This is a genomic window from Cobetia sp. 5-25-4-2 (genome assembly GCF_013374075.1).
GTDB classification, from domain to species: Bacteria; Pseudomonadota; Gammaproteobacteria; order Pseudomonadales; family Halomonadaceae; genus Cobetia; species Cobetia marina.
Window position 1 is genome coordinate 115,344 of the sequence record NZ_BLWK01000006.1, and the last position, 115,343, is coordinate 230,686.

The window sequence follows — 115,343 nt, forward strand, 5'->3', positions numbered from 1 at the left end:
AGCACCAGACGCCCTCCGGGCCAGACCGGGATCTCCTGAACCCAGCCGGTGCTGTGTGCATAGCGGACGGACTGCCAGCCCTCCCTCCGCACACCGCACGGAGGCAAGGAGGAAGCATCCTGCTGTCTCAAGCCCTGCTGTCTCAAGCCCTGCTGCATGAAAGCGCCGTTCCCTGGAGTCATGGATAGGTAGGAGTTGCCTCTGGGCGTGCGAGCGACGTGCCATGACATCGAAGAAATCGAGGAATTGACTGTCTCACACCTTTATTTATGCAAATTCCCTTGATAAGAGCTGCTTTAAAATACAACAGATCTCAAAAGCAAAACAATCTCATTCATATTTCGCGCTGCGACTCTCCCCTAACCTTCTCCACTCGCCTTCTCCACTCACCTTCTCCCACGCACCCTCTCCCGACAGTCCCTCCGACGCCCGCATGCGCGTCGCGATGACAAGCGCCAGGCAATCAACGCCAAAGGTTTGACAGTCACCGGGCATCTGTCACTAATGGTGGCCTATCCACCCAAGGAGCACGCTGCATGTTTCTGCTGATTCTCTTTGCCGCCATCGCCATCGGCATCTCGTTCATCTGCTCCGTGCTGGAAGCGGCGCTGCTGTCGCTTTCCCCAAGCTATGTGGCAAGCCTGCGTGAGCAACACCCCAAGCGCCATGCGGCGCTGGCCACCCTCAAGGACAACATCGACAAGCCGTTGGCCGCCATCCTGACGCTCAATACCATCGCGCATACGGTCGGTGCGACAGGCGTGGGGGCACAGGTGTCCGTCGTGTTCGGCGAGGCCTGGGTCGGCGTTGCCTCGGCGGTCATGACGCTGCTGATCCTGGTGGCCTCGGAAATCATTCCCAAGACCATCGGTGCCACCTACTGGCGTCAGCTGTCCCCGATGCTGCCCGGCGTGCTCAACATCATGGTCATCTCGCTCAAGCCGCTGATCTGGCTGTCGGAAATGATCACCTCGCGGATCGGCAAGCACTCGCATGACATTGATCTGCGTGGCGAGATCAAGGCGCTCGCACAACTGGGGCTGGAAAAGAAGGCGCTGGAAAATGATGAGCAACGCGTCATCACCAACATCCTCAACCTGCATGAGATGAAGGTGCGTGATGTGCTCACGCCACGTCCTGTCTGCCAGACGGTCAGCCCCGAGATGACCGTGGCCGAGTTCAATGACCAGTTGACGGTCTGGCCCTTCAGCCGCTACCCGGTGATGACCGCCGATGAAAGGACACTGGGCATGATCCACCGCGCCGATGCGCATCAGGCCGAACCCACCACTCCGCTCAAGGACCTGATGCGCCCGATCAGCGAACTGCACGCCGAAGACAATGTCGAACAGGCCTTCGCTCGCATGCAGCGCGAGCGCCAGCACCTGTGTGTCGTCTACGACAATCTCGGCAACTGGCTGGGGGTCATCACGCTGGAAGACGTGATGGAGACGATTCTCGGCGAGGACATCATCGACGAGACGGACAACGTGGCCAATCTGCGTCGCTTCGCCCGCCAGCGCTGGATCAAGCGCATCGGTGCCGCCCCCTCGACACCGGACGACACCCGAGAGAGCTCCTCACAGAACGACACATCACCGACAGAACACAAGGCATCAACGGAGGACTCCAAGCCCGGCCAGTCGTGACATGGACTGCGCGAGCCTCGCACGCGTCAGGCGTGAAACCACCGCCACGCTGAACGACAGAAGCCCCGTGACAGCCAGACAGGAGACTGGCCATCACGGGGCTTCTGTGTCGAAAGACATCGTGCATCGTGAGATGACGAGGATTCAGCTGGCGTTTGCCGTCTCCCTGGCCTTTTTCCGGACATACAAATGCACGGAACCGCCTTTGACAGGGCGTTGCCATTTGTCCAGATACTCCAATTGCTGAATCACTCCCCCCAGCTTGCTGGCACCATGATCCGCCGGCGTGAAGCCGGGCATCTTCTTTTTCAGGTAACTTCCCAGCGCTGACAGGGCCGTCCAGCCATCCGTCTGTGGCAGCTCGTTCAGTGCATTGAGGATATGCGACCTCAGCTGTCGCTGTGCCTTGGTCGGCTTGACGAGGGTGACCGTCTTGGCCGGCGGCTTGCTCGGGGGCTTCTTCACGACAGGCGACTTGCTCGAGGGCTTCGCCACGGCGGGCGTATCCGGCTCCCTGCGCAGACACTCGGTATGCAGGAAACTGTCACAGGCGGAAACGAAGGGTTGAGGGGTCTTGGCTTCTCCGAAGCCATGCACGCGCATGCCGCTTTCCCTCAGACGTGTCGCCAGGCGCGTGAAATCACTGTCCGAGGACACCAGACAGAATCCCTCCACATTGCCCGCATACAACAGATCCATGGCATCGATGATCAAGGCGGAATCCGTCGCGTTCTTGCCCTGGGTATAACGGAACTGCTGGATAGGCTGAATGCCATGGTGCAGAAGTGGCTCCTTCCAGGGCGTCAGATTGGAGGTAGTCCAGTCCCCATAGGCGCGCTTGATACTGGCGACTCCCAGTTTCGCGATCTCCGCCAGCAATTCCTCACAGACGGCTGCCTGGGCATTGTCTGCATCAATCAGTACCGCAAATCGATCTTTTCCCGTTGGTGACATGTCTCGCTCCATGATCTACGTCACAGGAGTCTCAAGGTCGCTCCCTAGGTCAATATGTCATGAATCCTGCAAGACAATCACTCGGTAAATCGTCGTTTACTCACGTACGCTGAGCTTCCTCTGCGTCAAATCCCGCGATCAAGGCATCCATCAGCATTCTCACCCGGCGCGGCAGAATCGACGCCTCCGGGCGGACGAGAAAGATGCTGGTATCGGCACCGTCACCACGAATGTCTCCCAGCAGCGGGATCAAGCGCCCAGAGGCCAGGTCATCGGCGATCAGGTAGTACGGCAGACAGGCAACGCCACGCCCTCCCAGACAGGCGGCGTGCAGGGTTTCCAGGGAGTTGGAGAGGAAGCCGCAGCGCATCTCGGGCTGTGACGTGAGTCCCCAGGCGTTGAAGCCACCGGGGAGATTCAGGATCAGGCTGACATGCTCCGCCAGATCCGCCACTGAGCGCGGCGTGCCATGTCTTGCCAGATACTCCGGCGATGCACAGATGACACGCTGATTGGTGGCCAGCCGCCTGGCGATCAGGCCGGGCTCGGGCTTTGCGGTGCTGCGGATGGCCAGATCTATCCCCTCATGCACCAGGTCGACCACGGCATCCGTCAGGGTCAGGTCCACGATGACCTCGGGATAGCGCTCCATGAAGCGCATCAGCAACGGCATTACCTGCAATTTCCCCAGTGCGTTGGAACACGAGAGACGAATGCGCCCCTTGAGTGCACCACTGCCCTCGGCGATCTCCTGCTCCACATTGCGCAGCCGCTCCTGCAGCTCCCGTGTCTCCGAGGCATAGAGCTGACCCGCTTCACTCAGGCGCATCCGCCGTGTGGAGCGAATCAATAACTGCGCGCCCAGGCGCTGCTCGAGATGCGCGATGCGCTTGCTGATCGCCGAGTGGGTAATGCCGAGCTGTCGCGCGGCTCCCGTAAAGGTGCCGGCATCGACCACGGCATGAAAGATATCGAGATCCGTATACGTTTTCATATGTTCCATTGGCTCACGGATGCTGTGCTCACACACCGGATTATCACCAGACACTGCCCATGTCACCATGGCATCTGTTCCCTCCATGCCATATTCAGTGCCCAGAGACATCGCCACCATGATAGATCAGCCGACCGCTTCCACCCTGTTCACGCCCTTCACGCTGCCTTGCGGGCGAGTGCTCGCCAATCGCCTCATCAAGGCCGCGATGTCGGATTCCCTCGGTGATGGTACGGGGCATCCGAGTGACGCCCAGATGCGCCTCTATGAGCGCTGGGCGGAAGGCGGTGTGGCGGCGTCGCTGGTCGGGGAAGTGCAACCGGACCACCACCACGCCGAGAAGCCCGGCAATCTGGTCCTCAATGCGCAGTCCGACCTCGCGGCCTTCACGCAACTGGCGCAGCGCGGCCAGCAGCACGGAGCCGAGCTCTGGCTGCAGCTCGGCCATGCCGGCGCGATGGCCTACCCGCCGACCAGTACGCCACATGGCCCCAGCGCGCTGGATATCCCCGGGCTACGTTGCGAGGCCATGAGTCTGGAGGCCATCAAGGCCTTGCCTGCCGCCATGGCAACCACGGCGCGCCTGGCCCGTGACGCCGGGTTTGGCGGGGTTCAAGTACATGCCGCGCATGGCTTTCTGCTCAGCCAGTTTCTGTCTCCCCTCTTCAATCAGCGCACGGATGACTACGGCGGTAGCCTCGACAACCGCATGCGGCTGATGCGTGAGGTGATCATTGCCGTGCGCGAGGCCGTTGGCCACGACTACCCGGTCATGGTGAAACTCAACTCCAGCGATCAACTTGAGGGCGGTTTCGAGGAAGCCGAAGCGCTACAGGTGATAGCAGCGCTCGATGAGCTGCCCATCGATCTGATCGATATCAGTGGCGGCACCTACTTCCCCGGCGCCAGCTCCGCGTCGGACGCCAGTGCCAGCGGCCCCTACTTCGTCGAGTTCGCCAGGCGCGCACGCGCGGTGACGACCCTGCCGCTGATGGCGACCGGCGGCTTCAAGACTCTGGCGCAGGCCGAAGACGCCGTGGCACAGGGCGCCGTCGACTTCGTCGGCCTGGCCCGCCCACTGGCGCTGCACCCGTCACTGCCCACGCTATGGCGAGCGGGAGAATGCCCTGCGCCAGAATTCCCGCGTTTCAGCGCCCCGCCGGAAGGTGGCGTGACCGCCTGGTATACCCTGCGCCTGACCCAGCTGGGCGAGGACCGTGAGCAGGAGTCACTGGGCGAACTGGAGACGGTGCTGGCCGACTATGAAGCCCGCGACGCCGCACGCGCCGAGACCTGGAACGCGCACTTCGCCGACTGTCTCCGCGACTGAGCCGCTTCTCGAAGTGGCCAGATACACGAACGCCGCAGCGCTGATGCTGCGGCGTTCATGTGACCAGCGCCTCAGACAGGGGCTCCCTTCAGAGGCGGCAATGAGGCTTCTTCAAGCGGCGCAATACACACCGACTGAAGGAGCCTCACTGCCACCGCTACCCCCTTGTTGCTTGCCATTGCGCTGGTAGCTGCCCTTGCCCTTGCGCGCCTTCACGACACGCTGCTTGAACATCGGGGTACGCAGCACTGCCTTGAGGGCGTTGTCCTGCACCTTGCGCTTGTGAGTCATGATGTCTTCTCCTGTGGCCTCTCTGTCACCGGCCCAGTATACGCCCTTTCGCCATGCAGAGTGATCAACCTCCGCTTCCCCCTCGTCGCTGGTCTGGTGAGTGAATAGCCCCGCAGATCCTCTAGAAAATCCTCCAGCGAGGATCATTCGATAATCTGGCCCCCTTTTCCTTTCTGATTTCTGTTCTTTCTCCATTCTCACGCCACACACTACTCCGACACTACGTTCACATCCTTCTCACACCCTTATTTACTCCACACCTCAAAATCACGAGCGCCAGCCTGCTTGACAAAGAGGATATTTTAGCCCACCACCCGCTTGACAAATTACGCATTGAAGAGACAGAAAATCATCCACCTTCCAAGCGGCATTGCAACACGGAAATCTTCTTTTTTCTACACAGAAAAACACGCCAGACAACGCCATATAAATCCACCACAACATAAAAAAGATGCTGAAAATCAACAACTTACCAAATAACTACACCAACCATGAGCCGATAAACCACATCCTTCATCCTGGCCCTTTTGGAGAAAGACACAATCCACAAGGATCTTACCACTAAAGCCTAAACACTCTCATGATCGTGTACACTTCATGCACTCAGAATCAACACCTCACATTTGAGATGACGCATCATTTCTGCGAGGATGCCTCACGTTCCGCGAGCCGTAGATGGCTCTCAAGGCAATAAAAAATACGCCTTCCGTGCTCAGGCTCAGCGAAATGACAGGTGGCCAGTCAACTGGATTCCTTACCTTTCCAGGCCACCCAAGCGCTGGATAATGCTCATTATTATCGCGATCCACTACAGAGGAAAAAGCACCTGGTCAACACGACATCCCGCAACGCGGGGTTCACGGAACACGACGTCTCATTACAGTCTCAACAGGAAATACCCATGACAAAACGCATTGCGATCATTGGCGCAGGGCCGAGTGGCCTGGCACAGCTGCGCGCCTTTCAATCTGCCGCTGACAAGGGTATCGACATTCCCGAGATAGTCTGTTTTGAAAAGCAGAGCGACTGGGGCGGCCTGTGGAACTACAGCTGGCGCACCGGTCTCGATCAAAATGGTGAACCCGTCCACGGCAGCATGTACCGCTACCTGTGGTCCAACGGCCCCAAGGAATGTCTGGAGTTCGCGGATTATTCCTTCGAGGAGCACTTCGGCCACCCGATCGCCTCATACCCGCCTCGCGCAGTCATCTTCGATTACCTCAAGGGTCGGGTCGAAAAGGCGGGCGTGCGCAAGTTCATTCGCTTCAATTGCCCGGTGCGCCATGTCAGCTTTGACGACACCCGCCAGCAGTTCACCGTCAGTGTCCATGACCAGCAGGCCGATACGGTCGTTCAGGAGCAATTTGACCACGTCATCGTCGCTTCCGGTCACTTCTCGACTCCCAACGTGCCCGAATTCCCGGGGTTCTCGCAGTTCAATGGCCGTATTCTGCATGCACATGACTTCCGCGATGCGCTGGAGTTCAAGGGCAAGGATCTGCTGCTGATCGGCAGCAGCTACTCTGCCGAAGATATCGGTTCACAGTGCTACAAGTATGGCGCTCGCAGCATCACCACCAGCTATCGCACCGCCCCGATGGGCTTTGCCTGGCCGGAGAACTGGGAAGAGAAGCCGCTGTTGCAGAAAGTGGACCGCGACACCGCCTACTTCCGCGATGGCACCCGCAAGAAGATCGATGCCATCATCCTGTGCACCGGCTACCTCCATCACTTCCCGTTCCTCGATGAACCGCTGCGCCTCAAGACAGCCAACCGCATGTGGCCGCTCGGTCTCTACAAGGGCGCTGCCTGGGAAGCCAATCCGCGCCTGTTCTATCTCGGCATGCAGGATCAGTGGTACACCTTCAACATGTTCGATGCCCAGGCATGGTGGGTGCGTGACGTGATTCTCGGTGAGATCGCGCTGCCCAGCCGCGAGGCCATGCAGGCAGACAGTCAGGCATGGCGTGACCGGGAAGAGACACTGGACAGCGATGAATCGATGATCCGCTTCCAGGGCGATTACGTGAAGTCACTGATTTCCAAGACGGATTATCCGAGCTTCGATATCGACGGCGTCAATCGCACCTTCCTCGAGTGGGAGCACCACAAGCACGAGAACATCATGACCTTCCGTGACTACTCCTATCGCTCGCTGATGACCGGCACCCTGGCCCCGCGCCATCACACGCCCTGGCTCGACGCGATGGATGATTCGCTGGAAGCCTTCCTGGCGCAGCCCGACAAGAGCGCCAGACAAGCAGGCGGCGAGACAGCCGCCGAACGCTCCCTCGCGACTGACAAGGTCTGAGTGACGGACAGGATCTGATTGACTGACGGCCTTGTGTCACCTGACATGTGACATCGGGCCTACAGAATGCACAACGCCGCGAAGCATGGCTTCGCGGCGTTGTGCATTCTGTGGTTGCGGAGCAAGAAGGCCCCGATGGATCAGAGGGTCTTCTTGCTGCGGAATGACGCTTTCTCATGGCGCAGGATATTGACGCTCAACGAGATGCAGACGCCAGCCGCGATCAACAGACTGACCGCCACCATCCCTGAATTGCTGAAGAAGAACGCATAGTTGGCAGCATGTACCGCAGTATCGACAGTTTCCATGACAAGACTCCTGGAGAAGAAAGAAAACGAATCGGCCCGTTCGCTCCGTCACTGGCTGGCAGCCAGACTTCAGGACAGATGGCAACGAACGCTGCAACAAACGAGCCAATCCTCATGCGGGTAATCGTCAGAACCGACTCAGCTGATATCGGGACGCTTGTCCATCGGTGCTGCCACTACCCCACCGGAACGTGCCGGCACGCTGGAAGATGACTCGGTTGCCATGCTCTCCGGGTAGGCCTTGGCCGGCACTTCGAACAGGTCCAGCCCGAGCACTTCGACATGCGGCGGCACGCGCAGCAGGTTGAACTTCTTGAGCAGATAGGCAACGCCCCACCCCGGCACGAAGCCCGTCACTGCCATCACCACCGCGCCTGTCAGCTGCCCGGTGAAGGAGACGTCCGGCACGCCTTCGCCGACATTCGGGAAGCCCGCGGCGAAGACACCCACCAGTACCACACCGTAGAAGCCGCAGAAGCCATGTACCGCGAAGGCGCCGACGGAGTCGTCCAGGCCACGCTTCTCGAGCAGCGCGCCAATCTTCGGCATCAGGGCGCCACCGGTGACGGCCAGCACGAAGGCCAGGCCCGGGTTGTAGAGATCCAGCCCCGCCGCGACGGTGATGATGCCGCCCAGCGCACCGGACATGGTCCAGAAGGGGTCACGCGAGGACAGATAGGCACCGATCACGCCGCCACCGAAGCCCATCAGGGTATTGAAGGCGAAGGCCGAGAGGTTGGTGCGATTGCCGTAGATGGTGGTCCAGCCGATGTCACCGGTGTTGAAGATGATGCAGCCGCCGAGGAAGCCGAAGAAACCGACGATGATCAGCATCAGCCCGATCAAGGTCATCGGCATGTTGTGCGGTGCGATCACCTGCGGCTTGCCATCGTCACTGTACTTGCCGATACGCGCGCCCAGATTGAGCAGCACGCCCAGCGCAAAGAAGCCGGCCACGGCATGCACCACGCCCGCCGCGCCGACATCGTGGTAGCCCAGCTTGTGCAGCATCCAGCCATCCGGATGCCAGCCCCAGGCACCCGCCAGGATCCAGACACCCGCACCGAGAATCACCGCCAGCAACAGGAAGGCGCCCAAGCGGATGCGTTCGATCACCGCGCCCGAGAGAATCGAGCCCGTGGTCGCACCGAACAGGGCAAAGGCCGCGAAGAAGATACCGGTGCCCATGTCATCGGCGTCCGGGCGCATGCTCGCGCTCCACGGCAGTGCCGCGGAGGCCTCGATGGGAATCAGCCCGTTGGGGAAGGCGTTGTAGATCCACCAGCCCACGAAGTAGAAGGCGGGGATGATCGAGGCCAGCGTCAGCACGTTCTTCATGCCGGATGCCAAGGCATTCTTGGAACGGGAGGCACCGATCTCGTAGGCCAGAAAGCCTGCGTGGATCAGGAACATGATGGCGGTACACCACCAGTAGAACACCTCGATGTTCATCGCCTGGTGCATATCCAATATGCTTTGCAACGTCTTTTCATCCATCGTCTTTTCTCCTTTTCCGGGCCGGGTCTGCCACCGCATGCCTGCCGGTGGAAACCCTGTCTGCCCGAAGGTTGTTGTTGTTTTTCAAGGGGGACCTGCTGGATAAAGCAAGCGACATGCCAGATGACCCCTGATGGCCACCTTCAGCAATACGTTGTTTTCATTGATATCTTCCCGAAATCGTGGACACCTCTTCACATATGAAGCCCGAAAATCACCACCTGGCAAGAGGGTGTTCGTTATTGAGGCAGGCAGGCGGCGTCCTGCACCGTGATATGACGTGAGTCGTACTGCATATACGGATCGTCACCGGCCAGCCTCACGCGCGAGGTCTCGGTCATGCGCCATGCATCCCTCAGCTACGCACCTTGAGGCGCTCAGGGTCATGGAAGGGCAATGTCACCACCTCTGCGGCGAGGCGCTTCTGATGGCCATCCAGCTGGCCGATCTCAAGCTGCGTTCCGGGGCTTGAGAAATCCGGGGCGAGACGACACATGGCGATGGACTGGTTGAGCAAGGGAGAGCGGGTCGCGCTGGTGATCACCCCGACCGGATAGCGCCCGTGATAGACCAGATCGCCATGGCTGACCAGCTCGCTGCTGTCCACCCTCAGGCCCATGATCCGATGGCGGGATTCCGGCGTCTCGCGCTGCATGGCCGCACGCCCGACGAAATCATCCTCCTTGCTCTTCATCGGCACGGTGAAGCCGATGCCCGCCTCGTAGGGAGACGTCTGCGGGCAGAATTCATGGCCAGCGAAGATCAGCCCCGCCTCTATCCTCAGCATGTCGAGGGCATCCAGCCCCAGCGGCGCGATGCCATGCGGCTCACCGGCCGCCCAGATCGCCTCCCACACGGCCGGGGCGTCATGCGGATGACACCAGATCTCATAGCCCAGCTCACCGGTATAGCCGGTCCGCGACACCATCAGCGGGATGCCATTCGGCCCCGCCAGGCGACCGACCATGAAGCGGAACCAGCCCAGCGTTTCCACCTCCGGCTGGGTACGCGCATTCCAGATCAACGGCGCCAGCACCTCGCGGCTCTTCGGCCCCTGCAGCGCGATGTTGTGCAGCTGATGGGTGGAGTCGCGCACCGTGACGCGATAGCCCTGCTGCTCTGCGAGATCCCGCAGCCACTGGCCGCTGGCCGGATCACCACAGATCCAGCGGAAGGTCTGCTCGCCCATGCGGAACAGGGTGCCGTCATCGAGCATGCCGCCGGTTTCCTGACACATGGCGGAATACACCACTTCTCCGATGGAGAGTCGGCGCACGTTGCGGGTCAGCGCATATTGCAACAGGCGTTCGGCGTCCGGTCCGGCGACCTCGAACTTGCGCAATGCGGAGAGATCCATCACCGCGACCCGTTCGCGACAGGCGAGATACTCCGCCTTGGCCCCCCACCCCTCGTAATGGGTAGCCAGCCAGTAGCCGTGGTAATCGATGTACTGCTTGGTCAAGGCGGAGGTGCAGGGATGGAAGGCGGTGGGCAAAGTCATGCGCGGCAATTCCTCGGGCCGGTTGCGATAGGCGATACCGCGGGGGAAGTCATGTTCAGCGGCGTAGATACGCACATGGATATCGGTCGGCACCCAGCCGTTGGCGGCGTCGATGTCGTCCGGACAGGCGGATGAGGCACAGATGAGGTCACGGTCGGCGCGCAGCAGCACATAGTCGCCGGGACGTGACCAGGGCTCATCCACCGCCAGGGTGCCGCAGGGCTGTACCCAGGTATTGAAGAAGAAGTTGATGGCCGGCCAGCTGGCACGTTGTCGGATACCATGAGACGCCGACAGGGCATTGTTGAAGTTGACCGTGCAGCTGTCGTGACCGAAGTAGCCGTGGTGTTCGTAATACTGCGGCGAGCAGGCAAGCATGAAGCTGTCATGACGTCCGACCGTGTCCTGGATCACCTCGAGCATCGGATGCAGGTGCTGATCAAAGAACACCGAATACAGTCCCGGATTGGGCATGCAATGCCCGGACAGGCTGCGCGTGGCGCCGGCATCCAGCCCCAGCTCCTCGCCCTGTGCCCAGGCAGTGGCGTCGAAGGCCACGAAGTCGGAGCACTGACGCCCCGCCACATCGATGATCTGGATCCACTCGCCCTGCTTGACCTCATAGACCTCGACCGTGCCCGCCGCGACTCTCGTCTCCTGGCGGATCGGTGCCAGCGGCACCGGCAGATGTTCCAGCCCCACAAGCCCGGTGCAGAAATGGGACACCTCAAGCTCGGTGGCCAGCCGCTCTCCTTCTATCGTCATGTCACTGCCGGGGGCCAGCAGAATCAGGCGTGCGGCAGGCGCTTCCAGCGGCCAGCGAATCTCGGCTGGCAATCCGGCCGCTGACAGGCGCTGCCAGTGCGATGGCGGGCAATGCGCGACCCCCAGCGCCTCCAGGCGTGCCTGAGTGTGCGGACTCCGAGTGTGCGGACTCCTGTTGCCGGACGTCTCCTGCGCCTCGCTGGCCTGAGGCTGACTGGCGAAGGCGTGATCTCCCGGGCTGACGACGCTCGCGAAGTGCGCAAGCGACGCCTCGATTGTCGTACCTGCCCCCTTCACCACTTCGCGGGAGCTTTCCCCGCTCTGCTGTGCCGCATCGGCGGCTTCATCCCCCGTGGCCTTCAGTGCCAGCCACTCACAGGACTGTGCACCGTCCACGGATGACACCTGCACGCTATCGCCGGGCGACAGATCAAGTGCCAACACCTCCAGGCCGGCGATTCGGTAACGATACGGCTGGTTCGGCGTGGCAGCGGGTATCTCGACTGCAAGTCCCATCCTGGTGATACCTCTTGTTGTCATGGCAGGCGAGCCAGTCGAAGGAAGTGCTCGAGGGGCAAGCCTGGATCAGATGTGCCTGGATGGTGCATGACTCCTTGCGTCGCGCACCACGTTCTTCATGGTTAATTAAATTTACTCTCAGTAGATGCGACGACAATCCATCAAGAGAGGTACCCATGAAGGGGTAAGCCGTTCACTGGCATGAAGCTTGCTGGTGTGACACTCGAATCAGGGCGCGCCGCAGGGGCGGCGAAACGACAGAGGAACTCGCATGGCACTCAGTCTCGGCGCATCGAAGACAGGCAAGGCGCCTGCATCGCAAGGGATAGCGCATCGCCTTGATGTCCAGCGCGCACGAGTCTGTCGCGCCGATGCCGAGACTCCCGTTCGCCCTGCTGCCATCCCGCCGCCTGATCTGCGTGACAGACACCACCTCGATGCCATCACCTTGCGCATCGCTACCTGCGCTGACCTTGAGGAGGCGTTGCCATCCGTGCTGAGAGAGCTGCTGGACATGCTGAACGGCTGTCCTGAAAGCGGCATGGCGCACTCCTCGATTGGCGAACTCTGTGTCGTGCATCGCGCACCCGGTCAGGCGACCAATACGGTGATTTCCCCTGCCGGCATCGCTCTGTCAGCCGCTGCGCGCCAGAGACTGCAGGAAGTCGTCAGGGATATCGGTCGCGATCCCGGCGCCCGACAGCAGGCGTCAGGTATAGCCGGCACGCCAGGTGGCGTGCTGATCGCCCTCACGGATGCCACTGACAGAGGGGAGACGGGCAGAGGGGCGACGGGCGATGACTGGTTGTGGCTTGGAGAGCCGGCAGCCGCAGCCCCCTCCCGCGAGACACCGCTGGCACACGCCGTCATCGACGCTCTGAGCCGTGGGCTGGCATTGCAGCAGCAACAGGCGCGTCACGCCGAAGACAGGCAGGCAGCGGTGGCACAGGCCCTGAAGAACGAACGCCGACAACTGGCGGCGGAGCTGCACGACACCCTCGCCCAGGAATTGAGTTACCTGCAGATGCAGAGCGCACGCCTGACACGTGCCGCCCGCCATGCGCCACAGGAGGTGCAGGCACTGGCTGAGGAGGTGCATACCCAGGCCCGGCGCGCCTTCCGCCAGACCCGTGAACTGATCAATGGCGCGCACGCCACCTGGGGAGACGCGCCGCTTGCCTGTGTGCTGGAGGCCTTGATCGAGGAATTCGAGACCCGTTCCAGCATGGTGTTCGAGCTCGACAATCGCATCCAGTCACTGCACCTCCCCGATACCCAGTCCCTGCAGGTGATGTTCATCGTGCGCGAAGCGATGACCAACAGCGTGCGCCATGCCCGGGCCACCCACCTGCGCCTGCAACTGCTCTATCAGTCCTCTGGGCCGCAGCCGGCGGCGCGGGTGTTGCTGACCGTCGAGGACAACGGCTGCGGGTTCGATCCCGCCGAGATCCCCGCCGCGCATTTCGGGCTGGGCATCATGCAGGATCGTGCGCGCCACCTCGGGGCCGAGTTCGCCATCACCCAGCCTCGCCAGGGCGGTACCCGCGTGACACTGAGCTGGGAGCGCCGCGACACATGACCGCGACACGACAGACACCCTCGACGCACCCGACACGTCAGACACTCCCGACAAGAGTGGTACTCGTCGACGACCATCCGCTGTTTCGGCGCGGGCTTGCCGAGCTCTTGAGTGAAGGTGGCCTGTTCGAGGTCGTGGCCGACTTCGATGATGGTGCGCATCTGCTCGAGCGCCTCCCCGCCCTCGCCCCCGAGCTGGTGATCGTCGACTGGCAGATGCCGCAACTCGATGGCCTGACCCTGATGCGCCATCTCAAGCAGCGTGATGCCGCCCTCAAGGTGGTGCTGCTGACCGCCTCCGACGATAGCCGTCATCTGCTGGATGCCATCCAGCAAGGGGCGGATGGCTACCTGATGAAGGACACCGCCCCCGAACGCATTCTCGAGCGCCTGCAGGCTGTCATCGACGGCAAGCTGGGGTTGGAGGAAGAGACCTTGCTGCTGCTGGCCAGGCGCCTGCAGCAGGACCACCGCCAGCGCTCGGCACGCGAACATGCACCGCCGGAGGGTGGCGTTCCCACGCCGAGTTCGGCCATGCCGCTGATCGAGGCGACAGACGCTGCCCTGGCTGACGGCATGGCTGAGGCCGAGACGGCGGACTGGCATCGCGGTCTGACCGAGCGTGAGCGCGATACCCTCAAATGGATCGGGCGCGGCCTCAGCAACAAGCTGATCGCGCGCGAGCTGGGCATCAGTGACAGCACGGTGAAGGTCTACGTCAAGAATCTGCTGCGCAAGCTGGATCTGCATTCGCGACTGGAGCTGGCCGCCTGGGTCTACGCCCACCCGCTGACGCCAGCGAGAGATGCCAGCCGAGCGCCCGCCGAGGACGCGACAAGCGCCAAAGAGGCCATGACACGGGCCGAAAAGGAGAGCCTGAGATGATGCGCTTCCTCGAACAGTTCGCCTCCGCCTCACCCGCCTCGACTGCCTCGCCCTTCAGCGCACAGGCGATTCTCGATGGCCTGAGTGATGCCGTGGTCGTGGTGGATGCTGACAGCACGCTGCTGTATGCCTCGCGTGGCTGGCAGGCCCTGAGCGGACACGAATCGAGCGGCTCACGGGAAGACACGCCAATCGCCTCTCGGACGGAGGGGGGCGGCACGGCACCGCGGCGTCTGCGGGAAGCACTGCACCCCGCAGATCACGCCCGCTGGGACGTGCTGGCCCAGCACGTGTCACGCCGTGAGCGGCCTGACTGCTGGCGATTGCGCATCCTCGGGCCGGACCACCACTATCGCTGGTGTGAAGTCCGTAGCCAGTCGCTCTCGCTGGCCTCGCCCTGGCCCGCCACGCTCACTCTGCATGACATCAGCGAGCGCGTGCAGCAGGAGCAGATCGACGCCGCCAACCTGCGCAGCCTGACGCGCCTGATCAAGGGCCTGCCCGCGATGGTCTATCGCGCGCGCAACAACCGCCACTGGTCGATGGAGTACATCAGTGACGGCTGCCTGGCCATCACCGGACTCAGCCCGCGCGACCTGCTCGATCATCCCTCCCTCACCTACGGCGACATGATCCACCCCGAGGATGCCGACCGCGTGTGGGACCAGGTACAGGCCGCCCTCCAGGCACACACGCCCTTCACCCTTGCCTACCGCATTCGTCACCGCGATGGCGACGTGCGCCGGGTACAGGAAAAGGGCCATGGCATCTATTCACCTGACGGCACGCCACTGGCCGTGGAAGGCATCATCTTCGCCGTCGACACCTCGGACCTGGCAGGGGATTCCGCATGATCCGGTGGGTATGGCACCGGCATCGCATACTCCTTTATGGCTACCCTTTCCGAGCAATGTGCAGCCAGGTCACATCTCGCTAGCCTGTTTCGTTGTCAGTGTTTCTCGACGTCATCACGTCACGAAACCTCAGGTAACGCATCAAGACACAACAAGAACAGGATGGTATCCATGACCCAACGTATCGCGATCATCGGCGCAGGCCCCAGTGGACTGGCTCAATTGCGCGCCTTTCAATCCGCAGCCGACAAGGGCATCGAGATCCCCGAGATTGTCTGTTACGAGAAGCAGGATGACTGGGGTGGTCTGTGGAATTACAGCTGGCGCACCGGCCTGGATGCCCACGGCGAGCCGGTCCACGGCAGCATGTATCGCTACCTGTGGTCGAATGGTCCCAAGGAGTGTCTCGAGTTCGCCGACTACTCCTTTGAAGAACATTTCGGGCGCCCTATCGCCTCCTACCCGCCGCGCGCCGTGCTGTTCGACTACATCAAGGGGCGTGTCGAGAAGGCTGGCGTGCGCAAGTACATTCGCTTCGGCTGTCCGGTCCGTCAGGTCACCTTCGATGAGACTACCCAGCAATTCACGGTCAGCGTGCATGATCAGGCGCTCGATCTGGTGACCCGCGAAGAATTCGATCACGTCATCGTGGCTTCCGGGCATTTCTCGACTCCGAACGTGCCGGAATTCCCCGGTTTCGCGACCTTCAATGGCCGCATTCTGCATGCGCATGATTTCCGCGATGCACTGGAATTCAAGGGCAAGGATCTGCTGTTGCTCGGCAGCAGCTATTCCGCGGAGGACATCGGCTCGCAGTGCTACAAATACGGTGCGCGCAGCATCACCACCAGCTACCGCACCGCCCCGATGGGCTTCAAATGGCCGGACAACTGGGAAGAGAAGCCGCTGCTGGTGAAGGTCGATCGCGATACCGCCTATTTCAGTGACGGCAGCCACAAGCGAGTCGATGCCATCATCCTGTGCACCGGCTATCTGCATCACTTCCCGTTCCTCGAGGAGTCGCTGCGCCTCAAGACTGCCAACCGCATGTGGCCGCTGGGGCTCTACAAGGGCGTGGTGTGGGAAGAGAATCCGCGCCTGTTCTATCTCGGCATGCAGGACCAGTGGTACACCTTCAACATGTTCGATGCCCAGGCCTGGTGGGTGCGCGATGCGATTCTCGGCACCCAGACACTGCCGGCGAAAGCGGCGATGCAAGCCGATAGCCAGGCATGGCGCGAGCGTGAGGAAACGCTGGATAGCGACGAGGCGATGATCGTCTTCCAGGGTGACTACGTGAAATCGCTGATCAGCGAGACCGACTACCCGAGCTTCGATATCGATGGCGTGAATCGCACCTTCCTCGAGTGGGAGCATCACAAGCACGAGAACATCATGACCTTCCGCGATCACGGCTATCGCTCCTTGATGACCGGCACCCTGGCGCCCAGACATCACACGCCGTGGCTTGAGGCGATGGATGACTCGCTGGAAGCCTATCTGGCCCAGCCGGCCGAGGCGCCATCCGACGAGGAGTCAGCTGCTCAGGCGACGACCACGCCGCTGGCCTCCTGACGCTTTCTGGTCACCTGACGCTCTTGTGAGAAGGAGCTGCGCGGATGACTCGCCAGGCACCAGGCGGAGGGGCTCCCTCCGCCTTTTCATGGCCATAAACATCAACAAAAACTCATATAGACTCGCATTCATGCAACGCATGTCTTTCGCTGGCGATTGAACGCCTCATTTTCCCGACACCTCACAAGGACGCCCGATCACCATGCGCATCACGCTCTATTTCCTGATCTCGACCCTGTGCGAAATCGGCTGGGCCACGGGCCTGAAGGTCGCCGACACTCCCCTGGAATGGGCACTGACGGTGCTGCTGGTCATCATCAGCCTGAGTCTGGTCACCCAGATCGCCAGGACACTGCCCGCCAGCACCACCTACGCCATCTTCGTCGGCCTGGGCACGCTGGGGACGGTGGTGACTGACCTGCTGTTCTTCGATCTCGAGTTCCAGTGGTCCACGCTAGGCTTCGTGGTGCTGATGCTGATCGGCATCATCGTGCTCAAGACGGCCCCCGGCGCGCCCGGCCACAAGCGGACTCACGCAAGTGCCACACCACAGACCACCGTCAGTGAATGAGCAGGAGGGATGACATGGATTGGGTCTATCTGATCGCCGCAGGCTGCTGTGAAGTCGTCGGCGTCACCGGTTTCAATCAATACGCCAACCACCGCCGCCGACGGGGTGTGCTGCTGGTCGCGCTGGGCTTCAGCGCCTCCTTGAGCCTGCTGTATCTGGCCATGGACACCATCAGCCTGGGCATCGCCTATGCCGTATTCTCCGGCATCGGCACCGTGGTCAGCGCCATCATCGGGGTGCTGTTCTGGCGGGAGCATTTCTCGTTTCGCCGCATGGCCTGCATCGGCCTCATCGTGCTGTCGATCGTCGGCCTCAACCTGACAGGCGGACATTGATCATTGCCATTCGTGCAATGACCAATTGCCGTCAGGTGCCTTTTTCTGTCGTCGGCAGTGCACTAGCCTCTCGGGCAACATTCGTGATCATGCCATTCAGGAGTCTTGCCATGAGCCTGTCCTTCTACGCCGTCAGTCACGAGCGCGGCTTCTCTCCCACGCCCCTGCCCATCTGGACCGACAACGGTGACGTGTCTGACCTCTTCGAGACCGAGGCGACACCAGAGGTGGTCCGTCAGGAGGTCGAGGGTGTCCCGGGCGCCTTCCAGCTGCTCAATGTGCTGACGCCTGCCGAGGCCGACAACTTCGTCGCCACCCTGGAGGCAATGGGCTTCGAGGAGGATGCGCCCGTCTCCCTGCCGCGTTCGGTACGCCACAACCACAACGTCAACTGGGTCGTCAGTGACGCCATCGATCAGGTCATCTGGGCGCGCTCGGCGCCACTGGTGACCGAGCAGATCCAGGGCGAAGGCGCAAAAGGCATCAATGCGCGCTTTCGTGTCTATCGCTACGAGGCCGGCGACTTCTTCAAGCCGCATACCGATGGTGCCTGGCCGGGCAGTCGCGTCATCAATGGCGAGATCGTCCAGGACGCCTATCCGGGCCTGATGAGCCAGTACACCTTCCTCATCTTCCTGAGCGATGGCTATACCGGCGGGCGCACCGAGTTTCTGGTCAGCCGTCGCGACCCCGAAAGGCCTGCCCAGTCACGGGACGACATCCAGACAGTCTCGGTCGCAACGCCCAAGGGCGGCGTGCTGTGCTTCCCGCATGGCTCGCACCCGCAGCACTGCGTGCACGCAGGCGAGCCGATCCGCGATGGTGCCAAGTACATCATCCGCAGCGATATTCTCTACTGATGACCACCTGCCGAGAACCTGCTAGCGACCGGCCAGCCGCTCGCGGCGGGCGAGCAGGAAATCGACCCAGGCACGCACGCGCGGGTTGTGCTGATTCTCGCGCGCGAAGACGACATGGATGCCAGTGTCGAAATCCGACGACGTGACCTGATGGTCCTCCAGCACCGCCACGAGGCGTCCCTGGTCCAGTTCTTCACGGATGGCCCAGAGCGGTTGCACCACGACACCAGCTCCCTCGAGGGCTGCCTGGGTCAGAATGTCGGCGTTGTTGGTACGCAACGCGCGTGCTCGCGCCGAGATGCGGTGCTCCCGCTCACCCTGCACCAGCCGCCAGTGATGATTGGCGGTGGTATAGCTGAAGGTCAGCAGGCGGTGCCGCTCCAGGTCCTCGGGCTGACGAATGGGCGGCTGGGCACTGAGATAGGACGGCGCCGCGGCCAGCACGAAACGCTGGTCGCTGATGTGCCGTGCGATCAGACTCGAGTCTTCCAGATGGCCGATGCGGATGGCGACATCGAACTGCTCCTCGATCAGATCCACACGCTGATCACTGCTGACGATATCCAGCGCCACCTCGGGGTAGCACTGCATGAATTCACTCACCAGCGGTGCCAGATAGAGGCGCGAATATCGCCACGGCACCGAGATGCGCAGCGGCCCCGCGACTCGCTCACTCAGCGTCTCGAGCTCATCCGTCAATTGAGCCACCTCGCCCAGGATGGCACGGAAACGGATCACGGCTCGCTCACCGGCAGGCGAAAGCCGCACATGGCGCGTGGTGCGCACCAGCAACGGCTCGCCCAGCTGTCGCTCCAGATGATTGACGTGACGCGTCGCCGTGGAACTGGCGATCTCCAGCTCACGCGCAGCCGCATTGAAGCTCTGATGCTCCGCCACCTTGAGGAAGGTGCGCAGTCGTTGGGTCAGTTCGTTCATGGCTCTCCACAGTGAATCCGCCTTTCACGTCGACACCGGACCTTGCGCCCGATGGCATTCGCCGATGCCGAGCATAACACCCTCGCCATCCGGGCTTCGCAGCGGCCACTTTCACTTGAGGCGGCTTTGCATATTAGCGGTTGCCTAACGCTTGCCTGCCACGGATACTGTATATAAATACAGCCATGACAGGAGAGCTTTCCATGACCGCATCTGCCCCCCTTGCCACTCACGAGACGTTGGCTCGCCCTCATCCCGCTCCTGCGCCATGTGAGCTGCCATACCCCCACATCACGGGGCGTGCGGGAATTTCCGGCTTTCCGTCACCGGCCGAGGATTACGCTGGCCGGACATTGGATCTCAACGAGCGGCTGATCAAGCGTCCGGCAGCGACCTTCTTCATGACGGTGGCAGGTGACAGCATGGAAGGCTTCGGCATCTACGAGAATGACACCCTGGTCGTGGATCGCTCCATCGACGCCCGCCCCGGACATATCGTGGTGGCGCTGGTCGAGGGCGAGGTGGTGGTCAAGCGCTACGAACTGATCGGCCAGCGGCCGTATCTGTGCTCCGGCAATGCCCTGTATCCGCCGGTGGCCATCGTCGATCTCGAGTGTCAGGTCTGGGGGGTGGTGCGCTCCGTCATCCACGAATACGCGGTATGAGCGCGCCGATGATCGGGCTGGTCGACTGCAACAACTTCTACGCCAGCTGTGAGCGAGTCTTTGATCCGCGCCTGGAAGGCCGCCCCGTGGGGGTGATGTCCAACAATGACGGCTGCGTGATCGCGCGCTCTCAGGAACTCAAGGCGCTGGGCATCGAGATGGGGACTCCGGCCTTCCAGCTGCAATCCCTGGTACGCGAGGGACGCATCCACCTGCTCTCCTCGAACTATGAGCTGTATGGCGACATGTCGGCGCGCGTGCGCGACGTGCTGGAGGAATACAGCGCGGGAGTCGAACCCTACTCCATCGACGAGATGTTCGTGCGCTTCGATGGCTTTGACCGCAACGCGATGCTGGCGCTGAGTCGTACCCTGCACCGCAATGTGCGCAAGTTCACCGGCATCCCGGTATGTGTCGGCGTGGCCCCCACTCGTACCCTGGCCAAGCTGGCCAACCGTACCGCCAAGAAGCGGCCGGAATTCGGCGGTGTCTGCGTGCTGGAACCTGCCGAAGTCGGCACCCAGCGCCTGCTGGAAGACACACCGCTGGGCGATGTCTGGGGCGTGGGCCATCGCCTGGTCGAACGGCTGGCACTGCAAGGGCTGCATACCGCCTGGGACCTGCGCTGTGCGGACCCGCGCGCCATCGGTCAGCGCTATTCCGTCGTGCTGGAGCGCACCGTGCGCGAGTTGCAAGGCACGCCCTGCTTCGAGATGAACGACCCCGATGATGCCCGTCAGCGCATCATGACCTCGCGCTCCTTCGGCCGCATGACCGATGACATGAATGAGCTCAAGGATGCCATTCGCCAGCACGCCCAGCGCGGCGCCGAGAAGCTGCGCCATCAGGGCAGCCAGACACGTGCCGTGCTGGTCTTCCTCAAGAGCAACCGCCACCGCCCGGATCTCCCGCAATACTCGCCCAGCACCATCATCGAACTCCCCGAACCGACCAGCGACAGCCGCGAGATACTCGCCGCCGCCCATCAGGCGCTCGAGCGTATCTATCTGCGCGGCTATCGCTTCATGAAGGCAGGCGTGATGCTGCTGGACCTCATCGACCAGCCCCGAGAGCAGCTCTCGTTGCTCGACAGCGAAGCCGATATCGCCAGACGAGAACGCAACCAGCAGCTGATGGCGACACTGGATGCGATGAATCAGAAGATGGGCCGTGGCACCGTGCGTCTGGGCGTCGCGCGCCCGGATGCCGCCTGGCAGCTGCGCTGCGCGCATCGCAGCTCACGCTATACCACCCGCTGGCAGGAGCTGAAGCGACTGGGGAGCCCCCCTCGGCTCCCTACAACGTCAGGCGCGACGCAAGAAACTCGACAAAGGCACTGATACGGGGCGAGAGCGTGCTGTTGCGGTAGTACACCGCCTGGATCAACTCACGCGGATTGGGCGACTGGACCTGCCCCGGCAGCACTTCTACCAGAGCGCCCGACGCCAGGTCATCGGCGAGCATGAAGCGGGAGATCAGCGCGATGCCGTGGCCGGCCAGGCATAGCTGGCGCATGACTTCACCGCTGGAGGTGGAAAGGTGCGGCGTCGTTTCCAGCTCCCGGGGCGCACCCTTGAGTGGCCAGCGATTCAGGCGACTGGGCGGCAGGAACCCCAGCAGGCGATGCGCCGCCAGCGCCGCGACGCTCGTCGGCGTGCCATGCCTTGCCAGATAAGCGGGGCTGGCGACCAGGTGCAGGGTCGAGCGCCCCAGTACCTTGGCATGCAGGGTCGAATCCTCGAGCTCGCCGATGCGAATGGCGACATCGGTGCGCTGCTCCAGCAGATTGATGATGTCGTCACCCGCCGAAAGCTCCAGGGAAATGCCGGGATAGCGACGTTCGAACTCTCCCACCAGCGGCACCAGCTGATGCAGGACGAAAGGACTGGCGGCATCGACCCGCAGACGGCCGCTGGGTTGATCACGCTGCTGACGCAAGACGTCTTCGGCCTCGCTCAACTGCTGCAGCCCTTCCCTTATGCGCTCGACGAAAGCACGCCCCTCGTCCGTCAGGGCGACGCTGCGAGTGGTACGAGTCAACAGCGGTGTCTCAAGCTCGCTTTCCAGCCGCTGGATGGCCCGCGACACCTTGGCCACGGGCACATCCCGCTGCTTGGCGGCAGCACTGAAACCTCCGCTGTCGACCACCGCCAGCAACCATTCAAGGTCTTGTGAGCGACTGCGCATGATGAAACTTCTCCCAGAAGACGATGGTCCTTGTCAGACCTTGATGACCCCTTGTTCGGCCCGAATCCTTGCAGAAATCGCAATGATCGGCACCTGTCAGCCACTTCTTGCACCACAATCACGCACCGCTTCCAAGCGATCACGCCATGGCCTTCCGTGCTCAGTTCCTGCCTCGCCGACTCTCCCCGGGGCGCAGCATGCGCACCCGCGCCTTGGGAGTACGGCGTGGCAGCATCGGCGGTTCGGGGGGCTGGTCGATCTTCATCGAGGCCTCGAGCTTGCTGAGCCCCACTGAGCCCCCCAGGGTGGTGGCGAATTCGGCGTCACCCTGCTCGCGCTGATTGTCTGAGGGCGTGCCCGACGTGCGGGGTTCACCACTCGCTGACAGGTCCGGTGGCGGGATGATGACCCAGGCGAAGGTCGGCAGCGTCAGATTCCAGTAGATGGCCGGAAGTCGAATCATCAATACCATCACGATGGCCGCGCCTGTCGCCCAGGCAAGCGGCATCCCGAGCTCGAGCAGCGCGATATAGAGAATCCCGCCCGCCAGCGACGCCGAGGCGTAGATTTCCTGACGCAGCACCATCGGCACGCGGCGCGCCAGTACATCCCGGATCATGCCGCCTGCCACGCCACTCATGGTGCCCATCACCACGACAACGATGCCCTCTACCCCCATCATGCGGGCCTTGTGAGCGCCCAGCACGGTGAACAGCGCAAGGCCGAAGGCATCCGTCACGGGCAGAAAGACCCGCGTCAGGCGGTGAATGTAGTGAAAGCCCAATGTCGCCACGCCCACCGTGAGCAGGATCACCCAGAGATAGATCGGCTGCTCGACCCAGAACACCGGTCTGATGCCCAGCACAAGATCACGCAGGGTGCCGCCGCCGATACCGGTCACGGCGCCGAGCACCAGCATGCCGATCGGGTCCATCCGCGAACGACAGGCCACGACGACGCCTGTCAGCGCGAAGATCATCACACCGGCCAGATCCAGCCAGGTTATCCAGTTCATACCCATAGCATCCTCAGACGACGAAACTGTCATTCATGCGCCACACGCGAGCGTGATGGCCGTTCATTCAGCGGCCAGTCCGCGACGCGCCGTCACGCTGGGCGCCTCACCGAAACGCTGTTGATAGGCACGAGAAAAGTGCGCCAGATGGGTGAAACCCGTGGCAAAGGCCGCCTGGGAGACACTGACCCGACTGTCGGCGAGCACCCGCTGTGCATGATCCAGACGCATGCCGAGATAGCATTGCTTGGGGGTCTCGCCGAATTGCGCCACGAACAGGCGCGTCAGCTGGCGCTGTGACTGCCCCGCGAGCCGGCAGACCACCGGAATGGGCAGGGCCTGGGCAAGATTGGCCTCCATCACCGCCAGCGCCCGCACGACACTGCGCGGCAACGACGAATCGCGCGGAGTCGGGCTCTCCACATTCACGGCCGTGCGCTGGTGCATGATCTGACGTCCCACGGCATCGGCCAGCGAAGGGCCATAGAGCCGCTCGATCCAGGCCAGCATCATGTCGATGCTGGCCGCCCCGCCGGAGCCGGTCAGACGCTCACCCTGCCATTCATAAGGGGCCGAGCTGACGTCCAGCTCAGGAAACTCCTGCTGAAAGGCCGGCACGCTTTCCCAGTGCAACGCCACCGGATGCCCCGCCAGCACACCGGCCCGCGCCAGAATGAAGGGGGCGGTATCCAGTCCCCCCAGCCAGGCACCATGGGCCGCCAGCCAACGCAGCACGGCACGCGACTCACTGTCGACACTCGCTTCTGGCTCATAGGACGACACCACCATCAGGCGCATCCGGGCCATGGATGCCGAGGTCTGTTCACACACCGCTTCCGGTGCCTGCCGGGGCTCCCCCGTCATCAGCTGATCGAGGCGACCATCGACATCGATACGGACCCCGTTGCTGGCCACCACCGCCTCACCATCCGCTGACAACAGCCGCCAGGCGAACAGATCCCGCCCGAAGCGATTGGCGACCCTCAAGGGCTCGAGCAGGCAGAACAGCGTCAACATCGAGAATCGCGGTACCAGCCAGACATTCAGCGTATTCTCGGCGGCGCCGGGCGCCAGCACGGGTGGTGAGTCCGGCCGCGGGTAGGGATGCGCGCCAGTGCTCAAGGGCTTCATGTCCAGCGCGGTCGGGGTATCAGGCATATGGCGATTTTCATCAATCCTTCGGCGGTTTTCATCAAACGATAATGACATTGGGGAAAAGAGACCAGTGACCCGTGCAGAATCGCGGCTTTCGATCGTCTGTCACCTGCCATCATCGCATCGCGTCTGATGACATAACGCATCACTCAAGCCACGCGAGTGATTCCATATGGCATCAGAATATCGACCTTGGGCGTAGCGACCTTAGGCGAAAACTCAATAAAAACCCATTTAATTCAGTGGCTTGCAAAGAGCAAGAAACTGGCATGCCATTTGCTATCCATCATGACAGGAGACGCCAACCAGCGCCTCTCCCCATGTCATCCAGGACAGGATATCGCCATGAGCATCGCCAGCTTCAAATCCGCCCACCGCCTGATAACGGGCCAACAGGCCTCATCACGCCTCAGTGAAGAAATCCTTCGCCTGGGCATGCGCTGCCCGATGGTGGTCACCGACCCCGGTGTGCTGGGATCGGGTACCCTCAAGCCGATCACGGATCAGCTCGATGTACTGAAGGCCAATGGCCAGCTGACCCATTACCGCATCTTCAGCGAGGTCAGTGCCGAGCCGGAAGTGCACATCGTGGAGGACTGCATGAGCGTCTACCTCGAGGCGCAGTGCGATGGCCTGATCGCGCTGGGCGGCGGCAGCGCCATGGACATCGCCAAATGCGTGGCGGTATACGCCACCCATGACGGCGATCTGGAAAGCCTGTTCGGGGAAGACAAGGCCCGTGTGCGTGGTGCACCGCTGATCGCGATGCCGACCACGGCAGGCACCGGCTCCGAAGTCACCAACATCGGCATTCTGTCTGACACCGAAGCACGCATGAAGAAAGGTATCGTGAATGACTACCTGCTGCCGGACGTCGCCATCGTCGCCCCGGAGCTGACGGTCAGCTGTCCCCGCCATGTCACTGCCGCCAGCGGTGTCGATGCTCTGGTGCATGCCATCGAGGCCTACCTGTCCAACTTCGCCACGCCCATCACCGATGCGCTGGCCATCAAGGCCATGCGCCTGATCATCAAGGCATTGCCCAAGGCCTATGCCAATCCCGGCAATCTCGAGGCGCGTGAAGCCATGGCCACGGGGAGTCTGCTGGCAGGCATGGCCTTCGGCAATGCGGGGGTCGGTGCGGTCCACGCCCTGGCCTACCCGCTGGGCGGGCGCTACCACCTGCCCCATGGCGTGACCAACGCCCTGCTGCTGCCGCATGTGATGCGCTGGAATGCGCTGGCCTGCGTCGAACGCTTCCGGGATATCGCTGAGGCACTGGATACTGCGCATCATGCACTCAAGGATGAGGCCGCGGCCGAACTGGTCGTCGAGCGCCTGCACCAGCTGTGCCGAGACGTGGACATCCCCAGTGGCCTGCGCCATTTCGACATTTCCGAAAAGGATATTCCTTCGCTTGCGGCAGATGCCGTCAAGGTGGAACGCCTGCTGCGCAACAATCCGCGCCAACTGACCCAGCACGACATCGAGTGCATCTATCGCGCCGCCTGGTGAAGCCCGTCAGGCATGAGCACTGCCCCTTCTCGTGAACACCATCTCCACCCCAGGTGAAGATGAATAACGATAACAACAGGAACGCCATCATGAGCCACTGGAAAACCCGCCAACCCGGAGAGGAAAGCCCCTACTACGCCCTGGGGCCTTTCAAGATTCGCCTGCCCTTCCTGCACTACCGATTCGAGCTGCCCGACTATCTGCAGGGACTTCTGATGTGCGCGGTGGATCTCGCCGCCATCCCGCTGATGACGGAGCTGCTGGGCATGCCGTTTGAAGCCGCCCTGGCCATCGTGATGCTCAACGGGCTGCTGTATCTCGTTCACCATCTGCTGGGCGACCCGGTCATTCCCGGCTGGATCACGCCGGCCATCCCTCTGCTGATGGCCTATGTGGCCACCTTCCCCGAGGGCGAGACGCGGGTGCATGCCCTGATCGCCTTCCAGCTGATGCTCGGGATACTGGCCATCGTGCTCGGGCGAACGGGGCTGGCCAGCAAGGTGGTCAACCTGATTCCCTCGGCCATCAAGGCCGGCATCATCATGGGGGCAGGCCTGGCCGCGATCAGCGTGGTCTTCAAGGAAGGCGGACGCTTCGACACCTATCCCATCACCATCAGCATCGCCGTGGGTCTGGCGTTCTACATCATCTTCTCGCGCCACTTCGCAAGGCTGAAGACCTCGAATCCGTTCTGGGGCAACCTGGGCAAGCTGGGGATCTTCCCGATCATCCTGCTGGCGATCATCGTCGCACCGCTGGTCGGCGAGGCTGCCTGGCCTGACGTGCAGTGGGGCTTCAGTCAGCCGGACTTCGTGACCATGTTCAGCCAGTACACCGTCTTTGGCGTGGGCTTGCCGCCGCTGTCGATGTTCCTGACCGCCCTGCCCACCGTACTGGCCGCCTATATCGTGCTGTTCGGCGATGTCCTGCAATCCAAGGCGCTGGTCGAGGAAGCCGATGAGTCACGGCCTGACGAGAAGATCGACTATGACGCCAACCGTGCCCACATGATCTTCGGTGGCCGCAATACGCTGATGAGCCTGTTCGGTCCGGACGTCACCATGTGCGGGCCGCTGTGGGCCGCCATGCAGGTCGTCGTGGTCGAGCGCTACAAGGAAGGCAAGCAGGCGATGCACTCGCTGTTCGGGGGCTCAGGCTCCTTCCGCTGGGGCACGAATACCGGCCTGCTGTTGCTGCCCATCGTCAGTCTGGTCCAGCCCATTCTGGGGATCGCGCTGGCGCTGACCCTGTTGATCCAGGGTTATGTCAGCGTACGACTGGGGATTCTCGAAGCCCGCAGCCAGCGTGACCTCGGCATTGCCGGCGTGATCGCCGCCGTTCTGGTGATCAAGGGCGCCGCCTGGGCCTTCGGAATCGGGATCGCCCTGTGCCTGTTGATCTACGGCAAGCGCTTCTTCTCGGGGGAAAACGACGAGACCTTCAGCCGCGATCTCGGCAAGGGCGATATCGACGCTCCCGCCAGTGACGTGACGCCAACCGTTTCCACGACATCCTCGCATTGACGTATCGTAACCCCATGGCCCCCCGCCGCCTGAGCGCGCGGGGGCTTCTGTCAGGGGAACCCTCAATGCAGAACGTGGAACAGGATCTCAAGCTGGAAGCGGCGCTGGCACTGCTGGAACGTCAGTCACTGGAGGCCGTCGAGGTCATCGACACCCGCGGCGAGGTGATCGGCGTCTTGACGCGCCAGGAAGTGGAATCCGCCGCCGAGCGCAAGGAACGCCTCGCCCGGTCGAATCAGCGCACCCTCGCCGCCGGGCCGGACGGCCCACCGGACACCGCCACGGACCTGCTGGCCGAGGTTCCGGTGCAGCGAGTGCTGGATGCCTTGCACGACGGGGTCTACATCACCGACGCCCTCGGGGTGACCGTGGCCATCAACCAGGCCTATGAGCGCATCACGGGGCTCAAGCGCAGTGATGTGCTGGGCCGGCACATGCAGGAACTGGTGCGCAGAGGCTATATCTCCAAGTCGGTCTCTCTGGAGGTCATCCGGGACGGCAAGCCCGTCACTCTGGTCCAGAGCCTGCACGATGGCCGCAAGATCCTGGTCAGTGGCCAGCCCATGCACGCGCGGGATGGCGCCTTGAGTCACGTCGTCACCAGCGTGCGTGATATCACCGAATTGCTGCGCGCCAAGCATGCCCAGGAGCAGTTGCGACAACTGCACTCCCTGCACGAGACCTACAGCGTCAACGCCGGTACCGACGAGCAGGCACTGGAACTCGTCACCAGCGAGGCCACGGCCGCTTGCTTCGCGCTGGCAGAACGCGTGGCCGCCACCGATGTGAAGGTCCTGATCCAGGGCGAGACGGGCACGGGCAAGACATTGCTGGCCCGCTATCTTCACGAGCACAGCGAACGCTCTGCCGGCGTGTTTCTGGAACTCAACTGTGCCGCCCTGCCCGAAGGACTGCTGGAGGCGGAACTGTTCGGCTATGCGCCCGGGGCCTTCACCGGTGCCAATGCCCGGGGAAAACAGGGGCTGTTGGATGTGGCCAATGGTGGCACGCTGTTTCTCGACGAGATTGGCGACCTGCCACTCTCGCTGCAGGCCAAGCTGCTGAAGGTCGTCGAGGAGCAACGTTTCATGCCTGTGGGAGGGACCGAGCTCAGGCGGACCAACGTGCGCCTGCTGACCGCGTCACATCATGACCTGGCCGCTCGCGTGAGGGAGGGGCGCTTTCGCGAAGACCTCTATTATCGCCTCAGCGTCGTCCCCATCACGCTGCCCCCGCTTCGCGAGCGCCGTGGTGAGGTCATCCCGCTGCTACGCCACTATCTGGGTCACTTCTGCCAACGCCATGCCCGTGTTCGCCACTTCGATCCCGAGGTGCTGGAACTGCTGGCCTCGCATCAGTGGCCGGGCAACATCCGTGAGCTGATCAACCTGGTCGAGCGACTGGTCGTCACCACCGACCAGACGCTCATCACGACGGACATGCTGCCCGCCGAATGCCTGGGGCCAGGCGGTCTCGCAGCCCTCTCTGTCGCTGCGACGATACCTGCCGGAGTGCGCGAGAACCACGCCACACTCACGCAATGCACCCAGGCTCTGGAGCGGGAACTGATCCACCGGGCGCTCGAGCGACATGCCACGACGCGTGCTGCCGCTTCCTCGCTGGGCATCAATCAATCGACACTGGTCAAGAAGATGCAGAAGTACGCCATCAGGCGTCAGCGGTGACCGGGGTCTCGGGCAGCGAGCGAGGTGACAGCACGCAGCGGTCCCTGCCTCTGGCCTTGGCGTGATAGAGCGCTTCATCCGCCTGATTCAGGATATTCTCGAAGTCGTAATCCTCCCCGCTGCCAGCGGCGGAGACCCCCACGCTGATGGTGACGATCCCCTGCTGCGGATTGCCCGCATGCGGTAGCGCCAGTCCGCTGACATGCTCGCGAATCTCCTCCGCTCGCGCCAGCGCCGCTTGCGGGGAGCAGGATGGCAGCAGCACCACGAACTCCTCCCCCCCGAAACGCGCCACGATGTCGACATCGGGGTGCACGCTTTCGAAGATGGCCGTCGCGATGCGCTTGAGGCAGACATCGCCTTTCACGTGACCGTAGTGATCGTTGTAGGCCTTGAACTGATCGACATCGATCATGGCGACGCCGTACTGGAGTCGGCGATCGACCTGCTTGCCGATGAGGGAACTCACCAGGCTGTCGAAGTGGCGGCGGTTGTAGACTTCCGTCAGGGGGTCGATGGAGGCAAGTCGCCGAAACTCTTCATTCTTCTCCGTGAACTCCTCGACCCGCAACTGCTCGCGCAGCAGCAACAGGTAGGAAAGCCGCTCGGCCTTCTCGCTGCGCAGATTGGAGATGATGGAAAACAGCGTGATGGAGAAGAACACCATCAACGCCATGAACCCTGCCGATTCGTAGGGGGCAGGATGGGCGGTGACCAGGTACAGCATCACGCAGAAATGGAAGGCCGAAGAACACAGGGCGTACCAGAAACGCAGCTGGAACAGGACATTTCCCACCAGCACGATGAGCCCGAGCGCGAACAGATCCAGAAAGGAATGCGGTGACACTGACAACTGGATCAACAGGGCCGTGAAGATCATCGCGAAGCACACGAGAGCGGTCATCAGCATCTCGCGCAACACCGGCGACACACCGCGCTTGAGCAGGTAGATGCAGAACAACGCGATGGGCGTCATCACTCCGACCCGGATGATGATGGCTTCCAGCATGTGATCCGGCCGAAAGCGCCAGTCATTGATCAGAAACAGCAGGTAGATGCTGATCGCCACCGCCCCCATGCAGACAAGCTTGTGACTGCGCTCTGCGTGGATATCCCGCTCGAACCGCGCCTCGATCTCGTCCGGGAAATCGATACCCAGCCCGCCGTTGCGGTGTATCTGCCTGTCCACCTGTACCATCAGATCATTCATCCACGCCCCCTCCCTTGAGGACAGTCAATCAATGATCACACTCTATACAAGGCGACACCGGTGAATAAGGCATGCGGGCCAAACGTGACAATCGTTCACGCTTGTCAAACGATTGTCCAAATATTCGAGACCACGGACATTGCCCCCACGCCCCGGCGGGTGGGACGAGGCGACGGGGTCCCTCCCGTCTCGCTCGTCATCCGTGATTCTCCCCCTGCAGGCGACAATCGGCAGTGCGCCCTCAGCGATCGGCAGGCGATGAAAAGCGCCACGGCGCGGCAATCCGGAAGAAGCGCCGCGTGACGGCCTCGTCCACGGGACGCGTGATCAGCGAGACCAGCACGAAGACCGGCAGATTGAGCATCAGGCCCCAGAAACCGGCGTGAATCCCGAGCGGATGCGGCCAGACGATGGTCAACAGCACCGTGACGACAAAGCCGGCGCAGATGCCTGCAAACACCCCGGCGGCCGAGGCACGCGGCCAGAAGAACATGCCGAGAAACGCCGGCAGCACCTGGGAGGCAAAGCCCAGCCCGATCAGCAGGATCATCACCAGATTGCCCGGCTCGATGATGGCCAGCGGCGCGATGATCAGAAACATCACCGGGAAGATCAGCCACCGTGCCCATTGGCCGGCGCGTGCATCACTGAGCTTGAGCCCGGGCTGCAGCACATCCCGGCTCAGGCTCAGGGCTACCGAATGGATGAAGGGCTCGCTGGAGGACATCGAGGCAGCCAGCGTCCCCGCCCCCAGCAGCCCCACCAGCCAGACCGGCATGTTGGCCATCGCGTACTCCAGCACCACCGTATCGGCACGCTCAAGCTCGGGCAGGCTGAAGATGCCGATGAAGCCCACCACCACCAGCGGCAGGATCACCACGTAGTAGGTCGGCAGCCAGCTGGCGCTGCGGCGGATGGTCTGCGCGGAGGAGGCGCTCATCCATTGCGTCCACACCGGTGGCATGAAGGACAGCATCGAGACGATGATCGAGGTGGTCCAGAAGCTGAAGCTCATGTCGCCCCCCGCCCCCGGCAGGCGGAGATACTCGGGATGTGACCGCTCGAGGCGCTCGAACACTCCGCTGAAGCCCCACTCCCCCGTGGCCAGGTGCGCCGCCCACAGGCCGATGACCCATGCCACCACCACCATCAGCACGCCCTGGAAGACATTGGTACGCCCGATGGCGCGCTGACCACTGACGAACAGATACACGGCGATCGCCGCAAGCACCAGCAGCACGCCGGCCCACAGCGGGATACGCCCCCCGCTCATCACCAGCAGGATGTAGGCCGAGCCGATGGTCTGCAGCACCGCATAGGCCGCCGAGGCGATCGACATCACCAGCGCCGAGAGCGCGCCGAGTGCGGGGCTCTGATAGCGATCCGCGATCGCGCTTGCCTGGGTGACATGCCCGAACTGCTCACCGAATTTCCACACCTTGGGCCCGAAGTACCAGGCCACCAGCGCCAGATAGGCCAGATAGATCGCGACATAGAAGACCGGCACTCCCTTGCTGTAGGCCCAGCCCGGCGCGCCCATGAAGGTGTAGGCACTCACGCTGCCCGCCGCGATCAACAGATACAGTGTCATCGGCCCCATCGAGCGGCCGGCCACGCCCCACTGCTCCAGCGAATCCATGCGTCGGCCGCCGCGCGCGCCCAACCCGATCAGCATCGCCAGCGCGATATAGCCCAGGGTCATCATCAGCGGCACGCTGCCCTGCCAGGACGTGAGGGTCAGTGACTCACTCATGTGACGCCCTCTCATCCTCGCGCGGCGCGCCATCCTCCTCATCCGGCAACATTCGATTGCCCAGCAGCATGGCCCCGCTGCAGGCGAAGATGATCAGGTAGCTCCAGAGGATCAACGACGGCATGCCCCACAGCGAGCTCTGCTGATTGACCCAGCCGATCACCGGCCAGATACCCAGCGCGATCAACAGCAGAAAGACCGCCAAGAGACTCCAGCCTCGCCAGCTGGCAGGCATGACGACGCATGGCAGGCGTGACGTGGAGGCAGCCTCGCCGGTGTCCGGCGCGGAGGAAGGAGAGGAAGACGACGAGGTGTCAGGCGTAGCCAAGACAAGCTCCGATATGAACAGGGAGTGAATGAAAAATCTCGGCGCGCAGTGTAGCCGCTTGAAGCGCGGCTGGGGAGTTGCCATGAGGGTAAAAGGTCTGACCGCCGGGGATGTCAGTGGTCATGCTCGATCACCTCATCCGTTCAGAGTCAGGTCAGAGTCAGGGCAGAGTCCGGTCATGCGGATGCGATGAGTTTCCACCAGCGCTGAATGGAGGGCATCGGCTGGCTGTGGTAGCGTTCGCGCGATCTTTCATCAGACAAGACGCATTCAACCAGGGAGCATCGAGAGGTGCTTGATCCCCAGGCCTCCTGAGCAGAAATTCTGCCGAGAGCCGCCTCCTGAGATGCCTCGCTCACTTGCAGCGCGCTGAGCGAGCTCTCCCTCATCTACCGACAAGGCATTGGTACCGTGACCCCCATCTTCGAAAAGGACATTCGATATTTCACTCGGCACGAACAGGACTATGTCGCCCCGATCCGCAGACGCAAGCTATATACCGCCTGGAGCCTGGCGCTGGTAGGCATCCTGCTGGTGGGTCTTTCATGCGTATTCCTGATGGCGCCATTGCTCTTCCCGGAGAAGGACAGCCTTCCCTGGCCTGCCGACCTGGTGGTGATCGTCATCGTGTGGGTGGGCCTGTTTCTCATGAGCCTGCCCTACCACGCCCGTCATGGCATGCCACCGACGGCAGGACGGATGACCGGGCAGCTTGAGGAAGTGACATCCTCGACCCCCACTACCCCTCCGGACTCGATCATCGAGGACAGATTTCAAAGACAGGGATGGAAACAGACACATGAAGGCATCAGCTATCACTCCAGCAACCCCAGAAAGATCACCACTCGCCACTACTATCTGGGCAATACTCGCCTGATCTTGCCTCCCGGGGCTGATGACATCGTCCGTCCAGCCCTCGGCGAGGAGATATCCGTCATTGGTGCCCATGTCCCTGACGGCGTATCGCCACCGTTTCGGACTCTCTTCCCGTTCTTGAGACTCGCGCGCCAGGGAAGCCCTGACCACGGCTACATGGTCGTGCTGCAATATGACGACAAGATCAACATCGATGGTGTCCTGGAGAAGTACGGCAAGCACTTCTTCTGGCGGCGCAGGATGAGGAAACCTCTGCTGGCTCTGGTCATGGTGCTTCTGCTCATGCTGCCTTTCCTCTCCTCCCTCATCATCGCCCTCATCGATCACTTCTCCGAGGGGCTGGGTCCCGGGTTGACCTACCCCTGGTGGGCCGCATGTCTCTGCCTGGTGCTGTCCTTCCCGGTGATCTATCTCAAGACCCGAAAGGCGCTGATCGGCAAGAGCGACAGGATCGATTATCAGGAGCAGCTCAAGGGCTGATGGATACACGACTCAAGAACACGCTGCTCAACACAGCAACGCCGGACCTCGATGAGGCCCGACGTTCTTGAGGCGAAAGACTGTCCTGACTGGCTCAACCGACGATGGCGTTGAGCATCAACAGCGTGATGATGGAGATGGCCCAGGCGAGTGTCGTCGGCAGGGTCAGCACCAGCATCTGATGCTTGGTGCTCTTGACGCCGAGCATGCGATTGACGACCCAGAAATAACTGTCATTGAAGTAGCTGAAGAACATCGCGCCGATACAGGCGGCCTGCGCGGCCAGCACCATGTTGACGTCCGGCATGCCCATCAGGATCGGCGCGGAGATCGAGGCTGCGGTAATCATCGACACCGTGCCGCTCCCCTGGATGAAGCGCACCAGGGTGGCGATGATGAACGGGATCAACAGCGGCTGAAGCCCCAGTGCCGCGACCTGCATGGCGATGTAATCGCCGCCGCCACTGGCACGCAGTACCGAGCCCAGTGCACCACCGGCACCGGTGACCAGCAGGATGATCCCCGCCGTCTCGACGCCCTTTTCCAGATGATCGAAGACTTCCTGCCTGGGGGTCTTCGGCATCAGGCCATAGATGGCGACCAGCACGCCGATGCCCACGGCGATTACCGGGTTGCCGATGAAGGCGATGGTACTGGTGAGCGCATTGCTGGTATCGCCCATCACGGCGCTGACCAGCGTGTTGAGGAAGATCAGCGCGATGGGCAGGCCGATCGGCATGCAGGACATCAGCAGGGACGGCAGCTCTGATTCAGGCAGCATGCTGTCGGTGTCATGCTTGACGCTACCTTCGAAACCACCCGGCTGGGACTCCAGCATCGCCTCGATGCGCGGGCCCATGATACGGGCATAGATGACCAGTGCAATCAGCGCCGGCGCGGTGATCACCAGGCCCCAGCCGATCATCAGACCGATGTCGACACCGAAGATACCCGCCACGCCCAGCGGACCCGGGGTCGGTGGCACGCTAGAGTGGGTGATGATCAGGCCAGCCGCCAGCGCGATGCCCAGACCGATCACCGAACGTCCGCTGTTGCGCGCCAGTGAACGCACCAGCGGATTGAGGATGACGTAGGCCGAATCACAGAAGATCGGGATGGAGACGATGTAGCCCGTCAGCGCCATCGCGGCCTCTTCCTTGTTCTTGCCCAGCAGATTGAGGATGGCATAGGCCATGCGCTGTCCGGCACCGGTCACCTCCAGCACACGCCCCATCATCACGCCGAAGCCGATCACGAGACCGATGGTGGAAAGCGTCTTGCCAAAGCCGGTGGTGATGGCACTGATGACCTCATTGGGCGGCATGCCACCGATCAACCCCGCCAGAGAGGCGGCGATGATCAAGGCCAGCAAGGCATGCACGCGGGTCTTCAAAACCAGATAGATCATGACGAAGATGGCGATACCCAGGCCGATGATGACCTGTGGCCCCGCGACGGCGGCGTCTGTCATGGGTGATGCTCCTGTCGATTGTTATTGTGTGGCGTGCGGTGTCGGCGCTGCCGTCTGGCATGTCACCGATCGTTGTTATTGACGTACGGGTGTGACGAGCAGGTCTGGCGAAGGTGTCTGGCGAGCTCGTCCTGGATGAGATGCCCGAACGCTGGCTAGGCGATGGCGCTCTCGTCACGGTAGGCATTGAGAATCTCGTGCAGGTCGGCATCGCCGACGAAGCCCAGCGCACGCGCCTTGCGGGTGTCAAAGCGCGCCGGCCAACTGCCGACGATGGCGGTGATCCGCGGGTCAGGCTCATGCTTGACGAGGGCCAGCGCCTGCTCGCCGGCGATATCTGCCAGCGCCTTGAGCATCTCGGCGACGCTGACGGTGATGCCCGGCAGCATGAAGCAGCGCGAGAGGCCGAAATCAGCCGCCGGCACTTCCGCACCCTGGATCAGGGCCGCGACCACGCGACGCGGCGACATCACGAACATCTCAAGCTCGGTCGGTACCGGGCAGATGGCGGTTTCGCCATTGAGCGGTTCGCGCAGGATTGAGGAGGCGAAGCTCGAGGCCGCCGCGTTAGGGCGCCCCGGGCGCACGATGATGGTGGGCAGGCGCAGCACGCAGCCATCCACCAGACCGCGACGGCTGTAATCATTGATCAGCAGCTCCGACATCGCCTTCTGGGTGCCGTAGGAGTTCTGCGGCACCAGGGCGGTCATGTCGCTCAGCGTTTCGGGGAGATCGCCCCCGTAGGCGGCGACCGAACTGGCCATCACCAGTCGAGTGCCATTCAATCCGCGTGCCGCGCAGCCTTCCAGCAGCAGACGAGTCGCGTCGAAATTGACGCGCATGCCGAGTGCCAGATCCGCCTCGGCCGCCGAGCTGACCACGGCTGCCAGGTGATAGATCACCGCAGGCTCGCCCGCCAGGCAGCGATCAAGCACCTCGGCGTCGGCGATATCACCGGCGATGATCTCGACATCCAGCGAGGTGGCCGGCTTGGCTGCCAGACATGACGCCGCCTCGGGACGTGGTGCCTCGATCTGATCCAACAGGGTCAGGCGTGACAATGGCTGGCCGTTCAAGCTGCCCTTGTCGATCAGGGCCTCGGTCAGGCGCTGACCGAGGAATCCGGCGGCGCCGGTAATCATGACGTACATCGTGTGGACTCCTTGCCAGCCGTCGGCATGACGGCCCATGGCGTGTTGTCGTTGTTATGGTTGTTGGCGTTATCGGCGTTGTTGCTGGCTTGTCTGATGATCAGGCGGTGCCGGACAGGCCGTCGTTGAGCCCGAAAGCCTGTCCCCAGCCGAGGCCTGCGCGCGTCTCACCGCGTGGACGATATTCACAGCCGATCCAGCCGTCGTAGCCCAGGCTTTCCAGCCGGGCGAACAGCGCCGGATAGTGCACTTCCCCCACATCCGGCTCGTGACGGTCCGGCACGCCGGCGATCTGCACATGGCCCATGTGTGCGAACTGCGCCTCCAGATTGCGGATCAGATCGCCCTCGACGATCTGGCAGTGGTAGAGATCGAACTGCACCTTGAGGTTGGCGGCGCCGACCCGGGCGAGAATCTCGCGTGCCTGCGCCTGGCCACTCAGATAGAAGCCGGGCATGTCGCGCGGGTTGATCGGTTCGATCAGCAGTGTCTTGCCGACCTTCTCAAGCTCTGCGGCGGCGTAACGCAGGTTGCTGAGGTAGGTCTCGGTGCAACGGGCCCGCATGGCGTCATCCGCACCCTCCGGCACCAGCCCCGCCATGGCATGCACGCGGGGACAATCGAGTGCCTGGGCATAGCGAATCGCCTCGGCCACCGAGGCCCGAAACTCCTCCTCGCGGCCCGGCAGACAGGTCAGGCCGCGCTCACCGGCCTCCCAGTCGCCCGGCGGCAGATTGAACAGCACCTGCGACAGCTGGTGTTCATCGAGCCTTGCGCGCAGTTCTTCCGGGGAATAGGCATAGGGGAAGAGATATTCGACCCCGCGAAAACCGCTGTCGGCCGCAGCCGCGAAGCGATCGAGAAAGTCATGCTCGGTGAACAGCATGCTGAGATTGGCGGCCAATCGGGTCATGTCAGATCCTTGGATGTCACAGACGAAGAGGTCATCACTCAGGGGCGGCCGAATTTGGCTTCGAGTTCCGCCACCTGTTCCGGGGTCATCCCACGTGGGTTCTTGCCCTGCAGCAGCAGGAACAGCTTGGCGGTTTCCTCAAGCTCTTCCGTGGCATAGACCGCCGCTTCCAGGGTCTTTCCGGCCACTACCGGGCCATGATTGGCCAGCAGCACGGCGCAGTGCTTGCCGGCCAGGCCACGCACCGCATCGCCCAGCGCGGGGTCGCCCGGCATGTAGTAAGGCACCAGCGGCAGCTTGCCGACCCGCATCACGTAATAGGCCGTCAGCGGCGGAATGCACTCACACGGATTCACATCCGGCAGGCAGGACACCGCCACCGAGTGGGTCGAATGCAGGTGGACGATGGCACCCGACTGCGGGCGCTCGTCATACATGGCGCGATGCAGGAAATGCTCCTTGGTCGGCGCGTCGCCATCGATCAACACGCCCTGGGCATCCAGGCGTGAGATGCGCGCCGGGTCCAGGCGCCCCAGGCAGGCATTGGTCGGCGTCATCAACCAGCCACCATCGTCCAGCCGCTGGCTGATGTTGCCGCTGGAGCCCATGGTCAAGCCGCGGTCGAACAGTGACTTGCCGTAGGTGGCGATCTGCTCGCGCAACACGTTGATGTCGTGCCGTGACTGACTCATGCGGTCTCCTCGCGGGGATTCATGGCATCCAGCACATCGAATGCCCGAGTAAAGAAGTCTTCGCCGCCGAAGTTGCCGGACTTGAGGGTCAGCGAGAGCATCGCCTCCGGCTGCGAGGGGCCGGCGGCCGGGTGCGGTGCCTGTGTCCAGGGCACGCCGGGGTCGATCTGACCGCCGATGCGCAGCTCACGGATGTCGAGTGCCGAGACCACCGCGCCGGAGGTTTCTCCCCCCGCCACCAGCAGGCGCCCGACCCCTTCGCTCACCAGCATGCTGGCCAGACTGGCCAGGGCGCACTCGATGAGTTCACCGGCCTGCTTGACGCCCAGTGACGCCTGCGCCGCCTTGACGCTTTCCGGCTCGGCCGAGGCGTAGATCAGAAATGGCCTGGGGTCCGCCGCCGCCAGTTGCTCACGGGCAAAGTCGAGTGCCGCCTCGAAGTGGGCATCGCTCGCGTTGAGCTTGACGGGGTCCAGCGCGAAGGCGGCATGCTGCTGGGTGAAGTGCGCCACCTGCTTGAGCGTCATGCGCGAACAACTGCCGGACAGCACCATCGCGGCGCCCTGCGCCGGGGCCAAGACCGCCGCATCATCGATCTTCGCAAGCCAGCCCTTGCGGCGGTACTGGGCAGGCAAGGCCTGCGCGAGGCCAGAGCCGCCGGTGACCAGCGCGTGCTCCACCAGCGTCTCGGCCAATACCTCGAGATCACGCTCGTCGAGACTGTCGCAGACCACATGACGCACTCCTTGCACCTTCAGCGTGGCAAGTCGCTCACCAGCGGCCTGCGCTCCCTCACTCAACGTGGCGTGGTTGAGCAGCCCCACACCATGGGGCGTCTGGCGTGACAGCACGCGCACGATGTCGGCATCGGTCATCGGGTTGAGGGGGTGATGCTGCATGCCGCTGTCATTGAGCAGACGGTCACCCACGAACAGATGCCCCTGATAGACACTGCGCCCGTTGATCGGGAACGCCGGCACGAAGGCGGTCTGTGTGCTGTCCAGCGCCTCCAGCAGCGCATCGGCGACCGGGCCGATATTGCCCTCCGGCGTGGAATCGAATGTCGAGCAGTACTTGAAGAACAGCTGGCGAGCCCCCTGGGCCTTCAACCATTCAAGCGCCGCCAGCGATTCACTGATCGCCTGATCCACCGGGCAGCTACGCGACTTGAGCGCGATGACCACGGCGTCCACTTCGCTGAGATCCAGCCCGCTCCCCGTCCCTTCCTGCAGCGCGTCCTGGGGGACCCCGATCACCTGCACGGTGCGCATGCCGGCACGTACCAGGTTGTTGGCAAGATCCGTCGCGCCGGTGAAGTCATCGGCGATTCCGCCCAATACGATCGGCATCACTGCGCTCCTTCATCATTGGCGGCCGGCAGGCTGAAGCTGCCGAGACGCTGATAGACCTTGATGACGGCCGAGTCATCCTCGCGCCCGAAGCCTGCACCACTGGCGGCGGTGAACTGCTGCAGGGCACTGCCCGCCACCGGCATGGCAAGCTTCAGCTCACGCCCGGTGCTGTGCACGATGTTCAGGTCCTTGACGAAGATGTCGACGGCCGACAGCGGCGTGTAATCGCCCTTGAGGATGTGCGGCACGCGATTCTCGAACATCCAGGAATTGCCCGCAGAATGGGTGATGACGTCATACAGGGTGTCGGGGTCGATCCCCATGCTCATGCCCAGCGCCATGGCTTCAGCCGCCGCCGCGATGTGCACGCCGGCGAGATGCTGGTTGACCAGCTTGACGCTGGAGCCCGGGCCGGCGCCGTCGCCCAGCCGATAGACATTGGCCGCCATCGCCGCCAGCACGCGTTCCGCCTTGACGTAAGCCGCTTCACTGCCGGAGGACATCACGGACAGCTCACCGCTGCGTGCCTTGACGGCGCCGCCGCTGATCGGGGCGTCGAGCAGCTCCAGCTGCATGTCGTTCAGACGGGTTTCGAGATCACGCGCGAAGCTCGGCGCCACGGTGGCGCACTGGATCACCAGGCTACCCGGCGCGAGTCGCTCGGCCAGACCGCCCTCTCCCTCGGCCCCGAACAGCACCTGCTCGACCTGATCGGCATTCACCACGACCAGCACCACCACCTGACACTCGGCCGCCAGTGCCAGCGGCGAGGCCACCGTGCGCCCCCCTGCCGCGTCAAACGCCTGACAGGCACCAGGCGAGATATCACAGCCGATCACGTCCAGGCCTGCTTCCAGCATGGCGCGCGCACTGCCCATTCCCATCGCGCCGAGGCCGACAAGGCCGATCACTGGTGAAGTCGTTACTGCTGTCATCTGGCGTCTCCCGCTGAACCTGTTCCGAGTGACGATCAAGGCGGCCTCTTTCAGCGACATCGATCTGCACTTCCATGAATGTTAGCGCTACCATGTTAGCGCTAACATCATTAATAGATTAGGCTCCAAGCCACGACAAGCGGCAGATGAGAAAACGCGACAAATGTCTAATCAATCAGAATCATCCCGACGCAGCCGCAAGGGGGCCATGCAGCCGACCCTGAATGATGTGGCCCGGGAAGCCGGCGTCTCGTCGATCACCGTCTCGCGCTACTTCAATAGTCCCGACAGCGTGCGCGAGGCGACACGCCTCAAGGTCGAGGCGGCCATCGAGAAGGTCGGGTACGTGCGCAACCTGATTGCCGGCAGCCTGGCCTCGGCCACCAGTCGCGTGATTCCTGTCATCGTGCCCTCGCTGTCCAACGTGGTGTTCATCGACGTGATCAAGGGGCTCCAGGAGGAATTCGAGGCGCACGGTTATCAGCTGCTGCTGGGCAAGACGGACTACGATCTGGCTCGCGAAACCCAGCTGATCCGTACCTTTCTGGGCTGGTCGGCCGCGGGCCTGGTGGTGACGGGACTGCGCCATGACGAGGCGACACGCCAGATACTGGAGAACTGGAATCAGCCGATCGTGGAGATCATGGAGCTGGGGGAAGGGTTGGATCTGAACGTGGGGATGGATCATGTCGCCGCCGGACGCGCCATGACCGAGCACCTGCTGGCACGCGGGTATCGCACGATCCACTTCGCCGGTGCCGAACTCGATCGCGACTATCGCGCGGCGATGCGCTACGCCGGGCACCGTGAGGCGCTGGCCGCCGCCGGCATCGAGGAGGCTCCCCTGCTCGACCTGCCCGTGCGTCAGCAGATGACCAGCGGTGCGCAGGCGCTCGAGCGCATCCGCGAGAGCCACCCTGACTGCGACGCCATCCACTTCGCCAACGATGACATGGCCTGTGGCGCGATTCTCGCCGCCGCGCGGCTCGGCGTGAGTATCCCGGACGACATCGCCATCGCCGGCTTCAATGGCCTGCCCATCGGTGAGCACGTCACCCCGCGTCTCACCACCATCGTCTCACCGCGAGAGCAGATCGGCCGTGTGGCCGCACGCAAGTTGCTGGCACGCATCCAAGGCGAGCCCGTGGGTGAGCAGAGTCACGACCTGGGGTTCACGCTGCGGGTCGGTGATAGCACCTGAACACAGCCTGAGCACACACAAGCTCAGCGCATCACCCACGCCATCAACAGCTGGCCCAGCGCGACACACACGAAGACACTCAGGCCCGCCAGCGTGGAGGAGAAGCTGGCCAGCGCCACGGACAGCAGTGCCGCGACGCACAGCAGACGCGACGGCAGGCTGATTCGACGACGGGATACGCTTTCTAGAGGCGGAGGACTGACGGGACGCTTGAGGTTGGCGAAGAATTCCGCCAGCCGTCGCGCGCGTGAGAACGGGCGTCTTGGCGCATACAGATAACGGGCGAGGAACAGGAAGCCGACGACAGTCACGATCTGGATGACCAGCGATATCGCCAGCTTGATGTCGACCAGCTGGGATTCCGGGAAGCCCGAGAGCCAGGGCAGACGCTGCAGTGTCGGCATGTCGAGCCAGAAATAGCTGCCAAGCGTGACCGTGATCCCCACCAGCACACTGCCCCACCCGGCCCAGTCAGGCGCCCCCGTTCTGAAGAGCACCATCAGGGCCGGGAGTGCCAGCGGCATCTGCAGCAGCACACCGAACATGATCATGATGTCGAACAGGCTCACCAGCTCAATGCGACTCAGGACGATGACGAACAGGACGACGATGACGCCCTGCACGACACCGAACATCCGTCCCAGACTCACCAGTCGCGTTGCCATGCCGGAGGTCTGCTCGAGCAGTGGCATCACGAGTCGCATCATCACGCCGGCATCACGATTGAAGGCCGTGGTGATGGGCGCGATGGTGACCGCCAGCATGGCGGAGATCACCAGTCCCAGTACACCGGACGGCAGGTAGTGGATGATGAAATGCACATAGGCCACGTTGGCCGCGTCATTGCCGAGCGCGGGATAACGTGCCGCCAGGTCGATGCCCGCCGACCCCAGCAACCAGGGCGGCAGGAACCAGGTCACGGGCCCGATCACGAACAGCACCGATGCCAGGCCTGCCGCCTTGCGCGCTTCGCCGTCATCTGCCGTAGTGAGGAAACGATAGCTGGAGGTGGCATTGTTGATGCTGATGCACTGCTTGACCAGCATGGCCAGTGACCAGATCCCCATGATGAGCAGGCTGTTGTGTGAACTGCCGATCCAGAAATCCCGGTTCGACTCAGGGAAGCTCAACGATCCGTTCCACATCAGCGTGAGGCAGAAGCCACCGATGACAAGCGTGAGAATCGCCAGCTGCATCATCTGGATGAAGTTGTTGGCCGAGACGATCCACACGCCGCCCACCAGGGTAATGGCGATGATGAGGCTGCCGATCAGCACGGCGATGCTCACCACCGGAAAGCCGAAGACCGCGCTCAGGAAAAGCGAGACGCCGTAGAGGCCGATGGAGGCGGTCATCAGCGTCAGGAAGATCTGACTGATGACATACACGAGTTGCGTCGTCTTGCCGTAACGCAACTCGAGAATGTCGGAATAGGTGCTGACCCTCAGCCGGCGGAAACGCGGCGCGAAATACAGCGCCGCCAGCAGAAAGCCCAGCGCATTGCCCCAGAAGATCACCAGCACGGCAAAGCCATCCTCGTAGGCCTTCTGGGCGGCCCCGGTGAAGGTCCAGGCGGAGAACTGCGTCATGAACGCCGTACTCCCCGCCATCCACCAGGGCACGTTGCCGCTCCCCCGGATGAAGCTGTCCGGCGTCTGGCTGCGACGTCGATAGACCAGGATCGTCAGCACGATCAGGATGATGGAGAAGAACAGTGCGACTCTATCCAGCTGTGTCATGTGGCTCCCTGCCGATCATTCCCGTGCCGACGCACATTCCTGCACTCTCGAACACAAGTATGCGGGGGCTCGAGAGTGCCCTTCCCCATCATGAGGCGTGATACTGACGCCGGGCGCGCAAGACTTGCGCGCTCATCTGTCTAGCACTTCATGATCAGTAATAATATTTCAAGCCAACACGCGTCTTGAGCTGACGCGTATCGGAACTGGAACTGGAACTGACATCCGCGAATTCCAGATACGGGAACCATGACCCCATGCGACGCCCCGCACTCAGAATATAATCGTAGTTCTCGCGGGTATTGTTGTAGATGTCCTTGTCTTCGTTGCGATAATAGTTGGCCTCCAGCCAGTATTTATTCTTGCCATGGTTGTAGGACATGGTGAAGGTGATCTTGTTCTGTTCATAATCATCATTGGAATCTTCACTGTAGTTGGAGTATTCCCGACGATAGCGCAGCGCCGTGGTCAAGGGGATACTGCTGGCCTTGTAGCCGACACGCAGCTGCGGCTTGATCGTGTACTTGCCATCCCCGAACGCGATGGGCATGCCGGGTTGGATATACCAGTTATCGTCCAGCTTGAACTTGAAGCCCCAATCGATCTCGCTGTCACCGCGCTCCAGATTCCCCATCGCGGGTTGTGAGCCATCTTCACGTTTCTCGGACGCAAACTTGGATTCCAGCCCGTAATAGAAGTTGTCGATGGAATCGCTCACCTTGACTCGGGTGGCATGTTGCTTGGCGTGATGCTTGTATTCATGACGAATATCCAGTGTCACGGCCTGGGCGCTGGTAGTGAACACCAGTGCGGCAATCGAAAGGGAGATCTTGTTGTAGTGTTTCATGGCGTACCTCATTGTTTTTATGGGGAGTCAGTCAATTGACTTGCAGGCAACCTGCGTCCTGTCGCGTGCCCGGCATTGGCTAGCGCGTGGGTTGCCTTGTGTTGGCATCGGCGTACTGGATCGATCCAGACGCCAGATGCAGGCCGCAGAATCCCCTGCCGATGGCGCAAAGGCGCATCGACTCTCCTTCTGATGTGGTCATTGGCGTTGACCGAGTCAGGAGTGGGGATTCGGGTTCGGGGTATCAGAGGTTCACGGAGCGAGTGGCGCGCACGAATGGCGAGCCAAGTGAGCGACGAGGCACCAGGTGCCAGCGCCGCTCACCATCACGCCGCGTCAGCGCGTACTGCCATCGCTGACCAGGCGCTCTTCCCTGGAATGTGACGTCTTGTCGATGGAGGTCACCAGCAGCAGACCGATCGCCACGATGATGCCGCCACACAGCACGAAGACCATGCGTCCCCAGAAGGGATTGGGTACCAGGAACATCAGCATCACGCCCAGGCCGGCAACCAGGATCAGGTAGCCGAGAATGTTGCGCTGGCGGTTGTCGACGCTGCGATGTTCCTCGTCATCGCTGATGACGGGCGTGTCACGATTGGTGAAGAAGGTCGCGACTTCCGCTTCGCGCTCGGCGGAAAGGCCGCGATAGAACAGCGTGGTCAGCACGAAGAAGCCTGCCGTGATCACGGTGTGCGCCATGATGCCGACCGCCACCTTCATGTCGCTCCATTCACGCGAGGTCAGGTCCGCGTCGAGACCGAAGGTGTTGACGATGAAGTCCGGCGTCATCAAGAAGCCGACCACATAGGACACCAGGCCACCGACCACCAGCGTCGCCCAGGCCGCCCAGTCAGGCGTCTTGCGGATGAAGAAGCCGAGCAGGCCGGGAATGGTCATCGGCAGACCGATCAGAGCGCCGACATACATCATGGCGTCGAACAGGCTCAGTCCCTTCAGGGAGTTGATGAACAGAGCAAACCCGATGATCGCCAGGCCGAAGACGGTGGAGGACAGGCGCGACATCAGCAGCAGTTCACCTTCAGACGCCTTGGGACGCAGCACGACCTCATAGAAGTTCTTCACGAAGATCCCGGAATTGCGATTCAGGCCGGAGTCCATCGAGGACATGGTCGCGGCGAACATCGCCGCCACCAGCAGCCCCAGCATCCCGGCAGGCATGTAGAGGCTGACGAAGCTCATGTAGGCAAAGTCAGCCGCCTTGGCACCTGCCTCGGGATACATCGCGAACAGATCCACCCCTTCACTGGCCATGAACCAGCTGGGCATGAACCAGATGAACGGCCCCATGGTCATCAGGACACAGGCCAGCAGACCCGCCTTGCGCGCATTCTTCGAATCCTTGGCCGCCAGGTAGCGATAGGAGTTGAGCAGGTTGTTGGTGATGCTGAACTGCTTGATGAAGATGAAGAACCCCCATAGCGCGAACAGCGACAGGTAGTTCATGTCACCCCCGATCAGGAAGTTCACCGGGAAGTCTTCCACGACATGGCTCGGGCCGCCGGCGTGGATCACGGCCACGATGGCACAGGTGATGGTGACGGCCATGATGATGACCATCTGCATGTAATCGGACGCGATGACCGCCCAGGAACCGCCGGTCACCGACATCACCAGCACGACCAGACCGGTCACGATGATGGTGGTTTCCATGTCATAGCCGAACAGCCCGGAGGTCACGATGGCCAGACCATTGAGCCAGATGCCCGCATTGATGATGCTGGTGGGCATGGAGGACCAGGTGAAGACCTGCTCGTTGACGGCCCCGAAGCGCTGTCGGATCGCCTGGATCACGGTGATGACCCGCAGCTGCCGGAAGCGTGGTGCGAAATACAGATAGTTCATCAGATAGCCGAAGGCATTGGCCATGAAGATGATCGCCACGGCAAAGCCATCGTTGTAGGCCTTGCCTGCCGCACCGGTGAAGGTCCAGGCACTGAACTGGGTCATGAAGGAGGTCGCACCGACCATCCACCACAGCATCTTGCCGCCACCGCGGAAGTAATCACTGGTGCTTGAGGTAAAGGTTCTGAACAGCCAGCCTATGGCGATCAGAAAGAGGAAATAGATGCCGATGACGGCAGTATCCAGATCTAGGTTCATGGCAATGCACTCTTGTCTTTATCTGTCTTGTCATTGTTGTTGCGCACCCGGCAGTGCACGTTTCCCCGCCGCCTTTCCCTGACCACGGGGGCCGCTGTCTCATCTGTCGCTGGCAGCGTCTTCCATGTCCGGGAGAGATCCCGGCCGTTGTTTGGATCGGTCCAATCCACATCCTGACTCGACTCCCGGTTGACGCCATCCAGACCTCGGACGCCGACGGCGGGTCAGGCGTTCTGTGACACCCGCGCCTTGTCTGGAAGATCAATGAGCGTGACATCCTGCTCGATTCGCAGGGGGCGCTCCCCGGCCTCGAGCGTCAGGCTTTCCCCTTGTCGGGCTGGCTCGGCCAGCACCACCAGCAGTCGACCGGTGGCGAAGGTCAACTCGAGAATCGTCAGGCCATCCGCACTCGGCAGCACCCGGAAATGGATCACCTGCGGACGCGCCCCACCACACTGCTCCAGAGCTTCATCGAAATGCCCGTGACTCTCGAACAGGGAATAGAAGGTCTGCGAGGTGGCGGTCAGGCGCGTCATCACCTTGGCGTCAGGCCGCAGGTTGTGATCAGGGTCATTGGCACCGACACGCAGCTGGAAGGCTTCAGCAGGCGCCTGGGTGATCTGATGCCAGCTATGGAAACTGTCACCCTCAAGCCAGGTCATGCTGTGTCCGGTGGCGGGTCGGCACTGCCCCTGCTTCCAGAGGTGCTGATAGCCGTGGCGATCCCCCATCACTTCCAGGGCATCCAGCGCGGTGAATTCACTTCCCCACCAGCGCACGACATGGCCACCATGATGGAAGGTGTAGTCATAGACGTGCGGCTGCTCCGAGGTCAGCGTGAAGACATCCAGCAGAATCGGTGTCTCGGTATGACGGCTTTCCACCAGCAGCACCTCACGCTGCATGGCCACGCCGTCATGCGCGTTGTCACATCGGGCACGCGCACCCGCCGCGCAACCAGTCAGCAGTGAGATCTCGCCATGTCGCTCGTCCGCCAGCGCGTGGTTCGCCGCGTGCTGCGACTGCATGTCCACCACGACCAGGTTGTGGGCGACACTCTGCTTGGCATAGCCCTCGTTTTCCTTGAGGTAGCGTCCACCGAACTTGGTCTCCACATTGACCCAGCGTGCGAAGCCATATTCCTTGAGCACTTCCTTGCCGCGCGAGAAGAAGCTCAGCCCCAGCTCATCGAAGTGGCCATGCCCCATGCCGTGCTGACCGGCCGTCAGCACGACATGCTGTGCCGCAAGCCCCTGCCCACGCTTGAGGTGCGCATGCCCGCCAGACTGGCCATCCGGGCCATCGCGGAAGAGCTGGCTGGTCGCTTCCACCTGCGTGTCGACACCCTGCACCGCGTTCAGCAGCGCCAGCCCATTGGCATGGATCCAGCAGCCCTGCTGCTGACGCGCCAGGGCCAGCAGCTCCCGGGGTGCCTTATAGCGTGCCGCCAGCAGCGACATGGCGCAGCGCGCGCCCTCATCATCGAGATCCATGCTGCGCGAGGCGTCATTGAGCGCCGGAAAGCGTCCGTCCGGATAGGCCGTGGACAGCAGCACGTGCAGCGATTTCTCGATGCGTCCGTCGGCATGTGTCAGCACCCTGCGTTCAGGGTGGTGACGCTCGATCGCCTCCGCGAACAGACACAGCGGATGGATGGCGAAGCGGTGGTAATAGGGGCCCTCGACGTAATAGCCCTGCGGGGAGAACAGCAGCGCGATCTGGGCGAGAAAGCCACCGGTCTCGCCGCTGCCATCCAGGCCATCGATGGAGATCGCCAGATGCTCAGGACTCTCGATCACCATCGCGCAGATCCCGACCGCCGCCACGGCCCACAGGCCGTGATTGTGAATGCGGTCGAAATCGTGGCGGTAGGTCTCGGTGAACATCTCGAGCATCGGCTGGAAAAGCCCATCCAGCAGCGACTGATACCGCGCATCGCTCAGGGACGGCTTGAGCAACGCCAGCCCCAGCGAGGCATGCAGCAGCCAGATATGCTCGTTGAGAATCTGATGGAACAGCCTGCCGGGCGGATTGGTGTTGCGCGCGACCTGATACGGCATGTCGCGGTAGCAGGCCGCGTAGCCCGCCAGCAGCTCCTCGGCGTGCGCCAGGGCCTGCGCGTTGTCACTGAGCCGTCCCCACAGAGCCGCCCCCTCGATCACGCGGGCATTCTCCTTGTGGGTATTGTGCTCGAAGCTACCCGCCTCGCCCTGCCCCGGAATCACGATACCGCGCGCCATGCTGGCCGCCACTCTGGCCTCCAGCGCGGCGAGGCTGCGCCCCATCGCATTGTCCTGCCCCTGCTGCCTGCGAAGCTCGTCAAGCTCCTCACGGGTCCAGAGCAGGTAATCACCTTGTGCCGACATAGATAGAATTCTCACTGAATGAAGCGTTCACTGATCCTGCCTGTTACCCGGGTCCTGCCTCGCAGCGACCGACACTGATGGCCTCACGAGGCAGGTGGCGGTGCATCACAGCAAGGCGCACCCGCCTTGCCATTCGAGACGCTCGCCTGCCACGCTCACCGCATGCTGCTCGCCGGGCGTCAGCGCGACGGCGAGACGGTGTCGAGTGCCATCGCGCAGCTCAAGCGCCAGCACACAGGCCTCGTCACTCTCCTGAAGCAGCTGAAGCTTGAGGACACGGGGACGCGCCTCACTGGCGATCTCGCGCGCTTCCTCAAAGACACCGTGTGTCTCGATGACACAGGCCACCGTCTGCGAAGAGGCCTGAGAGCGCAGCAACAGGTAGGGCTCATCGCGCAGATTGCGCTCGGGATCATTCGCCCCGATGACGCCCTGGACCAGCGTGGCAGGCGCGGTGCACACCATGCGCGCGGTGACGAAGTGGTTCTCCTGCAACCAGGTGACCGCCTGCGAGACGCCCGCCGCCTGCTCCGCGCCGGACGCCATCTTCCACAGATGCTGGTAACCATTGGCTGCACCCAATGCCGTGGGTGAGGCCTGCTGCTCGAGCGCCGGCTCTGCCATCATCAGTTGCCCCTGGTAATGCAAGGGGTAGTCATAGCGATGCGTGCCATCACTGCGTGCCTGCATCAGGTCCACGACCAGCGGCTCGGCCATCTCCGGCAGCGAGACCAGCAGCAGGCTGCGGGTGAGCACCACGCCCGGCACGTAATCCCGAAGCCGCGCCCGAACCATCTGCAGACGCGGATCAGTCGTGTCAAAGGCGTCGAGTTCCCCGTGATGTTCACAGGCGCGCGCGGTGTCCAGTCCATGGTGCGAGGTTTCATCCACGACCAGGGTGTTGTGCGCCACGCTCTGCTTCGCGTAGGAACGGTTCTCCGGGGTGTAGCGGCCACCGAATTTCGGTTCGATATTGACCCAGCGACTGAAGCCATAGTCGGTCAGGACTTCGTGCTGGCCGTTGTGATAACCGAAGTGCAGGCCATCGAAGTGACCATGATCGAGCGCCGAGTGCAGCGTGGGGTCACTGCCATGCTGGCCGAACGCCAGATACACCATGGTTTCCGCACCGCTCGCCGAAGGCGCACGCAGGATGGCCAGACCGCCCGCATTGCCCTCGCGTCCATCGGAAATGAATTGACTGGCGCGTGCGCCGGGGGCCCGTGACGCCGTCTCGGCGAATTCCGCCAGCGACTGACTGCCACCACACAGCGGCAGGCGTTCGACCTTGTCGCGCACCAGCCCGGCCACCGCCGGATTGAGCCGCGTATCCTGATAGCGCTTGAGCAGCGTGGCCGCGCCCAGCATCGCGCCCTCATCGATCAGTCCCATGGTTCTTGAGCTGTCATTGAGCGCCAGGAAACGGCCATCGGGGAACGCGACCTCCTGCAGACACAGAATCGCCTTGCGAATGATCTGATCGCGATGATCATGGATGTCCGGCCGCACGCCACTGTTCACCAATGCCTCGGCGAAGAGCACCATCGGTCTGAGGGCGAAGCGATGGTAATAGGGGCCTTCCAGGTAATAGCCATCCGGCGAGAACAGCTGGTCCAGCTGGGCGAGAAAGCCACCGCTGACGCCATCACGGGCATTGCCGAGCAATGACTGCTCCACCAGCGCCTCGTCTCCCAGTACCAGCCCGGCAATCCCCGCCGCCGCCACGGACCAGATGCCATGGTTGTGCACCACATCGAAGTCATGGGCGTTCTGCACCACCAGCAGGTCGATCATCGGACGCAACAGATGCGCTTCGATCTGCTCACGCTCCGCCTCAGGCAATTCCGAGCGGATATTGCCGTAGGCATCCGCGGCGTACAGCAGCCACATCCCCTCGTTCAGACACTGATGAAACAGCTTGCCCGGCGGATTGCTGTCCCTGGAGACATGGGCGGGCAGCGCTTCATAGATCTCGGCATATCCCAGCAACAGGCCACGCACGAATTCGAGATAGCGCTCATCATGTGTCACCAGCCACAGCTGAGAGGCCAGATTGACGTGCTGATAGTTGAGCTTGTGGCGTGCATGCTCTTCTCCGCCCGCCTCACCCTGCCCGGGAATGCACAGGGGTGCCGAGAGCACCGACGCCAGGCTCGTCTCGGCATGTGCCAGCCGGCGTGCCAGCAGTCCGCTCCTGTCCTGCGATTCATGGGCCTGGCGCAGCGCCGTCAGTGCTGCGCGATCCAATAGCAATGTCTGTTCCATGGCGTGGCCACTCGTGATGATGGTTGGCGTGTCGTCTTGATGCCCGACAGCTCGTCGGGCGTCCCGGGTTGGCTCAGTCTCGCCCGGTCCCGCGACGTCAGTGGGCGCAGGGGTTGCCTGAGCACGGATTGACGAACTCACGGACACATCTGCCCACCATTGACGTCGATCACCTGGCCGGTGACATAGCCACTGGCCGCATGCGAGGCGAGATAGAGGTAGGTCGGCGCCATTTCCTGGCACTCGCCGAAGCGCCCCATGGCGATGCTGCCGGCGATGGTCTGCTTGAGCGCATCGCTCTTGTCGGCATGGAAGGCCGTATCGATGGTGCCCGGCGCCACGGTATTGAAGCGGATGCTGTCCTTGGTGAATTCCTTGACCCAGTTGCGATGCAGGTTGTGCACCATCGCCTTGCTGCCACCGTAGAGGCACGCGCCCAGGCCACCGCCTTCACGCCCCGCGATCGACCCGGTCGTGATCACGCTGCTGCTCTGTCCGGACTGGCGGGCCGAAGCGCGCAGCGGCTCAATCGCGAAGCGCGTCACCATCACCACCGAACGAATGTTGAGGCCGATGACATTGTCGAAGAAGTCATCGTCAATGCCCTCGAGCCCCTGGCGCCCGCCAAGACCGCCAGCATTGTTGACCAGCACGTCCAGTCCGCCCATGGCCTCGACGGCCTGCTTCACCAGCGCCTCGCACTGAGCCGTCTCGCGCACGTCCGCCTGCAGATAGAACACACGTCCCGGCGCGGAAAGCTCGCTCAGCAGCGATTCGGCCTGAGACGGACTCCGGCTGCCGTGCAGCACGACCTTGGCACCTGCCGCCAGGAAGGCTCGCGCTACCTCAAGCCCGATGCCTGCAGTGGAACCGGTCACCAATACACGTCTGTCCTTGAGATCTTCAAACATCACGACACTCCTGAAATTGTGGAACGAAATTGGGGGAATGGTGGGCGTCAGTGGCCCCGGCACAACGGCCATCACCCATAAATCAATAAAGTCTTATTTAGATAAACCGCATCATTTGGTGCGCCAGCGTGCCGACCCGGGCCAGAGCCCGAGAGCGGCACAACGTCACGGTGTCAGCATGTCATCGCGGCGCGGCGAGAAGAGATCGATCACCACACTCTCAGACTCCAGCGCCACGGCGCCATGCAGGGTGTGATGCGGTGCGACGAAGGCATCGCCCGGCCCGAGCCGGCGCTTCTCGCCTTCAAGCTCGACCTCGAATGCGCCCTGCACGACGTAGCCGATCTGGTCATGAATCTCGTGCTGATGGGGCGTACCGACGGCACCGAGGTCGAACTTGACGCATACGGCCATCAGGTCCGGGGTGTGGGCGACGATCTTGCGCTGGATGCCCGGCTCGACATCCTGCCAATCCTGTTCGTCGTTGATGAAGAAACTGCCTGCGTTCATCGCTGTCGCTCCCTGCTGAGTACCGGGTACTGAATCCTGAGCACCATGTCCCATCCTTGAGACGCTCCCCCGCACTCGCAGCGCGAGCAGATTCGCGAGGGACACCGTCGATTGAGACATCAATCTGAAATGGCGTTTTGAAAACGTAGCAGGGGATTTTTATTTTTGAAACAGCATTTCATTCCATCTTAGACTTTTAGACCACTCCAATGCCTGGACGATGATCTGCCGCTCAGCGCATCCATCGATGCCACCACCGGCCGCAAGCGTTGTGGTAGCGCGGCTGAGGGTGTAAAAGCGAAGATGGGTGTTCTAAAATCAAGTTTCATTAATTTCAGAATAAGGGATCTCATGTCTTCAGAAACCAAGGCTGCCGAAGCCAAGGTCGACAACGTCACCGCGGTGATGAAGGTGATGGCAGTGCTGGAGGGGCTGGATATCGATCATGAGTCCAGCCTCGCCGAACTCTCGCAGCGTGCCATGATGTCGAAAAGCACTGCTTATCGGTTTCTTCAGACACTCAAGAACCTCGGATATGTCGCCCAGGACAGCGAAAGCGAGAAATACCGCCTGACCATGAAAGCCTTCGTGCTGGGCAGTTCAGCCTTGGGCAACATGGACCTGATCAAGATGGCGGACCCCGACATGGCCGCCCTGTCGCAATTGACCCGGGAAGCGGTTCACCTGGGCACTCTGGATGCCAGCACCGGGGAAATCGTCTATGTCCACAAGTACAACTCGCACTTCAACCTGTGCATGAATACCCGCATCGGTGACCGTTGCCCCGCGCACACCACTGCCATGGGCAAGGCGCTGATGTCACGCATGACCGAAGCCCAGCTTGAGCACCTGCTGACACTGCAACCACTGGAACCGCGTACCGAGCGCACGCTGACCTCGCGTCAGGCGCTGGATGAGCAGCTCGCACAGGCGCGTCAGTCGGGTCTGGCAGAAGATCTCGAGGAAATGGACGCCGGAGTGTGCTGTTTCGCGACACCGATTCTTGATCACACCGGCAAGGCCATTGCCGCCTTGAGCATGTCCATCCCCACCATTCGCTATCACCAGGACATCACCCTGGCCTACAAGGCCAACCTGTGCGAATCCGGGCGCAATATTTCCCGCCAACTTGGCTGGAAGGAAACGGATTGAGACACGCATCACCCCTGAACGACGTCAGGTAGCGCTTCGCTATCCGACACGCAGCGTGCAAGTCATTGCTCGCCAGTCGCCTGACATCCATGGATGGATGTCATAGCGTGAAAGAATCTCCGCTGTCACACCGTTGTCGGCATGCCAGCACTTCATGCCAGCAATTGTGTCGACACGCCGTGACACACCTTCTCCATTCTCTTCAGGCAACTGCTCACTCCCTTCTTGCGTGAAATGGCCAATCCTTGTCTGCATTCAGCGTCCACCATGGCGAAACCGCCATGCATGACCAATGGATGACATGGAAATTCAAGAAAACGCATTGATATGATTTTTTCCTTATCAATCATTGAGATGCCAACAGCGATACCTTTCCTCTCTCATGGCTGAAAGCACGATTCCACCTCTCAGATCACCACATAACCCTCTGTAAAATATTGGAAATCCAGTTTTCAAAACGCTATTTCATTTTCATCAACAATCATCTTGACAGTCATGATCAACTGGCTCTAGCCTTCGACTGCCATCTTGGCACTCACCCCATAAGCATAAAAAAGGCTTGAGACCATGCGTAATACTCGGGTACGCCACCCCTTGGTGACAGCATTTCTCCTCGCTGCCAGTGCAGGTATCATTTCATCGCCAAGTGCTGCCAATGACACTCCCCCCGGAGAGACATTCGATCTCGGCACCTGGAAGCTGACACTGCCGATGGACGCCGACGGCAATGGCAAGGTGGATGAAATCAAGGTGTCAGACCTTCAGAGCTATCGTCACTCTGACTATTTCTATCTCGACGATGATTCCCATATGGTCTTCGTGACGCCCAACAGTGCCTTCACGACGCCAAATTCAAGCAATGCCCGCACGGAACTGCGTCAGATGCTACGCGGTACCGACACCAGCATCGGCACCCATGACCCGAAGAACAACTTCGCACTCGCCTCGCATGGAAAGGCCGATGAATTCGCCCAGATAGGCGGCTATCTTGAGGCCACGTTGCGCGTGGACCATGTCGCGGAGCGTTCGAAGAAACCAGACAGGAAGTCAGCCTATTCGGTGGTCATCGGCCAGATACATGCTGGCAAGGACCAGGCATTGATGGAGGCGAATGAAGGCTTTGGGCATGGCAACGAGCCACTCAAGATCTTCTACAAGAAGCTGCCGGATCAGGACACTGGCTCGGTGTTCTGGAACTACGAGAAGAATCTCGCCAAGGAAGATCCCAAACGCACGGATGTCAGCTATGCGGTATGGGGCAACGACTGGAGCAGCAATGCTGATCCCGGCAAGGAAGGCATTTCGCTGGGCGAGACCTTCAGCTACAAGGTCGAGGTCAAGGGCGACATCATGCATTTGACCTTCAATTCGGACGGCCATCCGACACGCAATTTCGAGATCAACCTTGCCGACAATGTCGATGCCAACGGCAAGGTGGACGCAGATGACCTTCCGGCGGGCTACGCCGGTGACTGGATGTACTTCAAGGCGGGCTCCTACAACCAGTGCAATACCAAGGCCAGTTCCAATGCCTGTGAAGGCACGGGCGTATGGGAAACCGACAAGGCCAACGGCGACTACGCCAAGGTGGTCTTCTCTGAGCTGAAAAGTGGCAAGATTCAGTGATGAAAGATTGAACTGATCAGATGCTGAAGCGCTGAGACGCCCAAGGGATGAGACCCGCGTGAGATCACGAGTCTCGGGCAAGGGATTGCCACTCATACTCTTGAGCCAAGGCCATGTCTCTTCAGCCAGGGACATGTCTCTTCAGCCAGGGGCATGTCGTCCTCTTCCCCCTGGATTGTCAGAAGCCCTACCTCTGGCAATCCAGGGGGAGTTGCGTTGCCGATGACCAGGGCACTCGAGACTGTCCATTTCCTCCGAGCTTGTCTCTCCTTCCTGTCGCTCTCTTCTCACTCCACCTTTCTTCTATTCTCTCCTCTCGCTCCCTCTCGCTCCCTCTCGCTCCCTCTCGCTCCCTCTCTCATCTCTTCTCGCTCTCATCTCTCATCTCTTCTCGCTCTCATCTCTCTCCTCTCTCATCCCTACACTCTTCCTTCATCTCGACCCTCTCCTCCTCGACGCAATGAGCGTATCGCCACCCTTGCCCTGCCTGCCGGAGAAGACGTAGAGAAGCCTGCAAGGGAGGTCAGTGATCACCCTCAATCTGCTGCGAGCGGCAGGTTGACGTAAAACGCAAAGTATCCGGCGCGTTCTGATCATCTCGCTACCCCCAACTTCACGACACTGTGTTCAACAAAGGCGCAGAGGCGATGCGACCGGGACGTGCAGGTTGACGTCTGGTGACATGGCCGCTGCGACTTACCGCAGACAAGTGTCCTGACACGTGAGGCTCGACGATGAATCGCAAGACTATCCTGACATGCGCCATCACTGGCGCGGGTGATACCGCCAGCAAGAACCCGAATGTCCCGGTGACGCCGAAGCAGATCGCCGATGACTGCATCGCGGCGGCCAAGGCCGGCGCCAGCGTGGCCCACATTCACGTGCGTGATCCGGAGACCGGCGGCATCAGCCACTCCACCGAGCACTTCCGTGAAGTCATGGACCGTGTGCGTTCCGCCGACACCGACATCGTCATGAACATCACCGCAGGTGGTGGTGGCGACTGGATTCCGGACGTCAACGACCCGACTCGTGGTGGCCCGGGCACCGATATCCAGACCCCGGCCGAGCGTCACGCGCCGATCCAGGAACTGCTGCCGGAACTGTGCACCCTGGACTGCGGCAGCCTGAACTTCGGCGACATGGTCTACATCAACACCGCTGACTGGCTGCGTGAGCACGCTCGTCTGGTGCAGGCCGCTGGCGTCAAGCCGGAGCTCGAGTGCTTCGACCTGGGCCACGTCTGGTTCGCTCGCCAGCTGCAGCAGGAAGGCCTGCTCGACGACGATCTGCTGTTCCAGCTGTGCCTGGGCATTCCGTGGGGCGCCGAAGCCGACACCGAAACCATGCTGACCATGAAGAACAAGCTGCCGACCAACTCCAACTGGGCAGCCTTCGGTATCGGCCGCATGCAGATGCCGATGGTCGCACAGGCTGTGCTGCTGGGCGGTCACGCTCGCGTCGGTCTCGAAGACAACCTTTATCTTTCCAAGGGCGTGATGGCGACCAATGCACAGCTGGTCGAGAAGTCCTCTGGCATCATCGAGAACCTGGGCTCCAGCGTGATGACCCCGGCCGAGACGCGCGCCTTCCTCAAGCTGCGTGATCCGTCCACCGGCAAGACCGCCGGCGACGTGGCAGCCCTCGAAACCGCAGGAGGTGTCGCATGAGCCAGTTATCTGTCGTAGGAACCGGTGTCATCGGCAATGGCTGGATCTCCCGCGCCCTCGCCAATGGCTGGGATGTGGTCGCCTTTGATCCGGCCCCGGACGCCGAAGCCCGCACTCGCGCCTTCGTCGAGAATGCCTGGCATGCACTGGAAAAGGATGGCCTGGCGGAAGGCGCTTCCGTCGATCGTCTGCGCTTCGCCGCGACCCTCGAGGAAGCTGTCGTCGGTGCTGACCTGATCCAGGAAAACGTGCCGGAGCGTCTGCCGCTCAAGCAGGAAATCCTCAGCGCCATCGATGCCGCGGCTGAAGAGCACGTGGTGATCGGCTCTTCCACCTCCGGCTTCAAGCCGACCGATCTGCAACAGGACTGCAAGAAAGCACCGGGCCGCGTCATCGTCGCCCACCCCTTCAACCCGGTCTATCTGCTGCCGCTGGTCGAGCTGGTGGGTGGCGAGCACACCTCTCCGGCGCTGCTGGAAGGCGCACGCGAAGACTATCAAGCACTGGCCATGCGTCCGCTGATCGTGCGTCGCGAGATCGAAGGTCACATCGCGGATCGTCTGATGGAAGCGCTGTGGCGTGAAGCCCTGCACCTGGTCAACGATGGCGTCGCCACCACCGAAGAGATCGACGCGGCCGTCGTCTATGGCTGTGGTCTGCGCTGGTCGCTGATGGGCACCTTCCTGACCTTCCACCTCGCCGGCGGCGAGCCGGGCATGCGTCACATGCTCGAGCAGTTCGGCCCGGCCCTGAAACTGCCGTGGACCAAACTCGAAGCGCCGGAGCTGACCGACGAGCTGATCGACAAGGTCGTAGAAGGCTGCGAATACCAGGCAGCGGGTCGCCCGGTTGCCGAGCTGGATCGTCGTCGCGATGACTTCCTGGTCGAGCTGCTGACGCTGACGCGCAAGTACTGGCCGGAAGCCGAAGGTCTCGAGGGGCGTATCTGATGGACCTGCTCGAGATCACGGTGCCGCATGAATGGGTCGACTACAACGGCCACATGAATGATGCCGAATACGCGCGTGCCTTCTCGATGGCAGTCGAGGCACTGATGGAGCACGTGGGCCTGGATGCCGAGGGTCGTCGCGAACACGACCTGACCATCTACACCCTGGAGACGCACCTGTGCTACCTGGCGGAGGCGCACGAAGGCCAGACACTCAAGGTCAAGGTCCTGCTGCTGGATCACGACCCCAAGCGTCAGCACGTGCTGTTCACCCTGACCGATGCCGACGGCGGCGAGATTGCCACCAGCGAGCAGATGTTGATGGCGATGAGCATCAGTGGCGGTCGTCCGACCCCCTGCCCGGAAGCGGTGGCGGAGCGCATCGCCGCCCTGCCCCAGCCGGCAGGCGACGATGACTGGCCCAAGGCGGCCGGCCGGCGTATCGGTATCCGTCGCAAGACGGCCTGATACGCGCACCGGCAGCGTCAAGAGGTAGACCGTCCTTTCGAAGGATGGACCGACACCCCGTCAGTTTCTGGCGGGGTGTTATCGTATGCATGACATTTTTCCTTTCGGGCCAGAGACCATGACACACGAGACATCTTCACCGCTGCGTTGCCAGGCCTTCATCGAGGCCTTCGCCGACGGCATGGCCGAATTGGCAGGCCTGTCAGTCGCCGAGAGCCGGCCTCAGTGCGAAGCCCTCTACGCGCGCCTGGCCGCACCACTCGCAGACGGCGTCACGCCAAGCGACGAGACACTGCATTCCGATGATGGCCACGTCATTGCCCTGCGACGTTTCCGCCCGACGCGTGAGGCGCCACGCAAGGACGGCTGTGTCGTCTATCTGCACGGTGGCAGCTGGCAGGTCGGTTCGCTGGATAGCCATCAGGGCGTGGCCTCAAGCCTGGCGTCACGGCTCAATCGTGAGGTCATCAGCGTGGATTACCGGCTGTTGCCGGAAGCGTCCTATCAACAGGCGCTGATGGATTGTGAGGTTGCCGTGCGTGAACTGACTCCTGTCGCAGTCGTCGGCGACAGTGCTGGCGGTCGCCTGGTCATGGATGTCTCACGGCTGCATCACGAGACACACTCCCCCTATGTGCTGGGCCTCATCTACCCGCCGATGGACCCGGTACTGAGCCTCGACAATGAAGACCTCGCCACACTGGGGCCGACGGCGCCATTGCTGAGCCGTGAAGAAATCGTCTCCATGTGGCAGCTGGTGGCCGAGGGTGACCCCTCGCACAGTTACGCCATGACGCCACCCCATTCACGGCAGGCACCGGCGCAGGTCATCGAAGTGCTCTCGGTCGAACATGACCCTCTCACGGCGCCGCTGGAGGCGGCCGTCGCCACCTGGAAGGCCCAGGGGGCGGAAGTCGGCTATCACTGCGCGACGGGGATGGTCCACGCCGCCCTGCACGCCCATCATGAATTGCCTGAGATGGGCATCGCCTGGCGTGATTTCTGTGACGCCTTGACGCGCCGTCTTGACGAGGCATGATGCCGCCCCGGGCGGTCGTGCCATGAAAAGAGGCCCGTACCGATGGCATCGGTACGGGCCTCTTTTCGTCGTGATCCACCTCAAGCACTGGCCGGCCCGAGGTGCACCCTCATCTGCCGTGTCTGGACGAGACATTCTCATGGCTACGGTGGATCACGCTTCAGCACATCACGCTGCCTCACAGCGCACGTCATCGCGTCGAAGAACACGCAGTTCGACATCCGCCGGGCAGTGTGAGACCCGCGGCTGCCAGCGGGCCTGTAGTCGCTCACGCAGGTCCGCGTCGCCGTAGATCACGACCACGACCACCAGACGAAAATCATCCTCCAGCGCCCGCTGTGCGATGAGAGCTTCATAGAGAATGCTGTCGAGAATACGCTCGGCCCTGGCGTGATGCTTGAGCACTCTGACATCCACGAAGGTAGTCGTGGAGGTCTTGTCGGCAAACACCGCATCGAAGCAAGCCCGCGTATCCCCTACCTGGACATCATGACGTACCTCGCCGGACGGCTCTGCCCCGGACTCGCGGACGATCTGTCCTACCAGTGCGGTCTTCAATGCGCGCAGCTCATGGCGATGCTCTCGCGTCATCTTCTCCCGCGACATCTCATGCGGTGTCACCGCCCCACCGGCGGGTGACGCCATCGACGTATCGTCACTGTCGTCGTGGAGCAGTTGCGCCACGTCGGCATCATCCACGGGTGGCTGGGCAGACGACGCCTTGACTGGCGGCATCTCGATGCCAGGCTCTCCGCCCAGTGAGTCCTGTACCTCGGCCGTCAGGCGCTCCTCCTGCTCGGCGGGCGACAGGGTGCGCATGAAGGAGCGGTCCTTGTGGTAATCGCCGGGGGCATAGAGCTTCCCATGATGCCTGGTCACCAGACGATAGAACACGCCCAGCACCAATAGCGGAAAGATGACGATGAAGGCGATCAGCGGCCAACGCTCGACCTCTGTCAGCTTGTCTGCGGATGAATTCAGCAACAGGCTCGCGAAGCCGTAGATCAACGAGATGAACAGCGCGATGATGCCGAGCGGATTGCGCGCCAGTTCCTTGGCATTCTTCATGAACTGCATAAGTGCTCCATTCCTTGAGATCTCCCTGCCCCTCCCTCAGGGATGGGGGAGGAACGGGCACAATGCAATGTCATGGCGCTCACGCCTTTCGCGTGTCTTTTCAGCCGTCGAGGGTCATACGGCACAGCAGGGTGTTGTCCTGCTTGAGGCTTTGCCCCCACACGAACCTGGCACTGTCATCCCAGTCGATATCGTCGTAGCCGTCCTTCGGGCTGACATCGCTGTACTGATGCTCGATGGCAGCCGGCCAGGCGCTGTCATCGAAGTCCGGGGCCGTCCAGTCACCGTCCACCGTGGTTTCCTCGAAGTCACAGGCGCCCTCGCCTGCCTGTGGGTCGCTCTCATCGGCACAGGAAGCCTCGACAGGCGCGTGTTGCACCACCAGGCAATGCATGTCGCGGTTGGTGACCCCGATGACCTCGCCTGTTCTGGCATCACGGAACTGGGCAATCATGCCGCCATCGCCCATCTGCTGGCGGTCCGTGCCGATGTACTCAAGGCCGGAATCGTTTTCCTTGAAGTCCTTGGCCTTGATGGCAATCGTCACCGGGAATTGCGTCTCGATGATGGCAGTTTCGGCATTGAAGGAGCGCTCCGTGGTGATCGGCACGCTGTCTTGCATCGCCTTCTCGCCATTGACGTACATCTCGAACCAGTTATCGACCCAGATCTCGGCCTTGAGCCTGGTGCCACTCTGGGGGCCGGCCTTGGGCTTGACCGCATGCTCATCCTTGGCATGTGAATCGGCAAAGGCAGGTGCGGCAGCCAGAATGAGGGCGGCGGTCAGCAATGTGCGCATGGAAAAAATCCTTTCGTGGTGAATGGCGATCGCGCTTCCTGGCTTGCAGGGGGGTGTCTTGCGTCCATCATCTGATCAGTTACGGAAGGTGATGGAGGAGGAATCCAGCACCTTGCCCTGCAGTGCCTCGGTCATCGTGTCCCAGTTCACGCTCATGTCGTCATGATCCGGCAACGCCTCCAGCGGTGCCTTCAAGGCATACAGCGTGATCGTGTATTCGTGATATGAGCCCTCAGGGCCGGGAGGTGAACAAGGCGGCGTATACCCGATACGTTTCTTGTCCTTGTCGGCGCCCTCATCCCCCAGCGACGCCGGGTTGCCGCGCGGCAAGGCGTGGGTGTCTGCCGGAAGATTCCACAGCAGCCAATACTGGCTGGGTGCGTCACGACCTTCGACGGTGCCTTTGGGATAGTGATGCATGATGAGGGCGAGGCTCTGTGTGCCGTCAGGCACATCACCCCATGTCAGCGGCGGCGTGACGCCATCGCCGCCGTCACGAGTGCATTTCAGGTCATCCGGCAACCAGCCATCATCATTGAAGGCAGGGCTGGTGAGCGTGAAGTCGCCTTGTGCCAGCGCCGGTGTGGCCAGGGCCATCGCACCAAGCCCGACGACCAAGCCACGTGCTAGATGCGTCTGCCATGCACTTGAGAACTTGCCCGCCAGATTGCTCGATAACTTGCTCGACCATGCCCGAATCATCGGCAGTACTCCCCGGTCTTGACGTCGCCACCATCCGTCACGGTACGCGTCTCGAAGTCATAGCAATTGGGCGTATCGGTGGGCGTATAGCGAATGTAATAGGCTTCACCGTGATAGGTGTAATCCATGCTGCGCTTGCCGTCTGCCTGCTGGGTAAAGACCAGGTCTTCCACGCCCCCTTGCGGCGGAGTGCCGGCAGGCCGCCCACGACTGTCGGCCTGCGTATCGCCACTCGCGGCCTTCAGCGGCGGAACACGCGGCAGGTCTTTCGCCTCTGGCACCTCGCCCATCAGACACTGAATGATGTAGGGCGCCTTCTCGGAGGTGTGATAGCGATACCCGAAGGTGTCATCAGGCTGTCCGTTGCAGACATCCAGCACATCCATCGCGATAGGGGAGCCATCCGGGTTGTCATCGCCATAGATGGGGTAGCCATCGAAAGCCCAGCCAATGATGGGGTTGTCATCGGCATTCTTCATCTTGTCGATCATGCACACGGGTTTGACATGATAGTGGTAATCATCGCCGCGGCCGGCGTGCCCGCCACAGGCATCCAGCTGCTGCGTCGCCAGGGTATCGTTGCTGGCCTGATAGACAGAAAGATCCTCCGGGGACATCTCCCCGCCTCCGGTATAGTCGTAGATGGGCACACCATTGACGGCGACGCCCAAGGCCGCGTCTCGCGTCTGGGGGGTATCTCCCAGCGTGGGTTCGAGCATGACGGGCGAGGTGTAGTGATTGGCGGGCACCGGCACCTGCTCATTGGTGCCCACGATACCGGTCATCATCTCGTGATCCGGGTAGGTATCCGAGGTGATCAGCGCCTTGCCGTTCTGGCAGGTGACAGACACCGAGTCGGCGAAGCCGGCATCTTGCACGGAAGCCTTCACGGCGGCGCAATGCGCCTCGGCGGCGGACCTGCCCGTACGCTGTGCCGCTGCCTCCGACGTGGACTTCTCTGAGCCGGACTGAGCCTTCGCGAGCGAGGGTTGATCATTCGCGACTGACTGCGCGACATGGAAGAACACTGGCACCATGAGAACGGATGCCACCGTCAGTGCCACGACGGGCTTCACGATACGAGGTCGTCCCCGAGACGTCAGGGAATGTGGGCGCATGGGCTTTCCTGTGTGTCGGACGATGAATTCATGAGGCATTCGCGCATGGCCGGGTGGCCTTAGGTGTCAGCCAGTCAGATGCGGACGCAGGAAGGCCGACAGGGTCTCCGAGTTCTTCTCGTCATGCCGGGGCGGCTACCACTGCATCACGATGAAGGTCAGTGACATGGCACCGATCGCGACCATCCAGGCGCCCAGCACTCGCTGCGCGATCACGAAGGCCGCACGAGGCAGAAGGCGACCGATCAACGCGAATATCGCCCAGCAAAGCAGGACACCCCACATCACCGTCATCATGACACCGAGAAGGATGGCAAAGGGTGTCGAGGCCACCTCATGGCCCAGAAACAGCAGCGCCACCACCAGCCCGGCCAGCAGCGCCGGCACCCGCTGGAAGATGCCCTGACCGAAGGCATGGCGCAGCGGTACGTGAATCGCGACGAGCAACGACACCAGCATGGCCAGTCCCATCACGGCCATTACCAGCGTCTGTGGCGCAAAGAGTGACAGGGTGATCCCGAGCAGCAGGCCATTGATGAGCCGCAGCAGAATTCGCCCGCCCGCCTTCCAGGTGAGCGTGTCCTGACTGGCGACTCCGACAAGACCCGCCGTGACGATGAGATACAGGACCACCGGGCTGCCACAGACGGCGCGAACGCCGATCATCCACTGTTCCGGCCACATCATGACAATGCCTCGACCAGGAAGTAGACACCCAGCAGTGCCGTCAGAATCCCCAATCCGCGCAGCAGCATGCCCTGACGGAAGCGCTCCGCCATGATGCCAACGCCGATACCCGCGGCATGCAGACTGCCGGTGGCCACCATGAAGCCCATCGCAAAGGCAAAGGGATCAGACGCCAGGGGCAACTCCGCCCCATGGGCGTAGCCATGACAGACGGCAAAGACGGAGATCACCGCACAGGCCATCCACAGCGGCAGGCGCACGCGCCCCGCGATGAAGCCGCCGAGCACCAGAGCCGACAAGGCAATGCCGATCTCGATTCCGGGCAATGCCACCCCCACGATGCCCACCACACTGCCCAGCGCCATGATCATCGGGAATACCACCGGCAACAGCCAGGAAGCAGGACGCCCCAGAATCACCCCCCACAGCCCCACGGCTGCCATGGCGGTAAAGTGATCCAGGCCCGTGAGGGGGTGCAGGAAGCCCGCGGCAAAGCCGCCGACGCTATCCGTATCGACATGCGCGCTGGCTGTCTGGGTGAAGAGCACCGTCAACATGCCGACAAGGGCAGCCGTCAGACGGGGCAAGCGGCAAGGCCGCGAGTCACGACGCCGAGCGGAGTGAGCCGCGAGAGGCGCAACGCGAGAAGAGGTGTGAGATGTGGTGCGAGATGAGGTGCATGAAGAGGTGCGAGAAAGCGGCATGAAGGCAAATCCAGTGAAGAGATCTCTCGGTTGGGGGGAGACAGCAGCAGTGTGAAACACGCACCGAGACGCGGAAGTCTTGGAAAAGACCATGACATTCGTGCAAACAGCAGGGTATGGCATGGCACGCAGCGCCGGAGCGCCGGACCGCCGGAGCGCCGGCGCTGTTCACGGCGCCCCGACCCCGGCGCTGTCATCATCGTCTTCCGGCATTGGCCCGTCCGAAGGTCCGTCGCCTGCATGGCCGGGCATGGGGCCCTGACCCGGCTTGCGTGGAGAGCCGATCCCCATCCTGGCATTGGTAGTGAAGTTGTCCTTCGCCACCACGCCTTTCAGACATGCGGGCAGGTTGGGGAATTCCTGAGTGGCGTGATAGTGATACTCGCCTTCCGGGTGACGCTCGGTCGGGCCGAAGTGGCCATTGCAACTGTCGAGATCGGTCGGCACCTCGCCCGTCGGGTCTTCACTGCCGAACATCGGATAGCCATCGAAGGCATAGGCGAACTGGGCGCTCTTGCTCTGCGGTTGCTGACAATGGGCATCCACGCCTTGCGTGTCATAGACGCTATCGATATCCGTGGCCGTCGAGTGCCAGTGATACCAGCCACCCGGATCCACATGACCGCCGCAGGTATCCAGTGCCGGCAGATTGCCGGTATCCAGCACCGAGGGAGCATCGGCGAAGATGGGCACGCCATCCAGTGCCAGGCCTACCTTGGCGACAGTGCCAAGCGACGTCGGCGAGTCGGCCGGCACCGGGACGACAGGCAGCAGCACGGCCATCTCGACGCTCTCATCCTCGGCCACGTTGAGGCAGTTGTTGGCCTCTTCCTGACGCTTGCTCAGGTCCGTCATGATGTGAAGCGTCTCGTCCTCATCATGAAAATGAAACCCGAGCGTATCGAGCATCTCGAAGAAGGCACGATCCAGCCGGTATAGACCGGGGTGCTGGCCATCCCACTGCCAGATACCGCCTTGATCATCCAGCGTCGGTGGGCAGAAAGGGCCGATCTCCAGGTCATCAGGCTGGTACTTCACGACAAGTCGGGTGCACTGGGCAGCGCTGCCATTCTCCAGCGTACAGCTGACGGTTTCCGGCGCCTTGACCAGCGCGGCCGTGGAGAATTGGCCCGGCACCACTTCGGCATGGGCCACCCCTGCCATCAACAGGGAGGCCGGCAACCAGGCCGTGATCGATGCGGTCTTTCGCACAAGGCGTGCCGTCTTCATGAGTAGGCTCCGAAGAGAGAACACCCGCCACGCTGTTGCTCTCTCGAGTGATCAGCGTGGCGGGTGTCGATGGGCGGGACAGCCGTGAGGGTCAAGCTCGGCCTGGACTCAGGCTCGGCTCAGGCCCTGACCTCAGTGCTTGGGCCCCTGCTTGGCATCATCCGGCAAGCAGGCCGTCTCGCCACCCCGGGGCGGAGCGACACAATGTCCCGGCACCAGCGAGTCTGCCTCAGGCACCGCGATCTGGCACTGGTCTCCCACCTGCTTGCTGGCACAGGCATCGAAGGCTTCCTGCGGCGGCTTGCCACCCGGAGGCTGCGCCATGCTCATCCCGCTGATGGCCAGCAGTGCGCCCGCCATCAAGGCCAGGCTGCCGCGACGACGAAAGGTCACGCGAGCGGAAGGAGTTTCAGAGGCTTTCATGTCGGCATTTCCTTGTGTCATCACTCAATGACGACAAGCTTGCTGACGCAATGTGCAACGAATATGTCAGAAAACGACAGGTGTTCAGGTGCCTGCAGGCTCACTCCTTCCCGGACGGCGGACGATCTTCCTCACCGGGAGGTGGCCCGCGATGTCCCATCTCATCTGCGGTGCAGACGGCATCCGGTGAGTCGAGTGCGCAGCCTATCTCGCCATGGAAACATCCCAGAATCTCGTTCTTTTCGGCGCTGTTGCCATGATAATGGTATCCGATGCCTGCACCGACATGGCCACTGCAGGCGTCGAGTTCTGCCTCCTCGGCCTCGTCACCGGTCAGTCTGGCCAGGATCGGATAACCATCCATGGCAAAGCCGATCATCGGTGCATCCGCCGCGACGTTCTCCTTCGCGGGACTGCAGCCATTGGCACCGTGATAGTGATAGCCGACATGCAGATTCACATGCCCTCCGCAGTCATCGAAAGGCGCCAGGGTATGGGCGGCAAGAATCGCATCCTGAGGCGCTGCCGCATCGAATCTGACGCCATTGAAGGCGATTCCCCGCGGAATTGGCGGAGTGCGCCCTGATGCCGCTTCCTGACGGGCAACGGGAACCAGTGGCAGCACATAGGTGGTCTCGACGACCTCATCCATGTATTCCGTGCGGCATTCCACGCAGTAGTTGTGGTACGCCTCAGCCACATCCGGCCGCGCCGCCTGATCACAGGCCGTCCTGGTATCCGTGACGTGAACCTTGCCGGTGGCCTCGTCGAACAGCTGCCACTCGGGGTCATCATAGAAGGTGGCCAGATTCTCGATGAAGGCACCATCCACGTCGTACTGCTTGCCGTCATGCACCCAGATACCCCCCTTGTCGGCACCGTCCGAGAGCTTGCCGGGACACCAGGGGCCCATCTCGCTGGACTCCAGCGAGTTCTTCAGCGTGATGCTGAAGCACTGGGTCTCGGTCCCACCGGACAGCGTGCAATCCACCACCTCAGGGCCAGCCACGATGCTCCGGGCATCGAACAGGGAGGCGATCTGCGCCAGTCGCTCCGAGACATCCCCCTCGTGGGCCATCGCGGACACGGGGATCAGGCTGGCGACCCCCGCGCTGAACAACGAGGCCAGTGCCATTCGCTTCATCATGTTTCCTCTTGTGATCACCAGGGCATCAGCACGTCATCTGCACTTCACCTGAACGGCCCACCCATCGCGAGGCCAAGCCTATGGAAAACACGTTCCATAAGGAAAGACGCGCCGCTCATTTGCACAAAGCTGCCTTTTTCATGAGAACTGCCCTACCGAAGCCCTAGCGCTCGGCTCGCGGGGAATGCCCGAAGTGATTGCGATAGGCCCGCGAGAAGCTTGAGCTCGACGTGAAGCCACTGGACAGTCCGATGGAGAGAATATCGAGATCCGTCTCCTTGAGCAGATGCCGAGCACGCTCCAGCCGCAGCCTCAGGTACCAGGCTCGCGGCGACGTGGCGAGTTCCTGCTCGAACAGACGCTGCAACTGTCTGAGCGAGATGCGACAGCGTCGGGCCAGCTCCTCCAGCGACAGGGGGGTGTCCAGATGCTGCTCCATCAAGGCGACGGCATCGACCAGCTGGCGCTTGTGAGTGCCGAGTCGCCGCGCCAGCGTCATGCGCTGCTGATCGGTACGCGTCCGCATGCGGTCATGGACAAGCTGCTCGGAGACATCGACTGCCAGGGCCGTGCCGTGCCGCCGGGCAATCACGTCCAATGCCATGTCCATCGCCGCCGCTCCCCCGGCACACGAGAAACGCCGTGCGCCCAGCTCGAACAATTCATCCGAGGTGCTGATGGCAGGGAAACGCTCGCGAAACGCCGGCAGACTCTCCCAGTGCAGCGTGACGCGCTCACCATTGAGCAGGCCGGCCGCGGCGAGCAGGAAGCACCCGGTATCCAGCCCGCCCAGCACACAGCCACCGGCATCGAGGCGATTCAGCCAGCCAGTGAGAGCGCGATTCAGGTGAGCTTCCGGCTCGAAGCCACTGCATACCGCAAGCGAAGGCAGCGAACGGATATCCAGAATGCTGTGATCCGCCACCAGCGTCATGCCACTCGATGCCGTGACCGGCTGGCCATCCTCACTGATCAGCAACCAGCGAAACAGCGGCTTGCCGCTGATGCGATTCGCGATGCGCAACGGCTCCACCGCCGCGAAGAAGGCCATCATCGAAAAACGCGGCAGCAGCAGAAATCCGATCGTTTCGGGCAAGGGGCCGGAATAGTCGAGACGCATGACGCGAGAGCCTCCGTGACAGGGAAAGAGAGGTGTCATGGGTCATCACCCGAGAGCGTGACATGACGACGACCGTCAAAAATGACGCATTACGTTAACAATAATTCGCCTTACGACAAAATAGGCTGTTGAAATTTACCTGTCGTCGAGACTTCACCATGCCGCCTCCCGGGCATCCCCGGGGCCTCAGTACGAGCGCCTGGTGATCATGTCGTGGTGATTCGCGTCCCGCTTGCCCGACCCGCTTCTGGCGTAGCGTGATTTTTCCAGAAGCTGTAGCCATCAAAAACAATTCCATCCATAATATATCGTAATGTTTTTAGGCAGTTAGCCAAGCACTGCTCTTTCCAAAATGCGTTCCTCATCTCTTCTCGTTGCCAACACGACAACAATAATGGTGCCGGATGAGCGGTCGATATCCCCGATGCCTCGACCGAGACAGGGATCGCTGGCCCTTTGACCAGCTCGAACAGGAGTTACTGCGTGACCCCTTCCCAATCCGACCCCGCGTCCTCTCCCGATTCCACGAATACCGCCCCTCTGCCCTACCCCAACGCCAGTTCCAGCGTGCAGGTCGAGACCTCAGGCTGGCTGACCGGCATGCACAAGGGCATGACCCTGACCTCAGCGGGCCTGCTGCTGCTCTTCGTCCTGGCCACGGGCCTGGCACCCGACATGTCCGCGAGTCTGTTCGGCGCCGCCCGCGCCTGGATCGAGTCCACCTTCGGCACCTATTATCTCGTCACCATCGTCGGACTGATCGGGCTGTGCATCGCCCTGGTGTTCTCTCCCTGGGGCAACCTGCGCCTCGGCGCACCGGACAGTCGTCCCGAATTCTCACGCTTCACCTGGGTCTCGATGCTGCTCTCGGCAGGCGTCGGCATCGGCATCCTGTTCTTCGGGGTCGCCGAGCCGCTGTTCTACTTCGATGACTCCGGCGGCTTCGGCTACCCGAACAACCCGCACGCGGACCTCGCCGGCCACACCGCCATGACCCATGCGCGCGCCGTGGATGCGCTCAAGCTGGCCTTCTTCCACTGGGGCCTGCATGGCTGGGCGGTCTATGTGATCGTCGGCATGACCCTGGCCTACTTCGCCTATCGCCGCGGCCTGCCGCTGGCCCTGCGCTCCGCGCTTTATCCGCTGATCGGCAACCGCATCTATGGCCCCATCGGCCACGCCGTCGACATCATGGGGGTACTGGGCTGCGTGTTCGGTATCGCCACCTCGCTGGGCCTGGGCGTCAGCCAGATCGCCGTCGGCCTCAATCGCCTGACCGGACTGGATTCCGGCATCTACACCCAGGTGGTGCTGATTGCCGTGATCTGCGCCATCTCCATCGCGTCTGCCGTCTCGGGGGTCAGCCGGGGTATCCGCATCATCTCCGAACTCAATGTCGGCGTCTCCGTCATCGTGGTGGGCAGCTTCCTGATCGGGGGGCCGACACTGTGGTTGATCAGCATGTTCGGCGAGACGCTGGTCTCCTATGTGCGTGACGTCATCCCCATGGGCCTGTGGGTGGCGGGCACGCCGCTGGAACGCGACTGGCAGGATGCCTGGACCATCTTCTACTGGGCCTGGTGGCTGGCATGGGCGCCGTTCATCGGCCTGTTCATCGCCCGTATCTCCAGGGGCCGCACCGTGCGTGAATTCGTGCTGGGCGTGCTGATCGCGCCGCCGCTGATCATCTTCATCTGGCAGGCGCTGTTCGGTGGCACCGCGCTGCACCAGGAACTGACCGCAGCCATGGGCCCGGGAACCGGCGAACTGATGGGCATGATCCGCGACTGGAACCTGCCGGAGGCGCTGTTCGCCACGGCGGATACACTGGTGGCCAATGACACCCTGAGCGTCATCCTGTCCTCACTGCTGATCTTCCTGCTGATCAGCTGGTTCGTGACCAGCTCCGACTCCAGCACCCTGGTCATCACCACCATTCTGTCGATGGGCGATGAGGAGCCGCTGGCGCGCCACCGGATCTTCTGGGGCGTCTGCATCGGCTCGGTCGCTGCCGTCCTGTTGATGGCCGGCGGCCTGAAAGCCCTTCAGACCGTGCTGATGGCGGCGGCATTGCCGGTCAGCCTGGTGATTCTACTCATGACACTGGGTCTTCTGATCGCCCTGATCGAGGAATCGCGCATGGCGCTCAAGGCACGTCGCCGAGCCTCCCCCGACACGGGCCTGAATTGATCCGCCGGTCAGTCTGACCAATGCCGGTCACGGGTCCTGCCGTGACCTGATGCCGGCACCCGCATGACACCAATCCCCGCTTGAGGCCACAAGGCCCGGCGGGGATTGGCGTTTCTGGCTCCCGGACATCCTCTTCCAGCCTCTCTCGGAGGGCTCCTGAGCGCTGAGGCAATGCAGGCTTCCAGCGAGAAAATATCCGAAAAGCCGGCCTGACGCTTGCCGCATGACGCGTTCAGCTAATTGGACTTCGTTTGGGGAGAAAATGATCGGGGACGACGCTCTAGCCTTAGAACGTGTCGATGTCTGATGTCCAGAACGTTCCACACAGGTAGTGCGAGACAACAATCACAACAATAAAGGAGTGTTCCCATGACACCCGCCCAACAGGACTCGCAAGAGTCCGCTCACCGCGGCATCCCCCCTGATTTGACGCAGCGCCTTGAGACCCGCGGCCCGCTCAAGGGCATGCACAAGGGCATGACACTCACCGCTGCCGGCCTGCTGCTGGCCTTCGTGGTCGGTGCCGGCCTGAGTCCGCAGGCCTCTTCTGCCCTGTTCGGCGCCGCCCGCGCCTGGATCGAGAACACCTTCGGCACTTACTACCTCATCCTGGTCGTGGGCATGATCGCCCTGTCACTGGTCATGGTGGTGTCTCCCTGGGGCAGCCTGCGACTCGGCCCCAGGGACAGCAGACCCGAGTTCTCGCGCTTCACCTGGATCTCGATGCTGCTCTCGGCAGGCGTCGGGATCGGCATCCTGTTCTTCGGGGTCGCCGAGCCACTGTTCTACTTCGACGACTCCGGGGGCTTCGGGTACCCCAACAACCCGCACGCGGATCTGGCCGGCGCTACCAGCATGGACCATGCCCGCGCCGTCGAGGCCCTCAAGGTGGCCTTCTTCCATTGGGGCCTGCATGGCTGGGCGGTGTATGGCGTCGTCGGCATGACACTCGCCTACTTCGCCTACCGCCATCACCTGCCCCTGGCACTGCGCTCGGCGCTCTATCCGCTGATCGGCGAGCGCATCTACGGTCCCATCGGTCACGCCGTGGATATCATGGGCGTACTGGGTTGTGTCTTCGGAATCGCGACCTCGCTGGGTCTCGGCGTCAGCCAGATCGCCGTCGGGCTCAACCGCCTCACCGGACTGGATGCCGGGCTCGGCACTCAGCTGGCGTTGATCGCCGTCATCAGCGTGATCTCCATCGCATCTGCCGTCTCCGGCGTGAAGCGCGGCATCCGCTTCATCTCCGAGCTCAACATCGGCGTCTCGGTGCTCGTGGTCGGCAGCTTCCTGATCGGCGGCCCCACCCTGTGGTTGATCTCGCTGTTCGGCGAGACGTTGCTGGCCTATCTGCGCGACGTGGTGCCGATGGGACTGTGGGTCGCCCAGACCCCGGGCGAGAGCAGCTGGCAGGAAGGCTGGACCATCTTCTACTGGGCCTGGTGGCTGGCCTGGGCCCCGTTCATCGGCCTGTTCATCGCGCGTATCTCCAAGGGGCGCACCCTGCGCGAGTTCATCCTCGGCGTGCTGATCGCCCCACCGCTGATCATCTTCCTCTGGCAGGCGCTGTTCGGCGGTACCGGTCTGCATCAGGAGCTGACGGCCGCCATGGGCCCGGGGACCGGCGAGCTGATGACGCTGGTGCGCAACTGGAATCTGCCGGAAGCCCTGTTCGCCACCGCCGATGCCCTGGCCGGCAACGGCGTGCTGGGAGTCATCCTATCCTCGCTGTTGATCTTCCTGCTGATCAGCTGGTTCGTGACCAGCTCCGACTCCAGCACCCTGGTGGTCACCACCATCCTGTCGCTGGGCGATGAGGAGCCGCTGGCGCGTCACCGCATATTCTGGGGCATCTGCATCGGACTGGTGGCCGGTACCTTGCTGATGGCAGGCGGCCTCAAGGCACTGCAGACCATCCTGATGGCCGCCGCCTTGCCGATGAGCTTCGTGATCGTGGCAATGACGATGGGCCTCCTGGTGGCGCTCTATCAGGAATCCGGCAATGCACTGAAAAGATTCAAGAAACCCGCCCAGCATCACACAGGCCCCTGAGCCCGCTCTAAGCCCCTCACTCGACCCGGACCCGTCGTGCCAACAGGCAACGGCGGGCCTTGAGGCATGTCTTTCACGTCAGGCGTTCCACGAGACACATAATGTCGTGTTATGGCAAATACTGGTCGCCAATAACCAAAAATTAACCAGAGGGCAAGATAGGCTTATGAGGTCCTTGCCACCCACAGGAGTCAGCCATCGTTATCTGCCCTCTCTTGACGACTTCTTGCTGCCGTCAGCTTGCCAGTTCGACAACAACAACTTCAGGAATCGCGCTCTCATGACGACCGACACTTCCTCCTCCCGCCAGCCCGAGGCCACCACGGATTCCGTCTGCGGCCTGGGGGATACAGACTCCGCCAAGGGCAAGTACCTCACCTCGATCGCCACCGTGGCGGTCATCATGCTGCTGATCGGCGCCGCCGCCCTCTTCCCGACGGGATTCCTCGCGGCCCTCGACACCGTCAAGACCTCGGTGATCGGCAATCTCGGCTTCATCTTCACCTGGCCGGCCTTCGCCATCTCGCTGGTGATGGTCGCGGTGTGCTTCACGCCGCTGGGCAAGCTGCGCTTCGGTGAAGGCGAACCGGAATTCCACACCCTGAGCTGGATGGGCATGCTGTTTGCCACCGGCATGGGCATCGGCCTGCTCACCTGGGGCGTGCTGGAGCCCAAGTACCATACCGATGCCGGACAGAGCACCGACATGGCACTGCTCAATGCCTTCAATCATTGGGGCCTGCTTGCCTGGGCGGGCTATCTGGCCATCGGCGCGCTGTTCGCGCATGCCATGTACAACATGAAGATGACCAAGCCCGCCGAAGAACTGCTGGGCAATGGCCTGTGGAGCAAGCTCAATCTGGTCAGCCTCGTCGTTTCCACCGTCATCGGCCTGTCGCTGTCCTTCACCTACGCGACCACCCCGATCCAGCAGGGACTGGTCAAGCTGGTCGGCATCGAGTTCAGCCCGACCCTGATCATCAGCGTGCTGGCCGTATGCGCCATCATCTCCTCCGCCTCTGGCCTCAAGCGCGGCATCAAGTGGCTGAGCAACTACAACACCCTGTTCGCCATCATTCTGATGATCGGCGTGCTGGTGCTGACCGTCCCCGGCGACATCCTTTCCACCTTCGTGCGTCTGGTGCCGGAATACCTGCTCAAGTACCCGGCGATGGCCACCGACATCGGTCTGGGTGATCCGGAGCGCAAGGCATGGCTGGCCGACTGGCTGTATGCCTTCGAGGCTGCCTGGTACGGCTGGTTCATCTTCACCGGCGTCTTCGTGGCGCGCATCTCCAAGGGCCGTACCCTGCGTGGCATGGTGCTGGGGGTAATGCTGGTGCCGACCCTGTTCTCGTGCCTGTGGTTCGTGGTGTTCGGTCTCGGCAGCCTCAGTCTGGGCGTCGAGGACGTGTTCAAGCTGATCGATACCATCGATACCACCGGCATCCTCTCGGTGATACTGACGCTCAACATCCTGCTGTTCTTCATCACCAGTGCCGATTCGGCAGGACTGGTCTGCGAGATGCTGACCGTCAAGCGCTCGCGCGCCTTCTGGATCATCGCCATGGCCGCCCTGGCCATCGTGGTCAGCTGGCTGGGCGGCGATGTCTACAAGACCCTGCTGAGCCTGATCTCGGTCGCCGCGATACCGGTCGCCTTCGGCATCTTCGCCCTGGTGATCGCCTTCGTGATCCGCGTACGCCGTGATCGCGCCTCCCAGGCCATCCCGGCATCGGTGCCACTTACCTAGCGCTGAACCGCCCTGGTGTGTGATGCGCCGCAGCGCGTGCCGACGCAATCCGGGACAACGATCTGTCGCAACGCAATCTGTCCAGCACAACGGCCCTGCCCTCTAACGAGGTGCAGGGCCGTTGTGTATTACGAAGTAGCGAAGAATGATTGTGCCCTACCCGCCTCCGCTTCCTTCTGCACTCTCCTCTTACGTTACAAGCTCTGGAAGGGCTTGCAGCAAGGCAGCTATCCCAGCTGCGTACGAAGTAAAATCGGCGCCAGGCGGCTGAGCTATGTCACTCAGCAAGCGAGTCCGGTGCTGGCGCTCCCAAGGAATAATTTACGCCTCCTGGGAACCGCTACTACTGCGCTCACTGTATTAGCTCAGAAGTTTCAGCCAAACATACTCAAATTATAATATATGCTAGTATTGCTCCAATTTGTCATGCGCAGACAGGCCTGCTGCCTAATCCAGCGACATCGTCAGCCAACTATCAACCATCGCTAACCATTCCCAATAGTGTTCAGAATCATATGGTTATCCCCACTTCAAGCTAGCTCGCAGAAGCCGGCGGTCGACAAGACGCATATCCAGCCATTAAGAAGATGGCTGCCAACCGTGGTAAGCGAGCCCGGTTAACTACTTATGGTAGAGCAGATGACAATGACTCAATTCGAGAAATTCTCACAAGACGTCGATCCTTTTGTTCTCGAGTCGCTCGAGAATATGCGCAGAAAGCTGCTAGACATTACCAGCAGAAATCGACTACTTAACTTTCCAATTGATCAAAAAGGTAGCTCACTTCGTATCGTGAATGAGCTGCCAGATCAATTGTATCAGAACTTGATTGATGAAAAGGGTATGCAGTTTGCTGCCGTACCCGACCCACAATATAAACAGCTGCTCAAACATGGATACCTCACGACTGAGGAAGATGGCAGCGAGAAGCGATTGAAGCCGGACCCGACTGCACGCGAGTGGGCAAAGGTATTGGGCATTGATAACAGTTACGACCTGCCCCACCCAGACAAGCATCACACCAAGCCCGAACATTGTGATAGTGACATCCAGGTCCTGTTGTTTCCTCAGGAAATGGAATCCAGACTACGTGGAATCCGAAACAAGTCCCAAACTGCAATTGAAGAAACCGGTACGGGTGTTCTGTATCTTGCGCTGGGTTTCCTGGAATGGTTTGAATCACCGAATTCAGACAAGAGTCGACTCGCTCCGTTGTTTACCATTCCAGTGATGCTGGAAAAAGGCAAGCTGAATGCCAACGCTGGAGTGTACCGGTACCAGATCAAATATACCGGCGAAGACATCATTCCCAACTTGTCATTACAGGTAAAGCTAGCCAATGACTTTGGTATTGATTTGCCAGATCTTGAAGAAAATATGTCACCCGAGAAATATCTTTCATGGGTAGAAGACATTATCTCGAAAACTCATCCTAGGTGGTCAGTCAAGCGCTATGCCTCCTTGGCTTTACTCAACTTTGGCAAGATGCTGATGTACCTGGATCTTGATCCGGCACGCTGGCCTCTGGACGGTCGCAATATCACTCAACATCCAGTGGTAACCCGGTTCTTTACCAGCGTAGAGACAAGTGCCAACGAGGGTGGAGGTGGCACTGGACTGGAGCATGAAATAGATGAGCTTGGTGACATTCATCAGCGTTTCCCGCTTATTGATGATGCTGACAGCTCACAACATAGTGCTTTGATCGATGCTGTGGACGGTCATAACCTGGTGATTGAAGGCCCACCGGGCACCGGTAAATCGCAGACCATTACCAATCTGATTGCTGCCGCCATGCTAAGCGGCAAGAAAGTATTATTCGTTGCCGAAAAACTGGCGGCACTGGAAGTCGTCAAGCGTCGACTCGACAAAGCCGGCTTGGGCGATTTTTGTCTGGAGCTTCACAGCCACAAGTCGCAGAAGCGGAAAGTCCTTGAAGAGATAAATTCCCGCATCGTGGGTCAGTCAAAGCTACAGAGCCCCCAAAAAATTGATGCCGAAGTAGCTCGCTATGAAGAACTGAAAAATCAACTCAATGATTATGCCAAAGAAATAAACGGGATCTGGGGTGCCACAAACAAGAGCATCCATGATATTTTCAGCCGGGCTTCACGCTACCGCCGCCAGTTGACTATTGATCCTACACGCTTACATGTGACTGGCCTTTCTGGGAAAAGCCTCGATGAGGTGAAGCTACTCAGACTACGCGATCAGATAAAAACATTCACGGGGATTTATGCTGAAGTTCGCCAACAAGTCAGTGAAAATGCAGCTATATATGATCACCCTTGGAGTGGCGTGACCAATACCGACATTCAGATCTTTGATAGCGAGAGAATAGTCCTGTTACTGAGTAGCTGGCAGAAAACGCTGGCTCAGCTTATCGACACCACTGAACACTTGGTATCACGCTGGCAGCTTGACTCGAATACACTACAAACGCTGCCAGAACTTGACTGTCTTAATCAAGATTTTTCAATATTGCCGGAACTGAAAGGCCAAGAGTGCTTCCCGGCCTTGAGAAGACTGAATCAAGAAACCATAGATGATGTTGAGCGCAATATAAATGACTTCATCACTCTCCAAACCCTGTATAAAGAGTTAGCTCCAGAACTGGTTCGGGATAAACTGACTTTGCTTATGAACGGGGAGATACCACCGGCATTCACTGACCCTGTAACTGCTTTCGGAGCATCAACGCAGTTATTGCTATCGGATATAGTGAAGTCCGTAATCCACCTAACCAAAGTCTCAAACGAGCTAGATGAATATCTCGTCAAGCAACAAGAGTTGAAGACTGCGCTGCCGGAGCCACTTGCTGCTCTCCTGACCAACAGCAAGGAAGGACTGTCTGCTTTCATCGAACTGATAGAGCTTACCGATGAACTTCCAGGCGAGCTTGTCAAACTTCGGTCAAGTCGTTTCGACGATGATGAAATGGATGCGATTCTTGCAAATTTGAAGCAGCAACTGCAGGAGCTCCTCCCACTACGAGCTACATTGCGCAACACTTATCGTCTAGACGCACTGCTCCCGCAGGAAGATTTGCAAAACATGCAACATCATCTTGCCAATGCAGGCATGTTCAAATGGTTCAATAGTGACTGGCGTACTGCTCGAAAAAACCTAAAGAGCATGGCGAAGAGTCCTGACACCAAAATAGCGGAATTGGTCGAAAAGCTGGATACCTTGATCAAATATTCTGAGCAGGTCGGGCATCTGGAAAGAAGCAATTTCAGCAAGCTTCTAGGAGAGCTCTATGCCAGCCTGGATACAGATATTGAATCACTGCTGATACTCAGAAGTTGGTATCGCCAAGTTCGAGAGGTTTATGGCATTGGCTTTGGCCCAAGAGTCATAGCAGGGACTGCTTTGCTCGACCTTGACGCTCAAGTGATCAAGGGCATCCAGCAACTTCATAAACAAGATGTCGTCACTTCCATTCGTGACACCATGACCGGCCTCGAGCAGACATTGGGACTCTACTCAAAACTGCAACAATCATTCAGTGACAGGGAACAGCTGACAGGTGCCTCGGGGCAAATTCAACAGGTCATCATGTCTCTTTCGACAGTGCTGGAAACGACTCTGGCCTGGGTGTTGAAACAGGATATTTCTTTACTAGAGCTGCAGCAGAGAGTGTCGCAGCTAAAGCAATTATCCTCGCTGCAACAGCACCTCAGCCATGACCCGCTGGTCTCCTCTCTATTTGGAGACGTAGCCCCATTGTACTGGGGGGCGAGCAAGGACAATCAGGCTGCTCTCACCACGATTCAAAGCACATTGTCCTTTGCCAGAAAACTGCAACATCTCTCGGCAAGCTCGCTGGTTCATGCCATTAAAGAGATGACATCAACTGAAGAATTCCAGCAATTACAGCGCGATGCGCTTGACTATCAACAACAATGGCAACAGCAGGAGTCGGCCTATCATAATTTTGCAGAGGCCACTCAACTTGATAAAAAGCTCTGGCTTGAATCATCCGACTCTACCCTCATTGGCATTACGAAACGTAACGATAGAGCCATCTCAAATCCTCGCTGGCTGAATGGCTGGGTCAACTTTGTTCGCTCAGAGCATGAGATGTTCGCTAATGGCCTGGAGAAAATCTGGAAGGAAGTCATGGCAGGCAATCTCCTCATCGATCAGGTCGATGAAGGTCTGTCGCTGGCAATCCATGATCAGTTGGCCAGAGAGATCATTGCGGCCAAACCGCACCTGGCAAGAATCTCCGGTCTCAGCAAAAATCAGGATCAGAAAACATTCCGTCATTACGACAAGAAGCTTCAAAAGCTCCAGCGAAAGCGTATTGCCAGCATCATCGCCCATAGAAAGATTCCCGAAGGAGTATCTGGTGGACGAAAGTCGGAGTATACCGAGCTTGCATTGATCAAGCATGAGCTGGGCAAGAAGGCGCGGCATATTCCTATCCGGCAATTGATCAACCGTGCTGGTAGAGCTCTGCAGGAGCTCAAACCTTGCTTCATGATGGGACCCATGTCTGCAGCCCACTATTTGCAACCGGGTGAAATACAATTTGATCTGGTAGTGATGGATGAAGCCTCTCAGGTAAAACCTGAAGACGCCCTGGGTGTCATTACTCGAGGCAGTCAGTTGGTGGTCGTGGGAGATCCCAAACAGTTACCGCCTACCAGTTTCTTCGACCGCTCCGATGTATCAGGTGAAGAGGAGGATGTGGCGGCAATGGTGCAGACTGACAGTATTCTGGATGCTGCTCTCCCCTTGTTCCCCATGCGGCGCTTACGCTGGCATTACCGCTCGCAGCATGAGCACCTGATTGCTTACTCCAACCGCCACTTTTACGACAGTGACCTGGTGGTATTCCCATCACCACATGCACAGTCGGAAGAGTTCGGCGTCAAGTTTACGCTTGTCAAGCAGGGGCGATTTGTCAACCAGCACAATATCGAAGAAGCCCGAGTCGTGGCAGAAGCCGTTGCCCGGCATGCGGTGCACAATGCACATGAATCACTGGGCATCGTCGCCATGAATTCCAAGCAGCGCGAGCAGGTTGAGCGAGCGGTGGATGAACTCTGCAAGACAAGCTCAGAGATCAGCAACGCCATTGATGCTCTGCGCAATCAGGAGGATGGGCTATTCATCAAGAACCTGGAAAACGTTCAGGGGGATGAGCGGGATGTCATCTTCATCTCCTTCACCTATGGCCCGGGTGAAGTCGGGGGGCGAGTCTATCAACGCTTTGGCCCGATCAACTCCGATGTTGGCTGGCGTCGACTGAATGTCTTGTTCACTCGCTCGAAAAAGCGCATGCATGTGTTCAGCTCCATGAAGTCTGAAGACATTCTAGTGAGTGAAACCACCAAAAGCGGTGTACGTGCCTTGAGTGGTTTTCTGCATTTCGCTGAAAAGGGGAATATGGAAGGCATCAGCTATTCCACCGGCAAGGCACCTGACAGTGATTTCGAGGTTGCAGTCATGGAGTCACTGCAAGCAGCCGGCTTCCAGTGTGAGCCTCAAGTGGGCGTAGCGGGATTCTTTGTGGATATCGCGGTCAGAGACCCAGGCAACCCGGGGCGCTATCTCATGGGCATCGAATGCGACGGCGCGACTTACCACTCAGCGAAGTCAGCCAGAGACCGAGACCGTCTGCGCCAGGAGGTGCTGGAACGCCTGGGATGGCGCATTCGACGCATCTGGTCCACCGACTGGTTCAGTAACCCAGATGGCGAGCTGGGACCGATCATTCGTGAGCTTGACCAACTGAAAACCGCAATTGAACAGCGGCCATTTACTACTGAAGCGGTTGCTGTCGAAGTGAATGAGCAGCTCGAATCAGTTGCTCAGAGTCCAGGGTCGCAAGCGGTTGATTCAGGAGATCAGCCCTTGAGCCTGCGCCTTAAACGCTTCGCCGAACAAGTGATTGAAGAGGCTTTCCCAGATACACCGGCCGAGCGCCGGCTATTGAGACCAGCAATGATAGAAGCGCTGGCCGAGCACCAGCCCTGCTCACGTTCAGAGTTTGTCGAGATGATCCCCAAGTATCTGCGTGATGCTACCGAGCCCAAGGAAGCACATCGTTTTCTCGATAATATTCTGGAGATACTGGAAGGTAGCGAAGCAAGCACGAAGCTACTGCAATAACCCTACGCGACGGGCCTGTCATTGGCAGGCCTGCAATGGTATTGCTGGCGCTTCACCCTTCTCTGACAATCCGGATGATTGATTTTCACACGCGTTTTAGCCAATAAATCAACGTTAAAACGCCAAGCCTCGCAGGGAGCCCATGGAACACGACTCCAACTTCTATTTTCTCAGCGAACATGATCCGCTGTTCTTTCAACTGGCTCGAGCCGCCGAGCAGACCTTTGCCGGGGACCCCAACACCACACTCATCAAGCTGCGTCAGCTGGGTGAGGCATTGGCTCAGCATATAGCTGCTCGAATCGGCCTGGAGCTGGAAGAACGCACCACCCAGGCCGACTTGCTGCACCGGCTCTCTCGCGAGCTGGGGCTGGATCAATCCGTGCGGCAGATGTTTCATGTGCTGCGTATTGAAGGTAACCGCGCCACCCACGAGTTTCAGACCGGCCACAAAGAGGCGATGGATGCACTCAAGCTGGCCCGTGAACTGGCCGTCTGGTTCCATCGCGCATTTGGCACCGAAGGCGAAGAATTCAAGCCCGGTGCCTTTGTACCGCCCAAGGACCCCAGCGCCGAGCTGCGCCAGCTAACAGTGCAGATTGCTCAGTTGAACAGCCAGCTTGAAGGCACCAGCGAACAGCTGGAGCATCAGCAGCAGGAAACGGAAAAGCAGCAACAGCTGGCTGAGCTGAAGGCCCAGGAAAGCGCCGAATACGCTGAGCTTGCCAACCTGATGGACCAGGAAGCCAGATCGATGGCGAAGCTGGCTCAGCATCACGAGCAGGAACTGGCACGCCAGCAGGCGGCCTTTGAGGCTAGGCTCAAGGTCGAGCTGCAACAACAGGCGGAGCAGCACAAGGCTGTGGCAGAAGTTTCCCGCCGTACCCAGCAAGCCAGCAAGCAGCTCAACCTGAGCGAAGAAGAAACCCGCATTCTGATCGATATGCAATTGATCGAGGCCGGCTGGGAAGCCGACACCGAGCTTTTGACCTGGGGCAACGGCACTCGCCCGGAAAAGGGCAAGAACCTGGCCATTGCCGAATGGCCTACTCAGGGCAAGCAGGCTGCCGACTATGTGCTGTTTGCGGGCTTGACCCCGATTGCAGTGGTGGAAGCCAAGCGCAAGAACGCCGATGTGGCCGGGAAGATCCACCAGGCTGAGCGTTATTCCCGTGGCCTATCCATGCATCAGGGCTGGGAGTCTCCCTGGGCGATCGCGAAGTTGCTCAAGCCTTGGGATGACGGCAAGGGAGGCACTTTCCAGGTGCCTTTCGTGTATTCCTGCAATGGCCGCCCTTTCGTCAAGCAGTTGGCAGAAAAGTCCGGCACTTGGTTTCGTGATGTACGCGCCGTGGCCAATCTGGCCCGCCCTCTGCAGCAATTCCACAGTCCAGAAGGGTTGCTCGACAATATTACCCGCAGCAAGGGCGATGCCGAGGCCCGACTGGAGCAGGAGCCCTATGGCTACCTCAAGCTGCGCGACTATCAGCAAAAAGCCATTGAATCAGTAGAGCATGCTCTGTCACACGGCCAGCGCCAGTGTCTGCTGGCCATGGCGACCGGTACCGGCAAGACCCGCACCATCATTGGCTTGATGTATCGCTTCCTGAAGGCAGAGCGTTTCAAGCGAATTCTGTTCCTGGTGGATCGCACCGCCCTGGGCGAGCAGGCGCAAAACGCCTTTGACGATATGCCGCTAGAGCAGAACTTCCCCCTGAACAAGATCTATAACGTTGCCGAACTGGGCGACATGGCCGCCGCAAGCGAAACCCGCATTCAGGTTGCCACGGTGCAAGCCATGGTGAAGCGGGTATTTCAGTCCGACACTCCCCCGGCCATCGATGACTTTGACTGCATCATCATCGACGAAGCCCACCGCGGCTATACCCTGGACCAGGAAATGAGCGAAGGCGAGCTGGCCACTCGAGATGCCAGCCAGTATCTGTCCAGCTATCGACGGGTGCTCGATTACTTCGACTCGGTACGCATCGGCCTGACTGCCACCCCGGCCAAGCACACCTCTGACATCTTCGGTCGCCCGGTATACACCTATTCCTATCGGGAAGCGGTGGCCGATGATTGGCTGATCGACCATGAGCCCCCCATTCGCTATGAAACCTTGCTCAGCCAGCAAGGCATTCATATCGACAAGGGCGAGCAAGTGGAGGTCATCAACACCCACACCGGTGAGGTGGAGCTGGCCGAACTGGAAGACGAGCAACACTTTGAAGTGGAGGCATTCAACCGCCGGGTCATCACGGAAGATTTCAATCGCGTGATCTGCCAGCAGCTGGCCAAGGAGCTGGACCCCCTGGGCGACGAGAAGACGATGATCTTCTGTGCCACCGACCTGCATGCCGACATGGTCAAGCGGCTGCTTGATGAAGCATTCAAGGAGCAGTACGACGATGCCTACAACGAGGCCGCCGTTCGCAAGATCACCGGCCAGAGCGACAAGGTCAGCACCCTGATCCGTCAATACAAGAATGAGCGTTTTCCCAACATCGCCATCACCGTGGACCTGCTCACTACCGGCATCGATGTGCCGCCCATCTGCCATCTGGTGTTCCTGCGCCGGGTGAAAAGCCGCATTCTGTTCGAGCAGATGATGGGACGGGCCACCCGCCGCTGCGATGACATCGGCAAGACAGTATTCAAGATCTACGATCCGGTAGACATCTACGCCACCCTGCAAGACGTGAATTCCATGACGCCCCTGGTCAAGAATCCCAATGTCAGCCTGGAGCAGCTGGTGATGGAACTGACGGATGATGAGGTCATGGAACACGCCATGAGCGCCCCCGGCACCCTGGCCGATCAGTCTCATGCCGATGACCTGCTCAACACCCTCTGTCAGAAGGTGATGCGCATTACTCGCAAGGCGACCAGCAAGGCCGAAACCCAGCCCGAACTCAAGCAAAAGCTCATGGAACTGGGTGACGAGTGGGGTACCCAACCTGATAAACTTCACCAGCATCTCCATGAGCTGGGCCCGACCGGTGCTGCAGGTTTCATGCGTCGTCACGGTGGCCTGCTCAATAGCCTGGCCGAAGTCAAGATGCTGCTGGGCTCAGAGCGCAGTCCGATTGTCTACTCAGGTGCTGATGAGTTCAAATCTCGCACTCAGAGTTATGGCTTGCATGAAAAGCCCGCCGATTATCTGGACAGCTTTGACGACTTCATTCGCCAGCAGCTCAACCAGTCGGCCGCCCTGGGCGTGGTGGTAAACCGGCCAAAGGATCTGACCCGCGAGCAACTCAAGGAAGTGCGACTGCTGCTCGACGAGAACGGCTTCAGCGAGGCCAACCTCAATAGTGCCTGGAGCAACAACAGCAACCAGGACATTGCGGCCAGCATCATCGGCCATATTCGCCGAGCGGCCATGCGCGAAGCGCTGGTGCCCTTCGCCGAACGCGTGAACCAGGCCATGGCGCATATCTATAGCACCCACGACTGGACCCCGAAGCAGCGCAAGTGGCTTGACCGGCTGGCCAAGCAGCTCACTCACGAAGTGGTGATTGATGAGCAGTTCATCAATCAGGCCTTCGCCCGTGATGGGGGGGCCAAGGTGCTCGACAAGCAGCTCGATAATCAGCTGACGACCGTGCTCGATGAGCTGTCCGAGCAGCTGTGGAAAGTGGCCTGAGCGTCAACATGAATCATTCAAGACTGAGAACTCGATGACCAATAACGAAATTGTCCAGAAGCTGTGGAATCTGTGTGATGTGCTGCGCGATGACGGCATCAACTACAGCGACTATGTCACCGAGCTGGTGCTGTTGCTGTTCATCAAGATGGAACACGAAAACACCGAGGCTGGCCTGCTCAGCAAGCATGCCCTGCCGGAATACTGCCGCTGGCCGGACCTCACCAGTCAGAGCGGCCTGCCCCTGCTCAACGATTACAAGCAGATATTGCTGGATCTCTCCAAGAGCCGTGACAGCCTGATTGCCGCCATTTACGCCGATGCCCAGACTCGGCTGCGTGAACCTCGCCATCTGGAGCAGATGATCACCACCCTGGATGCCATCGACTGGTTCAGCGCCCGCGCCGATGGTCTGGGGGATCTCTATGAAGGCCTGCTGGAAAAGAACGCGGGTGAAACCAAGTCCGGTGCCGGCCAGTATTTTACCCCCCGTGCCCTGATCGACAGCATGGTGCGTTGCCTCAAGCCCCAGCCCGGTGAAGTGATTCAGGACCCCGCTGCGGGGACCGGCGGCTTCCTGATTGCCGCCGACCGCTACATCAAGGACCAGACCGACGATCATTACGACCTGAATGCCAAGGCCCAGGCATTTCAGCGCAATCAGGCTTTTGTTGGCGTCGAGCTGGTGCCGAGCACCCGTCGATTGGCGCTGATGAACTGCCTGCTGCACGGCATGGAAGGCGATGACGAAGGCGTGGTGCATCTGGGCAACAGCCTGGGACAGGTGGGCATGCAGCTGCCCAAGGCCGATATCATGCTGGCCAACCCGCCGTTCGGCACCGCCAAGGGTGGCGAGGCCAGCATCAGTCGAGATGACCTCACCTACCCCACCAGCAACAAGCAGCTGGCCTTCCTGCAGCATATCTACCGTGGGCTCAAGCCCGGTGGCCGCGCCGCCGTGGTACTGCCCGACAACGTGCTGTTCGAGGCCGGTGCCGGTACCGATATCCGTCGTGACCTGATGGACAAGTGCAACCTGCACACCATCCTGCGCCTGCCCACCGGTATCTTCTACGCCCAGGGGGTAAAGACCAACGTACTGTTCTTTACCAAAGGCAGCGCCACTGACCCGCGCCAGCAGGAAAACTGCACGCAGAATGTCTGGGTGTATGACCTGCGCACCAATATGCCGAGCTTCGGCAAGCGCAGCCCCTTCACGGCAAAACACCTGCAGCCGTTTGAAGGCGTATATGGCGAGCAGCCCGATGGCACCAGCTCCCGCACAGAAGGCGAATGGAGCTTTGGCGCTGAACAGATTGAAGTCACCGAGACCGCAGAAAACCAGGATGTCGCTCAAGACCTCGCCACCAGCCGCTGGCGCTGTTTCAGCCGTGATTGGATTCACGACACCAAAGGCGATTCGCTGGATATCAGCTGGCTGAAAGACAACGACAGCGTCGATGCCGCCAACCTGCCCGCGCCGGATGTACTGGCCGCCGAGGCCATGAGCGAACTGACTGAAGCCCTGCGCGAGCTGGATCAACTGTTGCAAACGCTGGGTGCGGGGGATGAGGCGAATAGTCAGAAGCGCCTGCTGGGTGATGCATTGGGGTTGGAGGCCAAGGTATGACTTATGCAACGACCCCTGGCGGTTGGATAACCACCAAGCTTGGTACTGTTTTAGATTTTAAATACGGGAAGTCTTTACCAGCGAAAACTCGTGATGGTGTTGGCTTCCCCGTATATGGCTCAAATGGAGTTGTTGGATTCCATTCTGCACCATTAATACCACATGCGGGTATTGTTGTGGGTCGTAAAGGAAGCTTTGGTGAGGTGCATTTATCACTACAACCTTTTTCCCCAATCGATACCACCTACTTCATCGATGAGTTTGGACCACAGATAATAAAGTTTTGGTTCTATCACTTAAAACATCTACCGCTCACTCAACTAAATCGAGCGTCTGCTATTCCTGGTTTAAACCGAGAAGATGCTTATGGCCTTGAGGTACCGCTTCCCCCCCTCGCCGAACAGCGAGAAATCGCTGACCGCCTGGATACCCTGCTGGCACAGGTGGACACGCTCAAGGGCCGCCTCGACGCCCTTCCGGCCATCCTGAAGCGCTTCCGCCAGTCCGTGCTGGCTGCTGCAGTTAGCGGCAAACTGACGGAGGAATGGCGGGCTAACCAAGTAACTTTATCCCAAATTTCTATTTCAGAAATTAAAGACTATTGGTTTAATAAATATTCCAATAAAGAAAAATATTACAAAGTGCCGAGTTTAGATACTAAACAGCAACAAATGTACGACTTACCCGAAACATGGCAGTGGTGTCAGCTTGGTAACATCTTTGACGTGCATGTTGGGTCGACACCTAGTCGTAAGAACAAAGATTATTGGGGAGTAGGAGTCAATTGGGTTAGCAGTTCTGAAGTAGCTTTCTGTAGAATCAAAGAAACAAAAGAAACGATCACTTTAGCAGGCATGGAAAACTCTTCTACTAAACTTCACCCACCTGGGACCGTGATGTTGGCGATGATCGGCCAAGGGAAAACGCGCGGCCAGCCAGCCATATTGGATATTGACGCTTGTCATAACCAAAATACTGCAGCTTTGCGAGTTCCAGAAGCATACTGTGTACCAGAGTATCTTTATTACTTCTTGTACCAAAGGTATGAAGAAACACGTAGAGTAGGATCTGGTAATAACCAGCAGGCAATGAATAAAAAGATTGTGCAGTCGTTAGCTTTTCCTTTGCCCACCAAAAGAGAGCAGACCGAAATCGTCCGTCGGGTTGATCAGCTGTTTGCCTTTGCCGGTCAGGTCGAGCAGCGGGTGAAGGAGGCGCAAGGCCGGGTAAACAATCTGACCCAGTCGATTCTGGCCAAGGCATTTCGCGGCGAGCTGACCGCCGAGTGGCGTGAGCAGCACCCGGAGTTGATCAGTGGTGAGAATTCGGCTTCCGCACTGCTGGCGCGCATTCAAGCCGAGCGTGCGGCTCAGGCACCGGTCAAACGTACTCGCAAGAAGAAGGTCAGCGCATAAGGCCTGTGCGCACCTTTGTCGCATGACGTGATGAGGGAGTCACTTCCAACGCTCGCCATGGTGACAGCAAGCCAAGACACCGCTGTTCATGTCTCTAGGCCCCACGGCCCTGCCCTCGCATGAGGTGCAGGGCCGTGTCACGTCTGATGCACGTCTTTTTCGTCACCTGCCAGGAATGGAATGGCGGGTCTTGCGCCCTCGACGCCGACAGAGCCCTGCTGTGCTGACAACGACCTACTAGGCTGAAGTGTGTGTCACCACGTTTCCCCAAGGCGTACAGCGTCCATCGGAAGCGAACAGGATCACGACAGACAGGAGCGACGCATGCCAGCCAGTTTCCACGACCACCTCAGCCGTCAGATCAATGCGCTGCATGAAGAAGGCCTCTACAAGCAGGAGCGCGAGATCACCTCGCCCCAGCGTGCCAGCATCCAGGTTTCCGCCAGCGATGAAGACGAGGGACAAGGCGCCCAGGTCATCAACTTCTGCGCCAACAACTATCTGGGCCTGGCCGATAGCCCCGAATTGATTGCGGCCGCGCAACAGGCGCTGGAGCGTGATGGCTTCGGCATGGCCTCGGTACGCTTCATCTGCGGCACCCACCATCAGCATCGCGTGCTGGAAAAGCGCCTCGCGGCCTTTCTGGGCATGGACGATGCCATCCTCTATTCCTCGTGCTTCGATGCCAATGGCGGCCTGTTCGAGACACTCTTCGGCCCTGAAGACGCCATCATTTCCGATGCGCTCAACCACGCCTCCATCATCGATGGCGTGCGGCTGTGCAAGGCCAGCCGCTATCGCTATGCCAACAATGACATGAGCGAACTCGAGGCCCGCCTCAAGGAGGCGGACGCGGCTGGCGCACGCTTCAAGCTGATCGCCACCGACGGTGTCTTCTCGATGGATGGCGTGATCGCCAATCTCAAGGGCATCTGCGAGCTCGCCCGCCGCTACGACGCGCTGGTGATGGTGGATGACTCCCACGCCACCGGCTTTGTCGGCGACAACGGGCGTGGCAGCCACGAATATCATGACGTGATGGACCAGATCGACATCATCACCACCACCTTCGGCAAGGCGCTGGGTGGTGCCTCGGGCGGTGTGACGGCCGCGCGCGGACCCATCGTCGAGTGGCTGCGCCAGCGCTCACGCCCCTATCTATTCTCCAACTCGCTGGCGCCGCCGATCGTGGCGGCGACCCTCAAGGCGCTGGACAGAATCGAGGACAGCGCCGAGCCGCGCCGTAAGCTGTGGGAGAACGTCGAACGCTTTCGCACCGGCATGCAGGCCGCCGGCTTCACACTCGCGGGCGCCGGCCACGCCATCATTCCGGTGATGATCGGCGATGCACGCCTGGCGGGCGACTTCGCCAATCGGCTGCTGGAGGCCGGCATCTACGTGATCGGGTTTTCCTATCCGGTGGTGCCCAGGGGACAGGCGCGCATTCGCACCCAGCTCTCGGCGGCGCATACCCCGGAGCAGATCGACACGGCCGTCTCGGCCTTCACGCGCATCGGTCGCGAGATGGGCGTGATCGGGTCTGCGACGGGAGGTGATGCATGAAGGCGCTGGCCAAGCTCAAGCCCGAACCCGGGATCTGGATGACCGAGACGGCGGTGCCGGAAATCGGCCACAACGATGTGCTGATCAAGATCCGCAAGACCGCGATCTGCGGCACGGACATGCACATCTATCAGTGGGATGAGTGGTCACAGGCGACCGTGCCGGTGCCGATGGTCACCGGTCATGAGTATGCGGGGGAAATCGTCGCGCTGGGCAGCGAGGTGCGGGGTTACGAGATCGGTGATCGGGTCTCCGGCGAAGGGCACATTACCTGCGGCCATTGCCGCAACTGTCGCGCGGGGCGTCGCCATCTGTGCCGCAATACCGAGGGCGTGGGCGTCAACCGTCCGGGTGCCTTCGCCGAATATCTCGCCCTGCCCGCCTACAACCTCTTCAAGCTGCCGGATGAGATCAGCGATGACCTGGCGGCCATCTTCGACCCCTTCGGCAATGCCGTGCATACGGCGCTGGCCTTCGATGTGGTCGGCGAGGACGTGTTGATCACCGGCGCCGGGCCCATCGGCATCATGGCGGCGGCGGTCATCCGCCATATCGGGGCTCGCCACGTGGTGATCACCGACGTGAATGACTATCGACTGGCACTGGCCGAGCGGATGGGCGCGACCCGCACCGTCAATGTCAGCCGCGAATCCCTGAAGGAGGTGATGGCGGAGCTCGACATGCATGAGGGCTTCGATGTAGTGCTGGAGATGTCCGGCGTGCCGTCAGCCGTCGGTCAGATGCTCGATGTCATCAACCACGGCGGCAAGATCGCCATGCTGGGCATTCCGCCCGGCGAGATGGCCATCGACTGGACCAAGGTCATCTTCAAGGGGCTGACCATCAAGGGCATCTATGGCCGTGAGATGTTCGAGACCTGGTACAAGATGGCCAGCCTGATCCAGTCTGGGCTGGATCTCTCGCCCATCATCACGCATCGATTGCGCGTCGATGACTTCCAGCAGGGCTTCGAGATCATGGGCTCCGGTCAGTCGGGCAAGGTAGTGCTCGACTGGGGCTGAGGGCTTTTGCTCGATGGCTCCCCCACGCCAGTCAGCTCCCGATCGTCTGCCCCCGATCGTCAGAGCGCGTGCCGATCAGTCGCCTCGCGGGGTAACAGCCCGAAGGCCTCGCCCATGCCGGGAGCCGAGAGACGCTGAAGAATCCATTTGAGCGCCTTGCCCTGGCGACCACTGCGCCAGGCAAGGGAGAGATCGATCGGCGCACGATCCGTCTCCAGTGGCAGCACCGTGAGACTGCCGTCTTCCAGTGATTGACGAATCCGGTGCAACGGCAGATAGCCGACACCAAGCCCCCTGCGCTGGACGTCTATCTTCTGCGCCGTGGTCTTGACGATGATCTGACTGCGACCATCCAGCAGCCCCGAAGAGCGCCCGGGCAAGCTGCGCGAACTGTCGGCCACGATGACGGTGGGATAGTCACGCAGGGCGGCGGCGGACAGCGGCTGTGGCAGATGCGTCAGCGGGTGGCCGGCCGCCACGGCGAAGACCGGCTCGATCGCCCCGAACACTCGGCTCGACAACCCCGACACCGGTGCCTCGCCGGGCGCTCCGATCACCAGATCACAGCGGTTGTCATGCAACGCTTCCCAGGCGCCTCCCATCACCTCCTCACCCAGTACCACCCGGGTACGCGGCTGAATGGCCTGAAATTCCTCCAACAGCGGATAGAGCGCGTCCGGATCAAGAATGGTATCGACACAGATACGCAGCTCGACCTCCCAGCCCGCCCCCGCCTGACGCGCCAGCGCCGTCATCTCATCGGTGGCCAGCAGAATGCGTCGCCCATGCTCCAGCACCAGGCGTCCGGCATCGGTCAGTTCGGCCTTGCGGCGCGAACGGTCGAACAGCGGCACGCCCAGCTCTTCCTCCAGCTTCTGCACCGAGTAGGAAATCGCCGAGGGCACGCGGTGCAGTGTCTCGGCGGCCGCGGCGAAACTGCCACGTCGGTCAATGGCATCCAATACGCGCAGCGCGTCCAGCGTGATGGGTGAGACCATGGTTCAAAAATTCTGATCAATCAGACCAGAATCCTCCGTTATTTTTCTGTGACACCACATTTTATAGTAGCGCCATCGATCAGACACACTGATTTGAAAATCCACCCCTTACCTGATCACTGGAGCCACTCATGTTCAAATCCGCCCTCTCTCGCCTGATGTCCACTGACACGAGCCTCGCAAGCCTGGTGCTGCGCGTGCCCACCGGCATCATCTTCATGGCCCACGGGTCACAGAAACTGTTCGGCGCCTTCGGCGGCTACGGTCTGGAAGGCACGGGGCAGTGGATGGCCTCCATGGGCATCGAGCCCGGCTACCTGATGGCACTGTTGTCCGGCAGCGGTGAATTCTTCGGCGGACTGGCCATTCTCATCGGCCTGCTGACGCGCCCGGCAGCTGCCGTGCTGGTCTTCACGATGCTGATCGCCATCCTGACCGTGCATATCGGCAATGGCCTGTTCATGAGCAACAACGGCTTCGAGTACGCGCTGGCCCTGTTGACCATCGCGGCCAGCCTCATGATCACCGGCGGCGGCAAGCTGTCCCTTGATCGGGTACTGCAACCGGGCAGCAACGCCGTGCGCGAAGACTGAAGCCTGCTTCACTCACCGGCAGACACCACGACACTCTGAGGAGGTTGCCATGTTCACGTTACGTCCAGCGGCAGAACGCGGTCATGCTCGATTCGGCTGGCTGGAGAGCCGCCACAGCTTTTCCTTCGCCAGCTACTATGACCCGAATCACATGGGCGTCTCCGTACTGCGCGTGCTCAATGATGACACCGTGGCACCCGGCGCAGGCTTCGAGATGCATCCGCACCGTGACATGGAAATCATCAGCTATGTGCTGCAAGGCAGCATCGAGCATCGTGACACCATGGGCTCACATCGCACCCTGGGAGTGGGCGAAGTCCAGCTGATGAGTGCCGGCAGCGGCATCGAGCACAGCGAGTACAATCCCTCGACTCGCCAGCCACTGCATTTCCTGCAGATCTGGATCACCCCGGATGCCAGGGGCCTGACGCCGCGCTATCAGCAGCAACCCTTCACGGCACGCGAGGGACTCGACCTGTTGATCGCCCCGCCAAAAGAGGCCGTGGACGGCATCCTGTCCATCAATCAGGATGCCCGGATGTATCGCATCGGCCTGCAAGGGGGTGACGAGCAGCCCACAGCACTGGAACTGCCACTGGACGCAAAGCGCCGCTACTACCTGCACGTCATCGACGGGACGGCAACACTGAAGGGCAAGGATCAGCAGAGCCTGCCCCTGTCCGCGGGGGATGCCGTCACGCTGGATCATGAACCCGAGGCCACTCTCGCTGAGGCGCGAGGTCTGCATGCGCTGCTGTTCGACCTGCCCGCCTGAGCTGGCCTCCGATGGCCTCTAGACCCACGACGCCTCCCCGCCCACATCACTGTCGGCGGGGAGGCGTCGTTATGGCACGTCCGCATGGGAGGACACCTGGCAGGGAACGTGGCTGGGCGACATCTGTCATAGGGAGGCATGATACGATCAAGCGCGAGGCTGGTCGTCATCGCCATCCTCGTGAGCTGACGGAGGACACCCCATGAGCAAGGACACGACCATCACGTCCACTCCACCCGAGACACCCCGATTGCCGGCACCGGATGCACAGCCCCTCACGGCCCACGCCTCTGAGTACAGCGAGGAAGGTTTCTGGCACAAGGTCTCGTCGGTCGCCCGCAAGGCCGGCCAGACAGCACTCAATCCCGCCCTGCGCATGTACTTCGCGGCGCAGGATTCTGATACCCCTGTCTGGGCCAGAACCACCATCTATGGCGCGCTGGGCTACTTCATTTCCCCCATCGATGCCCTGCCGGACTTCACCCCCCTGCTGGGTTACACCGACGACATCACCTTGATGGCGGGCGCGGTGGCCATCGTGGCGGCCCATATCAAGCCGGAACATCGCGCACGCGCGGACAAGGTGCTCAAGCGCTGGTTCGATTGACGGCAGACGACGCGCCTGGCAGCGCCTCCCCCCTCGTGGCGGCACACGGCCCACTGGCCACGAGTTCCCCGTCATGTACAGGGTGTCAACAGTGTTGAATGCCGTGTAGAGCGCTCGTTTAGCGGGTGACACCGTGCGTGTTACCGTGAAGTCATCTCTTCATGCCCACGAGCCCCCCGAAAGCGCAGGATGCCTCCATGACTATGTTGAAATTCGCCACGGCAGGTCTCGCGCTGCTGCTGATGACCGGCTGCGCCTCGCGTGCCGAGATCGATATGCCCAACATTCAGCCGGTGCAGTCTCTGGCCTATGAACACAAGACGTTCTACCCCGACATCTATTACAGCCAGCCTCAGGCCAATCTGTTCTCGGGTGCCGCGACCCAGGCCATGCGCCCACTGGGCAGCGTGAAACTGCCGCGCGCCTCTTCACCGCCCATGAAGAATTTCGACCTGCTGCTGCGCGAACAGTTACCCAGCACCTCGGTGATCACGCATGATGCCCGCGAGAAGGACTATCGCCTCAAGGTCGAGATTCAGGCCCACGAGAACCGTGGCCCCGTCTATCTCGACTATCTGATGGCAAAGAATCTGCCGATGAATCTGCTCACCTTCGGCATCGCCAATGAAGACTTCGATGTGATTGCCGATTTCGAGGTGGTGTACTGCCTCTATGACAAGGATGAGCAACTCCTCTATCGCAAGGATTACACGGTCAAGGACTCCGTACCTCATCAGACCGGCAACTTTGATCTCGGGGATCGCATGCTGATGCCTGCCCGCGACATGATGAAGAAATACCTTCAGCTGACGATGAATGACTTCTTCATCCAGGCCAGCCAACCCTCACTGAGGCACGTCGCAGTCGTTTCTCCACCCGCCATCTGACGCCTGTCGTCCGCCCCTTGTACAAGAACGCCTCGACCACATGGTGGTCGAGGCGTTCTTGCATGGCCATGCCATTCGTTGGTTCGTTCAGGTCATTTCATCCTGGCAACCGACATCGTCGGGCCAAACCAGTCGTCTGCAGCCTCAACCCTTGCTGGCCTGAGTACCGCCACCTTCCTCACGGGTGGAGGCCGTCATGTTGCGCGGCTTTCCGCCCCGCAAGCCCAACGGCAGGCGAAGCAATACCTCAGGGCCATTCTGCGCCAGGCTCAGGGTCGTGATCGCCACGAGAATCAGCGCCATCCCTGCCAGCTGCATCATGTCCATGCCTTCTCCCAACACGAACACCCCGAACAAGGTGGCCGTGATCGGTTCTATCATGGCGATGATGGAAGCCACCGACGGCAAGGTATTCTTCAGGCCGATCACATAGCAATAGAAGGAGAACCCTCCCCCCACCAGGCCGAATACCAGAATCAGCCACAGTTCATCGGCGAAGGGGACCGCCACTGCCTGTGAAAGATTCGTCAACGGCAACATCACCAGACTGCTCACGCCCAACGCGATGGCCAATACCCCAGGGGTGCTGCCATGACGCGTGGCTGACTTGAAGGCAAAGATGAAGATGGCGTATGACACACCCGCCAGAAGTCCGAACAGGACACCCAGGGGAGTCACCTTGCCACTCCCGGATTGCAGCACCCCCGTCAGCAGTACGATGCCGATCATCACACCGACGATGGAAATCAGCTTCACCGGTGTCGGACGTTCCACCCGGGCCAGGAATGACGTGATATAGACGAAAATCGGCGCGCTATACATGAGAGTCGCAGCAACGGCGACACCACTCATGCTGACACTCGTGAAATAGAACATGAAGTTGCCGGCGACCCCTACCCCCGCCAGCAGCGACCACCCCAGCAACGCGAGCGGTTTTCTGGCCGGCACCTTGTGGTAGCCCAGCAATACCATCCAGGCCAGCATGCAGATGAACCCGACAAGGGCACGCCAGAAGGAAATGACTTCAGCCTCCCAGCCCCAGGACATCAGCAAGCTGCCAATCCCACCTGTCAGCCCCCATTGAAAAGCGGCCAATACGACCAACACACTACCCAGTTTTGCCATTCATGCTCCCTTGTCTCAGGAAAAATCAGATCTTCGATGATTTATCAGCCGCAATCGCAGCGTAACAAGAGTCCTCAAGACACATAAACCCATCCCTCATTGGTCGTAACCAGAGTCTCTGAAACTCCATGACTGACTAGCCAGGGCTTTCATAACCTCATGAAAGACTTCGAATATTCGCGTCTTTAAAACGGTGTTTGACACTGGTATTACCAGTCAACATGACGTCGCCAAGAATGTTTTCCTCGCTTACCTTGATCTGGTGAGCCCTACGGTGATTTCGCGCAGTGTGGATGAAAACTCAACGCCAAACCCTGGATCAACCTTCACATTGCAGTGACAAAAACCAACAAAAAGACAATCACCCTTTCATGCGAAGGAGAGTATTGACATGAATGCATCATGGATGGCGCTTCTGGCGTTCACGCCATTGATACTGGCTGGCATCTTGCTGATAGGGTTCAGAATCCCTGCCCGCATTGCCATGCCCATCGTCTTCGTGGTCACGGCCCTGATCGCCCTGCTTGCCTGGGACATGACCTTCACACGCGTCATGGCCTCATCGTTGCAGGGCTTGATACTGACGGTGGCGATCCTGTGGATCATCTTCGGTGCCCTGCTGCTGCTCAATACGCTCAAGCACTCCGGCGGCATTGCCGCGATCCGCAATGGCTTCTCCGGCATCAGCCCGGACCGGCGAGTACAGGCCATCATCGTCGCCTGGCTGTTCGGTTGCTTCATCGAGGGTGCCTCAGGCTTCGGCACACCCGCTGCCGTCGCTGCCCCCTTGATGGTGGCGCTGGGCTTCCCGGCACTGGCCGCCGTCGTGGTCGGCATGATGGTGCAATCCACTCCGGTCTCCTTCGGTGCCGTCGGCACCCCCATCGTCGTCGGTGTCTCGGGAGGACTCGACAAGGCTGGCGTCAGTGACGCTCTGGCCGCGAACGGGTCAAGCTGGGACAGCTACTTCCAGTTGATTACCTCGGAAGTCGCCATTACCCACGGCATCATCGGTATCTGCATGCCACTCATCATGGTGGCGGTGATGGTGCGCTACTTCGGGGCCAATCGCTCCTGGCGCGAGGGGCTTGAAGTCGCTCCCTTCGCGCTGTTCGCGGGTGTTTGCTTCGTGGTGCCCTATGTACTGGCCGGCCTGCTGCTCGGGCCGGAATTCCCCTCGATGATCGGCGCCATGGTAGGCCTCGCCATCGTGGTACCCGCGGCGCGCAAGGGCTTTCTGCTGCCCAGCAGGACCTGGGACTTCCCGAACGCTGACCACTGGCCCGAGGAATGGGTGGGCAAGCTGGACATGACGCTGGAGCCCGTCGAGGGCCGCACGCCGCTCTCGGTCGGCATGGGCTGGCTGCCCTACGTACTGCTGGCAGTGCTGCTGGTGCTGTCCCGCGTCATCGAGCCGCTCAAGGAAGCGCTGACCTCCTTGAGCTTCGGCTGGAGCGGTATCCTGGGCGAGAGTGATATTTCCGGCAGTCTGCAACCACTGTATCTGCCCGGCGGTATCCTGGTGATCGTGGTGCTGCTGACCGTCGTGCTGCACCGCATGAGCATGCAGGATGTCAGTGCCGCCGTCACGGAATCCAGCCGCACGATTCTGGGCGCAGGCTTCGTGCTGCTGTTCACGATCCCCATGGTGCGCATCCTGATCAACTCCGGCGTGAACGAGGCAGATCTGGTCTCGATGCCGGTGGCCATGGCGCAGTTCATCGCTGACAGCGTGGGCGACATCTATCCGCTGTTCGCCCCCAGCGTCGGGGCCCTCGGGGCCTTCATCGCCGGCTCCAACACCGTCTCCAATCTGATGCTGGCGGATTTCCAGTTCAATGTGGCAGGCGCGCTGGGCATCTCCAGCGCCATGATGGTCGCCCTCCAGGCCGTCGGCGCGGCTGCCGGCAACATGATCGCCATCCACAACGTGGTCGCCGCCTCGGCGACCGTCGGGCTACTGGGGCGTGAAGGCATCACGCTGCGCAAGACGATCCTGCCGACGCTCTACTACGTGATCTTCGCCGGCATCATCGGCATGATCGCCTTCCATGGCCTGGGCGTGGTGGATGGCTTGATGCGCTGACAGAGCGCCACGTATCACTGTGACATACGACAGCAGGCCCGCATTGTGTGCGGGCCTGCTGTCGTACGGAGATCATCAATAGAATATTGAATGTGTTTACTCCAGGGGCCTGTTTATCAACAAGACACGGCGTAATAAATTGCCCCATATCACCGAAACGGCAGCCTTCATGCCGCAAGTTTCTGGAGCAGACACCCCATGACCCACTCTGTATTGCACCCCACCCGATTACAGCAGACCCGCTTGCAGCAAGCCCGCGAGCTCGAACTGCCTTCCCGCGAAGCCATGCTGCGGCGCGCCCCCTCCGTCCAGCAATTCTGGGACAGCCACCGTCAACTGCTGAGTGACGCCTGGCGTGAATGGGAAGCCGTTGAGCAAGACGACCTCGCCATCCTCGACAGTGGATTGATCGACAAGGCGCTGCGCACTGCCGTCAAGCAGGCGTGGGAGAATCCCGAGCGCGAGACGGACGTCAAGGCGCTGATGACAGAAGTCGCCACTGACGTCTATCAGTTCCAGCTCTTCGATGTCGAGCGCATTGCTGATTTGCGCAACCTGCTGGAAAAGGCATGGGATGCCGGTATTCCGCTGCGCCCGCCCTACGGCATCGTGCTCAATCGGCGCGGCGCCATGCTCGACCGTCGCTCACAGGGCTATCTGGCGGCACCGAGTTTCCAGGCGTTCTATCAGCAGCTGCTGGATACCTACATGCGTCCGATCTCGCGGCTGCTGTTCCCGGAAATCATCGGCTACGACAGCCAGTCCTTCGGCTTCTCGATCCACTATCAGCCCACCACGGACGCCTCGATTCGGCCGCATACTGATGCCTCGTCCGTGACCCTCAACATCAACATGAACCTGCCCGACGAGACCTTCGAGGGCTCTGAACTGGATGTTCTGGACGCCGCGAGCGGAGACGCAGTGCGCTTCTCGTTCACGCCCGGCTCGGCCATGCTGCATCGCGGTAATGTGCCGCATGCCGCGCAGCCGATCACCAGCGGCCAGCGCTCCAACCTGGTGCTGTGGCTGTATGGTGAGCGAGGCCAGATACCGCCACAGGGCGCGCAACGCCGGGCGATACCTGCCAGAGACCGCTGGGTCGCCTCAAGCGTCAAACAGGATGATTACGCACCGTTCTGATGGCACACACCAGTGAGCAACAACGACAAAGGGGGCCTATCATAGGCCCCCTTTGTCGTTGTCATGCGATCGATAACGCCGCTCGATCATCCGTTCATGACCATCGGATCATGGCCTCGCCTGCCATGACGGGAAAGCCGAGCAGGTCACGAAGGGTCGCGGCATCCGGCGAGAGCGTCAGCCAGCTCACGGCCGCGATATTGATCAACACCACACACCAGAACACGAGCCGGTAGCTTGTCTTGCGCGTCTTGTGGCGCAGGCTCTGCTGGGCGATCAGCGCGCCCGGCCATCCACACAGCAGCTCCATGAAGTGCAATTTCCCCTCGGACACGCGCCACTCCCCTGATGTCGCGGCCTGCTTGTCGATTCGATAGGCCAGATACGTCACCAGACTCATGCCCAGATACGCCACTGGCAACATCCAGGGCAGACGCCCCTGCTGCCAGCCTGCCCCGAGCACGACCATCACGGCCAGCAGCATCAACCATGCAAGCCCCACTCCAGCAGAAGTAGTGGAAGCCCCTGCCCCAAACGTGCGAAAGCGTGTGGCACGTGGGCGATCGTTCTCATCCATGCCCAACTGATACTGCACCTGCGCACTGGCTTTCGGCCGCCCGCGCCCCTGGTACGCACTGATGTGGGCAAAGACATCCTTGCCCCCCGACTCCGGCGTGATGAAACCGAAGCCCTTGTCATCGTTCCAGCGCGTCAATCGTCCTTGAAGGTTCATCGTCTCATCTCTTTCTGTTCCGGCCCTTAGCCGATGAAGGTACCAGAGGTGTTGCCGCCGCCCTTGCCACCGGCGTCACCGCCACCATCACCGTTATCGTTATCATCCCTGCCATCATTACGGTCGCGCCTGTTTTCCTGCTCATCACGGTGATCCACGGGGAGGTCCTGCTCGTGAGTGCCGCGTTGTTCATAATCACGGATATCGGCAGCAGAGGCTTTCTGCGAGTTGGCATGTACGGCCAGTGCATCATCGGGATTGCGCGCCGAGACCTGTGCCTGCTCTTGATAGCCCTGGGTTTCCAGCAGGCTCGCGTACCACTGATTGCCCTTCATGCTGATGGTCAGGTTCAAGCCCAGGAACAGGACATTGGAAATCAGCTGCCCTTCCATCGTCGCGGGAATGAAGACCGAGCTGAGCACGATGAAGCCGAACAGACTCGCCGCCAGCAACCACATGCGCTTGTAGAGTGCCCAGAACAGGCCGAAGAAGAAGGCTGGCCAGGACCAGCCGATCTTGACGGCACGCGTCCCGTGTTCGGGGTGCGTCAGAATACGAAATGAAGCCATCGAGGGAATCCTTGTCTGTGATGCCGAGCAGGCCGCGGGCTGCACGAGGCTCGGGACAAATGACACAAGCCTCGCACTATACCGCTGACCACTTGTCAGGACCATGAACCCCGCTGGCGCTATCTCATTGTTTCCCATCAGGCTTGTCAGCCGCGCGAGTCATCGAGCCCAGTCATTCAATCTCAGTCATTCACACCGAGCCATTCGCGCCTGACGACACAGCTCACAGCGTCTGGATGACCAGAGGCGCCTCTCCCGCCGGATAGGCACAGCACATCAACACCTGTCCCTGAGCCACAGCGGCCTGTGGCGGCTCGGGATACTGCACCTGCCCCTCGGCGAGTCGCAGTGCACAGCTACCACAGCGCCCGGAACGACAACTGGACATGGCATTCACGCCTGACTGCTCGGCCAGCTCCAGCAGGCTCCCCTGTTCGGGCGTCCACTGTCGAGTAATGCCCGCATCGCTGGGGGACGGCTGGCCAGGTGCCCCGCGCGGCGTGAAGGTGACTTGGGCATGTTCCGGCAAGCTCGCCTGAAAGTCTGCCGATAGCGCAACCGCGGTTGCCTCCCCCTTCTCCAGTGAGCCAAGGCCAAAGAATTCGTGATGCAGCTGCGCACGCGGCAACCCCAACGTCATGAGTGCGGCATATTGCGTGCGCATGAAACCCTCGGAGCCACACAGATAGACATGGCTCAAGGCAAGGCCCGGCAGATTGCCCGCCAGACTCGCTAGCTCCAGCCTGCCCACTAACTGATGCCGCCCGGCCACGAGATCCGCCTTACTCGGGCGTGACAGGGCGATATGTACCTGCAACCACGCATGCACGCGCGACCAGCGCTCCAGCGTGTCGAGAAACGCCAGCTCACGCCCATTGCGCGCGGCATGTACGAAGGCCACCTCGCCGAGCGGAGGATGCCCCGCTTCTGCCTGCTGAACCAGGGCCTCCAACATGGCGATCATGGGCGTGATGCCGACACCGGATGACAGCAGCACGATGGGCGCAGACGAGGCGTGCAGCACGAAATCCCCCGCCGGTGGCGTCGCTTCCAGCACATCGCCCACCGCGAATTCATCATGTAACAGTCGTGAGGCGAGCCCCTTAGGATCGCGACGTACCGAGATGCGGTAGGCATTCTGCCCCGCCCGCCAGGCCTGCGAGAGACTGTAGCTGCGCATCACCGCAATCTCGCCTGACGACAGAGAATGCTGTGGCGTGGAGGCCAGACGCAGGGTCAGAAACTGGCCGGCTTGATAGGCCGCGATTTCCGCCGATTCGCGATCCTGCCCCGCTTGCGGCCATGGCGTCAGATAAAAGGAGGTGATCGTGTCGCTTTCGCGCACCTTGTCGATGACGCGCAGACGTCGCAGCGTCGTTGGTTCATCGCGCGTTGCCGGCCAGTCACCAGTGAGCGCAAGCGATGGCGAGCGCTCGATCAGTCGCCCCGGGGCCGGCAAGGCATTCTCGACATGCAGAACCTGCTCCGGCAGCACATCCACGATGCGCTCGGCGCCCTCGACCAGTGCTGCCCGCTGGGGATTCCAGTCGACCCGAGCATGCCCCTTGAGCAACAACACCTCGCCCGTGAGGAAGTCAGGAATCAACAGACTGACACGAGAATCCAGCTCGATATTGCCCAGGGTATTGAAGAAGCGATTGCCGGCGAAATCGGGAAACGACAGGCTGCCATCGGCATTCATGTACAGAAAGCCTGGCCTGCCGCCACGATGCGAGACATCCACGCCGTTGGGCGCAGCGTCATCCAGCTCACCTGCGCGGGTCGCGATGAAGAAGGTGTCTGCCTGGGCCAGCAAGGCACGCGACACCTCATCGTTCAGTGCCACCTCACGGCTGACGAGCGATTTGGTCTGCTCGCCAGCCCAGTCGATCTCACGTTGCTGGATGTATTGCGGACAGTTGCCGAAGCTCTGATCGACCCCGATCCGTAGCCCATCGGGCGCGATGTCTGCCACCGCGTCAGGGAAAAGCAAGGTGCCATTCAGACGATTGCGCCGCCGAGTGGCGAGGTCCAGTCCCAGCACGCCGACCTTGGTGCCGGGAGTAAAATCCAGTCCCAGCAAATCCTCCAGCGCCGGTCGTGCATGCACCTGCAGCTCACCGGGCGTGGCATCGCAGAGCTGCCCGGGCGGCGCAAAGCTCACCACCGCCCACGGCCAACCGTCGCTGTCAGGCACGCCCATGAACAGCACCGGCAGGCTCGCGAAGAACGCGACATGCTGTTCAGGCAGCCGGTCGCGCACATACGGAGCGACCTGCTCGAGATAATGCTCTGGCACGCTTGCGCGAGCCTGGACACGTCGCTCACCTGCATGAAACACCTGCCGCTGCTCATTCATGGGCAAACCCTCAGGATGACATGGAGGCTCAGACCATTACCGGGCTCGTCGCCATGCCCACGAAGTCCGGCTCGGCTTCAATACGCGCAAGCCAGCCGCGAATGGCGGGATAAGAGCTCAGGCTGACACCACCTTCCGGGGCATGGGCGATGTAGCTGTAACCCGCGATGTCGGCCAAGGTGAGGCGCTCCCCCACCAGGTAGTGACGCTGTTCGAGATGGGACTCCATGACGGCGAACAGGGCATGTGCGCGAGCGATGGCCTGCCCGTGGTCAAAGGGAGCACCGAACACGGTCACCAGGCGTGCCGTGCAGGGGCCAGCGGCAATCTCACCGGCCGCCACCGAGAGCCAGCGCTGCACTTCGGCCGCCGCCAGCGCATCGCTGGGCATGAAGCGCTGCTCGCCGTCATAGCGCTGGGTCAAGTAGACAAGGATGGCGTTGGAATCACTCAGGAAGACGTCATTGTCCTCAATGGCCGGCACCTGCCCGAACGGACTGATCTTGAGAAACTCGGGCGCCTTGTGCGCGCCGTTGGCCATGTCGAGATCCACCGTCTCATAGGGAATGTCCAGCAGCGCCATCATCAGCTCGACGCGGTGACAGTGGCCAGACTTGGGATTGCGGAACAGACGGATGGGAGCTGACGTAGCAGCAAAGCGTGGATTCATGATTCACCTGACAATGTAAGGAAAGAGCCGAGAGCGGCAAGCGCAGTGCGCTGCAGGAAACGTGACTGGCGATGACGAATCAGAAGCCGAAATCGCTCAACCCCGGGTGGTCATCGGGGCGCCGCCCGAGCGGCCAATGGAACTGTCGCTCGCTTTCAGCAATCGGATGTTCATTGATGCTTGCGTGGCGGTGGGTCATCAGGCCCTGCTCATCAAACTGCCAGTTTTCATTGCCGTAGGCGCGGAACCACTGGCCGCTGTCGTTGTGGTACTCGTAGGCATAACGCACGGCAATGCGGTCGTCTGTCGTCGCCCACAGTTCCTTGATCAGGCGGTACTCAAGCTCGCTTGCCCACTTGCGAGTCAGGAAGGCCACGACCTCATCACGCCCGGTCACGAATTCGGCCCGATTGCGCCAACAGGTATCCGGGGAATACGCCAGCGCAACCTGCTGGGGATTGCGACTGTTCCAGCCGTCTTCGGCGAGACGCACCTTCTGAGCAGCACTTTCCGGGGTGAACGGTGGCAAGGGATGACGTGGAAGATTTGCAGACATGGCATCGACTCCAGCGATTGGGGGGATCAGACACATATTGGATAGGCGCATCTCCACGGTACTCTCCCCGCCATGGCGCTAGAATCCTCACCAAACACAATTCATTATTCCATCCGATGACAATAATCGCCGTGAACAGGAGCCAGCAATGGACCGACTGCAGACACTGGAGGTCTTCGTGGCCGTGGCGGATACCGAAAGCTTCGCGGCAGGCAGCCGCGCGCTGGGCATGAGTGCTCCCTCAGTGACACGCGGCATCAATGCTCTGGAAGCCCGCCTGGGTGCGCGCCTTTTCACGCGCACCACACGGCGCGTGCGCCTGACCGAGATCGGCGAGCGGTATCTGGCGGATGCACGGCGCATCCTGGCGGAGCTTCAGGCAGCGGAGGATGGCGTCAGCGGCGCCGCAACTCGCCCTACCGGCGTATTGCGCGTCACCTGCCCCACCGAGTTCGGTCGCATTCACGTGATGCCGCTGCTGATGGAGTATCTGGAGCACTATCCCGAGATGCGCGCCGAAGTAGTGATGGTGGACCGCGTAGTCAACATGATCGAGGAAGGCTTCGATATCGCCGTGCGCATCGGCTCACTGCCCTCTTCGGGGCTCTCGGCACTCCGTGTAGGCAGTGTGCGACGAGTCGTATGCGGCTCACCGGCCTATTTCGCCCGCGAAGGCATTCCCACCTCATTGGAGGCGTTGACCACACAACGCGTCATTGCTTCAAGCACACTGAACAACGGCAAGGAGTGGCGTTTCGGCCGTGAGGGAGAACACTCTGTACGCGTAAGCCCACGGCTAACGATGAGCAGCATTGCTGCCTGCATCGAGGCGGCACACAGTGGCTGGGGCATCACCCGCGTGCTCTCGTATCAGGTCGGCGAGGATCTTGCCGAGGGCCGCCTGCAGGCCGTACTGGAGGAGCTCGAACCACTGCCGCTACCGATCCACCTGTTGCACAGCGAGGGTCGTGGCGCAGTGGCCAAGGTACGCACCTTCCTGGATCTTGCCGCCGAGCGTCTGCGCGCCGACCCGGTGCTGAATCCTACACCGTCAGCGCGATTGACCGACTGAGCCTACCTCCGGCGCATTGAAGGCCGTCATGTCCTCGCGCAGCAGGCCAAGCAGTCGATCGGCACCGACGCTCAGTTGCCGGCCCAGTCGACTGATCAGTTGCACATGCGGCGTGATGAAAGGCGCTTCCTGAAGCGACAGCCGAGATAGCCTGCCCGCTGCCACTTCTTCACTGACCACGAAATCTGGCAGCAGGGTCACGCCGCCCTGCAGCGCGAACTGCTTGAGCATCGCCAGCGCGTTGCAGGTGAGCGTCGGGCTCAGCATCACCCCGGCCTGATGCTCCGCCTGCGCGACGATCTGGCGAATGCCGAACGACACCTCCGGCAGCGCCAGGGCATATCCGTCGAGCGCCGCCAGCGACAATGGCTCGGGCACAGCCGCCGTCGCCTGACGCGCCAGAGGATGCGCCGGATTGACCACCGCGCACACCGGCTGAGGGCGCGAGACGTGCGCGCGAATCCTTGGATCGCTTGCCGGATGGAACACCAGCCCCAGATGCGCCTCGTCTTCGACGACCTGACGGATCACCTCATTGCTGCCACATAGATTCACCTTGAGCTCGATGCCCGGATAACGCGCGGAAAAACGGCTCAAGGGCCCTGCCAGTCCCTCGATGAAGCCCTCACCGATGGCCAGTACCAATGAGCCACTCTGCAGCCCCTTCAATGATTGCAACGACTCCAGCAGCACCTCCTGCTGCGCCAGACGCTGACGGTAGTACTCCAGCACCCGCTCGCCGGCTTCCGTCGGCTTGACCCCACGTCGATGACGCTCAAGCAGCGGCATGCCCAGCTCATGCTCCAGCTGGGTGATCTGTCGGCTGACCGCAGACGGTGCCACATTCAGGAAATCCGCCGCTGCCCGCACGCTGCCCAGTCTGGCGGCCTCGTGGAAATGACTGATACGTCGTTCCTGCACCAGACTCATCACGCCCCCAGCATTGCCTTGAAGGCAACATTAAAGTGAATTTCGGATTATTGCTGGAACACAGAAGCGCTGTCCATACTCGAGTCACCGGATGACCATCCCCCTTTCACCACGACAGGAATCACACAATGACAACAACCGTCGGTGTCATCGGACTGGGCAACATGGGTGGCGGCATGGCCGCAACGCTTGCTCGCCATGACTTCCCCGTCTTCGGATTCGATCTCTCACAGGCTGCGCGTGACAAGGCTGCCGCGGCAGGTGTCACACCGGTCAGTTCACTGGCAGAGCTGCTGGACACGATCGATATCGTGATCCTCTCGCTGCCCAAGGCAGAGCATGTAGAGCAGCTATGCCTGGGCAAGGAAGGCACACAGGAAGAGAATCAAGACACCACCCGTCTCCTGACGCTGGGCAAGCCCGGCCTGATCGTGATCGACACCACCACCTCGACTCCCGAGACCAGCCGCAAGGTGGCGGCTGCGCTGGCGACTCGTGGTATCGACTTCATCGACGCCCCGGTATCCGGCGGCCCCAAGGGCGCGGCGAGTGGCAGCATGTCGATGGTGATCGGTGCCGAGGAGGAAGTGCTGGCACGCGCCATGCCGGTGCTGGAAGCCATGAGCGGCAGCCGCGTGCACGTCGGCGGTTGCGGGGCGGGCAACGTCGCCAAGATTGCCAACAACATGCTGGCGGCCTGCCATCTGATCAGCACGGCGGAAGCCGTCTCCATGGCCGCCAGGGCGGGTGTCTCCCCAGAGAAATTGCTGGAAGGCGTGAATGCGGGCTCGGGACGCAGTGGTGCAAGCCAGGTGATGTTCCCCAGCTGGGTGATCAACAAGGCCTACGATTCCGGCTTCACCATGGGCCTGATGCGCAAGGATGTCGGGCTGGCCAGTGATCTGGCAGCAGCGCTTGGACTGGAGCTCCCCCTTGCCAACGCCGTGGCGCAGCTCTGGGACGAGAGCCGCGCGAGCCTGGATGACAGCGAAGACTTCTGCGCCATCGTGCAACGCACTGACTCGACCCTCTTTGGCCACGGAGCATAAGCCATGCCGACCCAACACATGACCCCGACCTCCCCGATTGCTCAGCGCATCGCCGAATTGATGCAGGCGTTTCAGAGCAGCAGCCAATCTCATGACGACAGTTTTGTCGTCAGCAGCCTGATCGGCGGAGAGTTCGTCACCGGCACGGGTGACGCCATCGAGGTACGCAACGCCCATGATGACAGTCTGATGCTGTCCTTCCCGGATGCCGATGCGTCTCAGGTCGCGCTGGCCAATGCCGCCACGCGCCAGGCGCAACCGCAGTGGGCTGCCATGACCGCCCAGGCGCGTGGGCGCGTCATCTACCAGATAGGCAGCCTGATTCGTGAGCAGGCCGAGACACTGGCTGAACTCGAGGCGCTGAGCGCCAACAAGCCGATTCGCGATGCGCGTGTCGAGGTGGCCAAGGTCGCCGAGATGTTCGAGTACTACGCGGGCTGGGCGGACAAGCTGCACGGCGAGGTGATTCCGGTCCCGACTTCACACCTCAACTACGTGACCTATGAGCCGCTGGGCACCGTGCTGCAGATCACGCCGTGGAACGCGCCGATCTTCACCGCCGGCTGGCAGATCGCCCCGGCCATCACCGCCGGCAATGCGGTGATTCTCAAGCCCTCGGAGCTGACGGCGCTGTCCTCGCTGGCACTCGGTGTGTTGATCGAGCGCGCCGGCGTGCCGCGTGGGCTGGTCAACGTCATCGCAGGCTACGGCCATACCATTGGCCAGGCATTCATCGCCGAGGGCGATATCCGCAAGGTGGTGTTCGTCGGCTCCCCCGCGACTGGCCGCCATATCGCCACCGCCGCGGCGCAGCGCTGCATTCCCTGCGTGCTGGAGCTGGGCGGCAAGTCGGCCAATATCGTCTTCGAGGATGCCGATCTCGAGGTGGCACTGCGCGGCGCTCAGGCGGCCATCTTCTCCGGCGCTGGTCAGAGCTGCGTGTCGGGTTCGCGCCTGCTGGTACAGGCCTCGATCTACGAGAAGTTCACCAGCGCGCTGGCCGAGGCTGCCACGCAATTCACGCTCGGTGATCCGCAGGACCCGGCGACCCAGATCGGCCCGATCAACAACGCCAAGCAATACCAGCATGTGATGTCGATGCTTGCCGGGGCCATCGAAGACGGCGCGCGCCTGGCGGATGGCTCAGCAGACCCCATCCCGGACACCGGCGGCTATCATGTCGCGCCGACGGTGCTGCTGGGCGACAACGCCATGAGCTGCGCGCAGGAGGAGATCTTCGGCCCGGTCGTGGTCGCCATACCGTTCGAGGAGGAAGCCGACGCCATCCGCATCGCCAATGACAGTCGCTTCGGGCTGGCCGGTGCCGTCTGGACGCGTGATGTCGGGCGCGCCCACCGCGTGGCGCGTCAGGTGCGCGCGGGTACCTTCTGGGTCAATGGCTACAAGACCATTCACGTCAGCTCGCCCTTCGGGGGCTACGGCGAGAGTGGCTATGGCCGCTCCTCCGGGCTGGATGCGCTGCGCGAATACAGCGAAGTGAAGAGCGTGTGGGTCGAGACCGCCGCCGAACCGGCCGCCAGCTTCGGCTATGGGGCGAGTCTGGAATGAGGGCTCTGCGACCCTGACCCTTCGGTCACGCCTGAAACGGCAACCAAGGCCCCACCGCCCATCAGCGGTGGGGCCTTGGTGCTTATTTGGCGAGGGTATTGTTGTCGGCAGTATCGCCGAGGGAGATGACCAGGTCCGTGACGGTGACCCATCATGAGTGGCTTCACACCATGGGGGCGGCATCCTCGCCATCCTCCGGCATCGTCACGGCATCGTCACGGCATAACGCTCCTTCGAGCGCTGCTGCCAGGCAGCAAGCTCCGCCGTCAGATAGGGCATGAAGCGCTGCCCCTGACGCGAGACGGGATGAAAGCGCGAGGTGACCAACGCGACGTCCAGGTTGATGGTCGGCGCGAATGGCACCACGCGCAGCTGGCAATCGCGCCGCGCCAGCATCGCCTCCGCCGTCACCGGATCGATCAAGGCAATGCCTATCCCTTCATTGACAAGCATCGCGACCGAGGGAAACAGATGCGTCTCGATGCTTGCCTGCAGCGTCATGCCTGCCTGCTGAAAGGCACGCGCTAGCTTCAAGGTACTCTGATGGTGCTGATCCAGCGTGATGATGGTTTCCCCGGCCAGATCCTGTGGGAACAAGACCTCGCGTTGCGCCAGCGGATGCATGACAGGCACGGCCAGTGCCATGCAGAGCTGATACTCCTCCAGCACCAGCTCCTCGACCGCGGCGTCTGCCTCGATGACCCCGAGGTCAAACTGGCCCTCGGCGACCCACTCGGCGATCTTGCGTGAACTGAACGTCTGCAGCGACAGACGACTCCTGGGGAAGTCGGCAAGATAGCGTGACATCACTCGAGGCATCACCGTCGGCGAAAGCCCCGGCATCGAGGCCACGGTGAGCTTGCCGGCGTGACCATCACGCAGACCATCCGTCAGTTCATCCAGATGCCCCACCGATGCCAGCACCTTGTCGACACCCTCCGCCAGATGGACGGCTTCCGGTGTCAACTGGGTGCCATAGTGGTTACGCCGAAAGAGCAGAAACCCGACGTCACTCTCCAGATTGGCGATCGCCGTGCTCACCGCCGGTTGCGTCAAGCCAAGCCGACGCGCTGCCTGGGAGAGACTGCCCGTGCGCACCACTTCCTGGAAGATCTGCAACTGACGCAGGTTATGTCTGAGTTTCATGACAACTGGGCTCTCGTGACGGGACTCTCGTGGCAAGGCCCTCGTGCCTGGCGTTCGAGAATGGACGCTTGGGCTTCGAGAATGGACGCTTGGGACTGGACGCTCAAGACTAGCCTCTCGTGAATAGGCTCTAAATTGTTCTTATGACTTAATAGACAGCCTTTAGTTGTGCTTATACCCCCAGCGGGAGGAAGCTGACCAGACCCTCATAACCAACAACAAAGGGCCACAGACAATGCACACGATCGACCTCATGGGGCTACTGCTGTATTTCGCCATCTTGCTGTATATCGGCTATCGCAGTGCCAGGAAGACGTCCAGCAGTGCCGACTTCGCCGTCGCCGGCAACAAGATCATCTGGCCGGTGCTGTTCGCCACGCTCGCCGCTTCCTTCCTCGGCGGGGGTGCCTCGATGGGTCGCGCCGGCAAGGCCTTCGACGAAGGCTACGCCTTCATGTTCGCGGCCTCCGCCTTCCCCATCGCCACCATCATCGCGGGCCTCTACATCGCGCCACGCCTCAAGCGTTATGCAGGGGCACAGACGGTCGGTGACATCATGGCGCATCACTATGGTCGCAGCGCTCGCCTGTTGACCGGCATCTTCTCGCTGATCTTCTGCATCGGCATCCTCGGCGCCCAGGCGCTGGCCATCGGCACCGTCTTCAATGCCATCCTGGGCATCGAGATCAGCACCGGAATCCTGATTGGCATGGCAGTGGTACTGGTGTACTCCACGGCCGGCGGCATGTGGGCCGTGATCCAGACTGACGTGGTGCAGTTCGTGATGCTAGCGGTCTTCCTGCCCATCACCATGATCGTCGGGCTCGACAAGATCGGTGGCCCCGAGGCCTTGATCGCCGCGCTCCCCAGCGAGCACTTCAGCCTCATGGGCGATTACACGCCGCCGATGTTCCTCAGCATCTTCATCGCCTTCCTGCTTGGCGAGACCCTCGTCCCGCCCTACACCCAGCGCGCCCTGTCCGCACCGGATTCCCGTCATGCCAGGATCGGCTACTCGCTGGCCGGTGGTTTCGGTCTGCTGTTCTATGCCGTCAGCTCCACCATCGGCTTGATCGCGCTGGTGCTCTATCCGCAGATCTCGCCGGATCAGGCCATGCCGGAACTGATCCGCGACGCTCTGCCGCTGGGGCTGACCGGGCTGGTGCTGGCCTCACTGCTGGCGGTGGTGATGTCAACGGCGGATTCCTATCTGAACTCGGCAGCGGTCATCTTCGTCACCGACATCTACAAGCCCTTCATCAACCCCGCCATGTCCGGCAAGCAACAGCTGTGGATCGAGCGCGGCGTCAATCTGGCCATCGGCCTGGGCGCCATCGTGTTCGCGCTTTACGCCACCTCGATCATCGATGCGCTGCTGCTGAGCTACGCCCTGTGGGCGCCGACCATCCTGCTGCCGTTCATCTTCGCCGTGCTGTTCAGGATTCGCTGCAAGCGTGCTGGTGTGGCCGCGATGATCGCCGGCGCCCTGGCCACCAGCATGTGGAAATGGAGTGGCCTGGAACTGGAAGCCCTCACCGGGCTCACCCCACTGATTGCTGGCGTCATCGTCAATATCGTGGTCTTCACTCTCGTCTACCAGTTCTTGAACGCGGCGCCAGACCACAACGGCAAGAACGCCCCGATCCAGCCCACCCACTCCTGAGGACCTGACCATGTTCGGATTCACTCTCTACACCATCTGTCTGCTGAGCATCCTCACCGCCGTGGTCATCGCCATCGCCTCCTGGAAGTTCTACCGCGACAACTGAGCCATCGGCAGGGTCTGTGCCGCTCGACCAAGGCTTTCCAAGCTCTGTCATGGCCCTGTCACGACCCTCACACCGTCTTCATCACGCTGATCATGTCGGGCAATCCGCCCGGCATGACCGGCAAAGAGAGTACGCGCGATGACCCCGCAATCCCCCGCCGCCCGAGTGTCGAGCCACGACAGCATTGCCGTCATCGGCGCCGGCATCATCGGCCTGGCGACCTGCCGCGCCTTGCAGGCACGTGGCTATCACGTTCATTTGTATGACCCGAATCCCGTCGGTGAAGGCACCTCCTTCGGCAACGCCGGTCTGATCGCCAACTACGCCACCTCGCCGATGGCCAGCGGCGACACACTGCGCCAGCTGCCGGGCCACCTGCTGAGCAGGCAGCCCTCCCTTGCCATCGCCCTGCGCCACACCCCCGCCCTGGCGGACTTCGGCTGGCGTTTCCTCAAGGCGGCAACGCCCACCAATTTCCAGCGCCACAAGGCAGATCTGATTGCCTTGCTGGCCAATGCCGTCGAACGTCAGCATGCCCTGATCGATGACCTGCAGACCAAAGCCACCACTGCGCTGGCCAGCCAGACAGGCTGCCTGCAGATCCAGCGCGACACCGCCATCACCCCGGCAGCGCTGGAGACGATGGCCCAGGCCAAGCGCCGTGACGGGGTCGAATGTCAGGCGCTGGGCGCGAGCCAGCTGCGGGACATGGAACCGTCGCTCAACCCGAAGGGGCTGGCAGGCGGCCTGTTCTTCCCTGACACCCGCCACCTCACCAGCCCGCTGTCACTCAGCCACCAACTCTTCGTACAGCTGCAAGACGGTGGCCTTGAGTGGACGGCGCAGCAGGTCGACGCCCTCACGCCGCTGACCAGTGGTGGTTGGCGCATCGACACCGCCACCACCTCCCACGAGGTCCCGCATGTGGTGATCTGCGCCGGTATCGCGAGCAATACGCTGCTGGCGGGACTCGGCAAGCGTCTGCCGGTGGTCAGTGAGCGCGGCTATCACATCGAACTCGCCACCCAGCTGCCACTCTCACGCCCGGTAGGCTGGCTGGCGCATCACTTCTACGCCTCGCCAATGGCGGAAGGCATTCGCCTGGCGGGCACCACCGAGTTCTGTGCGCCGTCGCGCCCCGCCTCGCCACAGCGCTGGCAAGCCCTCACACAATGGGGCGAGACACTCTTCGGTCAGCCCCTCGACGTCGCCCGCCACTGGATGGGGGTGCGCCACTCCACCCCCGATGGCCTGCCGGTAGTGGGCGAAATGCCTGGCTGCCCCGGCCTGCTTCTCGCTTACGGGCACGGCCATCTGGGCCTGACACTCTCGGCCGAGACAGGGGATATCGTGGCCCGGATGGTGGCAGGCGAGCCCCTGCCGGGCTACGCGCGCAGCCTGTCACCGGTCAGGTTCTGCCAATGATCTCGCCTATCTGAGAGAGCTGGGTGAATGGCCTGGCCCATGAACGTGAAAGCCCCTGACAGGTTCGCCTGTCAGGGGCTTCTTGTCTCTTGCGTCAGCGCAGAGCTTGTCAGCGCAGAGCTTGTCAGCACAGGCCACTTCAGCGAAGACCAAGTCACGGCTTGCCAGAACGCCCTTCACACCCGTTCTTTCAGGAAGATGGCGGTTGCGGACGCCCGGGCTGGGAGGCGTACTCGACACCATGTGCCTGCAGATACTCGCGGATCAACTGACGAACGACCTGAGAGGGCGTCTGGTCCTGCGTGGCACACAGTTGCTCGAAGGCCTGCTTCTTGTGGGGGTCAATCATCAGGGTCAGACGTGCGGTCTTCTTTTCCATCCTCGGCTCTCCCGAAACCATTAACATCTGATGGTAATACCGAGGGTCCGGTACAGACAAGCCAATCCCGACAGGCCAGCCCCCCTGACACTGGGGGGCGGATGACGAACATGCCAATGACATGTTAATGTTTTTACCATCTCTTTATCATGAGATCGTCATGACAGGGCAGACAGTCCAGGACGCCCGCCCTGCTGCTGCCTGATGCATTCGTCGTGTTCGGACATGTCACGCCATGCCCTGACACGCCAGCACCAGAGTCAGCGTAGCGTCTCCCTCCGCGAGGACCCACCACCATGACCCCCAAGCGCTCTCCCATGCGCCTCCCCCGCATCGCCACCGGCCTGCGCTCCGCCTGGCACTCAGGCTACGGCCTCACCGATCTCCGCCAGGATATCCTGGCCGGGCTGACCATCGGCACCGTGGCGGTGCCGCTGTCCATGGCACTGGCCATCGCCGCCGGCGTCGCACCACAGCATGGCTTGTACACGGCCATCGTCGCGGGGGCGATCATTGCCATCACGGGCGGCTCACGCGTCAACGTCTCCGGCCCGACAGCGGCCTTCGTGGTGATCCTGTTCCCCATCGTTCAGCAGTACGGGCTCGGTGGCCTGCTGATCGCCACCATGATGGCGGGCGCCATACTGGTCATGCTGGGGCTGGCGCGCATGGGGCGACTCATCCAGTTCGTGCCCTATCCCGTCGTGCTGGGCTTTACCGCGGGTATCGCCGTCGTGATCGCTGTCTTGCAGGTGCCTGACTTCCTGGGGCTGAGTGTCGGTCAGCTCGGCGAGCACTTCGTGGAGAACGTCGGTCAGATTCTGGCCGCCCTGCCGACACTGAATCCTTTCGAACTGTCCATCGGGGTCTTTTCGCTGGTGGTCATGCTGCTATGGCCGCGACTTCACCTCCCGATTCCCGCGCCGCTGGTGGGCCTGTTGGTCGGGGCACTTGCCGCCTACGCCGTCAATCACGGCCTGGGCGATGACTCACATGAAATGCTGGTGCAGACCATTGCCTCACGCTTCAGCTGGGAAACGCTGAACGACAGTGGCAATGGCATCCCTCCGATTGCCCCGGCATTTCTGGCCCCCTGGCACCTGCCCGGAGCGGACGGATATCCACTGCCACTGGATTTCACCCTGATCCGCGCATTGCTGGGGCCTGCCATCGCCATCGCCATGCTGGGCGCCATCGAATCCCTGCTGTGCTCGGTCGTGTCTGATGGACTGACCAGGACACGCCATGATCCGGATGCCGAACTGATCGGCCAGGGGCTGGGCAACCTGGTGGCGCCGCTGTTCGGAGGCATCACCGCCACCGCCGCCATCGCTCGCACGGCCACCAACATCCGGTGTGGTGCCCGCTCACCGCTGGCCGCCGTGGTGCATTCCGCGGTGGTGCTACTGGCGGTGATCGCGCTGGCGGAACTGCTGGGGAAAGTGCCGATGGCCACACTGGCCGCCTTGCTGTTCATCGTCGCCTGGAACATGAGCGAGGCTCGTCACTTCGTGCATACCTTGCGCTCTGCCCCCGGCGGTGACGTGGCGATCCTGTTGATCTGCTTCGGCCTTACCGTGCTGTTCAACATGGTACTGGCGGTGGCGGTTGGCATCGGCCTGGCGGCGGCGCTGTTCATCCGCCGCATGATGCAGCTCACCCAGACCCGTCAGATCATTGACATGCCAGAGACAGACACGCCAGAGAACGATGCGCCAGAGAGCGATCCTCCACGCCAGACGCATGCCCGGGGAGAAGACACCCGAGCGATTGCGCTCTATGACATCGACGGCCCCCTGTTCTTCGGCGTGGCGGAAAAGGCACTGACCTCGCTGCGCCTGGTCGATGACAAGGTCCAGATCGTGATTCTCGACATGGCCGATGTACCCAGCATGGACGGCACGGCCATCGTCGCTCTGCAGTCACTGATCGATGACATGCGCCACCAGCACGTGGCGCTGGTCCTGTCGGGGCTCCCCAGCCATCTGATCGTCAAGCTGCGCCGGGCCGGCATTCGCAAGCGCACGGGAGAGCTGACCTGGTGCCGCAACCTGCCACGCGCCTTCGCGGTCGCACGGCGCTGGCTGGCAGACGAGTGACGAGCGCAGCCATCACGGGGACAGCATTGCGCTCCAGAGACGACAATGCCTCTGACCGGGAATGATCAGAGGCATTGTCGTGGAGCTGAAATGGCAGGTGGAGCGCCCGCCCCCTGTGAGACTAGGGCGTGTGCACCCCCTCGAACATACGCCGACGCGCCCCCTCGAGATGGGCACGCATGGCGCTTTCCGCGGCGGGTGAATCCTTGCCGGCGATCGCATCGATGATCGCCTGATGCTCATCCTGGACGATCCGCAGGCGCTCCTCGGAGGCACGCAGTGACAGACCGCGCGTCAAGTTCATGCCTTCCTTGATGCTCTGATTCAGCGAACGCAGCACGGTGGCGTAGTAGTGATTGCTGGCGGCTTCGGTAATCGCGAGGTGGAACTCGAAGTCTTCCTCGGAGGCGCGATCATGATTGAGGTTGGCCTGATTGATGGCCTCGAAACGCTGACGTATGTGCTCCAGCTGCTCTGGCGTGCGCCGCTGCGCGGCGAGGCCCGCCGCACTGGCCTCGACATTGGTGCGAAACTCGAAGCAGCGTTGTATGTCGGCGATGCTGGAGATCCGTGCGAACTCGAGCACGGCACTGTCAGGCCGATTGATGACGAAACTGCCAGACCCTCGCCGCGACACGACGAGATTGTCCTCGCGCAGACGCGCCAGGGCATCCCGCAGTACCGGGCGGGATACCTCATACAGCTCGCAGAGGCGCGCCTCGGTCGGCAGCTTCTTGTTGACGGGATAGTCACCGCTGATGATGGCGGCGAGTATCTTCTCGTAGACCACCAACGACAGTGAATGCTTGGCTGCGTCACTCATCGTGTCATGTCGCCCTTTCTCATCACTCTTGGTCCACCTTCAGGCATGTCAGATGGTGTGCGATTCTACCGGAAACCCTGCCGCATGAGGAAAG

The 115,343-nt window shown here is 61.2% G+C and carries 92 protein-coding genes (1 of these 92 only partly in view); 44 read left to right on the forward strand and 48 right to left on the reverse strand.

What is annotated here, in order from left to right; translation table 11 throughout:
- On the reverse strand, positions 1-5 hold the beginning of the coding sequence (locus HXS65_RS13210) for a helix-turn-helix transcriptional regulator (RefSeq protein WP_176494102.1). Its footprint begins 1,012 nt before the window's first position; the window shows 5 of its 1,017 coding nt (coding positions 1-5); its start codon is at positions 3-5; its stop codon lies beyond the left edge, outside the window.
- A gap of 531 nt (positions 6-536) precedes the next feature.
- Here HXS65_RS13210 and HXS65_RS13215 point away from each other — a divergent pair.
- On the forward strand, positions 537-1,649 hold the full coding sequence (locus tag HXS65_RS13215; protein WP_176494103.1) for a CNNM domain-containing protein: 1,113 nt from the start codon (positions 537-539) through the stop codon (positions 1,647-1,649).
- Between the two features lie 144 nt (positions 1,650-1,793).
- On the opposite strand, the gene HXS65_RS13220 is transcribed toward HXS65_RS13215, so the two are convergent.
- The gene (locus tag HXS65_RS13220; protein WP_176494104.1) at positions 1,794-2,603 is read right to left on the reverse strand and encodes an NYN domain-containing protein; all 810 of its coding nucleotides are present in this window, start codon (positions 2,601-2,603) and stop codon (positions 1,794-1,796) included.
- A 100-nt stretch (positions 2,604-2,703) separates the two neighbouring features.
- Positions 2,704-3,597, reverse strand: coding sequence for a LysR family transcriptional regulator (locus HXS65_RS13225; protein WP_176494105.1), 894 nt, complete (start codon positions 3,595-3,597; stop codon positions 2,704-2,706).
- A 118-nt stretch (positions 3,598-3,715) separates the two neighbouring features.
- On the opposite strand from HXS65_RS13225, the gene HXS65_RS13230 reads away from it, so the two are divergent.
- On the forward strand, positions 3,716-4,927 hold the full coding sequence (locus HXS65_RS13230; RefSeq protein WP_176494106.1) for an NADH:flavin oxidoreductase/NADH oxidase family protein: 1,212 nt from the start codon (positions 3,716-3,718) through the stop codon (positions 4,925-4,927).
- Positions 4,928-5,038: 111 nt separating this feature from the next.
- On the opposite strand, the gene arfA is transcribed toward HXS65_RS13230, so the two are convergent.
- Positions 5,039-5,218: an alternative ribosome rescue factor ArfA gene (gene arfA / locus HXS65_RS13235; RefSeq protein ID WP_077371234.1), complete on the reverse strand. Its 180-nt coding sequence runs from the start codon at positions 5,216-5,218 to the stop codon at positions 5,039-5,041.
- 901 nt (positions 5,219-6,119) lie between these two features.
- Here arfA and HXS65_RS13240 point away from each other — a divergent pair.
- Positions 6,120-7,529 (forward strand): NAD(P)-binding domain-containing protein, encoded by a 1,410-nt coding sequence (locus HXS65_RS13240; protein WP_176494107.1) that lies wholly within the window; start codon positions 6,120-6,122, stop codon positions 7,527-7,529.
- Positions 7,530-7,669: 140 nt separating this feature from the next.
- Here the strand turns inward: HXS65_RS13240 and HXS65_RS13245 are convergent, their stop codons facing one another.
- From HXS65_RS13245 to HXS65_RS13255, 3 genes are all read right to left on the reverse strand, one after another.
- Positions 7,670-7,837, reverse strand: a complete 168-nt coding sequence (locus HXS65_RS13245; protein ID WP_157109453.1) for a hypothetical protein — start codon at positions 7,835-7,837, stop codon at positions 7,670-7,672.
- Between the two features lie 138 nt (positions 7,838-7,975).
- A complete protein-coding gene (locus tag HXS65_RS13250; RefSeq protein ID WP_077371230.1) occupies positions 7,976-9,334 on the reverse strand; it encodes an ammonium transporter in 1,359 nt (452 codons plus the stop codon).
- Positions 9,335-9,689: 355 nt separating this feature from the next.
- Positions 9,690-12,116: a DUF1989 domain-containing protein gene (locus tag HXS65_RS13255; RefSeq protein WP_176494108.1), complete on the reverse strand. Its 2,427-nt coding sequence runs from the start codon at positions 12,114-12,116 to the stop codon at positions 9,690-9,692.
- 274 nt (positions 12,117-12,390) lie between these two features.
- Here HXS65_RS13255 and HXS65_RS13260 point away from each other — a divergent pair, with 274 nt between their 5' ends.
- The 7 genes from HXS65_RS13260 (at position 12,391) to HXS65_RS13290 (ending at position 18,777) form a co-directional block, all read left to right on the forward strand.
- A complete protein-coding gene (locus tag HXS65_RS13260) occupies positions 12,391-13,698 on the forward strand; it encodes a sensor histidine kinase (protein ID WP_176494109.1) in 1,308 nt (435 codons plus the stop codon).
- Positions 13,695-14,582: a response regulator transcription factor gene (locus tag HXS65_RS13265; protein ID WP_176494110.1), complete on the forward strand. Its 888-nt coding sequence runs from the start codon at positions 13,695-13,697 to the stop codon at positions 14,580-14,582. The genes HXS65_RS13260 and HXS65_RS13265 overlap by 4 nt, the downstream gene beginning before the upstream one ends.
- A complete protein-coding gene (locus HXS65_RS13270; protein WP_176494111.1) occupies positions 14,579-15,436 on the forward strand; it encodes a PAS domain-containing protein in 858 nt (285 codons plus the stop codon). The genes HXS65_RS13265 and HXS65_RS13270 overlap by 4 nt, the downstream gene beginning before the upstream one ends.
- Before the next feature lie 171 nt (positions 15,437-15,607).
- The gene (locus tag HXS65_RS13275; RefSeq protein ID WP_176494112.1) at positions 15,608-17,011 is read left to right on the forward strand and encodes an NAD(P)-binding domain-containing protein; all 1,404 of its coding nucleotides are present in this window, start codon (positions 15,608-15,610) and stop codon (positions 17,009-17,011) included.
- 202 nt (positions 17,012-17,213) lie between these two features.
- Positions 17,214-17,582: a multidrug efflux SMR transporter gene (locus HXS65_RS13280; RefSeq protein ID WP_176494113.1), complete on the forward strand. Its 369-nt coding sequence runs from the start codon at positions 17,214-17,216 to the stop codon at positions 17,580-17,582.
- Positions 17,583-17,596: 14 nt separating this feature from the next.
- Positions 17,597-17,917 (forward strand): multidrug efflux SMR transporter, encoded by a 321-nt coding sequence (locus HXS65_RS13285; RefSeq protein WP_136939268.1) that lies wholly within the window; start codon positions 17,597-17,599, stop codon positions 17,915-17,917.
- Positions 17,918-18,027: 110 nt separating this feature from the next.
- Entirely contained in the window at positions 18,028-18,777 is a 750-nt protein-coding gene (locus HXS65_RS13290) for a 2OG-Fe(II) oxygenase (protein ID WP_176494114.1), read from the forward strand.
- Positions 18,778-18,798: 21 nt separating this feature from the next.
- Here HXS65_RS13290 and HXS65_RS13295 read toward each other — a convergent pair whose 3' ends face one another.
- Positions 18,799-19,713, reverse strand: a complete 915-nt coding sequence (locus HXS65_RS13295; protein ID WP_176494115.1) for a LysR family transcriptional regulator — start codon at positions 19,711-19,713, stop codon at positions 18,799-18,801.
- Positions 19,714-19,916: 203 nt separating this feature from the next.
- On the opposite strand from HXS65_RS13295, the gene HXS65_RS13300 reads away from it, so the two are divergent.
- Positions 19,917-20,378, forward strand: a complete 462-nt coding sequence (locus tag HXS65_RS13300; protein ID WP_176503848.1) for a LexA family transcriptional regulator — start codon at positions 19,917-19,919, stop codon at positions 20,376-20,378.
- Between the two features lie 8 nt (positions 20,379-20,386).
- Positions 20,387-21,718 carry a Y-family DNA polymerase gene (locus HXS65_RS13305; RefSeq protein ID WP_141391801.1) on the forward strand — a complete coding sequence of 444 codons (1,332 nt, stop codon included), beginning with the start codon at positions 20,387-20,389 and terminating at the stop codon, positions 21,716-21,718.
- Here the strand turns inward: HXS65_RS13305 and HXS65_RS13310 are convergent.
- From HXS65_RS13310 to HXS65_RS13320, 3 genes are all read right to left on the reverse strand, one after another.
- The gene (locus HXS65_RS13310) at positions 21,675-22,565 is read right to left on the reverse strand and encodes a LysR substrate-binding domain-containing protein (RefSeq protein WP_136939265.1); all 891 of its coding nucleotides are present in this window, start codon (positions 22,563-22,565) and stop codon (positions 21,675-21,677) included. The genes HXS65_RS13305 and HXS65_RS13310 overlap by 44 nt on opposite strands.
- A gap of 160 nt (positions 22,566-22,725) precedes the next feature.
- Complete coding sequence (locus HXS65_RS13315; RefSeq protein ID WP_176494116.1) at positions 22,726-23,580, reverse strand: trimeric intracellular cation channel family protein; 855 nt, start codon at positions 23,578-23,580, stop codon at positions 22,726-22,728.
- Positions 23,581-23,643: 63 nt separating this feature from the next.
- Positions 23,644-24,738, reverse strand: a complete 1,095-nt coding sequence (locus tag HXS65_RS13320) for a GlxA family transcriptional regulator (RefSeq protein ID WP_240499703.1) — start codon at positions 24,736-24,738, stop codon at positions 23,644-23,646.
- 342 nt (positions 24,739-25,080) lie between these two features.
- On the opposite strand from HXS65_RS13320, the gene HXS65_RS13325 reads away from it, so the two are divergent.
- The 3 genes from HXS65_RS13325 to HXS65_RS13335 all read left to right on the forward strand — a co-directional run bounded on the left by HXS65_RS13325 (position 25,081) and on the right by HXS65_RS13335 (position 29,458).
- Positions 25,081-26,250, forward strand: a complete 1,170-nt coding sequence (locus tag HXS65_RS13325) for an iron-containing alcohol dehydrogenase (protein ID WP_077371205.1) — start codon at positions 25,081-25,083, stop codon at positions 26,248-26,250.
- A gap of 89 nt (positions 26,251-26,339) precedes the next feature.
- Positions 26,340-27,773 carry a hypothetical protein gene (locus tag HXS65_RS13330; RefSeq protein ID WP_077371203.1) on the forward strand — a complete coding sequence of 478 codons (1,434 nt, stop codon included), beginning with the start codon at positions 26,340-26,342 and terminating at the stop codon, positions 27,771-27,773.
- Between the two features lie 65 nt (positions 27,774-27,838).
- Positions 27,839-29,458 (forward strand): sigma-54-dependent Fis family transcriptional regulator, encoded by a 1,620-nt coding sequence (locus tag HXS65_RS13335; protein WP_176494117.1) that lies wholly within the window; start codon positions 27,839-27,841, stop codon positions 29,456-29,458.
- Here HXS65_RS13335 and HXS65_RS13340 read toward each other — a convergent pair.
- From HXS65_RS13340 to HXS65_RS13350, 3 genes are all read right to left on the reverse strand, one after another.
- Positions 29,442-30,668, reverse strand: coding sequence for a diguanylate cyclase (locus tag HXS65_RS13340; protein ID WP_176494118.1), 1,227 nt, complete (start codon positions 30,666-30,668; stop codon positions 29,442-29,444). The two genes, HXS65_RS13335 and HXS65_RS13340, sit on opposite strands and share 17 nt — an antisense overlap.
- A gap of 241 nt (positions 30,669-30,909) precedes the next feature.
- Complete coding sequence (locus HXS65_RS13345; RefSeq protein ID WP_176494119.1) at positions 30,910-32,421, reverse strand: sodium:solute symporter; 1,512 nt, start codon at positions 32,419-32,421, stop codon at positions 30,910-30,912.
- Positions 32,414-32,749, reverse strand: a complete 336-nt coding sequence (locus HXS65_RS13350; protein ID WP_255304518.1) for a hypothetical protein — start codon at positions 32,747-32,749, stop codon at positions 32,414-32,416. The genes HXS65_RS13345 and HXS65_RS13350 overlap by 8 nt, the downstream gene beginning before the upstream one ends.
- Before the next feature lie 411 nt (positions 32,750-33,160).
- Here HXS65_RS13350 and HXS65_RS13355 point away from each other — a divergent pair, with 411 nt between their 5' ends.
- Positions 33,161-34,105, forward strand: coding sequence for a hypothetical protein (locus tag HXS65_RS13355; RefSeq protein ID WP_176494120.1), 945 nt, complete (start codon positions 33,161-33,163; stop codon positions 34,103-34,105).
- A 94-nt stretch (positions 34,106-34,199) separates the two neighbouring features.
- Here HXS65_RS13355 and HXS65_RS13360 read toward each other — a convergent pair whose 3' ends face one another.
- From HXS65_RS13360 to ltnD, 6 genes are all read right to left on the reverse strand, one after another.
- Positions 34,200-35,576: a GntP family permease gene (locus HXS65_RS13360; RefSeq protein ID WP_176494121.1), complete on the reverse strand. Its 1,377-nt coding sequence runs from the start codon at positions 35,574-35,576 to the stop codon at positions 34,200-34,202.
- 155 nt (positions 35,577-35,731) lie between these two features.
- Positions 35,732-36,727 carry a D-erythronate dehydrogenase gene (gene denD, locus HXS65_RS13365; protein ID WP_176494122.1) on the reverse strand — a complete coding sequence of 332 codons (996 nt, stop codon included), beginning with the start codon at positions 36,725-36,727 and terminating at the stop codon, positions 35,732-35,734.
- 100 nt (positions 36,728-36,827) lie between these two features.
- The gene (gene otnI, locus HXS65_RS13370; protein WP_176494123.1) at positions 36,828-37,640 is read right to left on the reverse strand and encodes a 2-oxo-tetronate isomerase; all 813 of its coding nucleotides are present in this window, start codon (positions 37,638-37,640) and stop codon (positions 36,828-36,830) included.
- 38 nt (positions 37,641-37,678) lie between these two features.
- Positions 37,679-38,332, reverse strand: a complete 654-nt coding sequence (otnC, locus tag HXS65_RS13375) for a 3-oxo-tetronate 4-phosphate decarboxylase (RefSeq protein WP_077371185.1) — start codon at positions 38,330-38,332, stop codon at positions 37,679-37,681.
- Positions 38,329-39,681, reverse strand: a complete 1,353-nt coding sequence (gene otnK / locus HXS65_RS13380; RefSeq protein WP_176494124.1) for a 3-oxo-tetronate kinase — start codon at positions 39,679-39,681, stop codon at positions 38,329-38,331. Before otnK ends, otnC begins: the two co-directional genes overlap by 4 nt.
- Positions 39,681-40,619 (reverse strand): L-threonate dehydrogenase, encoded by a 939-nt coding sequence (ltnD, locus tag HXS65_RS13385; protein WP_176494125.1) that lies wholly within the window; start codon positions 40,617-40,619, stop codon positions 39,681-39,683. The genes otnK and ltnD overlap by 1 nt, the downstream gene beginning before the upstream one ends.
- Before the next feature lie 163 nt (positions 40,620-40,782).
- Here ltnD and HXS65_RS13390 point away from each other — a divergent pair, with 163 nt between their 5' ends.
- Positions 40,783-41,820, forward strand: coding sequence for a LacI family DNA-binding transcriptional regulator (locus HXS65_RS13390; protein WP_176494126.1), 1,038 nt, complete (start codon positions 40,783-40,785; stop codon positions 41,818-41,820).
- Positions 41,821-41,843: 23 nt separating this feature from the next.
- Here HXS65_RS13390 and HXS65_RS13395 read toward each other — a convergent pair whose 3' ends face one another.
- The 7 genes from HXS65_RS13395 to HXS65_RS13425 all read right to left on the reverse strand — a co-directional run bounded on the left by HXS65_RS13395 (position 41,844) and on the right by HXS65_RS13425 (position 52,582).
- Positions 41,844-43,559, reverse strand: a complete 1,716-nt coding sequence (locus tag HXS65_RS13395) for a hypothetical protein (RefSeq protein ID WP_176494127.1) — start codon at positions 43,557-43,559, stop codon at positions 41,844-41,846.
- A gap of 154 nt (positions 43,560-43,713) precedes the next feature.
- Positions 43,714-44,406 (reverse strand): oligogalacturonate-specific porin KdgM family protein, encoded by a 693-nt coding sequence (locus HXS65_RS13400; protein ID WP_167592992.1) that lies wholly within the window; start codon positions 44,404-44,406, stop codon positions 43,714-43,716.
- Between the two features lie 336 nt (positions 44,407-44,742).
- On the reverse strand, positions 44,743-46,530 hold the full coding sequence (locus tag HXS65_RS13405; RefSeq protein ID WP_077371173.1) for a transporter: 1,788 nt from the start codon (positions 46,528-46,530) through the stop codon (positions 44,743-44,745).
- A 224-nt stretch (positions 46,531-46,754) separates the two neighbouring features.
- Positions 46,755-48,896, reverse strand: coding sequence for a heparinase II/III family protein (locus HXS65_RS13410; protein WP_176494128.1), 2,142 nt, complete (start codon positions 48,894-48,896; stop codon positions 46,755-46,757).
- A gap of 105 nt (positions 48,897-49,001) precedes the next feature.
- Positions 49,002-51,161 (reverse strand): heparinase II/III family protein, encoded by a 2,160-nt coding sequence (locus HXS65_RS13415; protein WP_176494129.1) that lies wholly within the window; start codon positions 51,159-51,161, stop codon positions 49,002-49,004.
- A 137-nt stretch (positions 51,162-51,298) separates the two neighbouring features.
- Positions 51,299-52,072 (reverse strand): SDR family NAD(P)-dependent oxidoreductase, encoded by a 774-nt coding sequence (locus HXS65_RS13420; protein ID WP_176494130.1) that lies wholly within the window; start codon positions 52,070-52,072, stop codon positions 51,299-51,301.
- 165 nt (positions 52,073-52,237) lie between these two features.
- Complete coding sequence (locus HXS65_RS13425; RefSeq protein WP_176494131.1) at positions 52,238-52,582, reverse strand: cupin domain-containing protein; 345 nt, start codon at positions 52,580-52,582, stop codon at positions 52,238-52,240.
- Between the two features lie 351 nt (positions 52,583-52,933).
- On the opposite strand from HXS65_RS13425, the gene kdgR reads away from it, so the two are divergent.
- The 6 genes from kdgR (at position 52,934) to HXS65_RS13455 (ending at position 59,486) form a co-directional block, all read left to right on the forward strand.
- Complete coding sequence (gene kdgR, locus HXS65_RS13430) at positions 52,934-53,734, forward strand: DNA-binding transcriptional regulator KdgR (RefSeq protein WP_077371163.1); 801 nt, start codon at positions 52,934-52,936, stop codon at positions 53,732-53,734.
- A 597-nt stretch (positions 53,735-54,331) separates the two neighbouring features.
- A complete protein-coding gene (locus HXS65_RS13435; RefSeq protein ID WP_218015089.1) occupies positions 54,332-55,360 on the forward strand; it encodes a polysaccharide lyase family 7 protein in 1,029 nt (342 codons plus the stop codon).
- 734 nt (positions 55,361-56,094) lie between these two features.
- Entirely contained in the window at positions 56,095-57,030 is a 936-nt protein-coding gene (locus tag HXS65_RS13440; RefSeq protein ID WP_024952191.1) for a 3-keto-5-aminohexanoate cleavage protein, read from the forward strand.
- On the forward strand, positions 57,027-57,980 hold the full coding sequence (locus HXS65_RS13445) for an L-carnitine dehydrogenase (protein ID WP_176494133.1): 954 nt from the start codon (positions 57,027-57,029) through the stop codon (positions 57,978-57,980). Before HXS65_RS13440 ends, HXS65_RS13445 begins: the two co-directional genes overlap by 4 nt.
- Entirely contained in the window at positions 57,980-58,447 is a 468-nt protein-coding gene (locus tag HXS65_RS13450; RefSeq protein WP_024952193.1) for a thioesterase family protein, read from the forward strand. The genes HXS65_RS13445 and HXS65_RS13450 overlap by 1 nt, the downstream gene beginning before the upstream one ends.
- 118 nt (positions 58,448-58,565) lie before the next feature.
- Positions 58,566-59,486 (forward strand): alpha/beta hydrolase fold domain-containing protein, encoded by a 921-nt coding sequence (locus tag HXS65_RS13455; protein WP_218015090.1) that lies wholly within the window; start codon positions 58,566-58,568, stop codon positions 59,484-59,486.
- Positions 59,487-59,654: 168 nt separating this feature from the next.
- On the opposite strand, the gene HXS65_RS13460 is transcribed toward HXS65_RS13455, so the two are convergent.
- From HXS65_RS13460 to HXS65_RS13505, 10 genes are all read right to left on the reverse strand, one after another.
- Entirely contained in the window at positions 59,655-60,563 is a 909-nt protein-coding gene (locus tag HXS65_RS13460) for a hypothetical protein (protein ID WP_176494134.1), read from the reverse strand.
- 100 nt (positions 60,564-60,663) lie between these two features.
- The gene (locus HXS65_RS13465) at positions 60,664-61,362 is read right to left on the reverse strand and encodes a PEBP family protein (protein ID WP_218015091.1); all 699 of its coding nucleotides are present in this window, start codon (positions 61,360-61,362) and stop codon (positions 60,664-60,666) included.
- 75 nt (positions 61,363-61,437) lie between these two features.
- On the reverse strand, positions 61,438-62,064 hold the full coding sequence (locus HXS65_RS13470) for a YbhB/YbcL family Raf kinase inhibitor-like protein (RefSeq protein ID WP_176494135.1): 627 nt from the start codon (positions 62,062-62,064) through the stop codon (positions 61,438-61,440).
- Positions 62,061-62,954 (reverse strand): YHYH protein, encoded by an 894-nt coding sequence (locus tag HXS65_RS13475; RefSeq protein ID WP_218015092.1) that lies wholly within the window; start codon positions 62,952-62,954, stop codon positions 62,061-62,063. Before HXS65_RS13475 ends, HXS65_RS13470 begins: the two co-directional genes overlap by 4 nt.
- Before the next feature lie 363 nt (positions 62,955-63,317).
- Positions 63,318-63,869 (reverse strand): hypothetical protein, encoded by a 552-nt coding sequence (locus HXS65_RS13480; protein WP_176494137.1) that lies wholly within the window; start codon positions 63,867-63,869, stop codon positions 63,318-63,320.
- Complete coding sequence (locus HXS65_RS13485) at positions 63,866-64,426, reverse strand: HupE/UreJ family protein (protein ID WP_176494138.1); 561 nt, start codon at positions 64,424-64,426, stop codon at positions 63,866-63,868. Before HXS65_RS13485 ends, HXS65_RS13480 begins: the two co-directional genes overlap by 4 nt.
- Before the next feature lie 315 nt (positions 64,427-64,741).
- On the reverse strand, positions 64,742-65,803 hold the full coding sequence (locus tag HXS65_RS13490; protein WP_176494139.1) for a YHYH protein: 1,062 nt from the start codon (positions 65,801-65,803) through the stop codon (positions 64,742-64,744).
- A gap of 132 nt (positions 65,804-65,935) precedes the next feature.
- Positions 65,936-66,226: a hypothetical protein gene (locus HXS65_RS13495; RefSeq protein WP_084208406.1), complete on the reverse strand. Its 291-nt coding sequence runs from the start codon at positions 66,224-66,226 to the stop codon at positions 65,936-65,938.
- 100 nt (positions 66,227-66,326) lie between these two features.
- Positions 66,327-67,373 carry a YHYH protein gene (locus HXS65_RS13500; protein WP_176494140.1) on the reverse strand — a complete coding sequence of 349 codons (1,047 nt, stop codon included), beginning with the start codon at positions 67,371-67,373 and terminating at the stop codon, positions 66,327-66,329.
- 163 nt (positions 67,374-67,536) lie between these two features.
- Entirely contained in the window at positions 67,537-68,493 is a 957-nt protein-coding gene (locus HXS65_RS13505; RefSeq protein ID WP_176494141.1) for a GlxA family transcriptional regulator, read from the reverse strand.
- A 483-nt stretch (positions 68,494-68,976) separates the two neighbouring features.
- Here HXS65_RS13505 and HXS65_RS13510 point away from each other — a divergent pair, with 483 nt between their 5' ends.
- The 9 genes from HXS65_RS13510 to tdh all read left to right on the forward strand — a co-directional run bounded on the left by HXS65_RS13510 (position 68,977) and on the right by tdh (position 89,890).
- Entirely contained in the window at positions 68,977-70,683 is a 1,707-nt protein-coding gene (locus HXS65_RS13510) for a BCCT family transporter (protein ID WP_255304519.1), read from the forward strand.
- A gap of 369 nt (positions 70,684-71,052) precedes the next feature.
- The gene (locus HXS65_RS13515; protein WP_176494142.1) at positions 71,053-72,738 is read left to right on the forward strand and encodes a BCCT family transporter; all 1,686 of its coding nucleotides are present in this window, start codon (positions 71,053-71,055) and stop codon (positions 72,736-72,738) included.
- A 280-nt stretch (positions 72,739-73,018) separates the two neighbouring features.
- Positions 73,019-74,491, forward strand: coding sequence for a BCCT family transporter (locus HXS65_RS13520; protein ID WP_176494143.1), 1,473 nt, complete (start codon positions 73,019-73,021; stop codon positions 74,489-74,491).
- A gap of 645 nt (positions 74,492-75,136) precedes the next feature.
- Complete coding sequence (hhe, locus tag HXS65_RS13525; protein WP_218015093.1) at positions 75,137-80,614, forward strand: DUF4011 domain-containing anti-phage protein Hhe; 5,478 nt, start codon at positions 75,137-75,139, stop codon at positions 80,612-80,614.
- 142 nt (positions 80,615-80,756) lie between these two features.
- On the forward strand, positions 80,757-84,260 hold the full coding sequence (gene hsdR / locus HXS65_RS13530; protein WP_176494145.1) for a type I restriction-modification system endonuclease: 3,504 nt from the start codon (positions 80,757-80,759) through the stop codon (positions 84,258-84,260).
- A 34-nt stretch (positions 84,261-84,294) separates the two neighbouring features.
- Positions 84,295-85,890: an N-6 DNA methylase gene (locus HXS65_RS13535; protein WP_176494146.1), complete on the forward strand. Its 1,596-nt coding sequence runs from the start codon at positions 84,295-84,297 to the stop codon at positions 85,888-85,890.
- The gene (locus HXS65_RS13540) at positions 85,887-87,305 is read left to right on the forward strand and encodes a restriction endonuclease subunit S (RefSeq protein ID WP_176494147.1); all 1,419 of its coding nucleotides are present in this window, start codon (positions 85,887-85,889) and stop codon (positions 87,303-87,305) included. The genes HXS65_RS13535 and HXS65_RS13540 overlap by 4 nt, the downstream gene beginning before the upstream one ends.
- Positions 87,306-87,629: 324 nt before the next feature.
- Entirely contained in the window at positions 87,630-88,868 is a 1,239-nt protein-coding gene (locus HXS65_RS13545) for a glycine C-acetyltransferase (RefSeq protein WP_084208398.1), read from the forward strand.
- Positions 88,865-89,890, forward strand: a complete 1,026-nt coding sequence (gene tdh, locus HXS65_RS13550) for an L-threonine 3-dehydrogenase (protein ID WP_176494148.1) — start codon at positions 88,865-88,867, stop codon at positions 89,888-89,890. Before HXS65_RS13545 ends, tdh begins: the two co-directional genes overlap by 4 nt.
- Before the next feature lie 59 nt (positions 89,891-89,949).
- Here the strand turns inward: tdh and HXS65_RS13555 are convergent, their stop codons facing one another.
- Positions 89,950-90,888 (reverse strand): LysR family transcriptional regulator, encoded by a 939-nt coding sequence (locus HXS65_RS13555; RefSeq protein ID WP_176494149.1) that lies wholly within the window; start codon positions 90,886-90,888, stop codon positions 89,950-89,952.
- A 131-nt stretch (positions 90,889-91,019) separates the two neighbouring features.
- On the opposite strand from HXS65_RS13555, the gene HXS65_RS13560 reads away from it, so the two are divergent.
- From HXS65_RS13560 to HXS65_RS13575, 4 genes are all read left to right on the forward strand, one after another.
- Positions 91,020-91,481, forward strand: a complete 462-nt coding sequence (locus tag HXS65_RS13560) for a DoxX family protein (protein WP_084208395.1) — start codon at positions 91,020-91,022, stop codon at positions 91,479-91,481.
- A 49-nt stretch (positions 91,482-91,530) separates the two neighbouring features.
- Positions 91,531-92,256 (forward strand): pirin family protein, encoded by a 726-nt coding sequence (locus tag HXS65_RS13565; protein ID WP_176494150.1) that lies wholly within the window; start codon positions 91,531-91,533, stop codon positions 92,254-92,256.
- A 202-nt stretch (positions 92,257-92,458) separates the two neighbouring features.
- Positions 92,459-92,863 carry a YkvA family protein gene (locus tag HXS65_RS13570; RefSeq protein ID WP_077377519.1) on the forward strand — a complete coding sequence of 135 codons (405 nt, stop codon included), beginning with the start codon at positions 92,459-92,461 and terminating at the stop codon, positions 92,861-92,863.
- Positions 92,864-93,060: 197 nt separating this feature from the next.
- On the forward strand, positions 93,061-93,750 hold the full coding sequence (locus HXS65_RS13575; RefSeq protein ID WP_176494151.1) for a hypothetical protein: 690 nt from the start codon (positions 93,061-93,063) through the stop codon (positions 93,748-93,750).
- A 144-nt stretch (positions 93,751-93,894) separates the two neighbouring features.
- Here HXS65_RS13575 and HXS65_RS13580 read toward each other — a convergent pair whose 3' ends face one another.
- Complete coding sequence (locus tag HXS65_RS13580) at positions 93,895-94,875, reverse strand: DMT family transporter (RefSeq protein WP_176494152.1); 981 nt, start codon at positions 94,873-94,875, stop codon at positions 93,895-93,897.
- A gap of 391 nt (positions 94,876-95,266) precedes the next feature.
- Between HXS65_RS13580 and HXS65_RS13585 the strand changes: the two genes are divergently transcribed.
- The gene (locus tag HXS65_RS13585) at positions 95,267-96,961 is read left to right on the forward strand and encodes an L-lactate permease (protein ID WP_176494153.1); all 1,695 of its coding nucleotides are present in this window, start codon (positions 95,267-95,269) and stop codon (positions 96,959-96,961) included.
- A 198-nt stretch (positions 96,962-97,159) separates the two neighbouring features.
- Positions 97,160-98,101 carry a 2OG-Fe(II) oxygenase gene (locus HXS65_RS13590; RefSeq protein WP_176494154.1) on the forward strand — a complete coding sequence of 314 codons (942 nt, stop codon included), beginning with the start codon at positions 97,160-97,162 and terminating at the stop codon, positions 98,099-98,101.
- 94 nt (positions 98,102-98,195) lie between these two features.
- On the opposite strand, the gene HXS65_RS17640 is transcribed toward HXS65_RS13590, so the two are convergent.
- The 5 genes from HXS65_RS17640 to HXS65_RS13615 form a co-directional block, all read right to left on the reverse strand.
- Positions 98,196-98,834 carry a cold shock and DUF1294 domain-containing protein gene (locus tag HXS65_RS17640; protein ID WP_084208389.1) on the reverse strand — a complete coding sequence of 213 codons (639 nt, stop codon included), beginning with the start codon at positions 98,832-98,834 and terminating at the stop codon, positions 98,196-98,198.
- A 26-nt stretch (positions 98,835-98,860) separates the two neighbouring features.
- Positions 98,861-99,403 carry a DUF2628 domain-containing protein gene (locus HXS65_RS13600; protein WP_176494155.1) on the reverse strand — a complete coding sequence of 181 codons (543 nt, stop codon included), beginning with the start codon at positions 99,401-99,403 and terminating at the stop codon, positions 98,861-98,863.
- A 223-nt stretch (positions 99,404-99,626) separates the two neighbouring features.
- Positions 99,627-101,762 carry a 2Fe-2S iron-sulfur cluster-binding protein gene (locus HXS65_RS13605; RefSeq protein WP_176494156.1) on the reverse strand — a complete coding sequence of 712 codons (2,136 nt, stop codon included), beginning with the start codon at positions 101,760-101,762 and terminating at the stop codon, positions 99,627-99,629.
- 28 nt (positions 101,763-101,790) lie between these two features.
- A complete protein-coding gene (locus HXS65_RS13610) occupies positions 101,791-102,432 on the reverse strand; it encodes a glutathione S-transferase family protein (protein ID WP_176494157.1) in 642 nt (213 codons plus the stop codon).
- 79 nt (positions 102,433-102,511) lie between these two features.
- Positions 102,512-102,988, reverse strand: coding sequence for a nuclear transport factor 2 family protein (locus tag HXS65_RS13615; RefSeq protein ID WP_176494158.1), 477 nt, complete (start codon positions 102,986-102,988; stop codon positions 102,512-102,514).
- Positions 102,989-103,136: 148 nt separating this feature from the next.
- Between HXS65_RS13615 and HXS65_RS13620 the strand changes: the two genes are divergently transcribed.
- Positions 103,137-104,060 carry a LysR substrate-binding domain-containing protein gene (locus HXS65_RS13620; RefSeq protein ID WP_176494159.1) on the forward strand — a complete coding sequence of 308 codons (924 nt, stop codon included), beginning with the start codon at positions 103,137-103,139 and terminating at the stop codon, positions 104,058-104,060.
- Here HXS65_RS13620 and HXS65_RS13625 read toward each other — a convergent pair.
- A complete protein-coding gene (locus HXS65_RS13625) occupies positions 104,040-104,990 on the reverse strand; it encodes a LysR family transcriptional regulator (protein ID WP_176494160.1) in 951 nt (316 codons plus the stop codon). The two genes, HXS65_RS13620 and HXS65_RS13625, sit on opposite strands and share 21 nt — an antisense overlap.
- 128 nt (positions 104,991-105,118) lie before the next feature.
- Between HXS65_RS13625 and HXS65_RS13630 the strand changes: the two genes are divergently transcribed.
- Both HXS65_RS13630 and HXS65_RS13635 read left to right on the forward strand, forming a co-directional pair.
- Positions 105,119-106,039 (forward strand): NAD(P)-dependent oxidoreductase, encoded by a 921-nt coding sequence (locus HXS65_RS13630; RefSeq protein ID WP_176494161.1) that lies wholly within the window; start codon positions 105,119-105,121, stop codon positions 106,037-106,039.
- 3 nt (positions 106,040-106,042) lie between these two features.
- Positions 106,043-107,608, forward strand: a complete 1,566-nt coding sequence (locus HXS65_RS13635) for an aldehyde dehydrogenase family protein (RefSeq protein WP_255304520.1) — start codon at positions 106,043-106,045, stop codon at positions 107,606-107,608.
- A 204-nt stretch (positions 107,609-107,812) separates the two neighbouring features.
- Here HXS65_RS13635 and HXS65_RS13640 read toward each other — a convergent pair whose 3' ends face one another.
- Complete coding sequence (locus HXS65_RS13640) at positions 107,813-108,754, reverse strand: LysR family transcriptional regulator (protein ID WP_176494162.1); 942 nt, start codon at positions 108,752-108,754, stop codon at positions 107,813-107,815.
- 253 nt (positions 108,755-109,007) lie between these two features.
- Between HXS65_RS13640 and HXS65_RS13645 the strand changes: the two genes are divergently transcribed.
- On the forward strand, positions 109,008-110,417 hold the full coding sequence (locus HXS65_RS13645; RefSeq protein ID WP_164850293.1) for a sodium:solute symporter: 1,410 nt from the start codon (positions 109,008-109,010) through the stop codon (positions 110,415-110,417).
- Positions 110,418-110,661: 244 nt separating this feature from the next.
- The gene (locus HXS65_RS13650; RefSeq protein WP_176494163.1) at positions 110,662-111,948 is read left to right on the forward strand and encodes an FAD-dependent oxidoreductase; all 1,287 of its coding nucleotides are present in this window, start codon (positions 110,662-110,664) and stop codon (positions 111,946-111,948) included.
- Between the two features lie 190 nt (positions 111,949-112,138).
- On the opposite strand, the gene HXS65_RS13655 is transcribed toward HXS65_RS13650, so the two are convergent.
- On the reverse strand, positions 112,139-112,327 hold the full coding sequence (locus HXS65_RS13655) for a CopG family transcriptional regulator (RefSeq protein ID WP_084208379.1): 189 nt from the start codon (positions 112,325-112,327) through the stop codon (positions 112,139-112,141).
- Positions 112,328-112,623: 296 nt separating this feature from the next.
- Here HXS65_RS13655 and dauA point away from each other — a divergent pair, with 296 nt between their 5' ends.
- Entirely contained in the window at positions 112,624-114,426 is a 1,803-nt protein-coding gene (gene dauA / locus HXS65_RS13660; RefSeq protein ID WP_176494164.1) for a C4-dicarboxylic acid transporter DauA, read from the forward strand.
- A gap of 121 nt (positions 114,427-114,547) precedes the next feature.
- On the opposite strand, the gene HXS65_RS13665 is transcribed toward dauA, so the two are convergent.
- Positions 114,548-115,249, reverse strand: coding sequence for a FadR/GntR family transcriptional regulator (locus tag HXS65_RS13665; RefSeq protein ID WP_077377578.1), 702 nt, complete (start codon positions 115,247-115,249; stop codon positions 114,548-114,550).
- Positions 115,250-115,343: the final 94 nt, after the last annotated feature.

Excerpts from the sequence above, each read along its gene's own strand:
- HXS65_RS13215 (WP_176494103.1), top strand. The coding sequence starts at position 537 with ATGTTTCTGCTGATTCTCTTTGCCGCCATCGCCATCGGCATCTCGTTC.
- HXS65_RS13220 (WP_176494104.1), bottom strand. The coding sequence starts at position 2,603 with ATGTCACCAACGGGAAAAGATCGATTTGCGGTACTGATTGATGCAGAC.
- HXS65_RS13225 (WP_176494105.1), bottom strand. The coding sequence starts at position 3,597 with ATGAAAACGTATACGGATCTCGATATCTTTCATGCCGTGGTCGATGCC.
- HXS65_RS13230 (WP_176494106.1), top strand. The coding sequence starts at position 3,716 with ATGATAGATCAGCCGACCGCTTCCACCCTGTTCACGCCCTTCACGCTG.
- arfA (WP_077371234.1), bottom strand. The coding sequence starts at position 5,218 with ATGACTCACAAGCGCAAGGTGCAGGACAACGCCCTCAAGGCAGTGCTG.
- HXS65_RS13240 (WP_176494107.1), top strand. The coding sequence starts at position 6,120 with ATGACAAAACGCATTGCGATCATTGGCGCAGGGCCGAGTGGCCTGGCA.
- HXS65_RS13245 (WP_157109453.1), bottom strand. The coding sequence starts at position 7,837 with ATGGAAACTGTCGATACTGCGGTACATGCTGCCAACTATGCGTTCTTC.
- HXS65_RS13250 (WP_077371230.1), bottom strand. The coding sequence starts at position 9,334 with ATGGATGAAAAGACGTTGCAAAGCATATTGGATATGCACCAGGCGATG.
- HXS65_RS13255 (WP_176494108.1), bottom strand. The coding sequence starts at position 12,116 with ATGGGACTTGCAGTCGAGATACCCGCTGCCACGCCGAACCAGCCGTAT.
- HXS65_RS13260 (WP_176494109.1), top strand. The coding sequence starts at position 12,391 with ATGGCACTCAGTCTCGGCGCATCGAAGACAGGCAAGGCGCCTGCATCG.
- HXS65_RS13265 (WP_176494110.1), top strand. The coding sequence starts at position 13,695 with ATGACCGCGACACGACAGACACCCTCGACGCACCCGACACGTCAGACA.
- HXS65_RS13270 (WP_176494111.1), top strand. The coding sequence starts at position 14,579 with ATGATGCGCTTCCTCGAACAGTTCGCCTCCGCCTCACCCGCCTCGACT.
- HXS65_RS13275 (WP_176494112.1), top strand. The coding sequence starts at position 15,608 with ATGACCCAACGTATCGCGATCATCGGCGCAGGCCCCAGTGGACTGGCT.
- HXS65_RS13280 (WP_176494113.1), top strand. The coding sequence starts at position 17,214 with ATGCGCATCACGCTCTATTTCCTGATCTCGACCCTGTGCGAAATCGGC.
- HXS65_RS13285 (WP_136939268.1), top strand. The coding sequence starts at position 17,597 with ATGGATTGGGTCTATCTGATCGCCGCAGGCTGCTGTGAAGTCGTCGGC.
- HXS65_RS13290 (WP_176494114.1), top strand. The coding sequence starts at position 18,028 with ATGAGCCTGTCCTTCTACGCCGTCAGTCACGAGCGCGGCTTCTCTCCC.
- HXS65_RS13295 (WP_176494115.1), bottom strand. The coding sequence starts at position 19,713 with ATGAACGAACTGACCCAACGACTGCGCACCTTCCTCAAGGTGGCGGAG.
- HXS65_RS13300 (WP_176503848.1), top strand. The coding sequence starts at position 19,917 with ATGACCGCATCTGCCCCCCTTGCCACTCACGAGACGTTGGCTCGCCCT.
- HXS65_RS13305 (WP_141391801.1), top strand. The coding sequence starts at position 20,387 with ATGATCGGGCTGGTCGACTGCAACAACTTCTACGCCAGCTGTGAGCGA.
- HXS65_RS13310 (WP_136939265.1), bottom strand. The coding sequence starts at position 22,565 with ATGCGCAGTCGCTCACAAGACCTTGAATGGTTGCTGGCGGTGGTCGAC.
- HXS65_RS13315 (WP_176494116.1), bottom strand. The coding sequence starts at position 23,580 with ATGAACTGGATAACCTGGCTGGATCTGGCCGGTGTGATGATCTTCGCG.
- HXS65_RS13320 (WP_240499703.1), bottom strand. The coding sequence starts at position 24,738 with ATGCCTGATACCCCGACCGCGCTGGACATGAAGCCCTTGAGCACTGGC.
- HXS65_RS13325 (WP_077371205.1), top strand. The coding sequence starts at position 25,081 with ATGAGCATCGCCAGCTTCAAATCCGCCCACCGCCTGATAACGGGCCAA.
- HXS65_RS13330 (WP_077371203.1), top strand. The coding sequence starts at position 26,340 with ATGAGCCACTGGAAAACCCGCCAACCCGGAGAGGAAAGCCCCTACTAC.
- HXS65_RS13335 (WP_176494117.1), top strand. The coding sequence starts at position 27,839 with ATGCAGAACGTGGAACAGGATCTCAAGCTGGAAGCGGCGCTGGCACTG.
- HXS65_RS13340 (WP_176494118.1), bottom strand. The coding sequence starts at position 30,668 with ATGAATGATCTGATGGTACAGGTGGACAGGCAGATACACCGCAACGGC.
- HXS65_RS13345 (WP_176494119.1), bottom strand. The coding sequence starts at position 32,421 with ATGAGTGAGTCACTGACCCTCACGTCCTGGCAGGGCAGCGTGCCGCTG.
- HXS65_RS13360 (WP_176494121.1), bottom strand. The coding sequence starts at position 35,576 with ATGACAGACGCCGCCGTCGCGGGGCCACAGGTCATCATCGGCCTGGGT.
- denD (WP_176494122.1), bottom strand. The coding sequence starts at position 36,727 with ATGTACGTCATGATTACCGGCGCCGCCGGATTCCTCGGTCAGCGCCTG.
- otnI (WP_176494123.1), bottom strand. The coding sequence starts at position 37,640 with ATGACCCGATTGGCCGCCAATCTCAGCATGCTGTTCACCGAGCATGAC.
- otnC (WP_077371185.1), bottom strand. The coding sequence starts at position 38,332 with ATGAGTCAGTCACGGCACGACATCAACGTGTTGCGCGAGCAGATCGCC.
- otnK (WP_176494124.1), bottom strand. The coding sequence starts at position 39,681 with ATGCCGATCGTATTGGGCGGAATCGCCGATGACTTCACCGGCGCGACG.
- ltnD (WP_176494125.1), bottom strand. The coding sequence starts at position 40,619 with ATGACAGCAGTAACGACTTCACCAGTGATCGGCCTTGTCGGCCTCGGC.
- HXS65_RS13390 (WP_176494126.1), top strand. The coding sequence starts at position 40,783 with ATGTCTAATCAATCAGAATCATCCCGACGCAGCCGCAAGGGGGCCATG.
- HXS65_RS13395 (WP_176494127.1), bottom strand. The coding sequence starts at position 43,559 with ATGACACAGCTGGATAGAGTCGCACTGTTCTTCTCCATCATCCTGATC.
- HXS65_RS13400 (WP_167592992.1), bottom strand. The coding sequence starts at position 44,406 with ATGAAACACTACAACAAGATCTCCCTTTCGATTGCCGCACTGGTGTTC.
- HXS65_RS13405 (WP_077371173.1), bottom strand. The coding sequence starts at position 46,530 with ATGAACCTAGATCTGGATACTGCCGTCATCGGCATCTATTTCCTCTTT.
- HXS65_RS13410 (WP_176494128.1), bottom strand. The coding sequence starts at position 48,896 with ATGTCGGCACAAGGTGATTACCTGCTCTGGACCCGTGAGGAGCTTGAC.
- HXS65_RS13415 (WP_176494129.1), bottom strand. The coding sequence starts at position 51,161 with ATGGAACAGACATTGCTATTGGATCGCGCAGCACTGACGGCGCTGCGC.
- HXS65_RS13420 (WP_176494130.1), bottom strand. The coding sequence starts at position 52,072 with ATGTTTGAAGATCTCAAGGACAGACGTGTATTGGTGACCGGTTCCACT.
- HXS65_RS13425 (WP_176494131.1), bottom strand. The coding sequence starts at position 52,582 with ATGAACGCAGGCAGTTTCTTCATCAACGACGAACAGGATTGGCAGGAT.
- kdgR (WP_077371163.1), top strand. The coding sequence starts at position 52,934 with ATGTCTTCAGAAACCAAGGCTGCCGAAGCCAAGGTCGACAACGTCACC.
- HXS65_RS13440 (WP_024952191.1), top strand. The coding sequence starts at position 56,095 with ATGAATCGCAAGACTATCCTGACATGCGCCATCACTGGCGCGGGTGAT.
- HXS65_RS13445 (WP_176494133.1), top strand. The coding sequence starts at position 57,027 with ATGAGCCAGTTATCTGTCGTAGGAACCGGTGTCATCGGCAATGGCTGG.
- HXS65_RS13450 (WP_024952193.1), top strand. The coding sequence starts at position 57,980 with ATGGACCTGCTCGAGATCACGGTGCCGCATGAATGGGTCGACTACAAC.
- HXS65_RS13455 (WP_218015090.1), top strand. The coding sequence starts at position 58,566 with ATGACACACGAGACATCTTCACCGCTGCGTTGCCAGGCCTTCATCGAG.
- HXS65_RS13460 (WP_176494134.1), bottom strand. The coding sequence starts at position 60,563 with ATGCAGTTCATGAAGAATGCCAAGGAACTGGCGCGCAATCCGCTCGGC.
- HXS65_RS13465 (WP_218015091.1), bottom strand. The coding sequence starts at position 61,362 with ATGCGCACATTGCTGACCGCCGCCCTCATTCTGGCTGCCGCACCTGCC.
- HXS65_RS13470 (WP_176494135.1), bottom strand. The coding sequence starts at position 62,064 with ATGATTCGGGCATGGTCGAGCAAGTTATCGAGCAATCTGGCGGGCAAG.
- HXS65_RS13480 (WP_176494137.1), bottom strand. The coding sequence starts at position 63,869 with ATGATGTGGCCGGAACAGTGGATGATCGGCGTTCGCGCCGTCTGTGGC.
- HXS65_RS13485 (WP_176494138.1), bottom strand. The coding sequence starts at position 64,426 with ATGTTGACGGTGCTCTTCACCCAGACAGCCAGCGCGCATGTCGATACG.
- HXS65_RS13490 (WP_176494139.1), bottom strand. The coding sequence starts at position 65,803 with ATGAAGACGGCACGCCTTGTGCGAAAGACCGCATCGATCACGGCCTGG.
- HXS65_RS13495 (WP_084208406.1), bottom strand. The coding sequence starts at position 66,226 with ATGAAAGCCTCTGAAACTCCTTCCGCTCGCGTGACCTTTCGTCGTCGC.
- HXS65_RS13500 (WP_176494140.1), bottom strand. The coding sequence starts at position 67,373 with ATGATGAAGCGAATGGCACTGGCCTCGTTGTTCAGCGCGGGGGTCGCC.
- HXS65_RS13505 (WP_176494141.1), bottom strand. The coding sequence starts at position 68,493 with ATGCGTCTCGACTATTCCGGCCCCTTGCCCGAAACGATCGGATTTCTG.
- HXS65_RS13515 (WP_176494142.1), top strand. The coding sequence starts at position 71,053 with ATGACACCCGCCCAACAGGACTCGCAAGAGTCCGCTCACCGCGGCATC.
- HXS65_RS13520 (WP_176494143.1), top strand. The coding sequence starts at position 73,019 with ATGACGACCGACACTTCCTCCTCCCGCCAGCCCGAGGCCACCACGGAT.
- hhe (WP_218015093.1), top strand. The coding sequence starts at position 75,137 with ATGACTCAATTCGAGAAATTCTCACAAGACGTCGATCCTTTTGTTCTC.
- hsdR (WP_176494145.1), top strand. The coding sequence starts at position 80,757 with ATGGAACACGACTCCAACTTCTATTTTCTCAGCGAACATGATCCGCTG.
- HXS65_RS13535 (WP_176494146.1), top strand. The coding sequence starts at position 84,295 with ATGACCAATAACGAAATTGTCCAGAAGCTGTGGAATCTGTGTGATGTG.
- HXS65_RS13540 (WP_176494147.1), top strand. The coding sequence starts at position 85,887 with ATGACTTATGCAACGACCCCTGGCGGTTGGATAACCACCAAGCTTGGT.
- HXS65_RS13545 (WP_084208398.1), top strand. The coding sequence starts at position 87,630 with ATGCCAGCCAGTTTCCACGACCACCTCAGCCGTCAGATCAATGCGCTG.
- tdh (WP_176494148.1), top strand. The coding sequence starts at position 88,865 with ATGAAGGCGCTGGCCAAGCTCAAGCCCGAACCCGGGATCTGGATGACC.
- HXS65_RS13555 (WP_176494149.1), bottom strand. The coding sequence starts at position 90,888 with ATGGTCTCACCCATCACGCTGGACGCGCTGCGCGTATTGGATGCCATT.
- HXS65_RS13560 (WP_084208395.1), top strand. The coding sequence starts at position 91,020 with ATGTTCAAATCCGCCCTCTCTCGCCTGATGTCCACTGACACGAGCCTC.
- HXS65_RS13565 (WP_176494150.1), top strand. The coding sequence starts at position 91,531 with ATGTTCACGTTACGTCCAGCGGCAGAACGCGGTCATGCTCGATTCGGC.
- HXS65_RS13570 (WP_077377519.1), top strand. The coding sequence starts at position 92,459 with ATGAGCAAGGACACGACCATCACGTCCACTCCACCCGAGACACCCCGA.
- HXS65_RS13575 (WP_176494151.1), top strand. The coding sequence starts at position 93,061 with ATGACTATGTTGAAATTCGCCACGGCAGGTCTCGCGCTGCTGCTGATG.
- HXS65_RS13580 (WP_176494152.1), bottom strand. The coding sequence starts at position 94,875 with ATGGCAAAACTGGGTAGTGTGTTGGTCGTATTGGCCGCTTTTCAATGG.
- HXS65_RS13585 (WP_176494153.1), top strand. The coding sequence starts at position 95,267 with ATGAATGCATCATGGATGGCGCTTCTGGCGTTCACGCCATTGATACTG.
- HXS65_RS13590 (WP_176494154.1), top strand. The coding sequence starts at position 97,160 with ATGACCCACTCTGTATTGCACCCCACCCGATTACAGCAGACCCGCTTG.
- HXS65_RS17640 (WP_084208389.1), bottom strand. The coding sequence starts at position 98,834 with ATGAACCTTCAAGGACGATTGACGCGCTGGAACGATGACAAGGGCTTC.
- HXS65_RS13600 (WP_176494155.1), bottom strand. The coding sequence starts at position 99,403 with ATGGCTTCATTTCGTATTCTGACGCACCCCGAACACGGGACGCGTGCC.
- HXS65_RS13605 (WP_176494156.1), bottom strand. The coding sequence starts at position 101,762 with ATGAATGAGCAGCGGCAGGTGTTTCATGCAGGTGAGCGACGTGTCCAG.
- HXS65_RS13610 (WP_176494157.1), bottom strand. The coding sequence starts at position 102,432 with ATGAATCCACGCTTTGCTGCTACGTCAGCTCCCATCCGTCTGTTCCGC.
- HXS65_RS13615 (WP_176494158.1), bottom strand. The coding sequence starts at position 102,988 with ATGTCTGCAAATCTTCCACGTCATCCCTTGCCACCGTTCACCCCGGAA.
- HXS65_RS13620 (WP_176494159.1), top strand. The coding sequence starts at position 103,137 with ATGGACCGACTGCAGACACTGGAGGTCTTCGTGGCCGTGGCGGATACC.
- HXS65_RS13625 (WP_176494160.1), bottom strand. The coding sequence starts at position 104,990 with ATGAGTCTGGTGCAGGAACGACGTATCAGTCATTTCCACGAGGCCGCC.
- HXS65_RS13630 (WP_176494161.1), top strand. The coding sequence starts at position 105,119 with ATGACAACAACCGTCGGTGTCATCGGACTGGGCAACATGGGTGGCGGC.
- HXS65_RS13635 (WP_255304520.1), top strand. The coding sequence starts at position 106,043 with ATGCCGACCCAACACATGACCCCGACCTCCCCGATTGCTCAGCGCATC.
- HXS65_RS13640 (WP_176494162.1), bottom strand. The coding sequence starts at position 108,754 with ATGAAACTCAGACATAACCTGCGTCAGTTGCAGATCTTCCAGGAAGTG.
- HXS65_RS13645 (WP_164850293.1), top strand. The coding sequence starts at position 109,008 with ATGGGGCTACTGCTGTATTTCGCCATCTTGCTGTATATCGGCTATCGC.
- HXS65_RS13650 (WP_176494163.1), top strand. The coding sequence starts at position 110,662 with ATGACCCCGCAATCCCCCGCCGCCCGAGTGTCGAGCCACGACAGCATT.
- HXS65_RS13655 (WP_084208379.1), bottom strand. The coding sequence starts at position 112,327 with ATGGAAAAGAAGACCGCACGTCTGACCCTGATGATTGACCCCCACAAG.
- dauA (WP_176494164.1), top strand. The coding sequence starts at position 112,624 with ATGACCCCCAAGCGCTCTCCCATGCGCCTCCCCCGCATCGCCACCGGC.
- HXS65_RS13665 (WP_077377578.1), bottom strand. The coding sequence starts at position 115,249 with ATGAGTGACGCAGCCAAGCATTCACTGTCGTTGGTGGTCTACGAGAAG.